Source organism: Nocardia sp. NPDC005746 (assembly GCF_040630785.1).
Lineage (GTDB): Bacteria > Actinomycetota > Actinomycetes > Mycobacteriales > Mycobacteriaceae > Nocardia.
Window position 1 is genome coordinate 1 of the sequence record NZ_JBEXYE010000016.1, and the last position, 115,343, is coordinate 115,343.

At 69.4% G+C, this 115,343-nt stretch carries 80 protein-coding genes, 1 tRNA gene and 1 pseudogene (1 of these 82 running past the window's edge); 59 read left to right on the forward strand and 23 right to left on the reverse strand.

Annotation, left to right across the window (positions count from 1 at the left end; translation table 11 throughout):
• Positions 1-486: 486 nt before the first annotated feature.
• A complete protein-coding gene (locus ABZ412_RS26390; RefSeq protein ID WP_357284993.1) occupies positions 487-897 on the forward strand; it encodes a nuclear transport factor 2 family protein in 411 nt (136 codons plus the stop codon).
• 48 nt (positions 898-945) lie between these two features.
• Here the strand turns inward: ABZ412_RS26390 and ABZ412_RS26395 are convergent, their stop codons facing one another.
• The 6 genes from ABZ412_RS26395 to ABZ412_RS26420 all read right to left on the reverse strand — a co-directional run bounded on the left by ABZ412_RS26395 (position 946) and on the right by ABZ412_RS26420 (position 7,180).
• On the reverse strand, positions 946-2,109 hold the full coding sequence (locus tag ABZ412_RS26395) for an IS110 family transposase (protein WP_357284996.1): 1,164 nt from the start codon (positions 2,107-2,109) through the stop codon (positions 946-948).
• Positions 2,110-2,499: 390 nt separating this feature from the next.
• Complete coding sequence (locus ABZ412_RS26400) at positions 2,500-2,793, reverse strand: hypothetical protein (protein ID WP_357284999.1); 294 nt, start codon at positions 2,791-2,793, stop codon at positions 2,500-2,502.
• A gap of 161 nt (positions 2,794-2,954) precedes the next feature.
• Entirely contained in the window at positions 2,955-3,746 is a 792-nt protein-coding gene (locus tag ABZ412_RS26405) for a PP2C family serine/threonine-protein phosphatase (protein ID WP_357285002.1), read from the reverse strand.
• Complete coding sequence (locus ABZ412_RS26410; RefSeq protein WP_357285005.1) at positions 3,743-4,576, reverse strand: sigma-70 family RNA polymerase sigma factor; 834 nt, start codon at positions 4,574-4,576, stop codon at positions 3,743-3,745. The genes ABZ412_RS26405 and ABZ412_RS26410 overlap by 4 nt, the downstream gene beginning before the upstream one ends.
• 991 nt (positions 4,577-5,567) lie before the next feature.
• Positions 5,568-5,640 (reverse strand) — tRNA-Arg (locus ABZ412_RS26415).
• 70 nt (positions 5,641-5,710) lie between these two features.
• On the reverse strand, positions 5,711-7,180 hold the full coding sequence (locus ABZ412_RS26420; RefSeq protein ID WP_357285008.1) for an NAD(P)/FAD-dependent oxidoreductase: 1,470 nt from the start codon (positions 7,178-7,180) through the stop codon (positions 5,711-5,713).
• A 517-nt stretch (positions 7,181-7,697) separates the two neighbouring features.
• On the opposite strand from ABZ412_RS26420, the gene ABZ412_RS26425 reads away from it, so the two are divergent.
• Positions 7,698-9,335 (forward strand): long-chain fatty acid--CoA ligase, encoded by a 1,638-nt coding sequence (locus ABZ412_RS26425; protein WP_357285011.1) that lies wholly within the window; start codon positions 7,698-7,700, stop codon positions 9,333-9,335.
• 280 nt (positions 9,336-9,615) lie between these two features.
• On the opposite strand, the gene ABZ412_RS26430 is transcribed toward ABZ412_RS26425, so the two are convergent.
• Positions 9,616-10,497, reverse strand: coding sequence for a class I SAM-dependent methyltransferase (locus tag ABZ412_RS26430; RefSeq protein ID WP_357285015.1), 882 nt, complete (start codon positions 10,495-10,497; stop codon positions 9,616-9,618).
• A 125-nt stretch (positions 10,498-10,622) separates the two neighbouring features.
• Between ABZ412_RS26430 and ABZ412_RS26435 the strand changes: the two genes are divergently transcribed.
• Positions 10,623-12,242, forward strand: a complete 1,620-nt coding sequence (locus ABZ412_RS26435; protein WP_357285018.1) for an acyl-CoA synthetase — start codon at positions 10,623-10,625, stop codon at positions 12,240-12,242.
• 87 nt (positions 12,243-12,329) lie between these two features.
• Positions 12,330-14,075 carry a protein kinase gene (locus ABZ412_RS26440; RefSeq protein ID WP_357285020.1) on the forward strand — a complete coding sequence of 582 codons (1,746 nt, stop codon included), beginning with the start codon at positions 12,330-12,332 and terminating at the stop codon, positions 14,073-14,075.
• Between the two features lie 51 nt (positions 14,076-14,126).
• Here ABZ412_RS26440 and ABZ412_RS26445 read toward each other — a convergent pair whose 3' ends face one another.
• Together ABZ412_RS26445 and ABZ412_RS26450 are read right to left on the reverse strand one after the other, a co-directional pair.
• Positions 14,127-14,519: an SCO5389 family protein gene (locus tag ABZ412_RS26445; protein ID WP_357285023.1), complete on the reverse strand. Its 393-nt coding sequence runs from the start codon at positions 14,517-14,519 to the stop codon at positions 14,127-14,129.
• A 57-nt stretch (positions 14,520-14,576) separates the two neighbouring features.
• On the reverse strand, positions 14,577-15,620 hold the full coding sequence (locus ABZ412_RS26450; protein WP_357285025.1) for a nitronate monooxygenase: 1,044 nt from the start codon (positions 15,618-15,620) through the stop codon (positions 14,577-14,579).
• Positions 15,621-15,818: 198 nt separating this feature from the next.
• Between ABZ412_RS26450 and ABZ412_RS26455 the strand changes: the two genes are divergently transcribed.
• From ABZ412_RS26455 to ABZ412_RS26485, 7 genes are all read left to right on the forward strand, one after another.
• On the forward strand, positions 15,819-16,658 hold the full coding sequence (locus tag ABZ412_RS26455; protein ID WP_357285028.1) for a M23 family metallopeptidase: 840 nt from the start codon (positions 15,819-15,821) through the stop codon (positions 16,656-16,658).
• Positions 16,659-16,720: 62 nt separating this feature from the next.
• On the forward strand, positions 16,721-17,701 hold the full coding sequence (locus tag ABZ412_RS26460; protein WP_357285031.1) for a helix-turn-helix transcriptional regulator: 981 nt from the start codon (positions 16,721-16,723) through the stop codon (positions 17,699-17,701).
• Between the two features lie 210 nt (positions 17,702-17,911).
• On the forward strand, positions 17,912-25,381 hold the full coding sequence (locus ABZ412_RS26465; protein WP_357285034.1) for an amino acid adenylation domain-containing protein: 7,470 nt from the start codon (positions 17,912-17,914) through the stop codon (positions 25,379-25,381).
• Between the two features lie 308 nt (positions 25,382-25,689).
• Entirely contained in the window at positions 25,690-33,069 is a 7,380-nt protein-coding gene (locus tag ABZ412_RS26470) for an amino acid adenylation domain-containing protein (RefSeq protein WP_357285037.1), read from the forward strand.
• Positions 33,070-33,322: 253 nt separating this feature from the next.
• On the forward strand, positions 33,323-47,341 hold the full coding sequence (locus ABZ412_RS26475) for an amino acid adenylation domain-containing protein (RefSeq protein WP_357285039.1): 14,019 nt from the start codon (positions 33,323-33,325) through the stop codon (positions 47,339-47,341).
• 319 nt (positions 47,342-47,660) lie between these two features.
• Complete coding sequence (locus tag ABZ412_RS26480) at positions 47,661-48,653, forward strand: alpha/beta hydrolase family protein (RefSeq protein ID WP_357285234.1); 993 nt, start codon at positions 47,661-47,663, stop codon at positions 48,651-48,653.
• A 138-nt stretch (positions 48,654-48,791) separates the two neighbouring features.
• Positions 48,792-50,033, forward strand: a complete 1,242-nt coding sequence (locus ABZ412_RS26485; RefSeq protein WP_357285237.1) for an Nramp family divalent metal transporter — start codon at positions 48,792-48,794, stop codon at positions 50,031-50,033.
• Positions 50,034-50,042: 9 nt separating this feature from the next.
• On the opposite strand, the gene ABZ412_RS26490 is transcribed toward ABZ412_RS26485, so the two are convergent.
• A complete protein-coding gene (locus tag ABZ412_RS26490) occupies positions 50,043-50,831 on the reverse strand; it encodes an enoyl-CoA hydratase-related protein (RefSeq protein ID WP_357285041.1) in 789 nt (262 codons plus the stop codon).
• 127 nt (positions 50,832-50,958) lie between these two features.
• Here ABZ412_RS26490 and ABZ412_RS26495 point away from each other — a divergent pair, with 127 nt between their 5' ends.
• Positions 50,959-52,200, forward strand: a complete 1,242-nt coding sequence (locus ABZ412_RS26495) for a TetR family transcriptional regulator (RefSeq protein ID WP_357285044.1) — start codon at positions 50,959-50,961, stop codon at positions 52,198-52,200.
• A 61-nt stretch (positions 52,201-52,261) separates the two neighbouring features.
• Here the strand turns inward: ABZ412_RS26495 and ABZ412_RS26500 are convergent, their stop codons facing one another.
• A complete protein-coding gene (locus ABZ412_RS26500; RefSeq protein ID WP_357285048.1) occupies positions 52,262-53,743 on the reverse strand; it encodes an aldehyde dehydrogenase family protein in 1,482 nt (493 codons plus the stop codon).
• A 332-nt stretch (positions 53,744-54,075) separates the two neighbouring features.
• Between ABZ412_RS26500 and ABZ412_RS26505 the strand changes: the two genes are divergently transcribed.
• The 4 genes from ABZ412_RS26505 to ABZ412_RS26520 all read left to right on the forward strand — a co-directional run bounded on the left by ABZ412_RS26505 (position 54,076) and on the right by ABZ412_RS26520 (position 57,900).
• On the forward strand, positions 54,076-55,083 hold the full coding sequence (locus ABZ412_RS26505; protein WP_357285051.1) for an ATP-binding cassette domain-containing protein: 1,008 nt from the start codon (positions 54,076-54,078) through the stop codon (positions 55,081-55,083).
• A complete protein-coding gene (locus ABZ412_RS26510; RefSeq protein WP_357089192.1) occupies positions 55,080-55,889 on the forward strand; it encodes an ABC transporter permease in 810 nt (269 codons plus the stop codon). Before ABZ412_RS26505 ends, ABZ412_RS26510 begins: the two co-directional genes overlap by 4 nt.
• The gene (locus tag ABZ412_RS26515) at positions 55,886-56,776 is read left to right on the forward strand and encodes an ABC transporter permease (protein WP_357285054.1); all 891 of its coding nucleotides are present in this window, start codon (positions 55,886-55,888) and stop codon (positions 56,774-56,776) included. The genes ABZ412_RS26510 and ABZ412_RS26515 overlap by 4 nt, the downstream gene beginning before the upstream one ends.
• 95 nt (positions 56,777-56,871) lie before the next feature.
• Positions 56,872-57,900, forward strand: a complete 1,029-nt coding sequence (locus ABZ412_RS26520; RefSeq protein ID WP_357285057.1) for an SDR family oxidoreductase — start codon at positions 56,872-56,874, stop codon at positions 57,898-57,900.
• A gap of 33 nt (positions 57,901-57,933) precedes the next feature.
• Here the strand turns inward: ABZ412_RS26520 and ABZ412_RS26525 are convergent, their stop codons facing one another.
• Positions 57,934-59,166, reverse strand: coding sequence for a lycopene cyclase family protein (locus ABZ412_RS26525; RefSeq protein ID WP_357285059.1), 1,233 nt, complete (start codon positions 59,164-59,166; stop codon positions 57,934-57,936).
• Between the two features lie 61 nt (positions 59,167-59,227).
• On the reverse strand, positions 59,228-59,704 hold the full coding sequence (locus tag ABZ412_RS26530; protein ID WP_357285062.1) for a hotdog fold domain-containing protein: 477 nt from the start codon (positions 59,702-59,704) through the stop codon (positions 59,228-59,230).
• Positions 59,705-59,897: 193 nt separating this feature from the next.
• Between ABZ412_RS26530 and ABZ412_RS26535 the strand changes: the two genes are divergently transcribed.
• From ABZ412_RS26535 to ABZ412_RS26605, 15 genes and pseudogenes are all read left to right on the forward strand, one after another.
• On the forward strand, positions 59,898-60,323 hold the full coding sequence (locus ABZ412_RS26535; protein WP_357285064.1) for a hypothetical protein: 426 nt from the start codon (positions 59,898-59,900) through the stop codon (positions 60,321-60,323).
• Between the two features lie 495 nt (positions 60,324-60,818).
• Positions 60,819-61,124, forward strand: coding sequence for a 30S ribosomal protein S10 (rpsJ, locus tag ABZ412_RS26540; RefSeq protein WP_040804197.1), 306 nt, complete (start codon positions 60,819-60,821; stop codon positions 61,122-61,124).
• 14 nt (positions 61,125-61,138) lie between these two features.
• Complete coding sequence (gene rplC / locus ABZ412_RS26545) at positions 61,139-61,804, forward strand: 50S ribosomal protein L3 (protein WP_357285067.1); 666 nt, start codon at positions 61,139-61,141, stop codon at positions 61,802-61,804.
• Positions 61,801-62,472: a 50S ribosomal protein L4 gene (gene rplD, locus ABZ412_RS26550; RefSeq protein ID WP_357089175.1), complete on the forward strand. Its 672-nt coding sequence runs from the start codon at positions 61,801-61,803 to the stop codon at positions 62,470-62,472. Before rplC ends, rplD begins: the two co-directional genes overlap by 4 nt.
• On the forward strand, positions 62,469-62,774 hold the full coding sequence (gene rplW, locus ABZ412_RS26555) for a 50S ribosomal protein L23 (RefSeq protein ID WP_067712168.1): 306 nt from the start codon (positions 62,469-62,471) through the stop codon (positions 62,772-62,774). The genes rplD and rplW overlap by 4 nt, the downstream gene beginning before the upstream one ends.
• Positions 62,775-62,806: 32 nt before the next feature.
• On the forward strand, positions 62,807-63,637 hold the full coding sequence (gene rplB / locus ABZ412_RS26560; protein ID WP_067712165.1) for a 50S ribosomal protein L2: 831 nt from the start codon (positions 62,807-62,809) through the stop codon (positions 63,635-63,637).
• Positions 63,638-63,651: 14 nt separating this feature from the next.
• Positions 63,652-63,933 carry a 30S ribosomal protein S19 gene (gene rpsS, locus ABZ412_RS26565; RefSeq protein WP_019931198.1) on the forward strand — a complete coding sequence of 94 codons (282 nt, stop codon included), beginning with the start codon at positions 63,652-63,654 and terminating at the stop codon, positions 63,931-63,933.
• The gene (rplV, locus tag ABZ412_RS26570) at positions 63,930-64,331 is read left to right on the forward strand and encodes a 50S ribosomal protein L22 (protein WP_213558069.1); all 402 of its coding nucleotides are present in this window, start codon (positions 63,930-63,932) and stop codon (positions 64,329-64,331) included. The genes rpsS and rplV overlap by 4 nt, the downstream gene beginning before the upstream one ends.
• Positions 64,332-65,138 carry a 30S ribosomal protein S3 gene (gene rpsC, locus ABZ412_RS26575; protein ID WP_033091021.1) on the forward strand — a complete coding sequence of 269 codons (807 nt, stop codon included), beginning with the start codon at positions 64,332-64,334 and terminating at the stop codon, positions 65,136-65,138.
• 3 nt (positions 65,139-65,141) lie between these two features.
• Positions 65,142-65,558, forward strand: a complete 417-nt coding sequence (rplP, locus tag ABZ412_RS26580) for a 50S ribosomal protein L16 (RefSeq protein WP_213558068.1) — start codon at positions 65,142-65,144, stop codon at positions 65,556-65,558.
• Entirely contained in the window at positions 65,558-65,797 is a 240-nt protein-coding gene (rpmC, locus tag ABZ412_RS26585; protein WP_040804215.1) for a 50S ribosomal protein L29, read from the forward strand. Before rplP ends, rpmC begins: the two co-directional genes overlap by 1 nt.
• The gene (rpsQ, locus tag ABZ412_RS26590) at positions 65,794-66,090 is read left to right on the forward strand and encodes a 30S ribosomal protein S17 (RefSeq protein ID WP_357285070.1); all 297 of its coding nucleotides are present in this window, start codon (positions 65,794-65,796) and stop codon (positions 66,088-66,090) included. The genes rpmC and rpsQ overlap by 4 nt, the downstream gene beginning before the upstream one ends.
• 240 nt (positions 66,091-66,330) lie before the next feature.
• Positions 66,331-66,924 carry a hypothetical protein gene (locus tag ABZ412_RS26595; protein ID WP_357285073.1) on the forward strand — a complete coding sequence of 198 codons (594 nt, stop codon included), beginning with the start codon at positions 66,331-66,333 and terminating at the stop codon, positions 66,922-66,924.
• Between the two features lie 187 nt (positions 66,925-67,111).
• Complete coding sequence (locus ABZ412_RS26600) at positions 67,112-67,495, forward strand: FAD/NAD(P)-binding protein (protein ID WP_357285240.1); 384 nt, start codon at positions 67,112-67,114, stop codon at positions 67,493-67,495.
• 143 nt (positions 67,496-67,638) lie between these two features.
• A pseudogene (locus ABZ412_RS26605) lies at positions 67,639-67,893 on the forward strand (3-carboxy-cis,cis-muconate cycloisomerase); the annotation flags it as partial.
• A gap of 8 nt (positions 67,894-67,901) precedes the next feature.
• Here ABZ412_RS26605 and ABZ412_RS26610 read toward each other — a convergent pair.
• Complete coding sequence (locus ABZ412_RS26610) at positions 67,902-68,324, reverse strand: DUF5997 family protein (RefSeq protein ID WP_357285076.1); 423 nt, start codon at positions 68,322-68,324, stop codon at positions 67,902-67,904.
• 60 nt (positions 68,325-68,384) lie between these two features.
• On the opposite strand from ABZ412_RS26610, the gene ABZ412_RS26615 reads away from it, so the two are divergent.
• The 3 genes from ABZ412_RS26615 to ABZ412_RS26625 all read left to right on the forward strand — a co-directional run bounded on the left by ABZ412_RS26615 (position 68,385) and on the right by ABZ412_RS26625 (position 72,260).
• Positions 68,385-69,347 (forward strand): LysR family transcriptional regulator, encoded by a 963-nt coding sequence (locus ABZ412_RS26615; protein WP_357285079.1) that lies wholly within the window; start codon positions 68,385-68,387, stop codon positions 69,345-69,347.
• Positions 69,348-69,549: 202 nt separating this feature from the next.
• A complete protein-coding gene (locus ABZ412_RS26620; RefSeq protein WP_357285081.1) occupies positions 69,550-70,062 on the forward strand; it encodes an EXLDI protein in 513 nt (170 codons plus the stop codon).
• 38 nt (positions 70,063-70,100) lie between these two features.
• Positions 70,101-72,260 carry an MMPL family transporter gene (locus tag ABZ412_RS26625; protein WP_357285084.1) on the forward strand — a complete coding sequence of 720 codons (2,160 nt, stop codon included), beginning with the start codon at positions 70,101-70,103 and terminating at the stop codon, positions 72,258-72,260.
• Between the two features lie 352 nt (positions 72,261-72,612).
• Here ABZ412_RS26625 and ABZ412_RS26630 read toward each other — a convergent pair whose 3' ends face one another.
• Together ABZ412_RS26630 and ABZ412_RS26635 are read right to left on the reverse strand one after the other, a co-directional pair.
• Entirely contained in the window at positions 72,613-73,377 is a 765-nt protein-coding gene (locus tag ABZ412_RS26630) for a CPBP family intramembrane glutamic endopeptidase (protein WP_357285086.1), read from the reverse strand.
• A 46-nt stretch (positions 73,378-73,423) separates the two neighbouring features.
• Positions 73,424-74,356 (reverse strand): pseudouridine synthase, encoded by a 933-nt coding sequence (locus tag ABZ412_RS26635; RefSeq protein ID WP_357285089.1) that lies wholly within the window; start codon positions 74,354-74,356, stop codon positions 73,424-73,426.
• Between the two features lie 123 nt (positions 74,357-74,479).
• Between ABZ412_RS26635 and ABZ412_RS26640 the strand changes: the two genes are divergently transcribed.
• The 4 genes from ABZ412_RS26640 to ABZ412_RS26655 all read left to right on the forward strand — a co-directional run bounded on the left by ABZ412_RS26640 (position 74,480) and on the right by ABZ412_RS26655 (position 80,557).
• Positions 74,480-75,298: a DUF4190 domain-containing protein gene (locus tag ABZ412_RS26640; RefSeq protein WP_357285092.1), complete on the forward strand. Its 819-nt coding sequence runs from the start codon at positions 74,480-74,482 to the stop codon at positions 75,296-75,298.
• A 94-nt stretch (positions 75,299-75,392) separates the two neighbouring features.
• Positions 75,393-77,276 (forward strand): ABC transporter ATP-binding protein, encoded by a 1,884-nt coding sequence (locus ABZ412_RS26645; RefSeq protein ID WP_357285095.1) that lies wholly within the window; start codon positions 75,393-75,395, stop codon positions 77,274-77,276.
• Positions 77,273-79,009, forward strand: coding sequence for an ABC transporter ATP-binding protein (locus tag ABZ412_RS26650; protein ID WP_357285098.1), 1,737 nt, complete (start codon positions 77,273-77,275; stop codon positions 79,007-79,009). The genes ABZ412_RS26645 and ABZ412_RS26650 overlap by 4 nt, the downstream gene beginning before the upstream one ends.
• Before the next feature lie 252 nt (positions 79,010-79,261).
• Positions 79,262-80,557 carry a SidA/IucD/PvdA family monooxygenase gene (locus ABZ412_RS26655; protein WP_357285100.1) on the forward strand — a complete coding sequence of 432 codons (1,296 nt, stop codon included), beginning with the start codon at positions 79,262-79,264 and terminating at the stop codon, positions 80,555-80,557.
• Here ABZ412_RS26655 and ABZ412_RS26660 read toward each other — a convergent pair.
• Positions 80,512-81,168, reverse strand: coding sequence for a GNAT family N-acetyltransferase (locus tag ABZ412_RS26660; protein WP_357285103.1), 657 nt, complete (start codon positions 81,166-81,168; stop codon positions 80,512-80,514). The genes ABZ412_RS26655 and ABZ412_RS26660 overlap by 46 nt on opposite strands.
• A gap of 156 nt (positions 81,169-81,324) precedes the next feature.
• Between ABZ412_RS26660 and ABZ412_RS26665 the strand changes: the two genes are divergently transcribed.
• The 5 genes from ABZ412_RS26665 to ABZ412_RS26685 are packed head-to-tail and all read left to right on the forward strand — an operon-like array spanning position 81,325 to position 96,300.
• The gene (locus ABZ412_RS26665; RefSeq protein ID WP_357285106.1) at positions 81,325-82,080 is read left to right on the forward strand and encodes an alpha/beta fold hydrolase; all 756 of its coding nucleotides are present in this window, start codon (positions 81,325-81,327) and stop codon (positions 82,078-82,080) included.
• Positions 82,081-82,085: 5 nt separating this feature from the next.
• Positions 82,086-83,393, forward strand: a complete 1,308-nt coding sequence (locus ABZ412_RS26670) for a polyketide synthase (RefSeq protein WP_357285243.1) — start codon at positions 82,086-82,088, stop codon at positions 83,391-83,393.
• On the forward strand, positions 83,386-86,670 hold the full coding sequence (locus tag ABZ412_RS26675; RefSeq protein WP_357285109.1) for an SDR family NAD(P)-dependent oxidoreductase: 3,285 nt from the start codon (positions 83,386-83,388) through the stop codon (positions 86,668-86,670). Before ABZ412_RS26670 ends, ABZ412_RS26675 begins: the two co-directional genes overlap by 8 nt.
• 19 nt (positions 86,671-86,689) lie before the next feature.
• Positions 86,690-91,759, forward strand: coding sequence for an amino acid adenylation domain-containing protein (locus ABZ412_RS26680; protein ID WP_357285112.1), 5,070 nt, complete (start codon positions 86,690-86,692; stop codon positions 91,757-91,759).
• A complete protein-coding gene (locus ABZ412_RS26685) occupies positions 91,756-96,300 on the forward strand; it encodes an amino acid adenylation domain-containing protein (protein ID WP_357285115.1) in 4,545 nt (1,514 codons plus the stop codon). Before ABZ412_RS26680 ends, ABZ412_RS26685 begins: the two co-directional genes overlap by 4 nt.
• A 67-nt stretch (positions 96,301-96,367) precedes the next feature.
• On the opposite strand, the gene ABZ412_RS26690 is transcribed toward ABZ412_RS26685, so the two are convergent.
• Positions 96,368-97,465 (reverse strand): AMP-binding protein, encoded by a 1,098-nt coding sequence (locus ABZ412_RS26690; protein ID WP_357285119.1) that lies wholly within the window; start codon positions 97,463-97,465, stop codon positions 96,368-96,370.
• A gap of 210 nt (positions 97,466-97,675) precedes the next feature.
• Here ABZ412_RS26690 and ABZ412_RS26695 point away from each other — a divergent pair, with 210 nt between their 5' ends.
• Genes ABZ412_RS26695 through ABZ412_RS26705 form a run of 3 tightly spaced genes read left to right on the forward strand, consistent with a single transcriptional unit; the run spans position 97,676 to position 100,367 of the window.
• On the forward strand, positions 97,676-98,650 hold the full coding sequence (locus ABZ412_RS26695; RefSeq protein ID WP_357285121.1) for an ABC transporter substrate-binding protein: 975 nt from the start codon (positions 97,676-97,678) through the stop codon (positions 98,648-98,650).
• Positions 98,647-99,996, forward strand: a complete 1,350-nt coding sequence (locus tag ABZ412_RS26700) for a SagB family peptide dehydrogenase (RefSeq protein ID WP_357285123.1) — start codon at positions 98,647-98,649, stop codon at positions 99,994-99,996. The genes ABZ412_RS26695 and ABZ412_RS26700 overlap by 4 nt, the downstream gene beginning before the upstream one ends.
• Positions 99,997-100,031: 35 nt before the next feature.
• Entirely contained in the window at positions 100,032-100,367 is a 336-nt protein-coding gene (locus ABZ412_RS26705) for an MmcQ/YjbR family DNA-binding protein (protein WP_357285126.1), read from the forward strand.
• A gap of 20 nt (positions 100,368-100,387) precedes the next feature.
• On the opposite strand, the gene ABZ412_RS26710 is transcribed toward ABZ412_RS26705, so the two are convergent.
• Both ABZ412_RS26710 and ABZ412_RS26715 read right to left on the reverse strand, forming a co-directional pair.
• On the reverse strand, positions 100,388-102,424 hold the full coding sequence (locus ABZ412_RS26710; protein WP_357285129.1) for a M13 family metallopeptidase: 2,037 nt from the start codon (positions 102,422-102,424) through the stop codon (positions 100,388-100,390).
• 77 nt (positions 102,425-102,501) lie between these two features.
• On the reverse strand, positions 102,502-104,550 hold the full coding sequence (locus ABZ412_RS26715) for a M13 family metallopeptidase (RefSeq protein WP_357285131.1): 2,049 nt from the start codon (positions 104,548-104,550) through the stop codon (positions 102,502-102,504).
• A gap of 302 nt (positions 104,551-104,852) precedes the next feature.
• Here ABZ412_RS26715 and rplN point away from each other — a divergent pair, with 302 nt between their 5' ends.
• The 6 genes from rplN (at position 104,853) to ABZ412_RS26745 (ending at position 107,072) form a co-directional block, all read left to right on the forward strand.
• A complete protein-coding gene (gene rplN, locus ABZ412_RS26720) occupies positions 104,853-105,221 on the forward strand; it encodes a 50S ribosomal protein L14 (RefSeq protein WP_033090674.1) in 369 nt (122 codons plus the stop codon).
• A gap of 2 nt (positions 105,222-105,223) precedes the next feature.
• Positions 105,224-105,538: a 50S ribosomal protein L24 gene (gene rplX, locus ABZ412_RS26725; protein WP_357089127.1), complete on the forward strand. Its 315-nt coding sequence runs from the start codon at positions 105,224-105,226 to the stop codon at positions 105,536-105,538.
• Between the two features lies 1 nt (position 105,539).
• Positions 105,540-106,106, forward strand: coding sequence for a 50S ribosomal protein L5 (gene rplE, locus ABZ412_RS26730; RefSeq protein ID WP_120741133.1), 567 nt, complete (start codon positions 105,540-105,542; stop codon positions 106,104-106,106).
• 3 nt (positions 106,107-106,109) lie between these two features.
• Positions 106,110-106,295: a type Z 30S ribosomal protein S14 gene (locus ABZ412_RS26735; protein WP_029923637.1), complete on the forward strand. Its 186-nt coding sequence runs from the start codon at positions 106,110-106,112 to the stop codon at positions 106,293-106,295.
• Between the two features lie 151 nt (positions 106,296-106,446).
• Positions 106,447-106,656 (forward strand): type II toxin-antitoxin system VapB family antitoxin, encoded by a 210-nt coding sequence (locus ABZ412_RS26740; protein WP_357285135.1) that lies wholly within the window; start codon positions 106,447-106,449, stop codon positions 106,654-106,656.
• Positions 106,653-107,072, forward strand: coding sequence for a PIN domain nuclease (locus ABZ412_RS26745; RefSeq protein ID WP_357285138.1), 420 nt, complete (start codon positions 106,653-106,655; stop codon positions 107,070-107,072). Before ABZ412_RS26740 ends, ABZ412_RS26745 begins: the two co-directional genes overlap by 4 nt.
• A gap of 533 nt (positions 107,073-107,605) precedes the next feature.
• On the opposite strand, the gene ABZ412_RS26750 is transcribed toward ABZ412_RS26745, so the two are convergent.
• Positions 107,606-108,214, reverse strand: a complete 609-nt coding sequence (locus tag ABZ412_RS26750; protein WP_357285141.1) for a hypothetical protein — start codon at positions 108,212-108,214, stop codon at positions 107,606-107,608.
• 420 nt (positions 108,215-108,634) lie between these two features.
• Between ABZ412_RS26750 and ABZ412_RS26755 the strand changes: the two genes are divergently transcribed.
• On the forward strand, positions 108,635-110,239 hold the full coding sequence (locus ABZ412_RS26755; RefSeq protein WP_357285144.1) for an alpha/beta fold hydrolase: 1,605 nt from the start codon (positions 108,635-108,637) through the stop codon (positions 110,237-110,239).
• Between the two features lie 157 nt (positions 110,240-110,396).
• On the opposite strand, the gene ABZ412_RS26760 is transcribed toward ABZ412_RS26755, so the two are convergent.
• Both ABZ412_RS26760 and ABZ412_RS26765 read right to left on the reverse strand, forming a co-directional pair.
• Positions 110,397-110,870: an SRPBCC family protein gene (locus ABZ412_RS26760; protein WP_357285147.1), complete on the reverse strand. Its 474-nt coding sequence runs from the start codon at positions 110,868-110,870 to the stop codon at positions 110,397-110,399.
• A 92-nt stretch (positions 110,871-110,962) separates the two neighbouring features.
• Positions 110,963-111,493: a hypothetical protein gene (locus ABZ412_RS26765; RefSeq protein WP_357285149.1), complete on the reverse strand. Its 531-nt coding sequence runs from the start codon at positions 111,491-111,493 to the stop codon at positions 110,963-110,965.
• A gap of 402 nt (positions 111,494-111,895) precedes the next feature.
• Between ABZ412_RS26765 and ABZ412_RS26770 the strand changes: the two genes are divergently transcribed.
• The 6 genes from ABZ412_RS26770 to rplR all read left to right on the forward strand — a co-directional run.
• Positions 111,896-112,648: a helix-turn-helix transcriptional regulator gene (locus ABZ412_RS26770; RefSeq protein ID WP_357285152.1), complete on the forward strand. Its 753-nt coding sequence runs from the start codon at positions 111,896-111,898 to the stop codon at positions 112,646-112,648.
• A gap of 73 nt (positions 112,649-112,721) precedes the next feature.
• The gene (locus ABZ412_RS26775) at positions 112,722-113,183 is read left to right on the forward strand and encodes a PPOX class F420-dependent oxidoreductase (RefSeq protein WP_357285155.1); all 462 of its coding nucleotides are present in this window, start codon (positions 112,722-112,724) and stop codon (positions 113,181-113,183) included.
• A gap of 109 nt (positions 113,184-113,292) precedes the next feature.
• Positions 113,293-114,060, forward strand: coding sequence for a hypothetical protein (locus ABZ412_RS26780; protein WP_357285157.1), 768 nt, complete (start codon positions 113,293-113,295; stop codon positions 114,058-114,060).
• Positions 114,061-114,291: 231 nt separating this feature from the next.
• Positions 114,292-114,690: a 30S ribosomal protein S8 gene (rpsH, locus tag ABZ412_RS26785; protein ID WP_213558035.1), complete on the forward strand. Its 399-nt coding sequence runs from the start codon at positions 114,292-114,294 to the stop codon at positions 114,688-114,690.
• Positions 114,691-114,704: 14 nt separating this feature from the next.
• Positions 114,705-115,244: a 50S ribosomal protein L6 gene (rplF, locus tag ABZ412_RS26790; protein ID WP_033087353.1), complete on the forward strand. Its 540-nt coding sequence runs from the start codon at positions 114,705-114,707 to the stop codon at positions 115,242-115,244.
• A gap of 3 nt (positions 115,245-115,247) precedes the next feature.
• Positions 115,248-115,343, forward strand: partial view of a 50S ribosomal protein L18 gene (rplR, locus tag ABZ412_RS26795; RefSeq protein WP_357089108.1) — the beginning only. The gene runs 312 nt beyond the window's last position; 96 of the gene's 408 nt are visible here — the first part of the coding sequence; the start codon lies at positions 115,248-115,250; its stop codon lies off the right edge, out of view.

The following is a 115,343-nucleotide window of genomic DNA, read 5'->3' on the forward strand; positions in this document are numbered from 1 at the left end:
GAGAACCGTGGTCACCGCGGCACCGCCGATGTTTCAAAGTGCTCGCCCATACGAGGATCCTTCCACTCGAGCCTGTGAACGCACTGATCTGCCGCTCACGGGTCGGTCCGGAGCGGCCGGCACGGTCCAGCTGAAGATCAAACGCCCCGAGATCATCTCGGGGCGTTCGTGCTTCCGGAACGTCCGCTACTGCCGGGGACCGTGCTGGAACTGGATCAAGGCTGGGTGCCTCTGGGCGATGGGCATCGCGACCTAGCGATCCCCAGAGGCGTACGACATACACAGAAGCGTCCGCTCACACCGCATACCGCGCTGACCGAACCGTCCAGCACGGGGCATCGGAAGATCAACTGACCGTGCCGATCCGAGGCCGGCGAAACGTCCGCTTCTGCCGATGATCGTGAATGTGGACACTGGCACCGGTCTCGAATTGCGAAGTCAGAATCCCGCCAGCGTGGAGAACCGGTCGCTGTGAGGATCGGGAGAATGTCAGTTGATGTGATGACAACTCTGCGGGCCTTCTATGCGGCCGAGGCTGCCTACCTCACCGAGGGTGCCAAGTTCGAGCAGATGGCCGCGCACTTGGCCTCGGACGTCGTTATGTACCAGGCATCCAGCCTGCCCTACGGTGGCGAATGGCGTGGGCACGAGGGCTTCCGGAAGTTCATTGCGGCCATGGGCGAGAACTGGGACGGTCTGTGGTTCGACGAGCAGCAGTTCCTCAGCGATCAGAATCGGGTCGTGGTCTACAGCCGCGGCCGACTGCGCGCACGACGCACCGGCCTTACATTGAAAACGTCACTACTGCAATGGATCAGCTTTCGAGATGGCTTGATCACCGAGTTCCGCCCGTACTACCACGACACCTCTGCGGTGCTGGCCACACTGACCGAGTGATCGAATCCTGGGTTATGCACGATATCCGCTCATGGCTCCCCCTCTATGTCAAGACGTCGGTGAGGAGGTGGGGTTAGCCTTGAGGGCGGGTCCGGGATGTGGCTTGTCCGAAGGATCGGTGTGCGGGTTGAAGCCGGTCGCGCTGGAGTCAGGAGTCGTTCCCGATTGCCCGCCCGGGCCTGCCCATTCGCGGTGGCGGTGGTCGGCGAGCATCCGGGCGTAGATGACGTTGGAGAGTCGTCGTTTGAGGGCGCGGATTGCTTCCATCGAGGTCTTTCCGCCGGTTTTGCGGCGGTCGTAGTAGGCGCGGCCGGCGGTGGTGCGGGTTCGTAGTTGAACGATGGCCATGATGTGCAGGACCCGGTTGATCTTGCGGTTGCCGGCGCGGGAGAGCCGGTGGCGTTGCTGGTTGCCGGAGGAGGCGTCCAGGGGTGCGGTGCCGTTCCAAGACGCGAACCGGTCCCGGTCGCGGAATCGCCGAATGTCACCGACATCAGCCAAAAGCCTTGCCGCGGAGGACGGCCCGATCCCGTGCAGATCCATCAGGGTGCATCCGCGTTCGATGACCAGTTGCCGCAGTTCTTTGTCGGCGGCCCTGGTTTTGCGGTCGGTGGTTTCCAGATCCTCGATCAGCTCGACGACCAGACGTAACCGGATCCGGACGGCCGCGTCCGAGGGTGTGATCGCAGCGATCAACTCACGGGCTTGGCGGGCGGAGAGAAACACTTTGGCGCCGCCGGGGATCAATTCCAGCAGCAGCCGATGCAGCCGGCAGAGGGTTTCGGTGCGGGCGCGACCGAGTTCGTCGCGGCGGTCGGCGAGCATGCCCAGGGCGATCAGTTCCGGATCGGCGTGGACGCGACGCAGATTCTGGGAATGCAACGCGGCCAGCGCGACGGAGTGGGCGTCGACCGGGTCGGTTTTGCGGCCGTTGCCGGTGGAGAAGACCCGCACCTGCGCCGACAGTTTCGCGGGCACGTCGATCACGGATTCGCCGTCGTGAACGAGACGGTGAGCCAGGTGGCGGCCGATGTCGTTGCAGCCTTCGATCGCCCATACCCGGTCGGTGAATCGTTTTGCAGCAGTGAGCATTTCCGAGTATCCGGTGTTGTCGGTGCTGTATCGGCCGGTGAGTAGAATCCGTCCGGTCGGGTCGATGGCTTCGATGGTGGCCGAGCGTTTGTGTGGGTCCATCCCGATGATGACGGTCATCGCCGTGCCTCCCGTGTGCGTGAACCGTGGTGTCCGTGCGGGAGGGCACCGCTAGTACGAGCATGGGGCAGACCCCTCTTCAGCCACTCCCTGCACGGTGACCGGTGGAAGGCAAGCCATGAGAGAGCCACACCGATTCAGATGGTGGGCAGCCGCATAAAGGGAGCTTCCCACCGGGCACCTGGACCTGATCCTGGCCGGGATCCGATCCTGACACCAGTTTCTTACTAGCCGCTTACAAGGCCATTCGGACCGGCCGGGTCAGGCCGGCCGAACGCACTGATCTGCCGCTGATCGCGCTGACCGAACCGGCCAGCGCGAGGCGCCGACGGCCGGAACCTGGTGCGGCGCGGAGCGCACGCTCATGCTGAATTCAGTGCAGTGAGCGGTTCATGGTGCCAGAGGTGGCCAGGTTGTGAACTTGGCATCTTGAACGCGGTAGGTGATCTGTCGATTTCGCTGCTTCGGAGTCCATCCGTTGCGGAGAGCCTTGCGAATGATCTCCGCGACCACACCGGGCGTGATGACTGTGCCGTGGTCTACCCAGGTGACCATGCGTTGTCCCTGGCCTTCGGCGATCTCGACGACGATGGCGAGACCAGGTTCGTCGTCAGGTGCGACGACCCATCTGAAGCGCTCGCCGTCAACGTCGAGAATTCGAGTTCCCGTGCGCGCCAGACCCATCACCCCACTCAACACGATGAAGCCCCAGAACTCGAATATCCGCTCATGCCGCTGATCGCTCGATCTGGCCGCCTGCCTATTCCTCTCAACCTCCTCGTATTGGCCCGCCCTCAGTAAGGGGGGTGAGTCAAAGCTGGGGGAGACGGGGCGGCCGCAAGGGGTTACGGCAAGGCGACGGCGATGGTCATGTCGTCGTGGCGCTTGGAACGTGGCTGGATCTGGCCATCTGGATCGTGGTTGGCTTCCCAATGTCGACCACGTTCGAGGAGTTGCCGGAGTCCGGCGGCGTCCATCTTCGCGATGTCCGGCCAAGAGGTCTCCATTGGTGCGAGGGGGCTTGCGGCTCCGTCGGTAGCGAGCACGACCCACGGGACTGATTCAACTGGGTAGCGGGCGGTTACGGCGTGATATGCGGAGTCGGGGTCGGTCTCGGCGATCCAGTAGCCATCGGCGTGGTTTCGGCGCTCTCGTTGTTTGCGTTGAAGCACTCGGAGTAGGCCGCGGTGGGTTTCGTCGTAGCCGCTGCCAGAGGCAAGCCTGTTTCGGTACTGCGTGGACTCTGGCAGATGGAGGTCGTCGAGGCGGGTGTCGGTGACGATGTCAAAGCCGTTGTCCGCTCGGCCGACGATCACCGGAGAATCGCCGAGAGTGAGGATCTCGGTGATGTTGTCACAGACCCGAAGCAGTGCGACCGTGCTCGATGGGGCGATGCCGGAATGCAGCTGGAGGTGATCCGCAGTCGCGGCAATGGCTTCGGCGAGAATGCCTCGCAGATCCCCGGGGCGGTCGATACGACTCCGGAGCTCAGCGCCAAGGGTATCCACGTACTCGTGAGCGGCTGGCATGGCTGGGTCATGTGCGGTCGCTCCGTCGAGCACAATCACGCCGTGATCGGTGACGAGTACCCGATCCTCGTCCGCCAGCGCGGGAAGCTGAGCCGTAGCGACCTTCATGAGCGCTCCGAGTATGGGCCGACGACCAAACGGCTGTCGGTCACGGCGAAGTAAGCGTCGAAGTCGCATTCGACTACTCCGCTGATGAATGTCGAGGACGAGCTGAATACCTCGCTCAGATTCCGATCCAACCAATGCGCCACGCCGAGCGATCCGATGCTGGTGATTCCCGCGATGTGAACGAGTACGCGGCCCGCGTCTTGTCGCCGGGAGAAGTAGCCGAGGTCAGTTCGAACCGAGCTATCGCGGCGGTATGGAGAGCGGTGCCGGTTGCTGCTCCGGGCATCGGTGATCCACCAGGCTTCCTCGGTGCGCTCGAAGTCGAGCACCGGATCGGCATCGAGCAGATGTTGCCCTATAGGCGCGGACTTCGGCCCGCAGATGATCACCGAGTCACCTGCGGGCGGCTCGGACATGTCTGGATCGATCGCAAATCGGCTGTTGGCCAGTGAAAGCCGTGTCAGCGTGCCCTCGATGGCCTCGCGGGTGGCCTCGTCGTTCGCGTCGAAGAAGGGGCGCTCACGCCCCTCCCCGAACCCAAATCGTCGGGGGATGCCCACGGCCACGGGGCCAACTCCGAAGAAGGCGCGCTCGGGCCCGGGGGCGGTAGATCGAATCTGGCTGATGCGCCCTTTGGTGATGCCGAGTCGATCGGCAATCTCGGTGTAGCTCAGGCCATTTCGATGGGCTTCCTCGACGGCGGCCTTTCGGAGGCGTGCAAGTTCGGTAGCGCGCTGTTGGTAGATGATCATGAGCTCGGCGGCTCGCTGACCACGCCGAATGGGGTCCGGGTCGTTTCGGACGTGTTCGAACTCCTCGGCGGTAGCCACGCGTACGAGTTTAGAGGCCCTTTACGGGGGACATCCGGTCGGCGTATGCTCCTGTTTACCCCCTCTAAACCAGGCTATAACCGTCCGATCTTCGAGTTTAGAGGGGGTAAACATCCGAACTCATGGCTAGGGGGTTGTCGTGTGGGTCCGAAAATCATCGATGCTCATCCAATCCGTCCGGCTCGGGTAGCTATGGCGACCGGGTCCGTGGCGGAGGCGGCGGTGCTGGGCGTGCTCACGCCCGGCGGGATGTTGACCGCAGCCCAGATCAGCGAACAGGCTCAGATCACCGGGTGGTCTGCGCGCCGGGCGATCGGGCAACTGGAGTCACGCGGCCTGGTGATGGCCGCTCCGTACGCATCCCGCTGGTCGATCACCCCCAGGGGACGCGCGGCTTGGACCACGAAGTTCAGGAGGTACGCCCGATGAGCCGCCGAAAGGCGCGGCCCGCAGGGCAATCCGCACCGCCCGGTATCGAGCCCGAAGGTCGCTACCTCCAGCGCTCGGATGGGTCGTGGTTTGTGGTTGGGGCGGACGGGTGGCCTGTGCCGATGGATGAGTACCTGACGCAGCTGCGCGAACTGGGAGACCGACGTCTCGGCCCTCGAATCGCTGGGCGTGGCCGTCATCGCCGTGGAGCATCCGAGTCTCCGTGAAATTTCTTGGCGTGCAACGAATTTTGAAAGTGAGGAACTGGAGAAATGATCGCCAACCTGGTCAGCCACGAGACCGCGCTCTTCTGGGGATGGATAGTGGCGTTCCTGGTCCCCGGCGCCGCGCTGCTTCGGGCCGCGCTCTGGCCGCAGCGAATACCCCCGGAAAACAGCGTGGGCGCGATCAGGGCCCGGATCGAACGGGAGCGATGGGCCGCCTCCGCCGACACGAGACGAGCGCGACCTGCGCGGCCCACCCGAAGGCCCGCGTCACATCGCAGTGCCGCCTGATCACTGTGCTCAGCCGGGGACGTCGGCCGCTTGCGGCGTTGATGGTGTGCCCTCGGCAGGATTCGAACCTGCGACACCCGCTTTAGGAGAGCGGTGCTCTATCCCCTGAGCTACGAGGGCTGACCGCCCGGCCGTGGCCGGGTCGTCGGCAGTCTACCTGGTTGGGGGCTCGGGGGTCGCATCCGCTGGGTCAGCGGCGGGAGGCTTCGGATTCGAGGTAGTCGGCGGGGGTGAATCTGGTTGTTTTCCAGCGGAACAGGAGGGTGGCGCCGGGCCAGTTGTTGGTGATGCGGCCCGAGGCGTTGCGGTACCAGCTGGAACAGAAGTTCCAGGGGGTGTCCTTCAGGCGGCGCTGCAGCCAGTCGTCCCAGGACTGTTCCGCCTCGGGGGTGGCGGCCAGGTAGCGGCCGGGGCGGCGGGACAGGTAGGAGATGGCCTGGCGGATGTAGCGGGACTGGGACTCCAGCATGTAGATGATGGAGCCGGAACCGACGTTGGTGTTGGGGCCGTACATGAGGAACAGGTTCGGGAAACCGGGGACCGACATGCCCAGGAAGGCGCGGGCGCCCTCGGGGGACCACTCGTCGGCCAGTTTGCGGCCCTGCAGGCCGTAGATGTGCATGGGGGCCAGGAACTCGGTGCCCTTGAAACCGGTGCCGTAGACGATCACGTCGACCGGGTGCTCGACACCGTCGGCGGTGCGAATTCCGTTGGGGGTCACCGCTTCGATGGCGGTGGTCTCCACCGTCACATTGGGCTGCGACAGGGCGGGGAAGTACTCGTTGGAGAACAGGCCGCGCTTGCAGCCCGCCGCGTAGTCGGGGGTCAGCTTGGCGCGCAGCGCCTCATCGGGAACCTGCTTGGCGCGGTGCCGGTCGGCGATGGCGATCACCGGGGTCTTGATCGCCGGAATATCGTTGAGCGCCAACGCCATCACCTCGAAGAACGTCCAGATGGCGAACCGCTCGGCCAGCCGCGCGCCCGGCACGTACTCGAACAGGGCGTGATGCAGCGGCGTGTACTCGACGTCGAACTTGGGCAGCACCCACGCGGCCGAACGCTGGAACAAAGTGAGGTGGTCGACCTTCGGCTGGATCGCCGGAATGTATTGAATGGCACTGGCTCCCGTGCCGATGCAGGCCACCCGCTTACCGGTCAGATCCACCGAGTGATCCCATTCGGCCGAATGGAACGCCGCGCCCGTGAAGGAGTCGATGCCGGGCAGATTCGGCATCGCGGGTCGCGACAGCTGTCCGACCGCCGGAATCAGCACATCCGCCAGGTGGGTGACGCCGTCGGCGGTGCGGACCCGCCACATCGCGCTCGACTCGTCGAACTCGGCGTCCACCACCTCGGCCCCGAACTCGATCTTGGCCGGCAGACCGTGCTTCTCCGCGACCGCGCGCATGTACGCGTGGATATCGGCCTGCTGCGAGAACCGCCGCGGCCAATCCGATTTCGGCTCGAACGACCACGAGTACAGCGGCGACGGCACATCGCAGGCCGCGCCCGGATAGGTGTTCTCCCGCCAGACCCCGCCGAGGTCGGCGGCCTTCTCCAGAATGGTGAAGTTGGTCAGGCCGTGGCGCTGCAATTCCAGCGCCATACCCAGTCCGGCGAATCCGGCACCGATGATCAGAATGGACGGCTCCCGCTGCATACCAGCAACGGTAGAGCGCATTACCGCTGGTCATGCAGACATCGCCGGTCAGCGAATCGGTATTTTCGGCCACGGCGGGTTGTGGCCCAGGGTTCGGATGCCGATAGTTGCCCGAATGCCGTTCTCACCGCGCACTGTCCGGGTCAGTGAGCGCGGTCTGACCTGCGACGCTGTCCCCGACTGGACAGCCCGGTGTCACACTCCCTATATTCACGGAAGTCTTTGCTCCAATTTGCTTGTCCTGGTTAGTGATTGGCTATTCTGCGCCGCCGCAGGGGGCGTCGTCAGCGCGCCGAGTCGCTGATCAGGACCGCGGGGCCGGCTGGTCGTCGTGTTGGGCGGCGGCGGGTCGGCGACGGGCTGCGGACGACGAGGGTGGGGTTCGTCGTCCGCAGCCCGAGACCTCGTCCCCCGCCCCGGGACGACTTCCTCGCAGCTCATGTCCGAATTCGGCTAGGCTCGCCGCAAGTGACTCAGTTCACGTCACTCGTAGGCACATGCAAGGAGCGGTTGGGAAATGTTGAGCACCATGCAGGACGAGCAGCTGTCGCTGGCGACACTGCTGCGCTACGCGTCCACCTTCCAGGGCGACAGTCATGTCTCCACCTGGACCGGCGACGGATTGCGCACCCAGACCTATCGTGAGGTCGGCCAGGACGCGGCCCGGCTCGCCAATGCCCTGCGTGACCTGGGCATCGGCGTCGGAGACCGGGTCGGCACCTTCATGTGGAACAACAACGAGCACATGGTCGCCTACATCGCGGTCCCCGCGATGGGCGCCGTCCTGCACGCCCTGAACATCCGACTGTTCCCCGAACAGCTGGTGTTCGTGGCCAACCACGCCGAAGACCAGGTCGTGATCGTCGACGGCTCGCTGCTGCCGATGTTCGCCCAATATCTGCCCAACCTGAAGACCGTCCGCCACGTGATCGTCGCCAATGGCGACGCGGCCGCGCTCCAGGCTCCCGAGGGCGTCACCGTGCACTCCTACCGCGAGCTGCTCGACGCCCAGTCCGACAGCTACGACTTCCCGGTCATCGACGAGCGTTCCGCGGCCGGCATGTGCTACACCTCCGGCACCACCGGCGACCCCAAGGGCGTCGTCTACTCGCATCGGTCCAACTGGCTGCACGCCATGCAGGTGATCTCGCCCAACGGCATGGGCTTCGACGCCTCCGACACCGTGCTCGCCATCGTGCCGCTGTTCCACGCCAACGCCTGGGGCATCCCGTACGCCGCCATGATGTCCGGCGCCAATGTGCTCATGCCCGACCGCTTCCTGCAGCCCGCCCCGCTGCTGGAGATGATGGCCGAGGTCAAGCCCACCTTCGCCGCCGCCGTGCCCACCATCTGGGGTGGCGTGCTGGCCGGGCTGCAGGCGCAGCCACAGGACATCTCGCACCTGCGCACCTGCGTGGTCGGCGGCGCGGCCGTGCCGCCGTCGATGATGCAGGCCTTCCAGGAGCGGCACGGCGTCAAGCTGCTGCACGCCTGGGGCATGACCGAGACCTCCCCGCTGGGTTCGGTCGCGCACCCGCCCGCCGGCGCCGAGGGCGACGAGGCCTGGAGTTACCGCTACACCCAGGGCCGCTTCCCGGCCGGCGTGCAGGCCCGCCTGGTCGCCGACGACGGCTCGGTGCTGCCCAACGACGGAGAAGCGCTGGGCGAGTTGGAGGTTCGCGGCCCGTGGATCACCGGCTCCTACTACTCGCCGTCCGGCGGCGAGGTGGACCCGGACAAGTTCCACGACGGCTGGCTGCGCACCGGCGATGTCGGCAAGATCAGCCCCAACGGCTACCTCACCCTGGTCGACCGCTCCAAGGACGTCATCAAGTCCGGCGGTGAGTGGATCTCCTCGGTGGACCTGGAGAACGCGGTCATGGGCCACCCGGCCGTGGCCGAGGCCGCCGTCATCGGCATCCCGGATGAGAAGTGGGACGAGCGTCCGCTGGTCGCCATCGTGCTGACCGACGGCTCCGCGGCCGAACCCGAAGAGCTGCGTGACTTCATCGCGCCGAAGTTCGCCAAATGGCAGCTGCCCGAGCACTGGGCCTTCATTGTGGAGGTGCCCAAGACCAGTGTCGGCAAGTTCGACAAGAAGCGGCTGCGCGCCCAGCACGCCGAGGGCTCGCTGACCGTCGTCACGCTGTCCTGACCGCTCTCGGTGCCTTGCTCCCGCGTCGCGCTGGAGCAAGGCACCCGTGCAGCGGTAAAGAGGCGGCCGACATACGGCACGAGCCGCATCCCGTCGGGATGCGGCTCGAAAAAGGTGCCTGACCGGCTCGAATTCCCCCATAAACAGATCAGTCCCCGGTAGTCTCCATCGAATTCGGAGTATCAGTCGTCGCTGATTACTCTCCATCCGACTGGCTTGCCGGGGGCCTGGCCGGATTCCTCGAACATGCCACCCATGTCTTTCGACGTCTCGTCAGACACTATGGCTCGCCCTGGTGTTCCGGTGTGAATTCAATTGTCTCGCCGTAGGGATCGCCGGTCAATAGCTTGTGGCTATTTGTCTTGACCGCGCTCAATCCGTAGAGCACCGGGACGATCGGATCCGCGGGCGGGAGGCGCCACCAACCGGTCTCGGTCGGCACCATCTGCGGCCAGCGCGGCCACGGCAGCGTGTCGGTCTCGGTCAGTCCGGTGATGCGCAGCCCCGCGTCGAGCAGCGCGGTGACCACCTCACCGAGACCGTGCCGCCATTCGTAGGCGGTGGTGTCGGAGGTGAGGTCCGGGCCGTCGGTATAGGTGTGCGCGCTGTCGCGGCGTTGCGCCCCGCGCCCGGCCAGATAGTCGTCGTGCAGGACGAGCTGACTCGGGTCGATCTCCGGCGGCGGCGTGGGTCCCAGCGCGTGCAGCAGCGGATGGAATTCCACCAGATAGAACAGCCCGCCGGGCCGCAACAGGTCGGCGACCACCCGCGCCCAGCGGGTCAGGTCCGGCAGGTAGCAGAGCGCGCCTTTGCCGGTGTAGACGATGTCGAAACTCTTCGCGCCCAGGGCCTCTCGCGCGTCGTATACGTCAGCGCACACGTATTCGACGGCGTCTCCGGCCAATTCGCGGGCGTGCCGCACCGACTCGGGCGAGAAGTCCAGGCCCACCGCGCGAGCGCCCCGGCGCGCGAATTCGATTGTCTCCGTGCCCAGATGGCATTGCAGATGGGCGATATCCAGGCCGTCCACATCCCCCAGGACATCCCATTCGAAGGGCGCGAACCAATAGCTCGCATCGTGATCACGGTAGAAACGGCTGGCGGCGTGGATGCCGGCGCGGGCATCCCAGTTCCGCCGATTCGCCGACAACGGATCTGTCACGGTCGCCATGATAGGCAGTTCCGGTCGCGGTCCCGGGTCCGTACGGTTAGTTTGAGGGCAGATGCCCGCAATCCGCAGGGGTGGACGAGGAGGTCCGGGGTGGAATCGAAACAGGGCGGTCAGGCATGACATTCGGGCTGATCAAGTCGGTGGGGGAGCGGGCCTACCTGGAGGCCGAATCCGCGCGCCTGGCCATGGAAGCCGGGTTGGCGCGACTGGAATCCCCGGCCGTATTGCTGGCCGCCGCCACCGCCATGCTGCGCTACGGCACCCTGGCCGCCGGGCTGCGGCTGTCCGCGGCGCGCTACGGCAGCCGCACCGCCGTCATCGACGAACTGGGCGAACTCACCTTCGCCGAACTCGAGGACCGCTCCAACCGGCTCGCCAACGCCTGGCGCGAACGCGGGCTGAAACCCCGTGAGGGCGTGGCCGTGCTGGCCCGCAATCACCGCGGCCTACTCGACGCCATCTTCGCCGCCGCCAAGTGCGGGGCCCGGATCATCCTGCTCAACACCGATTTCGCGGCCCCGCAGATCCGCGACGTCGCCACCCGCGAGGGCACCGACCTGCTCGTCTACGACGACGAGTACGCCGAACTGCTCGGCGAGGTGCACCCCAAGCGCGGCAGCTACCGGGCCTGGACCGAGGAGCCGCGCGAGGACAGCCTCGAACACCTCATCGCCACCGGCTCACCCGACGCGCCGCCCGCGCCCGGGGCCGAACCCAAGATCATCCTGCTCACCAGCGGCACCACCGGCACCCCCAAGGGCGCGCCCCGCGCGGAACCGAAATCGCTGCTGTCCCTGGGCGGTCTGCTGTCCAAGGTCCCGTTCCGGGTGAACGAGGTGACCGAATGCTGCGCCCCCATGTTCCACACCCTCGGCTTCGCCATGGCCATGCTGAGCCTCGGCTTCGGCTCCACGCTGGTGATCCGTCGCCGCTTCGACCCGCAGACCGCCATCGACTCCATGGCCCGGCACCGGGCCACCACGCTGATCGTGGTGCCGGTCATGTTGTCGCGCATGATGGATCTGGGCGGGCAGGCACTGACCGGGCGCGACCTGTCCGCGCTGCGCATCGTGTTCGTGGCCGGATCCCAGCTCGGCGCGCAACTGTGCCGGGAGGTGACGGCGGCGTTCGGGCCCGTCGTCTACAACCTGTACGGGTCCACCGAGGTCGCCTACGCCACCATCGCTACGCCCGCCGATCTCGCGGATGAGCCAGGGTGCGTGGGCAAACCGGTGCTGGGGGCGCGGGTGGAGATCCTCGATGAGCGGGGCCGCGCGGTGCCGACCGGTGCGACCGGGCGGATCTTCGTCGGCAACACCATCCAGTTCGAGGGGTACACGGGTGGCGGCCACAAGGAAGTCATCCGTGGGCTGATGTCCTCCGGCGATGTCGGCCACTTCGACAGCGCCGGACGGCTCTTCATCGATGGCCGCGACGACGACATGATCGTCTCCGGTGGCGAGAACGTCTTCCCGGCCGAGGTCGAGGAACTGCTCTACACCCATCCGGCGGTGCGGGAGGCTGCCGTCATCGGGGTCGCCGACGCGCAATTCGGCGCGCGGCTCAAGGCTTTCGTCGTCGTCCACGACGGCCAGTCGTGCACCGAGCCCGAGGTCAAGGAGTTCGTGAAGGACAACCTGGCCCGGTACAAGGTGCCGCGCGAGGTGGTGTTCCTCGCCGAACTGCCCCGCAACCCCACCGGCAAGGTGCTCAAGCGCAAACTCCAGGAGGTCTGAGCCGCAGGCGCATCCGGCACCTGCCCTTCCGGCGGACCGCGCCGTATGCTGAGCATCGCAGTACGCGGTCGAGCCAGGGGAGGACAGGTGCCGGGGGCAGGTAATCTCGGCCACTATCGGCTCGTCGAGCTGCTCGGTCGCGGCGGCATGGGGCAGGTGTGGCTGGCCGAGGACACCCGGCTGGAACGGGAAGTGGCCCTCAAACTGCTCCCCGCGGAACTCGCCGCCGACGAGGACTACCGGCGGCGCTTCGAACGCGAGGCCCGGCTGGCCGCCCGACTCCGCGGGCCGCACGTGGTGCCCATCCACGCCTTCGGCGAACTCGACGGACGGCTCTACATCGATATGGAGCTGATCGACGGCTCCGATCTGGGCAAGACCCTGCGCGCGGAGGGCGCGATGACGCCCGGGCGGGCTGTCGAACTCGTCTCACAGGTCGCCGAGGCCCTCGACATCGCGCACAAGGCCGGGCTGGTGCACCGGGATGTGAAGCCCTCCAACGTGCTCACGCTGCCCAATGGCTTCGCCTACCTCATCGACTTCGGCATCGCCCGCGGCGTCGGCCAGGCCACCATCACCGGCACCGGTGTGGCCGTGGGGACCTGGGCCTACATGGCGCCCGAACGCTACTCCGGCACCGAGGACCTGCGCTCCGACGTCTACTCCCTGGCCTGCCTGCTGTACGAAACCCTCACCGCCGCGAAACCTTTCGCCCATGCCGACCCGGTCCAGCAGATGGCCGCCCACCTCACCACCGACCCGCCCCGCGCCGCCGACCGCAACCCCCGGGTCACCGCCGCCCTCGACGCCGTCATCGCGCGCGGCATGGCCAAGGATCCCGACCACCGCTTCTCCTCCGCGGGCGCGCTGGCCGCCGCCGCCCGCACCGCCCTGGAATCGACCCCGGTCCCGCGTCAGGCCCCGCACCGCCGGGCCGAACCCACCGCGAAATGGGATGGCGCGGAACGCTTCCCGAACCACACTCCCACGCCCGCATCCCAGTACGCGCCCTACACCCCGCCTCCGGGATCGGTGAACCTCGGGTCGAGCCCAGTCCAGGGTTCGGGCTCGGCCTCAGACCCCGGCTCCGGCCCAGCCTCAGGCTCTGGCTCGGTATCAGGCCCTGGCCCCGGTTCGGCACCGGGCCTCGGGCCGGGCGGCCCGGCGTCCTATGGCCGCTCGGCAGCAGGTCCGGCACCGGCGCCGCAAACCAGAAACCCTTCGGGCGCAACACCTCCGCCGAGCCGGTTCAGTGCGGGTGCGACTCCACCGCCCAGCCGAATCGCCGCGGGTGGGGCACTTCCGCCGACCGGCCTGGGCGCGAATGGAGGCGTGTCGCCTGGAATGGGCTCGGGCACAACGCCACCTCCCGGTGTCATGGGTTCGGGCGGTACGCCGCTTCCCGGCGTGATGGGTGGGAGTGCGACGCCGCCGCCGGGAGTGATGGCTGGGGGCGCTGCGCCGCTGCCGGGCGGGATCGCGGCGGGCGTGGCGAGGCTGCCGGGCGGCATGGGTTCGGCTGGGCGGGTCGAGCAGCTGATGACCGGGGCCATGGGCTTCGCGTCGCCCTATGCCGCCGGTCATGGCGGGGCGGTGGCGAAGCCGGTGCGGCGGGAGGGGATTCGGCCGTGGCAGCCGGTGTGGTGGGCGGTGCTGGGGGTGGTAGTGCTGTTCTTCGGGATCATGAGCGTCGGCGTGCTGGCGGTGACGTTCTCCGAAGGGTTCGACGGCTGGCTGGAGACGTTGATCGCGTACCTGATCTTCGTCGCGCCGTTCGCGGGATCGATCTGGGTGACGGTGCTGGAGGTGCGCCGGTTCCGGGCGCGGCGGTAGCGCGGAATCGGCGCGACCGGGTCGCGGTCGCGCCGAATCCGGATGGGGCGCTCAGCAGTTGCGCAGTTCCGGGCTCTGGTTGAGCAGCTGGGCCCGGGTGGAGATGAAGGTGGAGTAGGTGTCGCCGCCGACCGAGGCGAGCGGGAAGGCCGCGACCCGGTGGCAGTTCTGGAAGGCGAGCTTGATGCCGAAATGACGCTCCAGGCCGCCGCGAATGGCATCGGAGGCCATGGCCCGCAACAGCTGACCGCGGGCCGTCTCGTCCGGCGGCGCGATGGTGTTGTCGGCGTATTCCGCCGTGCCGGAACTCAGATCGTCGGCTACCCGGCTGACGACCTCGTAGGCGTAGGGCAGCGAGTTACGGACGCATTCGACGAACTCTGCGTCGCTGACTTCACCGCGTTCGGCGCGCTCGAGTAGTGCGGTGGGTACGTCGAGTGACATAACGCTCTCCTCATGGGATGGCGGAAGGTGTCAGCCGATTGTAGATGGAATCCGTTGTCAATAAGTCTGGATTCGTGACGAAAGTGCCCGCTCCAGAGCCTTTTTCGCGTCCGCGGTCAGGGTTCGGACCAGCTCGCCCGCCGGTAGCTCCGGCGTCAGCGCATGCGCCTGACCTGCCCAGAGATTCACCGCGTCGGCATTGCCCTCGGCCCGTGCCGCCGCCCGCAAAGGCCCGGTGGCGTAATGGATCTCGGGATAGGCGACCGGAGCGTCCTGATGCTCCACCAGGAATCGATTCCGCAGTCCGCGCGCCCGTCGTCCGGTGAAGGCGCGGGTCAGCATGGTCGGGGTGTCGGCGACGATCGCCGCGCGCACCACCGGCGCGGTTCCCGCCTCGGGGCAGCGCAGGAACGCGGTGCCCAGCTGCGCGGCGGCCGCTCCGGCCGACAGCGCGGCGGCCACGCCCGCGCCGGTCGCGATCCCGCCCGCCGCCACGATCGGGGCGTCCACGGCATCACGCAGCAATTGCAGCAGGGTCAGCAGGCCCAGGGGGTCGGTGAGATCGTCGGCCGGATCATCGACGAACACGCCGCGGTGCCCGCCCGCTTCCGCGCCCTGCGCGATCAGCACGTCCGCGCCCGCGGCCACGGCCTGGCGCGCTTCGGCGACGGTCGTGACCGTCACCCACACCTCGGTCCCGGCCGCGTGCAGCCGCGCGATCTCCGCGGCGGACGGGCAGCCGAACGTGGTCGACACCACCGGGACCGGGTCGGCGGTGAGCAGGTCGAGTTTGGCGTCCCAGTCGTCGCTGTCGTAGCGGGGCTCGCCGACGGGGAACTCGGCGGCCAGGCCGCCGACATATGTCTCGAACCGATCGGCCGGGCTCGGTTCGGAGGGATAGAAGAGATTCACCCCGAACGCGCCGGCGGTGAGCGCTCGCGTCGCGGCGATCCGCGCGGCGAGTTCACTCACCGGCAGATATCCGGCGGCGACGAAGCCCAGCCCGCCCGCGTCGGTCACGGCGGCGGCCAGCTCCGGGGTGGACGGCCCCCCGGCCATGGGTGCCAGGACGATCGGCGTACGCAACTCGTCGAGAACCATCTCACCATTGTGCCTTTTCGGTTACGGTTTGTGATCAAGGGTTCGAGTGCTCGAGCTGGCGTTATCGCACAGAAGGTTGCGAAATGGTCACAAGCGAGTACTGTTTCCATCACAGCGATGCCGAATCGTTACCGGACCCTCCGAACGCTAGGACTTGCAGTGCCGCATCACCGAACGACCGCGAACTCCGTATCAGTCATGGATTTGCTTGGTGATTCCGGTGCTGTCCGCACTGGCGTCACCTCGCGCAGGCGGCACCGGGCCGAGCCCGCCGCCACCGACAAGATCAAGACCGCCGCCAGTTTCGCGGTCGCGGCCGGTGCGCTCATCGGCACCGGATCGCAGCTGGTCCCCGCTCTCGCGCACGCCGCCCCGCTGCTTCCCACGCACGACGAGAAGGCCGCCACGGTCGCCGAGGACGTCGCCCCCGTCGCGGCGACCACCGACCTGAAGCAGGCCAAGGACGTGGCGGCCCCCATCGCCGAGCCCGCCCCCGAGGCCCCGGTCGCGGCCCCCGCGCCGAACCCGGCCCCCTTCGGCCTGCAGAACCTGCCGCCGGAGATCTCCGCCCCGCTGGCGCAGGCCGAACAGACTCTGAAGTCCCTCCAGCAGCAGCTCAACCCGGGCCCGGGCGTGGTGAAGCCGGTCAATGGCCAGCTCTCCTCCGGCTTCGGCATGCGCTGGGGCGCAATGCATTACGGCATCGACTTCGCCGACCCGATCGGTACCCCCATCCACTCGGTGATGGGCGGCACGGTCATCGATGCCGGCCCGGCCTCGGGCTTCGGCCTCTGGGTGCGCGTCAAGCAGGACGACGGCACCACCGCGGTCTACGGACACGTCAACGACATGTACGTGAACGTGGGTCAGCGCGTGAACACCGGCGATGTCATCGCCTCCGTGGGCAACCGCGGCAACTCCACCGGTCCCCATCTGCACCTCGAGATCTGGGACGCCGCCGACAACAAGATGGATCCGCTGCCATGGCTAGCCAGCAAGGGCGTTCTCATGCAGCAGCAGTGGGGACCGGACCAGTAGATCGTTCACCGGCCCCCGCGATGACCGGGCGATTTCCGGACCGGCGTCTGCCGGTGGGTGCGGTGACGACACTGGACGAACTCTTCGACCCTGCCTCCGTGCACGGCCGTTCCTACGCGGTGCTGGTTCAGCACCCGCGTTCGACCGCGCTCGAGGTGGCCGAGCGGCTGACCGTGCCGCCCCGCGTGGCCGAGTCCGCGCTGGAGGCGCTGTGCCAGCTCGAGGCCGTGGTCCGGCTCACCGACGGCAACGGCGTGGTGCGCTTCGACGCGCACGCCCCGGAAGCCTTGTCGGAGGCCGAGACTCGCCGCCGTAATCAGGACATGCTGCGAATGCAGTCGGCCGCCGCGCGCCTGGGGGAGACCTTCCGCTCGGTGCGTCGCACCACCGACGCCGACGGTGCGGTGGTGGCCGTCTACGAGCGCCGCCAGCTGCTGGCCGACTTCGAGGACCTGCAGCACACCGCGCACGCCACCGTGAAGGTGGTGGAACGCGGCCCGTTCCTCTCCGATGTGGAGACCGAGGAGCGGATGTTCGAGCTCAAGACCTCGCGCATCGCGGCCGGCATCGACTACCGGACCCTGTACCAGGAGACCATCTACCAGGATCCGGAGCGGCTGCGCCACGTGCTGGCCACCAACGCCGTTGGCGCGCAGGCGCGCACGCTCGCCGACCCGCCGATGAAGCTGATCGTCGCCGACGATCGGCGCGCCGTGCTGGTGCTGCACACCGACGAGCGCCGCGGCGACCCCATGGGCGTCCGCGTCGGCCCGTCGCCCACCTTGGACCTGCTGGTCAAGACCTTCGACGCGCTGTGGCTGACCGCCACGCCGATCTCGGTGAACCCGTCCGAGGCGCTCGACGATCGGGACAAGGCCATTCTCACCCTGATGAGCATGGGCGCGACCGACGACACCATCGCGCGCCGGCTGGGCCTGTCGCGTCGAACGGTGGTGCGCCGCACCGCGAGTCTGCTCGAGCGGCTGGGCGCCAGCACCCGTTTCCAGGCCGGAGTGCAGGCGACACGCCGCGGCTGGCTCTAGGGGTCTGTGGCGCAAGTCACCTCATAGCAACACTTCTCGCTGGTCAGCGATATTCATCATGCATGGCAGCTCGGGGCAGTTCGCGAGCATCGATATGATTGTTTCCGTCCGCTGACCTTTTGACGTCCCGGGAACAGACGTCAGTTTTCGTGGGTCCGCCGAGTGTCTTCGGCTGCGGAAAAGACCAACCCGAGAGGTGAATGCACGCGTATGGATACTGCCCGCCGTACAGCTCGCGGTACTCGTCGGCGTCGGTCCGGCAGCCCACTCTTCGGGCAGTTGCTCACCGCGGCGGTCGAATCCGCCGGCGACGCCATCGCCATCCGCTTCAACCCGACCGGGGATCCGGCCGCTCAGCGCGAGATCAGTTACCGCGAGCTGGACGCGCGCTCCTCGCAGCTGGCCCGGGAACTGATCGCCCGCGGGGTCGGCCCGGGCGACATGGTCGCCATCGGCATCACCCGCTCGATCGAATCCGTGCTGGCGGTCTGGGCCATCGCCAAGACCGGCGCGGCCTATGTGCCGGTCGACCCCGCGTATCCGGCCGACCGCATCGAACACCTGCTCACCGACTCCGGCGCGGTGCTGGGCCTGACCACCCGGGAGTACCGCGCGGGCCTGGGCGACGCCGCCACCTGGATCGAACTCGACGATCCGGCGCAGACGCAGCGCATCGCCGCGCACCCGGACCACCCGATCTCCTACGCCGACCGGGTGGGCACGCTCACCGAGCAGCACCCCGCGTACGTCATCTACACCTCCGGTTCCACCGGCAAGCCCAAGGGCGTGGTGGTCACCCACACCGGCCTGGCCGGACTGGTGGCCGCCGAGCGTGAGCACTACGCGGTCTCCGCGGATTCGCGGGTGCTGCACGTCTGTTCTCCCAGCTTCGACGTCTCGGTGCTGGAACTGCTGCTGACCTTCACCGCGGGTGCGACCCTCGTCATCGCGCCCGCCGGTGTCTTCGGCGGTGTGGAACTGGCCGACCTGCTGGACCGCGAGAGCGTCACCCACGTGTTCATCACGCCCGGCGCGCTGGAATCGGTGGATCCGGCCGGGCTCAGCGAGCTGACCACCGTCGTGGTGGCCGGTGACAAATTCGGCCCGGAACTGGTGTCGCGCTGGGCGACTGATCAGCGCTCCTTCTTCAACGGTTACGGCCCCACCGAGGCGACCATTCTCGCCACCTCCAGCGCCCCGCTGCTGCCGGGCGAGCCCATCACCATCGGCGCCGCCATCGCGGGTGTCGGTGCGTACGTGCTGGATTCGCGGCTGCGGCCGGTGCCGGACGGCGTAGTCGGCGAGCTGTACCTGTCGGGACCCGCACTGGCGCAGGGATATAAGGGCCGTCCCGGCCTGACCGCCGAGCGTTTCGTGGTGAGCCCGTTCGGCGAGGCCGCCGGATCCCCGGGTTCGCGGCTGTACCGCACCGGTGACCTGGTGCGCCGCAATCCGGCCGAATCCGAGCAGCCGGGCGTCATCGAATATCTGGGCCGCTCCGACTTCCAGGTCAAGATCCGCGGTCTGCGTATCGAATTGGGCGAGATCGACAATGCCCTGAGCGCACACCCGGACGTGGATTTCGCCGCGACCCTGGGCCGGGCGCTGCCGTCGGGCGCGACCGCGCTGGTCTCGTACGTGCTGCCCCGCCCGGGCGTGACCGTGGACACCGCGGCGCTGGCCGCGCACGTCGGCGAGTCGCTGCCCGCGTACATGGTGCCCACGGCCATCGTGGTGCTGGCCGAGATTCCGCTGACCCCGGTCGGCAAGCTGGACCGGAATGCGCTGCCGGAGCCGGTGTTCGCGGCCCGCGAGTTCCGCGCCCCGGCGACCCGCGCCGAGGAAGTCATCGCGGAAGTGTTCGCCGCCTTGCTGATTCCCGACAATCCGGACGCCCGGGTCGGTGCGGACGACGACTTCTTCGAACTCGGCGGCAACTCGCTGCTCGCCGCCCAGGCCGCCGCCCGCATCGGCACCGCCCTCGGCGTGCGGGTGCCGGTGCACGTGCTGTTCGACGGCTCCACCGTGGCCGAACTCGCGCGCCGCCTCGAGGGTGAGAAGGCCCCGGCCGCCACCGGGCCCGCGCTCGGCTCGCTGCCCCGCCCGAACCGGGTGCCGCTGTCCTTCGCACAGCAGCGCATGTGGTTCCTCAACCGCTTCGACCCGAACAGCGCGGTCGACAACATGCCCCTCGCGGTGCGGCTCACCGGCGCCCTCGACGTGGACGCCATGCGCGCCGCCGCCGCGGACCTGGTCGCCCGCCACGAGGTGCTGCGCACCATCTACCCCGAGGTCGACGGCGAGGGCTTCCAGCAGGTGCTGCCCGCCACCGACCCGCGGGCCCTGCCCGAACTGCCGGTCACCGAGATCGACGCCGCGGAGATCGCCGACCGGGTCGCCGAGGTGGTCGGCGCGGGCTTCGACGTCACCGCCGCGCCGCCGCTGCGCCTGCGCCTGCTGCGCCTCGCGCCCGACGAGCACGTGCTGGTCGCCGCGATCTATCACATCGCCGCCGACGGCGTCTCGATCGGCGTGCTGGCCCGGGACCTGGTCACCGCGTACGCGCAGCGCATGAACGGGGCCGCTCCGCAGTGGGCCCCGCTCCCGGTGCAGTACGCCGATTACGCGGTGTGGCAGCGGGAATCGCTGGGCAGCGAGGACGACCCGGACTCGCTGCTGGCCCGCCAGATCGCCTACTGGCGCGAGAACCTCGCCGACCTGCCCGACGAACTGGTGCTGCCCTGGGATCGGCCGCGGCCCGCGGTCGCCTCCTACCGCGGCGGCAACCACAACTTCCGGCTCGACGACGAGATCTACGCCGCCGCACGCCGATTCGCCGAAACCCACAACACCACGCTGTTCATGGTGGTGCACACCGCGCTCGCGGTGCTGCTGGCCCGGCTCTCCGGCACCCGCGACATCGCCATCGGCACCCCGGTGGCCGGGCGCGGCGAGGCCGAACTCGACGACCTGATCGGCATGTTCGTCAACACGCTGGTGCTGCGCAGCGACATCGACCCCGCCGCCTCCTTCACCGACCTGGTGGCGGCGGTGCGCGAGAACGACGTGCGCGCCTTCGGCCACGCCGACGTGCCGTTCGAGCGCCTGGTGGAACTGCTGGACCCGGCCCGCTCGCAGGCCCGCAACCCGCTGTTCCAGGTCATGCTGACCTTCCAGAACATGGCCCCCACCCGGCTGGAACTGCCCGGCCTCACGGTGGCGGGCGCGGACCTGGAGATCCCGTTCGCCAAGTTCGACCTGCAGCTCACCCTGCAGGAATCGCACGACGAGCGGGGCGACGCCACCGGCATGGCCGCCGAGTTCTCCTATGCCATGGACCTTTTCGACGCCGCCACGGTCGCCGAACTGGCCGACCGCTTCCAGCGGGTGCTGGCCGCGCTGACCGCCGACCCGGCCGCCCCGGTCGGCGATCTGGCGCTGTTCTCCGCCGGGGAACGGCAGCGGGTGCTGACCGACTGGAACGCCACCGGCTTCGACGTGGCGGCCACACTGCCCGAAGGCGCTGCGGCGACCCTGATTTCGCGGTTCGAAGCCCAGGTTGCGGCGACCCCGGACGCCGTCGCACTGGTCTTCGCGGACGAGACGCTGACCTACCGTGAGTTCGCGGAGCGCTCCAACCGCCTGGCGCGACTGCTGATCGCCGAAGGTGTCGGGCCGGAATCGCTGGTGGCCCTGGCCCTGCGGCGGTCGACCGAACTGGTCGTGGCCATGTACGCGGTGCTGCAGGCCGGTGCGGCCTACGTGCCGCTGGACCCGGACCAGCCCGCCGACCGCATCGGCCACATCCTCGACACCGCGCGGCCGCGTCTGCTGCTCATCGCCGAGGCGGACGAATTCGAGGCCGGGGCAAGGGATGTTGCTACCCTGTCGGTCCAACGGGCCGAGGCGTCGGCGCGGGCCCTCAGCGGCGCGCCGATCACCCAGGCCGAGCGCGTACGACCGCTGCGCCCCGAGCACACCGCCTACGTCATCTTCACGTCCGGCTCGACCGGCCGCCCCAAGGGCGTCGCCGTCGAGCACCGCGCCATCGTCAACCGCCTGGTGTGGATGCAGCACGAATACGCGCTGACCGCCGAAGACGCTGTGTTGCAGAAGACCCCGGCCACGTTCGACGTGTCGGTGTGGGAGTTCTTCTGGCCCTTGCAGACCGGTGCGCGCCTGGTAATCGCCAAGCCCGACGGCCACCGCGACCCGGTCTACCTGGCGCAGATCATCGCCGAACAGCGCATCACCACCGCGCATTTCGTGCCGTCCATGCTGTCGATGTTCGTCTCCGCCCTGGGCGAGACCGGCGCACTGGTTCGCGGCGCAAGCGCGGGGTGGCGGAGCGCTCGTTCTGGACCGAGTGGAGCGGGGGAGGAGCGAAGCGGAGGGAAGAACGAGACCTTCAGCGCCGCGAACCCGCCCGGTAGCGAAGTGGAGGGACAGATTGGACACAGCCTGCGTCAGGTGTTCGCCTCCGGTGAAGCGCTGCCCGCGCCGACCGCGCGGCAGTTGCGCGAGCTGACCGGCGCGCGTCTGCACAACCTGTACGGCCCGACCGAAGCGGCCGTCGACGTCACCTATCACGAGGCGGTCGACGCCGACACGGTGTCGATGCCGATCGGGCGGCCGGTCTTCAACACCCGTGTCTACGTGCTGGATTCCCGTCTCAACCCGGTCCCGGCCGGGGTCGCGGGCGAACTGTATCTGGCAGGTGTGCAGCTGGCGCGCGGCTATGTCGAGCGCCCGGACCTGACCGCGGACCGCTTCGTCGCCGACCCGTTCGGTACGGGCGAACGCCTTTACCGCACCGGCGATCTCGTGAAATGGACCGCCGAGGGCGAGCTGGAGTACCTGGGCCGCACCGACTTCCAGGTGAAGCTGCGCGGTCTGCGCATCGAACTGGGCGAGATCGAGGCCGCGCTGCTGGCGCAGCCGGGCGTCGCGCAGTCGGTGGTCGTGGTGCGCGCCGACGCGCACACCGGCGACCAGCTGGTCGGCTACGCCGTCGCCGCCGACACCACCCCCGAGGAGCTGAAAGCCGGTCTGGCCCGGTCACTTCCGGCGTACATGGTGCCCAACGCCGTCGTGGTGCTCGAGGAGTTCCCGCTCAACGCCTCCGGCAAGCTGGACCGCAAGGCGCTTCCGGCCCCGGTGTTCGAGGCCAAAAGCTTCCGGGCCCCGTCGACCCCGATCGAGGAGATCGTGGCCGGGGTGTTCGGCGAGCTGCTCGGCACCGACCGGGTCGGCGCCGACGACGACTTCTTCGAACTGGGCGGCAACTCACTCATCGCCACCCGGGCGGTGGCGCGGATCAACGCCGCTCTCGACACCACGGTGGCTGTGCGCGAGATCTTCGAGACCGCAACGGTTTCCGGGCTCGCCGCGCGCATCGTGCCCGGCGCGGGCGCTGGGGCGCGGCCGGCACTGGTGGCGGGGGAGCGGCCCGCCCGCGTCCCGCTGTCGCTGGCGCAGCAGCGCATGTGGGTGCTCAACCAGCTCGACCCGGATTCCCCGGTCTACAACATCCCGATGGTCATCCGGCTCACCGGCGCACTCGATGTGCCCGCCCTGCGCCACGCCGTCGAGGACGTGCTCACCCGCCACGAGGTGCTGCGCACCCGCTACCCGGAGACGACGCCGGGCGGGCCCGCCTTCCAGGAGATCCTCTCGGTCGCCGACGTGCTGCCGCACGGTCTGGAGGTGGAGCGGTCCACCGATATCGGCGGCCGGATCGGCGCGCTGGTCGGCACCGGATTCGATGTGGCGCAGCGGGTTCCGGTGCGGATCCGGCTGATCACCGGCGACGACCCGGACGACTACCTGCTGGTCCTGGTGGCCCACCACATCGCCGCCGACGGCGCCTCCATGGCGCCGCTGGCCCGCGACCTGATGACCGCGTACCTGGCGCACGCCGCGGGCGAGGCCCCGGCCTGGCAGCCGCTCGCGGTGCAGTACGCGGACTACGCGGTGTGGCAGCGGGCCGCGCTCGGCCTCGAGGACGACGCCGATTCGGCGGCCGCCGCGCAGATCGCGTTCTGGCGCGATCAGCTGGCCGGACTGCCCGATCGCCCGATGCTGCCGCTGGACCGGCCGCGCCCGGCGGTGGCGTCCATGCGTGGCGCGCTGCTCGACTTCACGCTGTCGCCGCAGGTGCACACGGGCCTGAATCGCCTGGCGCGCCAGCACAACGCGTCGCTGTTCATGGTGGTGCACGCGGCGGTGGCGGCCTGGCTGTCGCGGCTGTCGGGCAGCACCGACGTCGTGCTCGGCACCGCCGTCGCGGGCCGCGGCGAACGCGCGCTCGACGATCTGGTCGGCATGTTCGTCAACACGCTGACGCTGCGGACCCACGTGGATCCGGCCGCCTCGTTCGACGAGCTGGTCGAGCGGGCCCGCGAGACCGACCTGTCGGCGTTCGCGCACGCGGACATCCCGTTCGAACGGGTCTCCGAGCTCACCGCCCGCACCACCGCGAATCCGCTGCTCCAGGTGGTGCTTTCGCTGCAGAACACCGAGACCCCGGTGCTCGAACTGCCGGGCCTGACCGTGGCCGCCGTCGACACCGACCTGGCCACCGCCAAATTCGATCTGCAGATCAGCGTCGAACCGCGCCCCGGCGTGGACGGCGCCACCGGTGAACTGGCCGTCATCCTCAACTACGACACCGAGCTGTTCGAGGAATTCTCGATGGCGTCGTTCGGCCGGGCGCTGGAACGGATGCTCACCGCCGTCGCCGCCGACCCGCAGCTGCCGGTCGGCGACATCGAACTGCTCGACGCCGCGGAATCGGTTGCGGTGCAGGCGATGTCGCAGTCCGCGCCGGAACCGGCCGGGCTCGCCGTGCGCGGTGCGGCGCTGTCCCAGCTGCTCACCACCGCCGCCGAGGACGACCCGGACGGCCCCGCGCTGGTGTGGGGCGAGGAGGCGCTCACCTACTCCGAACTCGACGCCCGCTCCTCGCGGCTGGCCCGGGTGCTCATCGCCCGCGGCAGCGGACCCGGCACCGGAGTGGTGCTGCGCCTGGACCGCGGCGTGGACCAGGTGGTCGCCATCTGGGCGGTGCTCAAGGCAGGCACCATGATGGTGCCGTTCGCCGCCGCCGAGACGCCCGGCCAGGACGTGAAGGTCGGCATCACCGCCGGCCGCGCGCCCGAGGGCGTGCGCGGCATCGACTGGGTGGTGCTCGACGATCCGGAGACCGCGGCCGAGGTCGCGGCCGAATCGGCGCGACCGGTCACCTACGCCAACCGGATTCGCGCGCTGCGCGGTGACGACCGGGCCCGCACGTCGGCGGACGGGACGCTCACCTACGACGGTCTGGCGGCCGCCGTGGACCGCGCCCGCGGTCTGGACCTCACCTTCGAATCGCGCACCTTCCATCACGGCGCCGCGGATTCCGCGCTGGCCATGATCGAAGCGGTCGCGGCCGGAGCGGTCGGGGCGTCGGTGGTGCTGGTGCCCGCCGAGCCCGGTACGGAACCGTCGGACGCACTCGCCGACGAGTGGGTCACCCACGTCTTCGCCGAGGCCGATCGCCTCGGCGAGCTGGATCCGGCTCCGCTCGAGGATCTTCGGGCCGTCGTACTCGACGCCCCCACCGCGGCCGCCGAGCCGTGGGCACAGACCGCCACCGTGGCGGTACTGCCCGACCATGGGACGGTGCCGCCGGAGTAGCGGAGACGCCGCTGCCGCGTTTGCGTCGCGGTAGCCCTCGTGCAGAGCGGTCCCCCGGGACCGCGTCGGCGCCGGCGGAATTCACCTCCCGCCGCCCCCGTTGGTAGCCATCGCGAATGGCTATGGCGCAGATCACATCATGCAACGCCGTGTCGCTGCCATCGATAGTCCTTCCAGTTCGAGCGGTCGGACCTGCCGCGCGCGGCTATGCTGTGCCGGTTCGTCCGGCTGCGCAGGCTCTGTCGGCTCGGACTGGTCGAAGATCTTCGACGCGTGTGGATTGCTGTATCTGTGAGGTGAACAACTGTATGGAAACTGCCCGCAGATCAGCCCGTGGTAGTCGGCGACGCCGTTCCGGCAGCCCGTTCTTCGGCCAATTGCTCACCGCCGCGGTCGAATCCTCCGCCACCGCTGTCGCCGTCAGTTTCAACCCCACCGGAGATCCCGCAGACCTGGTCGAGCTCACCTACCGCGAACTCGACGAGCGGTCCTCGCAGGTCGCTCGCGAACTGATCGCGCTGGGTGTGGGTCCCGGCGACGTGGTGGCCATGGCCATCGCACGCTCGGTGGAATCGGTGCTCGCGGTGTGGGCCATCGTGAAGACCGGCGCGGCCTACCTGCCGGTGGACCCGACCTATCCGGCCGACCGGATCGAGCACATGCTCACCGACTCCGGCGCGAAATTCGGTGTCACCGTGGCCGCCCACCGCCGCGGTCTCGGAACCGCCGCCTACTGGGTCGAACTCGACGATCCGGCCCGCGCCGAACGCGTCGCCGCCCGGCCCTCGCACCCCATCTCCTACGCCGACCGCACCCGCCCGCTGACCGAACAGCACCTGGCCTACGTCATCTACACCTCCGGATCCACCGGCAAGCCCAAAGGCGTGGCCATCGACCACGCGGGCCTGGCCGTGCTGGCCGGCCGCCGGGAGCACCGTGGCATCACCGAGGATTCGCGGCTCACCCAGCTCATCACCCCCAGCTTCGACTTCTCCATCGTCGAACTGCTGTGGGCGTTCAGCGCGGGCGCGACCCTGGTGGTGGTGCCGCCGCACGTGTTCGGCGGCCCGGAACTGACCGAACTGCTACGCCGCGAACGCATCACCCACCTCTGCATCACCCCGGCCGTGCTGGAATCGCTGGACCCGGCGGTGCCGCAGGACCTGCAGGCCGTCATGTGCGGTGGCGAGCGGGTGCCGTCCGCGCTGGTGGACCGCTGGGTCACCCCCGATCGCGAGTTCTTCATCGAGTACGGCCCGAGCGAGGTCACCGCCATCGCCACCGCCACCGACGCGCTGCAGCCCGGCGGCGGCACCCACATCGGGTCGCTGCTCCCCGGCATCGGCGCGTACGTGCTGGACACGGGCCTGCGGCCGGTGCCGCCCGGCGTGATCGGCGAGCTGTATCTGGCGGGTCAGGCGCTCGCCATGGGCTACCTGAACCGGCCCGGGCTGACCTCGGAACGCTTCGTCGCGAGCCCCTACGGCGAACCCGGGCAACGGCTCTACCGCACCGGCGACCTGGTCCGCCGCCGCGAGGACGGGACCTTCGAACACCACGGCCGCACCGACTTCCAGGTCAAGATCCGCGGCCTGCGCATCGAACTCGGGGAGATCGACAGCGCGGTGACCGCGCACCCGGACGTCGACTTCGCCGTCACCCTCGGCGCCACCCTGCCGACCGGCGCCGCCGCCCTCGTCACCTATGTGCTCCCCACCCCCGGCGCGACCGTGGACGTCGCGGCCCTGACGGCCTTCGCGGGAGAATCGCTGCCCGCCTACATGGTTCCCGCGGCCATCGTCGCCCTCGACGAGATTCCGCTGACCCCGGTCGGCAAGGTCGACCGCGCCCGCCTGCCCGCACCGGTCTTCGCCGCCCGCGTCTTCCGGGCCCCGGCCACACCCGCGGAACAGGCCATCGCCGAGATCTTCTCGGGCCTGCTCACCCCGCCCGGCGCGGACCCGGTGCGGGTCGGCGCCGACGACGACTTCTTCGAACTCGGCGGCAATTCGCTGCTGGCCGCGCAGGCCGTGGCCCGCATCGGGAACGCGCTCGACGCGCGGGTGCCGGTCCGGGTGCTCTTCGACGCCTCCACGGTGTCCGCGCTGGCCCGGCTGGTCGAGGACCAACTCACCACCGGGAACGCCGCGCCCGCACTGGTCGCCGGGCCGCGCCCTGACCGGGTGCCGCTGTCCTACGCGCAGCAGCGCATGTGGTTCCTCAACCGGTTCGATCCCGCCAGTGCGGTCGACAATGTCCCGCTCGCGGTCCGGCTGTCCGGCGCGCTCGACCTGGACGCCATGCGCGCCGCCGCGCGGGACCTGGTGGAACGGCACGAAGTGCTGCGCACCGTCTACCCGGAGGTCGACGGCGAGGGCTACCAGCAGGTGCTGGCCCTCACCGATTCCCGTGCGATCCCGGCACTTCCGATCGACGACATCGACCTCGCCGACCTGACCGCGCGGGTCATGGAACTCGGCGGCACCGGCTTCGACGTCACCGCCGAACCGCCCCTGCGACTGCGCGTACTGCGGCTGGGACCGGACGAGCACGTCCTGGTCTGCGTGGTCCATCACATCGCCGCCGACGGGTTCTCCATGGGACCGCTGGTGCGGGACCTGGTGACCGCCTACGTCTCCCGCAGCTCCGGTGACGCGCCGCGGTGGCAGCCGCTGCCGGTCCAGTACGCCGACTACACGCTCTGGCAGCGGGCCGTGCTCGGCAGCGAGGACGACGAGAACTCGGCCATCGCACGGCAGCTCGCGTTCTGGCGCGACACCCTCGCCGAACTGCCCGACGAACTGGTGCTGCCCGCGGACCGCCCGCGCCCGCCGGTCGCGTCCTATCGCGGCGGCACCTTCCGCTTCGAGCTGGCCGACGACGTGTACGCGGGCGTGCGGCGACTGGCCCGCGCCCACAACGGCACCACCTTCATGGTCGTGCACGCGGCGCTCGCGGTGCTGCTGGCCCGGCTGTCCGGCACCCGCGACATCGCCGTGGGCACCCCGGTCGCGGGCCGTGGCGACGCCGAACTCGACGACCTCATCGGCATGTTCGTCAACACCCTGGTGCTGCGCACCGACGTCGACCCGGCGCTCGGCTTCACCGAACTGCTGGGCCGGGTCCGCGAATCCGACCTGCGCGCCTTCGGCAACGCCGACGTGCCCTTCGAACGACTGGTGGATCTGCTCGAACCGGCCCGCTCGCAGGCCCGCAACCCGCTGTTCCAGGTCATGCTGTCGTTCCAGAACCTGGCGCCCGCCGACCTGCGCCTGCCCGGCCTGACCGTCTCCGGCGCGGACCTCGAGGTGCCGTTCGCCAAATTCGACCTGCAACTGACCGTGCAGGAACGAGTCGACGAACACGGTGACGGCACCGGCATGGCGGCCGAATTCTCCTACGCGCTGGACCTGTTCGACGAGGCTGCCGTCGCCTCCTTCGCGCGCCGGTTCGCCCGCGTGCTCGAGCTGGTGGGCGGCGACCCCACCGCTCCGGTCGGCGACCTGGCCCTGCTGTCGGAGGAGGAACAGCGCCGGGTCCTCACCGACTGGAACGCCACCGACTGCGATGTGGTCGCGGCCGTCGGCCTGCCGCGCGGCAGTGCGCCGACCCTGGTCTCGATGTTCGAGGCGCAGGTGGCGAGTACCCCCGATGCCGTGGCGCTCGTGTTCGAGCACGAACGCCTCACCTACCGCGAGCTCGCCCAGCGCGCCCGCCGTCTCGCCCGCGAACTGGTGGACGAGTACGGCGTCGGACCGGAAACCCTGGTCGCCCTGGCCATCCGGCGCTCCACCGAACTGGTGGTGGCCATGTACGCCATCGCCGAGGCGGGCGCGGCCTACGTGCCGCTGGATCCCGAACAGCCGCACGATCGCATCGCCCACATTCTCGACACCGCCCGTCCGCGCCTGGTGCTCACCACCCGCGCCGACGAATTCGACGGCGGGGACGGCATGTCCACCGTGCTGGTCGAGGACGCCGAGGAACGGGCGCGGCACCGCTCGGCCGAACCGATCGGCGAGTTCGACCGGGTGCGGCCCCTGCGGCCCGCACATCCCGCCTACGTCATCTTCACCTCGGGGTCGACCGGTCGCCCCAAGGGCGTCGCGGTGAGCCACGCGGCGATCGTCAACCGCCTGGTCTGGATGCAGGCGCAGTACCGGCTGACCTACGCCGACGTGGTGCTGCAGAAGACCCCGGCCACCTTCGACGTGTCGGTGTGGGAGTTCTTCTGGCCGTTGCAGACCGGCGCGCGCCTGGTTGTCGCCCGGCCGGACGGGCACCGGGACCCCATGTACCTGGCCGAGGTGATCGCCGAACAAGGCGTCACCACGGCGCATTTCGTGCCGTCCATGCTGACGGTGTTCCTATCGTCGCTGGGCGAGAATGACCAGGTGGTTCGCGGCGCAAGCGCGGGGTGGCGGAGCGCTCGTTCTGGACCGAGTGGAGCGGGGGAGCGGAGGGCAATCAGACTCCGTCAGGTGTTCGCCTCCGGCGAGGCGCTGCCCGCGCCCACCGCGCAGCGGCTACGGGAACTCACCGGTGCGCGACTACACAACCTGTACGGTCCGACCGAGGCGGCGGTCGACGTCACCTATCACGAGGTGACCGACGCCGACACGGTGTCGGTGCCGATCGGGCGGCCGGTGTTCAATACCCGCCTCTACGTGCTGGATTCGCGGTTGCGGCCGGTCGCGCCCGGCGTCGCGGGCGAGCTGTACCTGGCCGGAGACCAGCTGGCCATCGGGTATGTCGCCCGCCCGGACCTGACCGCCGACCGCTTCGTCGCCGACCCCTTCGGCCACGGTGAGCGCATGTACCGCACCGGCGACCTGGTGAAGTGGACCGCCGACGGGGAGATCGAATACCTGGGCCGCACCGACTTCCAGGTGAAACTGCGCGGCCTGCGCATCGAACTGGGGGAGATCGAAGCCGCGCTGCTGGCTCAGCCGGGTGTCGCGCAGTCGGTCGTGGTGGTGCGGTCCGATGCCGTCACCGGCGACCAGCTGATCGGCTACGTGGTTCGCGAACCCGGCGTCGACGTCGATCCGACCGAGGTGAAAACGGCTGTCGCGCAGCAGCTTCCGGCCTACATGGTGCCGTCCGCGGTCGCCGTGATGGAAGCCTTCCCGCTCAACGCCTCCGGCAAGCTGGACCGCCGGGCGCTGCCCGCCCCGCTGATCCAGCCCCGCCGATTCCGCGCGCCCTCGACCCCGATCGAGGAGATCGTGGCGGGCGTCTTCGCCGACCTGCTCGGCGTCGACGGAGTCGGCGCGGACGACGACTTCTTCGAACTCGGCGGCAACTCGCTCATCGCCACCCGCGCGGTCTCCCGCGTCAACGAGGCCCTCGAGGGCACCGTCACCGTGCGCGAACTCTTCGAGACCCCAACGGTTTCCGGCCTGGCGGCCCGCATCGTTCCGGGCGCGGCGGCGGGCACCCGGCCCGCGCTGGTGGCGGGGGAACGGCCCGCCCGCATCCCGCTGTCACTGGCCCAGCAGCGCATGTGGGTGCTCAACCAGCTCGACCCGGAGTCGGCGGCCTACAACATCCCCATGGTCATCCGGCTCACCGGCGCACTCGATGTCGAGGCGCTGACCCTGGCGGCGGAGGACGTGCTGACCCGGCACGAGATCCTGCGCACCCGCTACCCGGAATCCGAGCCCGGCGGCGCGCCGTACCAGGAGGTGCTCTCGCTCACCGAGGCGCTACCCGGCGGCCTCGAACTGCAACGCACCGGCGATATCGGCGCGTGCGTGCAACAGCTGGTCGGCACCGGATTCGATGTGGCGCAGCAGGTTCCGGTGCGGCTGCGGCTGCTCGCCGGTGACGCGCCCGACGACTACCTGCTGATCCTGGTCGCCCACCACATCGCGGCCGACGGCGCGTCCTTCGCCCCGCTGGCCCGCGACCTGATGACCGCCTACCTGTCCCGCGCCGAGGGCGAAACCCCCGGCTGGGCCCCGCTGCCGGTGCAGTACGCCGATTTCGCGCTCTGGCAGCGCGCCATGATCGGCGTCGACACCGACGAGAACTCCGTCGCGGCAGCGCAATTGGCGTACTGGCGCGAACAGCTCGCGGACCTGCCGGTGCGGCCGCCGCTGGCGCTGGACCGGCCCCGCCCGGCCGCGCCGTCCATGCGGGGCGCGCTGGTCGACTACGTGGTGCCCGCCGAGATCCACGCCGAACTGAATCGCATCGCGCGCCGCCACAACGCGTCGCTGTTCATGGTCGTGCACGCGGCCCTCGCCGTGCTGCTGGCCCGGCAGTCGGGCGGCTCGGACATCGTGATCGGCACCGCGGTCGCGGGCCGCGGCGAACGGGTGCTCGACGGCTTGGTCGGCATGTTCGTCAACACCCTCACCCTGCGCACCGCCGTGGACCCCGCCGCCTCCTTCGACGACCTGGTCGCCGCGGCTCGCGAAACCGATCTGTCGGCCTTCGCGCACGCGGACCTGCCCTACGAGCGGGTGGCGGAGGCGGTCGCGCCCGGCGCGGGTCCGCTGCTGCAAGTGGTGCTGGCCCTGCAGAACAACGAGGTCGCCGAACTCGAACTGCCGGGGCTGATCGTCTCCGGCGTGGACGCCGACCTGACCGCCGCCAAGTTCGATCTGCAGATCGGCGTCGAGGCGCACCCGCCCGCCGCCGACGGCACCCCCGGCGATCTGGCCGTCGTCTTCTCCTACGCCACCGACCTTTTCGACGAGTCGACCATCGAGGCGCTGGGTGCGCGACTGCTGCGGGTGCTGGCCGCCGTAGCCGCCGACTCGCACATGCCCGTCGGCGATATCGATCTGCTGGACTCGGCCGAACGCTCCCGCGTCCAGGCCGCGCCCGCCCCCGTACCGGTGGTCACCACCACCGCCCACGGCGCCGCGCTGCCGCAGTCGCTGTCGGTCACGGTCGAGGACGACCCGGACGGCCCGGCCCTGGTCCACGGCGACGAATCCGTCACCTACCAGGACCTCGACGCCCGCTCCTCCCGGCTGGCCCGCGTCCTCATCGGGCGCGGCTGCGGGCCGGGCACGGGCGTGGGCCTGCGCCTGGACCGCGGTGTCGACCTGGCCGTGGCCACCTGGGCGGTGCTCAAGGCCGGTGCCGCCGCGGTGCCGCTGGCCTCCCTCGACCGGCTGCCCCCGGCCGGACTGGATATGAAGGTCGGTCTCACCACCGGCACGCCCATGGCGGTCTCCGGCATCGACTGGCTGGCCCTCGACGATCCGGGTGTGGCCGCCGAGATCGCTTCCGAATCCGCGCGGCCGGTCACCTACGCGCACCGCACCCGCGCCCTGCGCGGCGACGACACCGCCTTCGCCGCCCCCGGGCGGGCTTCCCTGGGCTATGACGCGGTGGCGGCCCTGGTGGACCGGATTCGCGGCGAATCGGAGCTGACCTTCGAATCCCGCACCTTCCGGACGGGCGCTGTGGACCACCCCTTCGCGCTGCTGGAGGTGATCGCCGCCGGCGGTGTCGGGGCCTCGATGGTGCTGGCCGAGCCGGGCGCCGACCTGACCGGGACGCTCGCCGACGAATGGGTCACCCACCTGTTCGCCGAACGCGACGGCGTCGGCCGTGTGGACCCCGTCGAGCTGGAGGATCTGCGGGCCCTGGTGGTGGACGCGCTTCCGGTCCCTTCGCAGTGGTCCGGTCACACCGTGATCGCCCTTCCGGGGGCGGGTGGGGTGTGATGACCACGGGTTGACCTCCCGGAGTGGCTCTCCCGCCCGCCGGGCTGAATACTCTGGGGAAGCCCCGCGTGAACCCGCCGTCTCCGAGGGCGGCGAACCACCCTGCCACCGGCAGGGCGGAGTAACGCGGCCTACGTGGATCCGATGAAGTTTGTCGGTGCACGCGGCGGTAGAGCAACACGGACAGGATGAGGACAAGCTGCATGATTCGGGTGGTCGGGGACCGGAAGAACGAGCTCGTGGCGGTGCAGGCATGACCCGCACGGCTCGCGTACGCCCGACCCGGACCCGCCGCGGACCGCACGTCCCGACCCTGCCGCAACTCATGGCCACCGCCGTGGAGGCCAACCCGGGCGGCACCGCCGTCGTCCTGGCCGACGCCGACGCCGCCCTGGCGCGCCTCGGCTACGGCGAACTCGACGAACGCTCCAACCGGCTGGCCCGGCTGCTCATCGCGCGCGGCATCGGCCCGGAGGATCTGGTCGCGGTCGGCATCCGCCGCTCGGTGGAGTCCGTGGTCGCGGTCTGGGCGGTCGCCAAGACCGGCGCCGGCTTCGTGCCCGTCGACCCCAGCTACCCGGCCGACCGCGTGCTGCACATGGTCACCGACTCCGGCGCGGTCCTCGGCCTGACCGTCGCCGACACCCGCACCACGCTGCCCGCCGCCGTGCCGTGGCTCGACATCGATACCGACGAGTTCCTGGCCGCCGCGAACACCTACTCGGCCGAACCGGTCACCAATGCCGACCGGGTGCGCCCGCTGCGCGCCGAGCACGCCGCCTACGCCATCTACACCTCGGGTTCCACCGGGCTGCCCAAGGGCGTCGTGGTCACCCACACCGGCCTGGCCGCGCTCACCGCGGAGATGCGGGAACGCTTCGGCATCGGCGCGGAGTCGCGGGTGCTGCACGTGGCCACCCCGTCGTTCGACGCCTCCATCATGGAACTGCTGATGGCCGTGGGCGCCGCGGCGACCCTGGTGGTCACCGTGCCCGACGTGTACGGCGGCCCGGAGCTGGGCGCGCTGATCGCCCGCGAAGGCGTCACGCACGGCCTGATCACGCCGTCGGTGCTGGCCTCGCTGGATCCCGAGCAGCTGACGGGCATGGAGTCCATCGTCGGCGGTGGCGAGGCGGTGTCGCCGGAGCTGGTGCGCCGGTGGTCGACCAGCCCGTCGGGCACCCGCCGGTTCTTCAACGCCTACGGGCCCACCGAGGCCACCATCGCCACCAATATCTCCGATCCGCTGGCGGCCGACCGCACGGTCACCATCGGTGCGGCGGTCCGCGGCGCCACCGCGCACGTGCTGGACGAGCGGCTGCGGCCGGTCCCGGCCGGAGCGCCCGGTGAGCTGTACATCGCGGGCGCGCTGCTGGCCCGCGGCTATCACGCCCGGCCCGAACTGACCTCTTCCCGCTTCGTGGCGAATCCGTTCGAGGCAAACGGTTCCCGGCTCTACCGGACCGGCGACCTGGTGCGCGCCAATGCCACCGGTGAACTGGAGTACCTGGGCCGCAACGACTTCCAGGTCAAGATCCGTGGCCTGCGCATCGAACTCGGCGAGATCGACGCCGTGCTGGCGGGCGACGAGTCGGTCGACTTCGCGGTGACCATCGGCCACGAGGTGAACGGCCGCGCCACCGCGCTGGTCTCGTACGTGCATGCCGCACCGGGCTATTCGATCGACACCCTGCAACTGTCCGAGCTGGCGGAACGGGCGCTGCCCGCGCACATGGTGCCCGCCGCCATCATGGAGCTCGACGAGATCCCGCTGACCCCCGCGGGCAAACTGGACCGCCGCGCGCTGCCCGAACCGCAGCTCGAGATCGGCGAGTACCGCGCGCCGGAGACCCCCGCGCAGCTGGCGGTGGCCGAGGTCATCGCCGAGGTGCTGCACCTGGACCGGGTCGGCCTCGACGACGACTTCTTCAGCCTCGGCGTGGATTCCATCACCGCCATCCAGATCGTGTCCCGGGCGCGCGCCCGCGGCCTGGGCTTCAAGCCGCGCGAGATGTTCGCCGCCCGCACCGTGGCCGCGCTGGCCGAGGTGGCGGTGCCGGTCGAGAACGCCACCGCCACCGAGGAACTCGCGACCGGCCCGCTGGTCGAGCTGGACCCCGCCGACGAGGCGCGGCTGCGCGAGCAGTACCCGAACCTGTCCGAGGTGTGGCCGCTGACGCCGCTGCAGTCCGGCATGCTGTTCCACGCCCGCCTGGCCGAATCCTCGGTCGACGCCTACATGGTGCAGTTCGCCCTCGACGTGGCCGGTGAGATCGACGTGGCGCGCGTGCACGCCGCCGCCCGCGCCATGCTGGAACGGCACGTCAACCTGCGGGCCGTCTTCGCCGAGGACAGCGCGGGGAATCCGCTGCAGGTCATCCTCGACGACGTCGAACTGCCCTGGCAGTACCTGGATCTCAGCGACCACGAACCCGCCGAGGCGCTGGCCGAGACCGACCGGCTGATGGCCTTCGACGTGGCCCGCCACTTCGACATGGGCGCGGGCCCGCTGCTGCGCATCACGCTGTTCCGGACCGCCGCGGACCGCTACCGGGTGTGCGTCACCAGCCATCACATCCTCATCGACGGCTGGTCCATGCCGCTGCTGGTGCAGGACATGCTGCTGCTCTACGCGGCCGACGGCGACGCCTCCCGGATCCCCGCGGTGCGCCCCTACCGCGACTACCTGGCCTGGCTGGCCGCCCGCGACCACGGCGCGGCGCGCGAGGCCTGGCGCGAGACCCTCGCCGGATTCGATGACCCGACCCCGCTGGCGGCGGTCGACCCCTCCCGCGAGATCACCTCCGGCATCGGCGAAATCACCTTCACGCTGTCCGAGACCGACACCGCGACCCTGACCAAGGTGGCCCACGACGCGGGCGTCACGCTCAACACCGTCGTGCAGGCCGCGTGGGGTCTGCTCATCGGCCGCAGCACCGACCGCGACGACGTGGTCTTCGGCGCCACCGTCTCCGGCCGTCCGCCGCAGCTGGCGGGCATCGAGACCATGATCGGCCTGTTCCTCAACGCCATTCCGGTGCGGGTGCGGCTGAACGCGGGCGACACCCTCGCGCAGGTGCTGCGGTCGCTGCAGGACGAGCAGGCCGCCCTGCTCGACCACCACTACGTCGGGCTGGGCGAGATCCAGGAGATCGCGGGCGTCGACGGGCTTTTCGACTCCATCGTGGTGTTCGCCTCGTTCCCGGTGGACGAGGAGTCGCTCGACGACGCCGCCGCGCCCATCGACGGCGCGGGCATCCTCGGCGCGTCCGCGACCAACGGCACCCACTACCCGCTCACCGTCATGGTGCAGCCGCGGGGCAAGGGCCTCGGCTTCGGCGTGAAGTACCTGCGCGACCTCTTCGACGAGGACGCCGCGCAGGCCATCGCCGACCGGCTCGCGGCGCTGCTCGGCCGCATCGCCGCCGATCCGCGGGCCCGCGTGGCCGAGATCGACGCGCTGCTCGACGGCGAACGCCGCGCGCTGGCCGAGGTCAACGCCACCGAAGTGCCCGAGCTGCAGGACGATTCGACGCTGCTCACCCTGTTCGACGCCCAGGTGGCCCGGACCCCCGACGCCCCCGCCGTCGTCTTCGACCGCATCAGCCTCACCTACGCCGAGCTCGACGCCCGCTCCCGTCGCCTGGCCCAGGAACTCACCCTGCGCGGCGTCGGCGCGGAATCCCGGGTGGCCGTGGCCATGCGGCGCAGCATCGACCTGGTCGTGGCCGTCTACGCGGTGCTGCGGTCCGGTGGCGCGTACGTGCCGGTCGACCCCGATCATCCGGCCGAGCGCAACGAGTACGTGCTGGCCGGATCCGCGCCGGTGTGCGTGCTCACCCGCGCCGCCGACGACTTCGAAACCGCTTCCGGCGTCCCGCTGTTCTTCGTGGACGCGCTCGCCGGCGCGGACCAGTTCGTCGAGGTGGCCCCCGCTCCGGTACGCCCGGACAATGCCGCCTACGTCATCTACACCTCCGGCTCCACCGGCCGCCCCAAGGGCGTGGTGATCACGCACCGGCAGATGGCCAACCAGTTCCGCTGGTCGCAGCGCACCTACCCGCACCGTCCCGGCGACGTGGTGCTGCACAAGACGCCGATCACCTTCGACATCTCCACCTGGGAGCTGTTCTGGCCCTTGCAGACCGGCGCGACCGTGGTGGTCGCCGAGCCGGACGGGCACCGCGACCCGGCCTACATCGCGCGCGTGATCGACGAATACGCGATCACCTCGGTGCATTTCGTGCCGTCCATGCTCGACGCGTACCTCGACGGCGCGGCCCGGCGGCACCCCTCGCTGCGCTGGGTGTTCGCCGCCGGTGAGGCGCTGTCCGCCGAGAGCGCCGCGAAATTCGCGGCGGCGCTGCCGGACACGAAGCTGGTGAACTGGTACGGCCCCGCCGAGGCCACCGTGGTCACCGCCCACCCGGCCGAGCACACGCACGGCGTCGCGGTGCCGATCGGTGGCCCCGTCGCCAACACCCGAGTCCTGGTGCTGGACCGGCAGCTGCGCCCCGTGCCGTTCGGCGCGGCCGGCGAACTGTATGTCGCCGGTGTGCAATTGGCGCGTGGCTACCTCGGCGCGCCCGCGCTGACCGCCGAACGCTTCGTCGCCCACGAGGGCGGGCAGCGGCTCTACCGCACCGGCGACGTGGTCCGCTGGGTGCCGTCCGGCGGTGCTGAGCTCGCCGGCTCGGCCGGCACCGGCCACGCCCTGGAATACCTGGGCCGCAGCGACTTCCAGATCAAGCTGCGCGGCCAGCGCATCGAACTCGGCGAGATCGAGACCGTGCTGCTCGGCCACCCCGCCGTGCACCGCGCCGCCGTCTCCCTGGTGCGCGGCGAGACCGGCGACCGCCTGGTCGCCTACGTGGTGCTCGAGGACGACGCGCAGGTCACCGATACCGACCTGCTCGCCCACACCCGCGAATCCGTGCCTTCCTACATGGTGCCCTCGGCCGTGGTGCGCCTGGAGGCCATGCCGCTCAACGCCTCCGGCAAGCTCGACCGCAAGGCGCTGCCGGTGCCGCAGTTCCAGGCCCGCGAATACCGCGAGCCCGCCACGGCCGCCGAGCAGACGGTGGCCGAGATCTTCGCGACCGTGTTGCGCGCCGACCGCGTCGGCGCCGACGACGACTTCTTCCAACTCGGCGGCAACTCGCTCAACGCCACCCAGGTGGTGGCCCGCCTGGGCGCGGCCATCGGCGCCCGGGTCCCGGTCCGCGCCCTGTTCGAGCACCCGACCGTCGCCGAACTCGCGAATTCCCTGGACGCGCTGGCCGATTCGGCCCTCGCCGGCACTGCCCCGTTGCGGCCCATGCCGCGCCCGGAGCTGATCCCGCTGTCCTACGCGCAGCAGCGCATGTGGTTCCTCAACCGGCTCGACCCGGAGGCCGCCACCTACAACCTGCCCACCGCGCTGCGCGTCACCGGCCCGCTGGACGTGCCCGCGCTGCGCGACGCCGTGGCCGACCTGGTGGCCCGGCACGAGGTGCTGCGCACCTACTACCCCGAACACGACGGCGTCGGCCACCAGCTGATCCTGGCCGTCGACGCGCCCGACGCCATGCCGTCGCTGCCGGTCGTGCCGGTCACCGAAGCCGAAGTGGCCCAGGTGGTCTCGGAGGCCGCGTTCGCGCCGTTCGACGTGACCGTCGCGCCCCCGGTGCGGCTGCGCCTGCTGCGTCTGAGCGACGACGACCACGTGCTGGTGTGCGTGGTCCACCACATCGCCGGTGACGGCTTCTCCGGCGGCCCGCTCACCCGCGACCTGATGACCGCCTACTTCGGCCGTATGCAGGGCCGGGAGCCGGAGTGGTCGCCGCTGCCGGTGCAGTACGCGGACTTCGCGCTGTGGCAGCGCGAGAGCCTCGGCGACGAGCACGATCCCGCCTCGCCGCTGGCCCGCCAGTTCGACTTCTGGCGTGACACCCTCGCCGGACTGCCCGACCAGCTGGAACTGCCCACCGACCGGCCCCGCCCGGTGGTGGCCTCCGGTCGCGGCGCGGTGCACGTCTTCGATATCGATCCGCATGTGCACGCCGCCCTGAACCGGGTCGCGCAGCAGCACAACACGACCCTGTTCATGGTGCTGCACGCCGCCTTCGCGGTGCTGCTGGCACGCGTGTCGGGCACCCGCGACATCGCCATCGGCGCGCCCATCGCGGGCCGCGGCGAGGCCGCCCTGGACGAGCTCATCGGCATGTTCGTCAACACCCTGGTGCTGCGCACCGAGATCGACCCGAACGCCGGTTTCGCGGAACTGCTGACCGCGGTCCGCCGCACCGACCTGGCCGCCTTCGAGCACGCCGACGCGCCGTTCGAACGCATCGTGGAACTGCTGGATCCGCCGCGCTCGCAGGCCCGGCACCCGCTGTTCCAGGTGTCGATGACGCTGCAGAACATGACCCCGGCGGTGTTCGAGCTGCCCGGCGTCACCGTCTCCGACGTCGACCTGACCGTGCCGGTCGCCAAGTTCGACCTGGATCTCACCCTGGTCGAGCGCACCTCCACCGACGGTGTGGCGCAGGGTATCTCGGCCGCGTTCACCTACGCGACCGACCTGTTCGACGCCGACACCATGGATCGCCTGGCCGAGCGCCTGCGCCGCACCCTGGTCGCCGCCGCCACCCACCCCGAACGCGCCGTCGGCGACTTCGACCTGCTGGCCGTGGACGAACGCCAGCGGGTGATGACGGACTGGAACGCCACCGCCGTCGATCTCACGGCCGGGCAGCACGCCTGGACCTCCACGCTGCTCTCGCAGTTCGAGAACCAGACCCTGCGCACCCCCGACGCGATCGCGATCGACAGCGGCGGCGAACGTGTCACCTACGGCGAGTTCGCGGCCCGCGTGCACCGCCTCGCGCGACGCCTGATCGCCGAGGGCGTCGGCCCGGAAACGCTGGTGGCCCTGCACATCCGGCGGTCGCTGGACTTCGTCACCGCCGCCTACGCGGTACTGGCGGCCGGCGGCGCGTACGTGCCGCTGGACCCGGACCAGCCCGCCGAACGGGTCGCCCACGTACTCGACACCGCCGACCCGGTGTGCGTGCTCACCACCTCGCGCGACAGCTTCGACGCCGGCGAGCGCCGCGTGCTCGAGGTCGACACCGCGATCCTGGCCGGCTACGCCGAATACCCGGTCACCGACGGGGAACGCCGGGCGCCGCTGCGGCCCGAGCACACCGCGTACGTCATCTTCACTTCCGGCTCCACCGGCCGCCCCAAGGGCGTCGCGGTGCCGCACGCCGCCGCGGTGAACCAGATCCGCTGGATCACCGGCGAATACGGGATCGGCCGCGACGACGTGGTGCTGTTCAAGACCCCGGCCACCTTCGACGTCTCGGTGTGGGAACTGTTCGCTCCCTTGGCCACCGGCGGCCGCATGATCGTCGCCACCCCCGACGGCCACCGCGACCCGCAGTACCTGGCCGACGTCATCGCCGCGCACAACGTCACCATCACCTCGTTCGTGCCGTCCATGCTGCGGATGTTCGCCGCCACCGCCGACCCGGAGCGGATCGGTTCGCTGCGTGCGCTGCTGGTGGCCGGTGAGGCCTTCACCTCCGACGCCGTGGACGCCTTCCGCGCGATCAGCCCGGCCGCCCTGCACAACCTGTACGGGCCCACCGAATTCACCGTGCACGCCACCGCCGCGCCCGTCCCCGCCGATGTGGCCGGGGCCGTGCCGATCGGCGGCCCGGTCTGGAACGCCCGCGCCTACGTGCTCGACGCGCGCCTGCATCCGGTCGCCCCCGGCCTGGTGGGCGAGCTGTACCTGGCGGGCGCGCAGCTGGCGCGCGGCTACGTCGGCCGCCCCGACCTGAGCGCGGAACGCTTCGTGGCCAGCCCCTTCGGCCGCGGCGAGCGCATGTACCGCACCGGCGACCTGGTGAAGTGGAACGCCGACGGCGACCTGGTCTACCTGGGCCGCAGCGACTTCCAGGTGAAGCTGCGCGGCCTGCGCATCGAACTCGGCGAGATCGAGGCCGCCCTCACCGCGCACGAATCCGTGGACCAGGCCGTGGTGGTGCTGCACTCCTCCGAGCACACCGGCGACATGCTGGCCGCCTACGTGGTGCCCGCCGCCGGCGGCGCCATCGATCAGGACGCGCTGCGCACCCACCTGGCCGCCCGGCTGCCGTCCTACATGGTGCCCGCCGCCACGGTGGTGCTCGACGCCATGCCGGTCAACGCCAACGGCAAACTGGACCGGAAGGCCCTGCCCACACCGGAATTCGAGGCGCGCGAGTTCCGCGCCCCCGTCTCCACGGTCGAGCTGGCCGTCGCCGCGGTCTTCGCCGAGACCCTCGGACTGGACCGGCCCGTCGGCCTCGACGACGACTTCTTCGCCCTCGGCGGCAACTCGCTGGTCGCCACCCAGGTGGTGGCCCGCATCAACACCGCGCTCGAATCCGGGCTCGGTGTGCGCGACCTGTTCGAGGCCACCACCGTCGACGAACTGGCCCGGCGCGTACTGACCGGCAGCGGCGGCCGCCGCCGTCCGCCGCTGGTCGCGGGCCCGCGCCCGGAGCTGGTGCCGCTCTCGCTGGCCCAGCAGCGGATGTGGTTCCTGAACCAGTTCGACACCGCCGCAACCGCTTACAACCTGCCGATGGCGCTGCGCCTGGACGGCGAACTGAACGTCGAGGCGCTGCGCCAGGCCGTCGCGGACCTGGTGGCCCGTCACGAGACCCTGCGCACCGTGTACCCGCAGAGCGGGGGAGCGGCCCACCAGGTCGTGCTGCCCGCCGAACAGGCGGTGCCGGAACTCACCGCCGAGCCCGCCGCGGCCGCCGACCTACCCGAGCTGATCGGCACACTGCTGGCCACCGGCTTCGACGTCACCCGCGAGATCCCGCTGCGCGTCCGCCTTTTCGAGGTGGAACCCGCCGTGCACGTGATCGTGCTGGTCGCCCACCACATCAGCGCCGACGGCTGGTCCATGGGCCCGCTGGCCCGCGACCTGATGACCGCCTACATCGCGCGCTCGGCCGGGGCCGCGCCCGCGTGGACCCCGCTCGCCGTCCAGTACGCCGACTACAGCCTCTGGCAGCGCACCGTCCTCGGCTCGGAAACCGATGAGCAGAGCCTGATCTCGGAGCAGGCCGCCCACTGGCGCACCGCGCTGGCCGGGCTGCCCGACGAGCTCAACCTGCCCGCCGACCACCCGCGCCCGCCGGTATCCAGCTTCCGCGGCGGCCTGGTGCCCTTCCACATCGACGCCGAACTCCAGCAGGGTCTGGCGCGCATCGCCCGCGAGCAGAACGCCACCCTGTTCATGGTCGTGCACTCCGCGCTGGCCCTGTTCCTGGCGCGCCTGTCCGGCACCGACGACATCGCCATCGGCACGCCCGTCGCGGGCCGCGGCGAGGCCGCCCTCGACGATGTCATCGGCATGTTCGTCAACACCCTGGTGCTGCGCTCGCACGTGGACGGCGGACTCCGCTTCCACGAACTGCTCGCCGCCACCAAGGAAGCCGACCTGCAGGCCTTCGCGCACGCGGACCTGCCGTTCGAGCGGCTGGTCGAGGTGCTCAACCCCGAGCGCTCGACCGCCCGCAACCCGCTGTTCCAGGTCATGCTGGCCTTCCAGAACACCCCCGACAGCGACTTCGAGCTGCCCGGACTGCGGATCAGCGCCCTGGACTCCGGGATCCAGACCTCCCAGTTCGACCTGTCGCTGACCGTCCGCGAAGGCGACGCGGACAGCGGCCTGCACGCCGTGTTCACCTACGCGCGCGACCTTTTCGAACAGCGCACCGTGGAAGTCTTCGCGGAGCGCTTCGTCCGGCTGCTCGAGGCCATCGTGGACCGGCCCGTCACCGCCATCGGCGACCTGCCGCTGCTCGACGCCGACGAGTACGAACTGCTCACCCACGTGCACGGCGACGAGGTGATGGCCACCGCGCTGCTGCCCGAGCTGCTCACCCGCGGCGTCGCCCTCGGCCGCGACCGTGTCGCCATCCGCTACCGCGGGCACTCCATCAGCTACGGCGAACTCGACGACTACTCCTCGCAGCTGGCCCGGGTGCTCATCCGGCACGGCGTCGGCCCGGAAAAGCTGGTCGCCGTGGCCTTCCCGCGCTCGTTCGAGATGGTCGCCGCGGTGCTCGCCATTGCCAAGGCCGGTGGCGCGCACGTGCCCGTCGACCCCGCCTATCCGGCGGACCGGGTGCGGCACATGGTCTCCGACTCCGGCGCCGTCATCGGCATCACCAGCAAGGCCTTCCAGCCCACGCTGCCCGGTGAGGTCGAATGGCTGTGCCTCGACGACGCCGCCACCGACCGCCGGTGCGCGGCCGAGTCCCCGGAACCGGTGACCGACGCCGATCGCGTCGCCCCGATCCGCATGGCCAACCCCGCCTACGTCATCTACACCTCCGGCTCCACCGGAATGCCCAAGGGCGTCACCGTCACCCACGCCGGCCTCGGCGGCCTCAGCGACTACGCGACCGGCCTCTACGACCTCGACCCCGAGCACCGGATGCTGCACATCTGCTCGCCCAGTTTCGATCCCTCGGTGCTGGAATGGATCTGCGCGTTCGCCACCGGTGCGGCCCTCGTGATCGTGCCCCGCGAGATCCTCGGCGGACCCGAACTCGCCGAACTCATGCGCCGCGAGAACGTCACTCACGCGATCATCACCCCCGCGGTGCTCGGCACCGTCGACCCGGCCGGGCAGTCGCAGATGGAAGTGGTGTCGGTCGGCGGCGACGTCACCCCGCCGGAACTGGTGGCCAAGTGGAAGACCGGAAATCGCGTCTACCACAACGCGTACGGGCCCACCGAGACCACCATCATCTCCACCTACGCGCAGCTGGAACCGGGCCGCCACATCACCATCGGCTCCCCGGTGCACGGCATGTCGGCGCTGGTGCTGGACTCCCGCCTGAACCCGGTGCCGCCGGGCGTCGCGGGCGAGCTGTACCTGTCCGGCGGCGCGCTCGCGCGCGGCTACCGCAACAGGGCCGCGCTCTCGGCGGAACGGTTCGTCGCGAACCCGTGGGGTGAACCCGGCTCGCGCATGTACCGCACCGGCGACGTGGTCCGCTGGTTCGCCGAACCCGAACTCCGGGACGGCAATCTGGCCGGGACCCAGGTCGGCTGGGAGCTCGACTATGTCGGGCGCTCCGACTTCCAGGTCAAGGTGCGCGGCTTCCGCATCGAACTCGGCGAGATCGACGCCGTGCTGGCCACCCACCCGGCGGTCGAGTACGCCGTCACCGTGGGCCGCAAGAACCACGCGGGCGTCACCGTCCTGGTGTCGTACGTGCTGGCCACGCCCGGCCACTCGCCCGACCCGGACCTGCTCACCGAGCACGCCGCGCGGACCCTGCCGCCGCACATGGTGCCCGCCGCCATCCTGATCCTGGACGAACTGCCGCTCACCCCGGTCGGCAAGCTGGACCGCAAGGCCCTGCCGGAACCCGAACTGCGCCAAGGCGAATACCGCGCCCCGAGCAACCCGCTCGAGGAGACGGTGGCCGGGGCCTTCGCCGAGGCCATCGGCCTCGACCGGGTCGGCGTCGACGACGACTTCTTCGCCATCGGCGGCAACTCGCTGCTGGCCACCGGCATCGTCGCCAAACTGCGCGAGCTCACCGGCGCCGAGGTGCTGGTGTCCTGGTTCTTCACCGAGCCCACGGTGGCCGGGCTCAGCGCCCGCATCGCCGCGGCGCTCGAGGGCGAGCACGACTTCGACGCCGCGGTCGACTCGGCCCTCGGCGTGCTGCTGCCCATCCGGGCCACCGGCACCCGCGCGCCGCTGTTCTGCGCGCCGCCCATGGTCGGCATGGCCTGGCCTTACGCCGGACTGTCCCGGTTCCTGCCCGAGGACCAGCCGATCTACGGTCTGCAGTCCCCGGCCCTCACCGCGGACGACTATCGGCCCGAATCGCTGACCGAGGTCGCGCGGACCTACATCGAGGCCATGCGTGAGGTCCAGCCCGAGGGCCCGTACCGGCTGCTCGGCTACTCCCTCGGCGGTGTGCTCGCGCACGCCATCGCCACCGAACTGCGGGCCGCCGGCGACCGCGTCGACCTGCTGGCCGTGCTCGACGCCTACCCGGGCGCCGAATTCGACAGCTTCCGTGAGGATCTGCGCGCGCAGTTCGCGGAATTCGGCGTCGGCGAGGACGCGCTGCCCGCGGGCGACCTGCAGGACCTCAGCGACGAGGCGCTGCACGCCCTGCACGCCGCCATCCCCGCCGAACTGGCCGTGCTCACCGTGGACCGGCTGCGGCGCATGTACCGCGGCGCGGTCCGCACCGTGGAACTCGGTGCGCGCTACCGGCATTCGGTGCTCGACACCCGGATGGACCTGTTCTCCGCCGAATTCGGCCGCGAGGACGGCGAACCGCACAGCGTCGAGGACTGGCGGCCCTACGTCACCGGCCGCATCGCCGAACACGTTGTCCCGGTGCGGCATCAGCTCATGTGCACCCCGGAGGCGTTCGCGGTCATCGGCCCGCGCCTGGCCGAGCTCATCGAACGCGCCGACCGCGGCGACACGGCGGAAACCGCCGAACCGGCGGACAACTCGGCGACGGTGGACAAGGCTGAACCGGTGCAGAGCGCCGAACCGGCGAACAACGCCGACTCGATGAACAACGCCGACGACTGGGCCATCACCCAGGTGCTGCCGATCATCCGGCCCGAGGACCTCGCGCCGCCGGTCAAACTGCACGATCCCGCCGAACCCGCGCGCTCGGTGGGCTCCGGACCCGATGTCGCCGTCGAACCCGACGTCGCGTTCCGGCCGGAGCCGGAGACCGCCGCGCCGCGGTACGACATGCCGGCGGTCTCGGAATCCGGGCCCACCGCGTCCCGCGACGCCGGGGCGGCGGATCAGCCCGGGACCGAACCGGATTCGGCCGTCGACACCCCCGCCATTCCGGTCGCGCCGAGCACCGGCCGCCCCGCGGTCCCGGTGCCCGCCGCGTCCGGCCCCGCGCTGAGCGCGGTCGGCGAGGTGTCGCCGCTGCCCGCCGGAGCCATAGGCCTGCTCGAGGTGGAGCCGTCCGGCATCTGGGTCCGGGCCATCACCCTCGACATCGCCGCCGGCATCTCCGGCACCCGCGTGCGCCGTTCGGTCGCCGGTCTCCTGGACCGGCACCCCGGCCTGTGGGCGCGCCTGCGCCGTGACGGCGACACCGTGGCGTTGGACATTCCCGCCGTGCAGCCGCGTGGCGCGGCGGTGGTGTGGCAGATCGACCCGAACGTCGAGGCCGTCGGTGACCCCATCGAGGCCGTGATCCACGCCGCCGCAGCCGAACTCGACCCGGAGCGCGGCTACAACATGCGCTTCGTCCTGCTCGAGAACGGGGCCGCGGACGGCGGCGCCGGGGACCATCCCGCCGCCGTGCTGGTGGTGGTCGCCAACGGCCTGGTGGTGGACGACGCCTCGTGGCGCACCGTCATCGAGGACCTCACGGCTTCCTGGTCCGGCGGCCACGCCACCCCGCACAGCGCCGACGCGCACCCGCGCGGCGTCGCCCGGGCCCTGGCCGACCGTGCCGTGGACGACGCCACCGTCGACGAATTGGACTGGTGGCGTCAGGCGCTCGCGGGCGTGACCGAGGGCATCTCCCCGGACCTGGTGCTCGGCGAGGCCGACTCCGGCAGCCGCGGGCGGGTCTCGGTGGCCATCACCGGGGAGGGCGCGGCCGCCGTCGACGCCGTCGCCCGCCGCTACCACGCCAGCATCGACGAGGTGCTGCTCGCCGCGCTGGCCGCGACCCTGCTCGACCCGGACTCCGAAACGCTGCGCGACACACTGGGTTCGGTGGTGCGCCTGATCGCCGACGGCCGCGTCCCCGGCGACCGGGACGGGCTGCGCACGGTCGGCGCGTTCAGCACCAGCTACCCGTTCCCGCTCCGGCTCGAGGGTCTGGACCTGGCCGAGGTGCGCTCCGGCGGGCCCGGCGCGGGCTCGGTCATCGAGCAGATCCGGGATTTCGCGCGCGAAGTGCCCTCGCACGGTGTCGGATTCGGGCTGCTGCGGTACCTGAACCCGGACACGGTCGCCGAGATCGCGGTGCTTCCGTTGGGCCGCATCGGCTTCCGCTACCGGGATCTGCGTCCCGCCGAGGTCTACCCGGAGCCGGTGGCGGCCGACCTGTACCTGGACGTCACCGTCGACACCAGTCAGGACGGGCTCGTCGCCCGCTTCGACTTCGTCGGCGCGGTATTGACCCTGGACCAGGTCAAGCAGCTGGTCGAGGGCTGGGTGCAGGCGCTGGCCGGTCTCGCCGACCACGGCCGCTGAGCGGTGACGGCACAGCGGCCGCGCTGTCGACAGCACAGCCGCTGAGCTGGACACGAACGGCAATCGATGGGCGACGCGCGGCAGCCCGATGGGCCGCGCCGCGCGACCCGCCCGTAACATTGCGGCTGTTGCGGCGATGGGATAAGCCGTATGGTCTGTCGGGGGTCGAGACAACCGGAATACCGGACCGCGTGGTCTCCGACCAGCAAACGACACGAGATGAAGGTGCGAAACATTGATTCGTCGACATGTCCGGAACGGCCGGCGCGGGGCGCGAGCCGCGGCCTTCCTCGCCGCCACCGCGGTTCTCACCGGTCTCATGACCGGTGTCGGCGGCGGTTCCGCCTCCGCTGACCCGATCATCGACGGCAAGAAGCTGCTGGCCGACCCGGTCTCGGCAGACGGTTCGAAGATCACCAAGGCCGAGATGAAGGACGACCGGAACATCCGGCTCTACGTCTACTCCGCGGCCATGAGCGCCACCTACCCGGTCGACGTGCAGCGTCCCGCCGACACCTCGGTCCCGCGCCCGACCCTGTACCTGCTCAACGGCGCCGGCGGCGGTCAGGACGACGCCTCCTGGGTGAAGAAGACCAATATCGTCAACGGCTTCCTCGGCGACAAGAACGTCAACGTGGTCCAGCCCATCGGCGGCAAATGGTCCTACTACCAGGACTGGAACAACGACGACCCGACCCTGGGTCGCAACAAGTGGACCACCTTCTTCAGCGAGGAACTGCCCCCGCTGATCGACGCCGCGCTCGGCACCAACGGCGTCAACGCCATCGCCGGCATCTCCACCTCGGGCACCACCGTGCTCACCCTGGCCGAGGCCAAGCCGGACCTGTACAAGTCCGTCGCCGCCTACTCCGGCTGCGCCCAGATGGCCGACCCGCAGGGGCAGGAGTTCATGCGCCTGACCGTCGAGACCTGGGGCGGCGGCAAGCTGGAGAACATGTACGGCCCGGCGAACTCGCCCGACTGGGCGGCGCACGACCCGGTCATCAACGCGGACAAGCTGCGCGGCATCAACCTCTACATCTCCTCCGGTAGCGGTCTGCCCGGCCAGTACGACACCCTCAACGGCGCCTACGCGCTGCCCGGCTCCTACGGCCTGGCCAACCAGATGATCATCGGTGGCGTCATCGAGGCGGGCACCAACTTCTGCAGCCACAACCTCGCGAACAAGCTGAACTCGCTGGGCATCCCGGCCACCTACAACTTCCGGCCGACCGGTACCCACTCGTGGGGCTACTGGAACGACGAGTTCATCGCGTCGTGGCCGCTGCTCGCCCAGGGTCTCGGCATCTAGAGACCCACGCGCACAACGTGATACGGCCCGGCACCGGAAGGTGCCGGGCCGTTCGCCGTTATGGCTGTGGTCACAGGGTGCACGGAAGGGCTAAACAAAAAGTTCGGGAACCCGTAAACTCATCTTGTGAGTACCAGCGTGGCCGATAAGAGCAGCACCCCGTTCCAGCGAGCGCGGTCGGCCAGTGTGCTGCTGGGCCCCGCCTTCGTCGCCGCGATCGCCTATGTCGATCCCGGCAATGTCGCCTCCAATATCAGCGCCGGCGCCGAATACGGCTATCTGCTCGTCTGGGTCGTGGTGATGGCCAACATCATGGCCGGGCTGGTGCAGTTCCTGTCCGCGAAACTCGGCCTGGTGACCGGCCGCTCCCTCCCGGAAGTGGTGCGCGCCAAGGCCGGTCGCTGGGTGCGGCTCAGCTATTGGGCCCAGGCCGAGACCGTCGCGGTGGCAACCGATCTCGCCGAGGTCGTCGGCGGCGCCATCGCGCTCAACCTGCTGTTCGGACTGCCGCTCATGGTCGGCGGCATCATCACCGGCTTCGTATCGATGATCCTGCTGCTCATCCAGAACCATCGCGGGCAGCGGCCCTTCGAACGCGTCATCACCGGACTGCTCGGCATCATCGCCATCGGATTCCTTGCCTCCGTGGTCATCTCACCGCCCTCCGCGTCCGGCACCGTCGGCGGCCTGGTGCCCCGCTTCGCCGACTCCGGCAGCGTGCTGCTGGCCGCCGCCATGATCGGCGCGACCGTCATGCCGCACGTGGTCTACCTGCACTCCGGCATGGCCCGTGACCGGCACGGGCACCCCGAGGTCGGCGCGGCTCGAAATCGCCTGCTGCGCATCACCCGCTACGACGTCGCCCTGGCCATGCTGCTCGCGGGCACCGTGAACCTGGCCATGCTGCTCATGGCCGCCAAGACCCTGCGCGGCCGCGAGGGCGTCGACACCATCGAGGGCGCGCACGCCGCGGTGCAGGACGTGCTCGGTCCCGTCGCGGGACTGCTGCTCGCGGTCGGACTGCTCGCCTCCGGGCTGGCGTCCACCTCCGTCGGGGCCTACGCGGGCGCGATGATCATGCAGGGCCTGCTGCACCGGCACGTCCCGCTGGTGGTGCGCCGCGTGATCACGCTGATCCCCGCCCTGGTGGTGCTCGCGGTCGGCATCGATCCCACGCGGGCGCTGATCATCTCGCAGGTGGTGCTGTCGTTCGGGATCCCGTTCGCGCTCATCCCGCTGGTCCGGTTCACCAGCGACCCGGAACTCATGGGGGAGAACGTCAATCACCGTGTCACCACCGGGTTGGCCTGGCTGGTGGCCGCCATCATCACCACGCTCAACGTGGTGCTGATCTACCTGACGGCCACCGGAAAGGGCTGACGCCGGGCGCTACTCGGCGAAGACGGCCGTGCGCTTCTGCAGCATGGCCGCCGCGCCCTCGGCGAAATCGCCGGAGCCCAGCAGTTCGCACTGGCCCGTCTTCTCGGCGGCCAGCGCGGCCTCGAGCGAGGTCAGCGCCGCCGCGTTGAGGGCGCGCTTGGTGAGCTCCAGCGCCCGGCGCGGGCCGTGCGCCAGCTTGGCGATCACCGCCTCCACCTTGGCGTCCAGCTCCTCGTCGGAGTACACGCCCGCGATCAGACTGTGCTCCAGGGCCTTTCGGGCCGGGAGCCGCTCGCCCAGCAGCGCCATCTCGGCGGCCAGCGGCCGCCCGGCCGCCGCTGCCACCAGCGCCGCCGCCCCGCCGTCGGGCATCAGGCCGATATTGATGAAGGCCAGCAGCAGGTAGGAGTCCTCGGCGGCGTAGGCGAGATCGGCGGCCAGCGCGAACGCCACGCCCACCCCGGCGGCCGCGCCCTTGACCCGGGCGACGACCGGGATCGGCGCGTCCACGATGGCGCGGATCATCCGGTTGGCCACGTCCATGGTCATCTCGGGCGTGATGCCGCGGGCCTTCTCCTCCGGGGCGGAGGACAGGTCGGCGCCGGTGCAGAAGTCGCCGCCCTCACCGGTCAGCGCGATGACCCGGACCGCCGGATCCGCCGAGGCCGCCAGCACGGCGTCGCCCAGGCCCGCCATGGTGTCGTAACTGAGCGCGTTCTTGCGTCTGGGATTGGTGATGGTGATGCGCAGGATGCGCCCGTCCTTGATCGCGGTGTACCCCGGCGTGCTCGTGGTCATCGGGCGCTCCCCAGATATATCTGCGGCCTGGCCGCAGGCTGTGTGTTCGGCTTTGCGAATTGTGGTTAACTTAGGAGCGTTCGTCCGGCACTGTCAACAGCCGGTGTCATCGAGAAGGAGAAACTGTATGGTCGCCGATCGCAGCGAGGCCGCCCTCGCTACCGGGCGACCGGCCGGTACTCCCGACGGGGAATCCGGCCCCCGCCGTCGCCCCAAGAACCGCAAGGCGCAAATCGTACGAGTAGCGGCGCGAGCCTTCGCCGAACGCGGCTACCACCCGGTCGGCGTCGACGAGATCGCGGCCGAGGTCGGCATTTCCGGCCCCGCCCTCTACCGCCACTTCCGCAACAAGTACGCCCTGCTGGTCGCCGCCGCCGAAATGGGCGCGCAGCAATTGCTCGACGCCGCCAAGGCCGCCGACAATCCCGACCTGGAACCGGAACCACGACTCACCGCGCTGATCCGCGGAATCGCCGAGTACACCATCGACGTGCGCCGCGAGGGCGGCCTGTACCGGTGGGAACGCCGCTACCTGGAACGCGAGGACCGCGCCCGCATCCGGGTCATCTACACCGAACTGCACGACACCGTCGCCGCCGCCATCGCCGCGCTCTACCCCGACGCCGATCCGGCCGACACCCAGCTGCGGGCCGCCGCCCTGCTCAGTGCCATCGGATCCATCACCGCGCACCGCACCGCGCTGTCCACCACCCGGCTGGTCAACCTGCTCACCGAGATCTGCTGGGACATCCTGCGCGCCGACCTGCCGCCCGCGCCCGCCCCGGCCACCGGCGAGCCGCTGGTGCGCGGCCTGCCCGTCATCTCCAAGCGCGAGCAGCTGCTCACCGAGGCCATCCGCATCTTCGGACGGCAGGGCTACCACGAGGCCAGCATCGAGGAGATCGGCGCGGCCGCGGGCATCAACGCCTCCAGCGTCTACCGCTACTTCGCCAGCAAGGCCGACCTGCTCGCCGCCGCCTTCCACCGCACCGGCGAACGCGTCGCCATCGCCAACAACGAGGCCCTCGCCGAGGCCACCAGCCGCTCGGACGCCGCCGTGCGGATCGCGGACCGCTTCGCCCGCATGACCTTCGCCATGCCGGAGATCCTGCCGGTCTACTTCTCCGAATTCTCCAATCTGCCCGCCTCCGAACAGCATCGGCTGCGGTCCGTGCAGCGGCAGAACGTCCTGGAATGGGCGAACCTGCTCGACGGCGACCAGGTCGAGGCGCGCTTCCGGGTGCACGCCGCCATCGCCCAGGTCATCGACGTGGGTCGGCGCATCCGATTCGACGGACGGCCGGAGAACCTGGCCCGGGTGAGCGCGCTCATGCGCGCGGTGCTGCTGGGCGCACCCGCCGCCGAATAGATCCGGCGAACAGGTCGGGCCCACCGCCGAATCGGCGTCGGCGGCAGGCCCTCCCGAATCCTCAGACCCGGTGCCGCATCCGGAACAGCGCCCGCGCCACCCGCAACCGGCGCGGATGCTTCTCGAACGTGCCCGAGGTGATCTGGTCCGGCGGGTGCTTCTCGGTGATCGTCTGCGGCCGCGTGAACTCCCGCAGCGTGCGCGGATCCCGGATCCGTCCGGGACCGTTCACGCCGTACACCGGGGCCGTGTTCACCGTGATCAGCTCACTGCGCAGCCGGGCGGCGAACTCCGGGACCGAGCGGACGTCGCGGGTGAACACCGAGACCGTGCGCGGCTTCCGATCCGCGTTCACGCGATCGGCGGCCTCGTCCATCGTGGCCACCCGATTCACCACCAGCACCGGCCCCACGGGCTCGCCGGTCACCGCGGCGCTGTTCTCCGGCACCTCGGTCAGCACGATCGGCTCGATGTAGGGCTCGCGGATCGATTCCAGGCTCCCGACCACCAGCCGCGCGCCCCGGGTCACCGCGTCGCGCACCTGGCGGCGCACCACGTCGATCTGGGCGTCCACGATCATCGGCCCGTAGGAGGCGCGCCGGTCCGCGCCGGGCCGCAACCGCCGGGCCTGATCGGCGACCAGCTCCAGGAACGGCTCGTACACCGAGTCGGCCACGTACACGCACTGCACCCCGGCGGGCTGCTGGCCCGAATTGGCCATGGCGCCGTACACCGCGGCGGCCGCGGCGCTGTCGAGCTTGGCGTCGACCTGGACCACCATCGACCCACGCCCGCCCGGCTCGATGACCAGGGGAGTGGACGCCTCGGCGGCCAGCGCGGCCACCTCGCGCGCCCCTGCGCCCGACCCGGCGTAGGCGAGCTTGTCCACCGGTGCGCGGCACAGGGCGGCGGCGGTGCCGCTGTCGCCGGTGACCACTTGCAGCACCGGCTGATTCGGGGCCAGGTGATTCCAGGTGTCGGCCAGCCACGCGCCCACGCCGGGCGTGAGTTCACTGGGCTTGAACACCACCGCGTTGCCCGACGCCATCGCGCTGGCGATCGAATTCATCGGGGTGAGAACGGGATTGTGCCAAGGCCCCAGCACGCCGACCACACCCAGCGGCAGGTAGCCGATGGTGCCGGTCGGTTCGCGGCGCAGTGTGGCGCCCAGCCGGGTGGTGCGGCCCAGTGTCCGTTCGGCATGTCGCGCAACCCAATCCAGGTGCTCGACGGCCAGGGTGACCTCGATGGCCGCGTCGATGCGCGGCTTGCCGGTCTCGCGGCTGATCAGTTCCACCAGGTCGCGGGTGCCGCGGGCGAGGCTGCGTTTCCAATCCAGCAGCCAGCGTTTGCGGGCATCGAATCCCAGTGCCGCCCACCATTGTTCGGCGCTGCGGGCGGAGCGCACGGTGCGGGTCAGTTCGCCCGCCCCCATGCCTGCGTATTCGCCCACGACTTCCCCGGTTCTGGGGTCGTAGGACGTGAGTACCTTGGATCTGCGCGCGCCGGCGCGTCCTGCTGCCGGCTGCGCCGACTCGGCCATGGTCAACCTCTCGTGGCCTGTGAATGTCTCTCCCCGCCAAGGCCAGACTATGGTTCGAGGCGCAGATGCGACAAGGTAGCGAAATCGCCGCATACCGCCCGGTCTGCGCCTGGATCAGCAGCTATTCGGCCGGCCCTCGATTTGTGACCAAGGGCACAGTTTGAAATTCGCTGCTTCGGCAAAGAAACGGCCTCCCGCGCGGCACGCCGGTAACATCACGGCCGGCGGTGTGGATCATCCCGGCGGGCGGTAACTACCGCCCCCGCGCGATGTGGGGACCCGCCGCCCCGGGGCGACATCGTTCAGCCCGACCAGCCGATAGTGGAGAGTTGATGCCCAGCTTGGACAGACCGGAACCCGTAGCAGCCGACGATCCGGCCGTTTTCGTCGAAGACATTCGCAAGTCCTTCGGCGATGTGCACGCGCTGCAAGGGGTCAGCTTCACCGCCGCCCGCGGCCAAGTCCTCGGTATCCTCGGCCCCAACGGGGCGGGCAAGACCACCACGGTCAAGATCCTGTCCACCCTGCTGCGCCCGGACTCCGGCGTCGCCCGCATCGCCGGGCATGACGTCCGCACCGATCCGGCCGCCGTGCGCCGGTCCATCATGATGACCGGCCAGTACGCCGCCCTCGACGAAAACCTCTCGGGACGCGAGAACCTCGAACTCTTCGGCCGCCTCATGGGCCTGCCCCGCAAGGCCGCCCGGCAGCGCGCCGACAACCTGCTCGAGGAATTCGACCTCACCGGCGCCGGCCGCCGCGCGGTCCGGCACTACTCCGGCGGTATGCGCCGCCGCGTCGACATCGCCTGCGGCCTCGTGGTCCGGCCCGAGGTGGTGTTCCTCGACGAACCCACCACCGGTCTGGATCCCCGCTCGCGCCAGGGCGTCTGGGACCTCGTCACCGCGCTCAAGACCCAGGGCATCACCGTCCTGCTGACCACGCAGTACCTCGAAGAGGCCGACGTGCTCAGCGACAACATCATCGTCATCGATAAGGGCACGGTCATCGCCGAAGGCACCGCCGACGCCCTCAAGGAGAAGACCGGCGGCAGCTACTGCGAGGTCGTGCCGCTCGACCCGACCCAGCTGACCAAGGTCGCCGACGCCCTCGGCGACCTGGTGCCCGCCGCGGTCCGCGCCGAACTCTCCGGCGACCGGCTGTCCATCCCCGCCCCCGAGGGCGCGGCCACCCTCTCCGAGGCGCTGCGCCGGCTCGACAGCGCGGCCGTCAAGCTCGCCGACATCGGCCTGCGCCGCCCCTCGCTCGACGACGTCTTCCTCACCCTCACCGGACACTCCGGCACCAAGGAGACCGTCGGCGCGGAAGGCGCCGCGTGACCGCGCCCGCGGCGAACGCCGCCGATCTCTTCGCCGGGGTACCCCCGGCCCGGCCCAACAGCTTCGCGCAGTGGCGGGCCCTGACCGGGCGCGTGGTCTGGGTGATGTTCACCAAGGGCGAGATGCTCATCGCGGTCATCGTGCCGCTGGTCTTCACCCTCGGCTTCTACCTGCCGCTGCGCTACGTGATGAAGTTCCAGGGCATCGACTACGCCCAGTTCGTCATGCCGATCATCGTGCTGCAGACCATGTCCTTCACCATGATGTCCAACGCGCAGCTGGCCGCGTTCGAAGCCATGACCGGACTCAACACCCGCATGCAGACCATGCCCATCGGCAAGATGGTGCCGCTGGTGTCGCGATTGTCCGCGGGCTTCGTGCGCTCGGTGGTCTCACTGATCGCGGCGCTGGTCTGGGGACATCTGATCGGATTCCACTTCGTCGCCGGCTGGGGTCAGGCCGCGCTGTTCTGCGGGTTCTCCCTCGCCGTCGGCACCATCCTGGCCATCGGCGCCGACGGGCTCGGGTCGCTGACCAAGAGCCCCGAATCGCTGAGCCAGGCCCTGACCCTGCCGACCCTCATCTTCGGCATGCTGTCCTGCGGCTTCGTGCCGGAGAACGGATTCCCCGTCTGGGTGCGGCCGTTCGTGCGCAACCAGCCCATCTCGCAGTTCTCCTTCGCACTGCGCGACATGGCTCAGCACGGGGTGACCTGGAATGTGTTGTGGGTGCCGCTGGTGTGGCTGGGCGGCCTGCTGGTCGTCTTCCTGCCGCTGGCGGTCTGGGCGAGCGTGAGGCGGTCATGAGCACGGCGACCACGGCCGAGACGGCCGTCGACAAATCCGGGGACCCGGTGACCCAACTCGATTCGTGGGCGGGGCATGAGCCGCTGCCCGTGGTGAAACCCCGCTCGGAGCGCGCGCTCTCGGTGTGGGCGCAGCAGAGCGTGATCCAGTGCAAGCGCATGCTCATCGGCTGGATGCGCGACCCCGCCACCACCATTCAGACCTTGGTCTACCCGGCCGCCACGCTGATCATGTTCCGGATCGTGCTCGGTGACTCGATCACCATGGCCACCGGCATGCCCAGCATCTACGGCACCGTGCCGATGGTCATGCTGGTCGCGGCCATGTCCGGATCGGTGGTGAGCGCGCTCGGCTTCAAGGTGGAGAAGGCGACCGGTCTGCTCGGGCGGTTCTACACCATGCCCATCCACCGCGCCGCCGGGCTCACCGGGCGACTGATGGCCGAGGCCATTCGTGTGGTGATCACCTCCCTGTTCGTGCTCGCGGTGGGCGTCGCGCTGGGCTTCCGGTTCTGGTACGGGCCCGCGGCTTCGATTGCCATGCTGGCGATTCCGGTGCTGTTCGCACTCGGATTCGCGGTGCTGGTGACGGCGCTGGCCACCCTCACCGAAGGCGTCATGCTGGTGTCGCTGGTGGGCATCATCAACACCCTGCTGATGTTCTTCAACTCCGGGTTCGTGCCGGTCTTCGCCTACCCGGTGTGGTTGCAGAAGACGGTCGAGAACCAGCCGATGAGTACGGCCATCGACGCCATGCGCGGCCTGTCCTACGACGGGCCCATCGCGACCCCGCTGTGGAAGACCGCCGCCTGGGCGATCGGCATGATCGTCGTGTTCGCCTACCCCGCCATCCGCGGGTACCGGCGCGCGGCCGAGACCGGAGCCTAGACACGCCGGGAACCGGCGGGCGGACACGCCCGACCGGTTTCCCCGGGTGTGACCCTCAGGGTTCCAGTGGCGTGCGTCACGTTAAGGTGGCCCCCATGTCATACCTGGTGACCGGGGCAACTGGGTTCATCGGTCGGTTTCTCGTACCCGAACTGCTGAAGCGCGGCGCGGACGTTCACGTCCTGGTGCGGCCGGGCGAGGACTCGGTGCTGCGCTACAACCGCTGCCTACGCGACTGGGGCGACCGCGACCGGGTCCACCCGGTCCGCGGCGACCTCGCCGCGCCCGGCCTCGGTGTCGACGCGAGCTGGATTGCCGCGCACCGCGGTTCGATCGACCACGTCTTCCACCTGGCCGCCGGGTTCGACGCCACCGGCGCGGGCGGCGGCACCCTCCGGGTGGCCGAACTCGCGGGCGCGCTGGAAGCGGGACGACTGCACCATGTTTCGACCATGCGCGTGGCCGGGGCCTGGGAGGGCGTGTTCACCGAGGACATGACCGACGTCGGCCAGCTACTGCCCACCCCTCACCAGCGCGCCATGTTGCGCGCCGAACAGGAGGTGCGCGACCAGACCGCGGTGCCCTGGCGGATCTACCGCCCCGCCATCGTGATCGGCCACTCCCGCACCGGCGAGATCGACCGCATCGACGGCCCCTACTACTTCTTCCGGCTGCTGCGCATGGCCGCGCAACTGCCGCGCATCCTGCCCGTGGTGGCGCCCCGGCTCGGCGAAACCAATATGGTGCCGGTCGATTTCGTGGTCCGCGCGCTCGACCACATCGCGCACCGAAACGGCGACGGGCCGGACACCTACCACCTGGTGGACCCGCGCGAGCAGAGCGTCGCCGAGGCCTTCAACCTCTTCGCCGACGAGGCCGGCGCCCCGCACCTGATCGAGGTGATGCCCAAGCAGACCCTCGACGTCACGCTGCGGGTGCCCGGCATGGGGTGGGCGCTGCGTCAGATCGGCATCCCGATGGAGGTCATCGAGGACTGCGAGTTCGCCTGCCGCTTCGACTCCCACAATGCCGCGGCCGCTCTCGCCGGGACCGATATCAAGGTCCCGCCGCTGGCCGCCTACGCCGGGGTGGTGTGGAAGTACTGGATCGAGAACTGGGTCTGAGGCGCGCGAGCCCGCGTCGTGGCTGCCGCGGCCTCAGGGCGTGTCGTCCCCGGGCAGCAGGCTGTCCGGGGGCAGCAGCAGATCGTCCAGTGTGCGGGCCCGCCCGTAATCCCAACCGACCCAGCGGTTTCGATTGGTCCAGCCGACCAGGTCGTACCGCCACGTGAACGGCCAGGTGGTCGCGACCGTCATGAACAACGCCGTCCCCAGCGCCGAGTAGTCGTCGTGCGCCGACAGCAGGGCGCGCTGCTGCCGCGGCGGCCGGGTGAAGAACGCCTCGAACATGGCGATGGACTGCGCGGTGGTGAGCCGCCCCAGCCCGTACACGCCGCGCATGCGCATCCAATAGACCAGCCGCGCCTGCCACGGCCACAGCGCCTCGATCGGATCGGTGCCGCGCTGCACCGCGTCCAGCGCGGTGTCGACCAGCGCCAGCGAATCCGCCACGCAGTACCCGGTGATCGGATGCATCATGCCGCCGCGCGAACCGAACGGAATCACCGCGCCACGACCGGCTTTCGGCGGCAGTTCGTCGAGCGGATAGTGGGCGGCCTCGGTCGGCTCGTCGCCGCGCAGCCGAATCCCGTGCGCCGCCAGCCGATTCAGGGTGCGCCGCCGCAATTCGTGCTGCGGCATGCCGCCGCGCAGGCCCAGGCTGGTCTCCTCGAAGATGACCGTGCCGTCGCCGAGTGGCACCGAGTACAGGAACGACGGCGGCTCGTCCGGGCCCGCGCCGTTCTCGTCGCGCCAATCCAGCAGCAGCCCTTCACCGGCGGTGACCATGGGCGCGGCGATGTCCTCGTCCACGAAGATGCCGTGCGCGCTGGCCGTGCGGCGCGCGCCCGGCGTGGCCTGGCCGCGGGTGTCGAAGACGGTGGCCGCGCGCACCTCGGTGCCGTCGGCAAGCTCCACCCGGTGCGCCTCCACGGTGCGGGCGCGACCGGTGATCACGGTGGCGTCGTCGAGCGGGAGCGCGTCGAACAGGCCCTGCTTGGACAGCACGCAGTAGGGCCGCGGAATGCGGTGCTCGGTGGTGGTCCACACCGCGGGCGCCTCGATCCGGCTGGCGATGGCGCTGTGCCCCAGCCAGTGCGGCAGTTCGTCCACCCAGCAGGAGAAGGTCGGGGCCCACAGCCGCGTCGGCCGCGGATCCACCGCGACCACCCGCAGGCCCGCCACCATGGCGCGGTGCGCCAATGCCCGCCCCGTGGGACCGAGCCCCACCACACACACGTCGGCGGCCCTGCCGACATCCCGGCCACTCATACCCGCATTCAAACAGCCGGGACCCGTGCACGCCAGGTCGGTCCCGACTTCGCGCACCCTATTACTTGGGCGTCACCCAGGTGGTGATGTCGGCGTGCACGACCTCGAGCCCGGACCGGTCGTAGATCGACACCGGCACCACGAGTTCGCGCCCCTCGGTGATCTGCGCGAAGTCGGGCACCTCGTCCAGTTGCGCGACCGCCCGCAGGCCCGAGTTGGCCTTGGCCAGGTACTGCACGTTCATGGCCTTGGGAATCCAGCGGTGGGTGTCGGGCACGGTGGCCTCCGACAGCATCCCCATCGCCACCTCGGCCAGGTTGCACGCCGCGATGGCGTGGAAGGTCCCCAGGTGATTGTGGATGCCGAACCACTTGGGCGCGGTCACCTCGCACAGCCCCGGTTCCAGCCGCACCACGCTCGGCAGCACGGTGCCGAAGTACGGCACCCGGGCCACCATCCCGAGCGAGAACAGCGTGTGCCCGATCCGGTTGTCCGGAAGCTTCTTCCACCCGCGATACGTAGCGGTCTCTTTACCCATGACCCGTATCTTACTCAAAAGTAAGTTCCATGGAAGTGCCGTGTCGTATAGGTCATCGGATCGGTCGGCAGGTTGCCTGGCCGCGCGAAACCAGCCGGTTGCTAGTTATCTGGGAAGGCTGCGCCACGAGCGCGGCTGGGAGCCGGTACCACCCCGGACCGGCTATCGGGGAAATATAGGAGTTCTCGACATCATGCGTATTCGCACCGCGGTGGCCACTGTCGGCATCGCACTCGCGGGGGCGGCCGCCGCCACCGCGTCCGCCGGCTCGGCCGCCGCCTTCACGCCGTACAGCAACCCGGGTGAGGGCATCATCCTCGGCGTGGACCTGACCCACGACGAGACCGTGGCCCTGTCCAACACCTGGATCCCGGCGGCCATCACCCAGATCAACGGCGGTCACAATATGATCGCCCCCGACCCGTACTACTCCGACCTGGTGGTCGACGGCCGCCCGCACGGCAACATGACCCAGGTCATCGGCGAGGCCGCCGATGTACCGGGCGGGCAGGTCGGCCTGTACCTGGTCGACCCCGCCCGGTTCCGCGGCGGCAACTTCCTGTTGCTCCAGGATCTCGGCGGCTGGGACTATTACCTGCGCCACATGCACGACAACTGAGGGTGAAATGGCCGGTGCGCGAACCGAATTCCGCACCGGCCGGCACGCGGGCCGGGCCGGGGGGCTCGACCGGGTGTGACCAGGGCCATTGGCCCGGGGGTGGGGGAGGGGGCGATTTGAAGTGGGGCGGGGGCTCGAGGCATACTGTTCGGGTTGCCCACACCGGGTTGCGTCTCTTCCGTTGGATCGGCGCTGGTGGTGGGTGAGCAAGACCCAATTTTGCACCCCGCTGATTTGCGGCGTGGGTGCGTCCGGAACAATGTTCCGAGGCTTGTAAGGATTTTGGTCCGGGGCCGAGGAATGAGCGGCGGAGCGACACGCCCGACCGCGTGGACCGGATGAACCATGACAGATGAACAGCGGCGATGGATCGGGCCCGAGGGCCTAGGTCGTGTGGTGGCTGATGCGTCTTCGTGTGTTCGGCAGTGCAAATGAGGGTGGTTCGGGAGTGAAAGCTCCTGGGCCACAACGCAAGCGGAGAAAAGGACACTCAGCGTGGCGGGACAGAAGATCCGCATCAGGCTCAAGGCCTACGACCATGAGGCGATCGACGCGTCCGCGCGCAAGATCGTCGAGACGGTGACCCGTACCGGTGCCCGTGTGGTCGGCCCGGTGCCGTTGCCCACCGAGAAGAACATCTACTGCGTCATCCGGTCGCCGCACAAGTACAAGGACTCGCGCGAGCACTTCGAGATGCGTACGCACAAGCGGCTTATCGACATCCTCGACCCGACGCCGAAGACGGTTGACGCCCTGATGCGTATCGACCTGCCGGCCAGCGTCGACGTCAACATTCAGTGACGGGGACTTCGAATATGACTGACAACAAGAGCCGTCCGGCCGCGGGCATCCTGGGCACCAAGCTCGGCATGACCCAGGTCTTCGACGAGAAGAACCGCGTCGTTCCCGTGACCGTCGTCAAGGCGGGCCCGAACGTCGTTACCCAGATCCGTACCCAGGAGCGCGACGGCTACGCCGCCATCCAGGTCGCGTACGGCGCCATCGACCCCCGCAAGGTGAACAAGCCGGTCTCCGGTCAGTTCTCCAAGGCCGGTGTCACCCCTCGCCGCCACATCGCCGAGCTGCGCGTCGCCGACGTCGCCGCCTTCGAGGTCGGCCAGGAGATCAACGCGGACGCCTTCGAAGAGGGCAGCTACGTCGACGTGACCGGCACCTCCAAGGGCAAGGGCTTCGCGGGCACCATGAAGCGCCACGGCTTCCGTGGTCAGGGTGCCTCGCACGGTGCGCAGGCCGTGCACCGTCGTCCGGGTTCCATCGGTGGTTGCTCCACCCCGGGCCGTGTCTTCAAGGGCATGCGCATGTCGGGCCGTATGGGTAACGACCGCGTCACCACGCAGAACCTCTCGGTCCACAAGGTGGACGCCGAGAACGGCCTGCTGCTGATCAAGGGCGCGATCCCGGGCCGCACCGGCGGCATCGTGATCGTCAAGAGTGCAGTGAAGGGTGGTGCCCGGGCATGAGCACCGAGACCAAGACCAACCTGACGCTCACGGTCAAGGCCGCTGGCGGCAAGACCGAGGGCACCGTCGAGCTCCCCGCGGAGATCTTCGACGTGACCGCGAACATCGCGTTGATGCACCAGGTCGTCGTGGCCCAGCAGGCCGCGGCTCGCCAGGGCACGCACGCCACCAAGACCCGCGGCATGGTCCGCGGTGGTGGCAAGAAGCCGTACCGCCAGAAGGGCACCGGCCGTGCGCGCCAGGGTTCGACCCGTGCGCCGCAGTTCGCCGGCGGTGGCACCGTCCACGGCCCGCAGCCGCGTGACTACACCCAGCGTCTGCCCAAGAAGATGAAGGTCGCCGCGCTGCGTGGCGCTCTGTCGGACCGGGCTCGCAACGAGCGCATCCACGTGATCACCGAGCTGGTGGCGGGTCAGACCCCGTCGACCAAGGCGGCCAAGTCCTTCCTCGCCGAGCTGTCGGAGCGGAAGAACATCCTGGTCGTCGTCGGCCGTGAGGATGTCACCACGTGGAAGAGCGTGGCGAACCTGCAGGGCGTGCACCCGATCGCCCCCGACCAGCTGAACACCTACGACGTTCTCAAGAGCGACGAAATCGTGTTCTCGGTCGAGGCGCTCAACGCCTTCGTGCACGGCCCCGCCGAAGCTGCACAGGAGGAGAGCAAGTGACCACCATCGCCGACCCGCGCGACATTCTGCTGGCGCCGGTGATCTCCGAGAAGTCCTACGGACTGATCGAAGAGGGCACCTACACCTTCATCGTGCACCCGGATTCGAACAAGACGCAGATCAAGATTGCTGTCGAGAAGGTTTTCGGCGTCAAGGTGACCAGCGTCAACACCGCCAACCGTCAGGGCAAGCGCAAGCGGACCCGCTTCGGTTACGGCACGCGTAAGAGCACCAAGCGCGCGCTCGTCACCATCTCGGCCGACAGCAAGCCCATCGAGATCTTCGGAGGCCCGGTCGCGTAAGCGGCGGGGACTTCAGAAAGGCAGAAGAACTCATGGCAATTCGTAAGTACAAGCCGACAACCCCGGGCCGCCGCGGTGCCTCGGTCTCGGACTTCGCCGAGATCACCCGCTCGACCCCCGAGAAGTCGCTGCTGCGTCCGCTCACCAAGACCGGTGGCCGTAACGCGCAGGGTCGCATCACCACCCGTCACAAGGGTGGCGGTCACAAGCGCGCCTACCGTCTGATCGACTTCCGTCGCCTGGACAAGGACGGCATCCCGGCCAAGGTCGCTCACATCGAGTACGACCCGAACCGCACCGCCAACATCGCGCTGCTGCACTTCGCCGACGGCGAGAAGCGCTACATCATCGCGCCCAAGGGCATCGCCCAGGGCACGAAGATCGAGTCGGGCCCCGGCGCCGACATCAAGCCCGGCAACAACCTGCCGCTGCGCTCGATCCCGACCGGTACCACGGTTCACGCCGTGGAGCTGCGTCCGGGTGGTGGCGCCAAGCTGGCTCGTGCCGCGGGCATGTCCATCCAGCTGCTGGGTAAGGAAGGCGCCTACGCCGTCCTGCGTATGCCCTCCGGTGAGATCCGTCGCGTCGATGTGCGCTGCCGCGCCACCATCGGCGAGGTCGGCAACGCCGAGCAGTCGAACATCAACTGGGGTAAGGCCGGCCGTATGCGGTGGAAGGGCGTTCGCCCGACCGTCCGTGGTGTGGTCATGAACCCGGTCGACCACCCGCACGGTGGTGGTGAGGGTAAGACCTCCGGTGGTCGCCACCCGGTCTCCCCGTGGGGCAAGCCCGAGGGCCGTACCCGTAAGCCCAACCGTCCCAGCGACAAGCTCATCGTCCGCCGCCGCGGCAAGAAGCGTTAAGGAGGAGGTTAGACATGCCACGCAGCCTGAAGAAGGGCCCGTTCGTCGACGAACACCTCCTCAAGAAGGTGGACGTCCAGAACGAGAAGGGCACGAAGCAGGTCATCAAGACCTGGTCGCGTCGTTCCACCATCATCCCCGATTTCATCGGCCACACGTTCTCGGTCCACGACGGCCGCAAGCACGTGCCGGTGTTCGTGTCGGAGAACATGGTTGGACACAAGCTCGGTGAATTCGCGCCGACCCGCACGTTCAAGAGCCACGTCAAGGAAGATCGGAAGAGCAAGCGGCGATGAGCACTGAAACTCAGAACCCGACCGCGCGCGCGACCGCCAAGCACGTTCGCGTGACGCCGATGAAGGCGCGTCGCGTCGTGGACCTGGTCCGTGGCCGTAGCGTGCAGGACGCGCTGAACATCCTGAAGTTCGCGCCGCAGGCCGCGAGCGAGCCGGTTGCGAAGGTTGTCGCCTCGGCGGCGGCCAACGCCGAGAACAACCTCGGCCTCAACCCGGCCACCCTCGTCATCTCGACCGCGTTCGTCGACGAGGGCGCGACCATGAAGCGTTTCCAGCCGCGTGCCCAGGGCCGCGCGTTCCGGATCCGCAAGCGCACCAGCCACATCACCATCGAGGTCGAGAGCGTGCCCACCGCCGGCGCTGCCACTCGTAGCCGCCGGAAGGGAGGGGCAAAGTAAATGGGACAGAAGATCAATCCCCATGGCTTCCGCCTCGGTATCACCACCGACTGGAAGTCGCGTTGGTACGCGGACAAGCAGTACGCGGACTACGTGAAGGAAGACGTCGCGATCCGCAAGCTCCTCGCCACCGGCATGGAGCGGGCCGGCATCTCGAAGGTCGAGATCGAGCGCACCCGTGACCGCGTGCGTGTGGACATCCACACCGCGCGCCCGGGCATCGTGATCGGCCGTCGTGGCGCCGAGGCCGACCGCATTCGCGCCGAGCTGGAGAAGCTCACCAAGAAGCAGGTTCAGCTGAACATCCTCGAGGTCAAGAACCCCGAGTCGGACGCTCAGCTGGTTGCTCAGGGTGTGGCCGAGCAGCTGTCCAACCGTGTGGCGTTCCGTCGCGCGATGCGCAAGGCCATCCAGTCGGCCATGCGTTCGCCGAACGTCAAGGGCATCCGTGTGCAGTGCTCCGGCCGTCTCGGCGGCGCGGAAATGTCGCGCTCGGAGTTCTACCGTGAGGGTCGCGTGCCGCTGCACACGCTGCGCGCCGACATCGACTACGGCCTGTACGAAGCGAAGACCACCTTCGGCCGCATCGGCGTGAAGGTCTGGATCTACAAGGGCGACATCGTCGGCGGCAAGCGCGAGGTCACCGCTGTGGCCCCGTCCGGCCGCGACCGTGACGACCGCCCGCGTCGCGAGCGTCCGAGCCGCCCCCGTCGCAGCGGTGCCCAGGGCACCACCGCGACCAGCACTGAGGCCGGCCGCGCCGCCACCGCTGTGGCGGAGGCTCCGGCAGAGAATCAGGAGGGCTGACCTATGTTGATGCCCCGCAAGGTCAAGCACCGTAAGCAGCACCACCCCGGCCGTTCCGGCATGGCGAAGGGCGGCACCGCGGTGACGTTCGGTGAGTACGGCATCCAGGCTCTCGAGCCGGCCTACGTCACCAACCGTCAGATCGAGTCGGCTCGTATCGCGATGACCCGCCACATCAAGCGTGGCGGCAAGGTCTGGATCAACATCTACCCGGACCGCCCGCTCACCAAGAAGCCGGCCGAAACCCGCATGGGTTCCGGTAAGGGTTCGCCGGAGTGGTGGATCGCGAACGTCAAGCCCGGACGCGTCATGTTCGAGCTGTCGTACCCGACCGAGGAGATCGCTCGTGAGGCCCTGCGCCGCGCGATGCACAAGCTCCCGATGAAGTGCCGGATCGTGACCAGGGAGGAGCAGTTCTGATGGCTACCGCCAACCCGACTGCAGAGCTCCGCGAGCTCGACAATGAGGCGCTCGTCGCCAAGCTGCGCGAGTCCAAGGAAGAGCTGTTCAACCTGCGCTTCCAGATGGCGACCGGTCAGTTGCAGAACAACCGCCGCCTGCGCGTGGTCCGCCACGAGATCGCGCGCATCTACACGGTCATGCGTGAGCGCGAGCTCGGCCTGGCCTCCGGTCCTGAAGGCAAGGGAGACGCCGCATGAGCGACGCCAAGGGCCCGGCCAAGACGCCGGCCACCCAGGAGGAGCGGGGCCAGCGCAAGACGCGCATCGGCTACGTCGTCTCCGACAAGATGAACAAGACCATCGTGGTCGAGCTGGAAGATCGCGTGAAGCACTCGCTTTACGGCAAGATCATCCGCACCACCTCGAAGGTGAAGGCCCACGACGAGAACGAGATCGCCGGTGTCGGCGACCGCGTGCAGCTGATGGAGACCCGTCCGCTGTCCGCCACCAAGCGGTGGCGTCTGGTCGAGGTGCTGGAGAAGGCCAAGTAGCCTGCTCCATGACTTGAACCAAGTCATTGATCACCGGTCCGCTTCCCCGTGGGGAAGCGGACCGGTGTGTTTTCGGGGGGAGAGTGCGGGAACCGCTTGCCATTCGGGAAGCGGTTCCTTTCTTTTTGTCCGGGTACTGGCCGGTAATGCCAAACCTGGACGAGTGTGACCAAACTGAAACCCCATATGTCCAAATGGAATTGGCGTGTCGCCCGGCAGAAGCGTTAGCGTGTACGAGCTATGAGGGATGCTGCGACAACAACTTCCGGGGCTTGGCGGATCGACGACCGGACCGCGGTGACTTTCCGCGACGCGGCCGTGGCCTGGTCCCTGGCCGCCCACGAGGTACTGGCCGAATGTGCTTCCGGCTACGGACATTTCGTCACAGTGAACGAACTGGCCGAGCGTGTTCAGGAGATGTCGGGCATTCGCACCGACGCGCCGACCCGCACCTGGATGGACGCCATCCTGCGCAAGGTCGCGCGGCGCTGCCACAATGCCGGCGAACCGCCGCTGACCGCCCTGTGCGTCAAGCAGAATCACAAGGTCAGCGACAGCTACAAGTACGTGCTGGAGCTGGCGCATCTGCCGATTCCCGCCGATCTCGAGGTGCATGCCGCCTACGCCCGGTGGCAGTGCTACGCCGCCTACGGCGCGGACATTCCGACCGACGGTGGTATTCCGCCGCTGATTCCGCGCAATGGCGGCGCGCCGCGCCGGGTCGCCGCGGCGGCCGCGGCGCCGGTGGCAAAGCCGGAGCCGGAGGCGCGCAAGGCCGTGTGTGTCAACTGTTTCACCGAGCTCCCGGCCAATGGCGTCTGCTACTACTGCTGAATTCCGGCGCTGTTGACAATTCCGGCTGAGCAGACGTTCCGCACCGATCATTCTCGAGGGCCTGTTCCACCCACTGCTAGCCTCGGCGGCGTATCCGGATTCGAATACGGCTAATCGAGCGCGATCGGTGAGTCTGCATGCTCGACAATGTTTTACGGATCGCCATCATTGAGTCGGTCCTTGAGGTCTGAATGTTTTCGAACGTGTTTGCGCCAATGCTCGCCAATTAGGTATCGACGCCGGTGTCGAGCTGGTGGTCATCGACTCGAATCGGGTCGGCACCGGCTCGGCCTGGCGGACCGACCAGTCGTCACACCTGCTCGTGAACACCGTCGCCGAGCAGGTCACGATATCCACCGACGGCACCATCGAGATGGCGGGTCCGGTCGACCGTGGCATCCATTCCGAGTGGTCGAACTTCCTGGCCAAGATCGGCAATTTCGCGGGCCTGCCCACCGCCGCCTTCGGTGTGGTCGTGCGGATTTCCCCCGACACCTATCCGCCACGCGCCTTCTATGGCCATTATCTGCGCTGGGCCTTCGAACGCACCCGTGATCGATACGCCGAATAGGTGCGGGTCCGCGAAATCGCGGCAACCGTGGTGGATATGCGCGAGGGCCCCCGGCGGCTTCCCGGAACTGGAACTCAGCACCGGGGAGCGACTGCGCGGGTTGCACGCGGTCGTGCTCACCCAGCGCCATCTTGTCGAGGCCGCTCCGGCCGCGCCCGATCGCCGATCTGGCCGTCACCTCGGGCACCCTGGGCAAGCTGGCCGTCGACGTGATCTCCCGGTCCCGGGACGAGACCGCGGAACCGACCGAGCCCGCCGCACCCGGCCGCGGGGAGTCCTCGGCCATACCGCGGAAGCGGAACCCGGTGCTGAGCACCATGATTCGCGCGCTCCAGGTCCGGGCCCTGGCCTCGACCTCGTTCGGCGCGCTGCTGGCCGAGGACGAGCGTTCGGCCGGGGTGAATCCCTACTTGGGACCGAAGAGGTTCTTGGGCGGACGGTTGCTGGCGGCGCGGCGCGCGGCGTCCTTCTCCTTGACCCGTTCGGCTTCCTTGCGGACGGCCACCAGGTTCTCGCGTTCGCGGACCAGCCATTCCGGCGGATCGGCGAGGAGGGCGGTGATCTCCTCGGCGGTGAGTGCGTCGGACACCCCCGCGCGGCCCAGGCCGGAGTTGGAGATGCCGAGTTTCCGGGCCACCACGTCGCGCGGGAACGGGCCGTTGGCGTACAGGTCGGTCAGCCACTGCGGCGGGTTGGCGCGCAGTTCCTCGAGCTGGGCGCGGGTGATGGGTGAGCTCTGGAACTCCTCCGGGGTAGCCGGGAGGTAGATGCCGAGTTTGTTCGCCGCGGTCAGCGGCTTCATGGTCTGGGTGTTCTTGTCCGGGCTCACCGGTCCAGCGTATCGGGCGGGTGGGGAGAACCCGCTGGCCGGTGCAATAACCTGGACCCCATGACAGGTCAGGGCCGGTTGGAGTCCATCGACGTCACGCGTCTGCGCTGGTTCGTCGCGGTTGCCGAGGAATTGCACTTCGCCCGGGCGGCGCGTGGCCTGGGCATTTCCCGGCAGCGTTTGAGCGGCACGGTCATCGAGCTGGAGGAAGAGCTCGAGATCAAGCTGTTCGTGCCGGGCGCGCAGCCGACCCAGTTGAGCGAGGACGGTCGCGCCGTGCTGGAGCAGGCCCGGGCGCTGATCGCGGCCGCCCCACCGGAACCGGTCGCCGCGCCGGAGGCGGTGGATCGCCTGCGCGTCGGTTTCGTCCCGGGCGTGACCGTCACCAAGTGGGAGCGCATCTGGGGCGAGCGTTTCCCCGAGGTCGCCCTCGACTTGATCCCGGTTCCGATGAAGGAGCAGGAGACGGCATTGCGCACGGACGCGGTCGACATGTGCTTCGTGCGCCTGCCCATCGACCGCGACGGCATGAGCGCGATCCCGCTCTACCGCGAGGTCCCGGTGGTCGTGGTCCCCAAGGACCACCCGATCGCCCTGTTCGATCAGGTTGCCACCGCGGATCTGGCCGACGAGCGCATGCAGGACGCCGCCGACCTGGACGACGCGGCCATGACCATGGAACTGGTGGCCGCGGTGAGCGGCGCCGCCATCGTCCCGCATTCGATCGCCCGCCTGCACCACCGCAAGGATCTGGTCTATCGCACGGTCACCGATGTGGCCGAGACCGAGATCGCGCTGGCCTGGCCGGCCGCCGCCACCACCGAGCTGGTGGAGGAGTTCGTCGGTGTGGTCCGCGGCCGCTCCCAGCGCAGTTCCCGGTCGCCGTCGGGGCAGCAGCCGGACAAGCAGGCCAAGCAGCAGTCCGCGCCGAAGCGCAAGCCCGCCCCCGCGAAAAAGCCCGCGGCCGCGGCCAAGTCGAAGCAGGGGGCCGCGCGGAAGCCGGGTAAGCGGCGCGGTCGCTGACCGTTTCAGGGGTCGACCTGGAGAAATCTCAGGGTCGACTCAGGGTTGCTCTATACGTATACGTCTACTTATAGTGACGTAAGACGGCGTTCCGCCGTCGGGAACCGCTGAGATCGATTGCGGCGCACCGGATGTGAGATCCGGGGTGTCGTGTCGTACACGCATGCCCATATAAGCATCTACGAATGATTCGGAGCGTCTCATGGCCCTCGAAATGGACAAGCCCGCCACCGACCTGGTCCCGGATCCGCAGCCCGAGGGCATGCGTGAGATCACCCTCCGCGTCGGCCCCGGCGGCGGCCGCACCCAGCGCTTCGTCGGCCGCCCGCTGGCCGACGGTCGCAAGGTCACCGGGGAGGGGAGCGAATCGGTCCAGGTCTTCCTGAGTCGCAAGGGCAAGCTGGTCGTCCACCGGCACTTCCTCGACTGGACCGACTTCGCGCGTGCCACCAGGACGGTCGCGGAGGAGCGGAAGGACGAGTACCTGACCGTCCGGAAAGGTTCCGATCGGTCGGATCTCTCGCTGATGGCCGAATGGCTCAAAGGATTTGGGGGGTGGCGGGAATTCCTTCAGTTGGGTAAGGATGGATACGGCGACTTCACCGTCGACATCGTGGACTCGCCGGGGGAATTGCGTGATCTTGTTCCAGCGAAGGTCTACCGGACCGTCGCTGATGCGCTGGAGAACCCGGCATCCCAGGTCCTCGACATCTGATTAGCGCGCGGCCGAAACCCCGAAAGGACTTCTCCCGCATGTTCTCCGGACTAGGACGCCTGGTCGTCCGCTTCCCGTGGCTGGTGATCGGCGCATGGCTGATCGCGATCGTGGCGGTCGTCGCCACGGCCCCCAAGCTCACGGCCACCACCGAGCAATCAGACTTCCTGCCTTCGCACTACGAATCCGTCCAGGCGATGGAGTTGCAGCAGAAGGCCTTTCCGAACAGCAACACCCCCGCCGCGCTGATCGTCTTCGAGCGCTCCGACGGGGCCCCGCTGACCGATCAGGACGCGGCCGTCATCTCGTCGGCCGCGACCAAGCTGTCGGACAAGCACATCAAGGACGTCACCGCCGTCCAGGCGCTGCCTCCGTCGCAGACCAAGGCGATCGGCGTGGTCGCTGTCGCCATGGAGAAGGCGACCGACGCGGCGGCCAAGAACCAGACCGACGCCGTCAAGGCGCTGCGTGACGCCTTGAAGGAGCAGGTCTCCGGCACCGATCTGAAGGCCGGCGTCACCGGCACCGCGGCCCAGATGCTGGATCAGCAGGATTCCAGTGAGAAGGGCCTGGCCATCATCGGCATCGCGACCGTGGTGCTGATCCTGGTGCTGCTGCTGGTCATCTTCCGCAGTCCGATCATCGCGTTGCTGCCGATCATCGTGATCGGAATGGTGTCCGCGCTGGCGAACGGCGTGATCGCCTCGGCCAGTGCGGCATTCGACCTGAAGATCGACAACTCGGTGCAGTCGCTGCTGGTCGTGGTGTTGTTCGGGGTCGGCACCGACTACATCCTGTTCCTGATGTTCCGCTTCCGGGAGCGCCTGCGCGCCGGTGAGGACCCGAAGACGGCCATGGTCAGTTCGGTCGAGCGGGTCGGCGAGGCCATCACCTCGGCCGCGGCGGCGGTGATCATCGCCTTCGGCGCGCTGACCCTGTCCACCCTGGGCATGTTCCGGTCGATGGGCATCGCGCTGGCCATCGCGGTGGCGGTGGCGCTGCTGGCGGGTCTGACCCTGGTCCCGGCCATCGTCTCGCTGTTGGGCACCAAGGTGTTCTGGCCGTCGAAGGCCTGGCAGACCGAACCCGAGGGCGCGCGGTTCCGGGCGGTCGGCAATGCGCTGGGCAAGCGTCCGGCGGTGTTCGCCGCGGTCTCCGGCGGCGTGCTGCTGGTGCTGGGTGTCTTCGCGCTGGGCTTCAACCCGACCTTCGATCTGAGCTCCGGTTCGACCTCGAACGCGGCCGAATCCACCGTGTACGGCAAGGAATTGCTCAAGGGCATGCCCGCGGGCAGCACCCAGCCGTCGCAGGTCTACCTGCGCGCCGAGCAGGGGACGCTGAACCAGGGTGAGCTCGACGCCTTCCGGACGGCGCTCACCGGCGTGAGCGGTGTGGGCCAGGTGTCGCCGGCGACGCTGTCGAAGGACAGCGCGGTGGCCGAGTTCCAGGTGACCCTCGCCGACAAGCCGGAATCCGATGCCGCGCTGGAGACCGTGAAGGGTCCGCTGCGCGATACCGCGCACGCCTCGGCCCCGGCCGGCACCACCGCGGTGGTGGGCGGTATGACCTCGGTGTTCGTCGACTTCCAGCACGCCATGAACCGTGACTACATGGTGGTGTTCCCGGTCGCGGGCATCCTGATCATGATCGTGCTGGCGCTGCTGCTGCGCAGTGTGGTCGCGCCCTGGTACCTGATGGCCTCGGTGTTCCTGGGCTTCGCGGCGACGCTGGGTTCCGCGGTGCTGGTGTTCCAGCGCATCCAGGGCGAGCAGGGTCTGATCTTCCAATTGCCGTTGATCATGTACCTGTTCGTGGTGGCGCTGGGCACCGACTACAACATCCTCATGGTGGCCCGTCTGCGGGAGGAGGCCCGCGAGGGCAACGATCCGCACGCCGCCGCGGCGCTGGCGGTGCGGCACACGGGTCCGACGGTGGCGGCGGCCGGTGTCATCCTGGCGGGCACCTTCGCCTCCATGATGCTGGCGGGCAATTCGGTGCTCTCCCAGATGGGTTTCGCGATCTCGCTGGGTATCACCATCGCGGCGTTCGTCATGGCGATGTTCTTCACGCCCGCGGTGACGGCTCTGGTCGGCCGCTTCGCCTGGTGGCCCGGACATGGCGGGGATGCCGAACAACCGCCGGTATGGGATACCGAATGGTCGGAAACCGATGTGGTAAGCGGACAATCGCGACGCTAAGTTCCGAATAGGTATCCGAATCGCGGCCCGCTTCTCCTGTGGAGAAGCGGGCCGCTTCGCTGCTGCGCGACGTGCCGCTGATCGACAACCTCCGCGAGTCCGGCCCGGCTGTTCGGGCTGCTGGGTCGCGATCCGGGGTGGAATCACCCGGCCTGATCTGGTCTGACAGAAACGCGTTTCACTTTTTTCGCGAAACTGCCTCGCGGTGAACTGGACAACCGATACAGTTCGGGCCGACGCACAGACTCGGTTCGGCGTGGCCCAACCCGCCGAACCGACCCCGGGCCGGCTGACCATAATCCTCTGTTCCCAGGTCAGCCGGCCTCCTCTTCTTTCGTCGGAGGGGCCGCCGCTAGCGCACGGTCACGTGCCACACCACCGCGGCGGCCAGCGCGCCCGCGCCGTTCACCGCCCAGTGCAACGCGATCGGCGCGAGCAGGCTCCCGCTGCGCCGCCGCAGCCAGGTGAAGACCATGCCCGCCCCGGCCGTCGCCAGCACCGCGAGCCCGATCCCGAGGATCTGCCCGGCCGGGCCGCTGCCCAGGAATCCGGTGAGGCCCTTGTTGCCGCTGGTCAATCCCAGCGATGAGGCAATGTGCCAGAGCCCGAACAACATCGACCCGGCGGCGAACACGCCACGCGCGCCGACCACGCGGTCCAAGGTGCCGTGCAGCACGCCGCGGAAGGCCAGCTCCTCGGGAATCGCGGTCTGCAAGGGGATGACGATCATGGACGCGATGAGCGCGCCCGAGACCGCGGCATAGCGGTCGTTCAGGAAGAACGGCCGGGTGATGGGCAGGGCCGCGCCGATGGCCACGGCCGCCAGCACCACGCCCACCGCCGCCACTGCCCAGAGCGAGCCGCGCCGCCACTGCGAGGGGGAGAGTCCCAGCTCCGCCCAGCCCAGTCCGCGACGCCGGACCATGGCCACCAGCACCACCGCGGCAATCGGCACCGAGAGGATGCTGGCCCACTGGTTGGTGAAGTGTGCGATGAGGTTGGTGCAGGTCAAAACGACGACAACGACGGCAACGTCCACGTAGGCGTGCAGCTTGTGGCCGGGCGAGGTGGGCGCTTCCGGCGATGCCGCCGCCGCGCCGTTATCGTTTCGAGACATCCTGGCCAGTGTACGAGCGAATTCTTGGAATCCGCTTCGATTGTGGTTAATCGCTCGCCCAGCCCGCGGGGTCGTCCCAGGCTCGCAGGGTGCGCGTGGTTTCGAAACGCCGGGTCTCGCGGGTGACAGGGTCGGGGAACTCCAGCGCCGACGCCAGCAACTGCAGCGGCCGCGTGTAATCGTCGACCGGCTTGTCGGTGAGCTCGGGATAGAAGTCGTCGCCCAGGATCGGGATCCCGAGGCTGTTCATATGGATGCGGATCTGGTGGGTGCGCCCGGTCCGCGGCCGCACCCGGTAGCGGCCCAGCCCGTCCCGGTGGTCGAGGAGTTCGATCAGTGTCTCGGCATTGGGCTCGCCCTCGGTCTCGTAGGCCTTGAGCACCTGCCGTTCCTTGACGATGCGGCTGACGACCGTGCGCGGCAGGTCCAGGCTGGGATCGAAGCGCGCGATGGCCTCGTACTCCTTGTGGACCAGGCGCTTGTGGAACATGGTCTGATACGCCCCGCGCCGAGCCGGATTGATGATGAAGAGAACAAGGCCGGCGGTCACCCGGTCCAGCCGGTGCGCGGGCACCAGATCCGGCAGGTCCAGTTCGCGGCGCAGCTTCACCAGGGCGGTCTGCAGGATGTGCTGGCCGCGGGGGATGGTCGAGAGGAAGTGCGGTTTGTCCACGATCAGGATGTCCTCGTCGCGGTGGACGATGCCGATCGGGAAGGGGACCTCGGTCTCCTCGGGCAGATCGCGGTGGAACCACACCGCGCCGCCGGGTATGTAGGGGGTGTCGAGGGCGATGGGTCCCGCCAGGTCCACGATGCCGCCCTCGCGCAGCAGTTCGTCGATGCGTTCGGGCCGGACCCGGGGCAGCCGTTCCACGAGGTGGTCGCGGATGGTCGCCCAGTCGCCCTCCTCGGGTAGCCGCAACCGGGCCGGATCCAATCCGTGCCGCTTCGGTAGCGGTGGTTGCTGCCTGCGTCTCACCTGGGAAACCCTAGCTCCCGGGTATGTCCGGATTGCGGGGTACGGTGGGCCGACGCCCGGAATGTCCGGGTCAGCGCCGTGATCGGGGGTCTCGTGTATCCGAACGACCAACAGCCTCAGGGTGTGCCGGGCCAGCCCGGTCAGCCGCAGCCGGGCCAGTACGGCTATCCGCAGCCCGGGCAGCCGGAATACGGCCAGCCCGCGTATGGACAGCCGGACTACGGGCAGCAGCAGCCCTTCTACGGTCAGCCCGACTACGGGCAGCCCGGGTATCAGCCGATGCCGCCCGGCTATCCGGTTGCGCCGCCGCCCGCGCAGGGGACCAATGGTTTCGCCATCGCCGCGCTGATCTTCGGTCTGCTCGGGACCTGTCTGCTCGCCATCCCGTTCGGCGTGATCGCGCTGAATCAGACCAAGCAGCGCAATCAGGCCGGTCGGGGTCTGGCCATCGCCGGGCTGATCGCCTCGGGTCTGTGGGTCGTATTCGCCGTGGTCATCGTGGCCATCGCCGCGGTGACCGATTCGAACACCACGGCGGCGCAGGACAATACGACCCGCACCTCGGCCCTGTCGGATTCGCCGACTTCCATCTCCATCGACGAGGTGAAGACCGGTGACTGCGTGCAGACGGTGAAGGAGAACAACCACATCCGCGAGGTGACCGTGCTGTCCTGCGATTCTCCGCACGACGGTGAGGTGATCACCCAGGTGCACCTGCCGGGTTCGTGGCCGGGTTCGGGTGACGCGTCCTTCGACAAGGCCAGCGAGGCCTGCCAGGTGCAGCTGGACAAGCTGCTGGCCTCGAGCCCGGTGGTCGAGCAGCTGGAGTCGTTCATCCTGTATCCGGCGAACGAGACGCAGTGGAACAAGTCGAACGGCCGCGCGACCTGCATGGTGCACAACGCGGACGGTTCGAAGTTGACCACGAAGGTGCCGCGCTGACCCTCGGTGTGGTCGTAAAGCCAAAGTTAGCCTAACCTATCTTCTCGCTGGTGTTCGTGGGATCGCCGGACGGATGAAGGTGGAAGGCGGACTGATGACGGTCGAGTCACCGCCCGCGGTCGAGGCGGGCCCGGAGCCGAGCGGGCCCGACGCGAAGGCCGAGGCGAAAGCGCGGCGGCAGGCGGAAGCCGCCGCCCGCAAGGAGATCCTCGCGCCGGTGCGCGGGCCGCTCATGGTCGCCGGGCTGATCGTGGCCGTGGCCGCCGTCTGCTCGGTGGTCCCGTTCCTGCTGATCGTCTCGGCCTGCCGGGAGCTGCTGCGGGAGGTCCCCGACACCGATCGGGTGTGGCGGCTGCTGCTGATCGCGGTGCTGGTCCTGGTGGCCCGCGCGATCCTGCAGGCGGTCGCGTTGACCTGGTCGCACGCCGTGGATGCGCGTTATCAGCTGACCCTGCGCCGACTGCTGGCCGATAAGCTGACCCGGGTGCCTCTGGGCTGGTTCGGCGCCCGCGCCTCCGCCGACGTGAAGAAGTATCTGCAGGACGACGTCGAGGCGCTGCACTATCTGGTGGCGCACGCGCGCTTGGACTTCATCGGTTCGGTGACCGCGCCGCTGGTGACCCTGGTGTACCTGGCCACGGTCGACTGGCGGTTGACCCTGGTCCTGCTGATCCCGCTGATCGTGTACGCGCTGTGCATGCGCGCCATGCTGGACGAGCCCGGCCGTGAGCGGCTGCTCGCTTATAACGCCGCCGAACAGCGCACCCGTGCCGCCACCGTGGAGTTCGTGGACGGCATCCAGGTGGTGCGGGCCTTCGGGCGAGCGGGCAAGGCGCACAGCGAGTTCCGCGCGGCCGTCGAGGAGCAGACCGACCGGCTGCGGCGGCTGAAGCTGCCCGTCATGACGGTGCAGTCGATCTCGGACACCGTGGTCTCCCCGGTGTTCGTCATGCTGCTGGTCGTGGTGGCCGGGCTGGCGGGTGTCGGCCTGGACTGGCTGGAGCCCCTCGACCTGCTGCCCTTCCTGCTGGTCGGGCTGGGCTTGGGCAGTTCGCTGCTGGGCCTGGGCTACGGCACGCAGGCGTTGCGCACGGCCGGTGACGCCGCGCTGCGTCTGCACGAACTCATGCAGACCCCGGAATTGGCCTCCGGCACCGGGGCATCCGCGGCGCCGGACGTGCCCGCGGGCCTGATCCGTTTCGAGGGCGTGAGCTTCGGCTACCGCGCCGATCATCAGGTGCTGCGCGGCGTCGACCTCGAGCTGGCGCCCGGCACCATGACCGCCCTGGTGGGCCCGAGCGGCTCCGGCAAGTCCACGCTGGCCAAGCTGCTGCCGCGCTTCTACGACGTGGACAGCGGCCGGATCACCATCGGCGGCAGGGACATTCGCGACATCCCGAGTGTGGAGCTGTATCGCACGGTCGGCTTCGTCTTCCAGGATGTGCGCCTGATCCGCGGCACCATCGCCGACAATCTGCGGCTGGCCCGCCCCGAGGCCGACCTCGCCGAGCTGGAACGCGCGGCGCGTGCCGCCCGCATCCACGATCGCATCACGGAGCTGCCGCGCGGCTACGACTCCGAGATCGGCGCGGATGTCGTGCTGTCCGGCGGTGAGGCGCAGCGGCTTTCGATCGCCCGCACGCTGCTGGCCGACACCCCGATCCTGGTGCTGGACGAGGCCACCGCCTTCGCCGACCCCGAATCCGAGGCCGCCGTCCAGGACGCGCTGGCCGAGCTGGTGGCCGGCCGCACGGTCCTGGTGATCGCGCACCGCCTGCACACCCTCACCGGTGTGGACCGAATCCTGGTGCTGGAGAACGGAACCCTGGCCGAACAGGGCGACCACGCGAGCCTGCACGCCGCAGGCGGCCTGTACCAGCGGCTCTGGGAAATCAACGCGGCGGCCCTGGCCGATGTCGCGGCCACCGACCGTCCCGCCCAGCCGGTTCGCGCCGATGCCGAGGAGGCCCTCCGATGATCCGCAAGGTGCTCGGCCTGGTGCCGGGCGAATTCGCCGCGCTGACACCGCGATTGCTGCTGGCCATCGTGGCTCAGGCGTTGTCGCAGGCGGCCGCGTACGTGCTGCTGGTGCCCGTGCTGAAGGCCCTGTTCGCCCAGGATCTGGGCCGGGCCTGGTGGTGGACGCTGTGGCTGGCGCTGGCCGTGGCCGGGGTCGTGGTGTTCGGCTACTTGCAGTCGGTGCTGGGCCTGCGGGTCGGCGTGGGCATGCAGCACGGATTGCAGACCCGGCTCGGCGATCATCTGAACGCATTGCCGCTGGGCTGGTTCGACGACCGGCACGCGGGCGAGCTGTCGCGGGTGATGGTCGAGAACGTTCGCGAGGTGCAGGGCCTGATCGCCTATCTGCTGGCGAAGATGCTGACCGGCGTGCTGGTTCCGCTGGGTGTCGCGCTGGGCATGCTGTTCGTGGACTGGCGGATCTCGCTGGCCATGCTGGTGACCGCGCCGGTGCTGTTCCTGGTGAACCTGTGGGCCAACCGTTCCTATGTGACGGCCGACGAGCGCATGCACGAGGCCGCGACCGAGGCGAACGCCCGGGTGCTGGAATTCGCTCAGGCGCAGCCGATGCTGCGTTCGCTCGGCGCGGTCGGCGCGGGCAATCGGGCGCTGGACGCGGCCCTGGCGCGCCAGCGCACCGCCGCCAACGGTCTGCTCGTCGCGGCGGTTCCCGGTCTGATCGGTTTCGCGCTGGTGGTGCAGGCCGTCTTCCTGGTGCTGGTATACCTGGTGGTGGGCCGGGCCACCGACGGCGCGATCTCGGCCGCCGCCGCGATCGCCCTGATCGCGGTGAGTGCGCGTTTCATCGAGCCGCTGACCCAGGCCGCCCAGCTGGGTGGCGCGTTGCGCACGGCCGCGGCCGCCGCCGATCGGGTGAGCGCGCTGCTGGCGGAACCGGGACTGGCGCAGCCGGATTCCCCGGTCGAGCACGCTGCCGCGCGGGTCGAGTTCGACGGCGTCACCTTCGGTTACGGCCCGGGCAAGACGGTCCTGGAGGACATTTCGTTCACCGCCGCTCCCGGCACGACGACGGCGATCGTCGGTCCCAGCGGCGCGGGCAAGTCCACGCTGCTGCGCCTGGCGGCCCGGTTCCACGACGCGGATTCGGGCCGGGTCTCGGTCGGCGGCCACGATGTCCGCGACCAGCCCGCCGAGTCGTTGCTGAGCCGGCTGGCCCTGGTCTTCCAGAGCGTCTACCTCTTCGATCGCTCCGTGCTGGAGAACATTCGGGCGGGCCGCCCGGACGCGTCCGACGACGAGGTCCTCGCGGCCGCGCGCACCGCACGGGTGGACGAGATCGCCGAGCGCCTGCCCGACGGTTGGCTGACCGCGGTCGGTGAGGGCGGTTCGGCGCTGTCCGGCGGTGAGCGCCAGCGGGTTTCGATCGCGCGTGCCTTGGTGAAGGACGCCCCGATCGTGCTGCTGGACGAGGCGACCAGTGCGCTGGATCCACACAACGAGGCGGCCGTGGTGCGCGGTGTGCACGAACTCACCCGGGGCCGAACGGTACTCGTGGTGGCGCACCGGCTGGCGACCATCGCGCACGCCGATCAGATCCTGTTCATGGACGCCGGTCGCATCGTCGAACGTGGCACCCATGCGGAGCTGATCGCCCTCGACGGCCGTTACGCCGCCTTCTGGAACGAGCGCACCCGGGCGTCGGGCTGGCGTCTGGCTCGGGTCTCCGCCTAGCGAAACGGCCCCGGATCCCTTGGGGTCCGGGGCCGTTCGTGCGGACGAATCATCCGATCGTCAGAGGCTGCAGGGCAGCATCGCGACGCCGGCCACGGTGCACTCGGCCACGGGGCATGTGTTCTGTCCAATCTTTTCGTCTCGAGCGCTTCGCAAGCGAAGCCTAAGCAATATAAGGTAAGGCTATGCAAACCTAAGCGGTGGTGGTTTGTGCGAGGCAGGCGACAAGTGAGCAACTGGGACGGAGAAGCGGTGGAGACACTTCTGGTGGTCGGAGCGGGGCCGAAAGCCCTGGCGGTAGCGGCCAAGTCGCGGGTGCTGCGGGACCTGGGCCTGCCCGCGCCGCGGGTGACCGTCGTCGAAGCGCGGACGGTGGGCGGCAATTGGCTGCCGACCGGTGGCTGGACCGACGGACGGCACCGCCTGGGCACCAGCCCGGAGAAGGATGTCGGCTTCCCGTACCACTCCACCTGGGCCCGCGGCCGCAACCGCGAAATCGACGAGGCCATGCGGGCGTTCAGCTGGACCGCCTTCCTGGTCGAGCACGGCACCTACGCCGAGTGGATCGACCGCGGCCGTCCCAGCCCGCAGCATCACGTGTGGGCCAAGTATCTGGGGTGGGTGGCCAAGCGCTGCGACATGGACCTGGTCCAGGGCTCGGTGACCGGTATCGCCGCCGCGGCCGACGGCTGGCTGGTCTCGGTCACCGACGCCGACGGCGGGGTCGACGAGATCGATTGCGACGCCGTCATGATCACCGGTCCCGGCCGCAGCGACCGCGCCCTGGCCGAGCATCCGAAGGTGCTCAGCATCTCCGAGTTCTGGGAGCTGGCGGGCCGCCGCGAGCTGCCGCCGTCCTCGCGCGTCGCGGTGATCGGCGGTGGCGAGACCGCGGGTTCGGCGCTGGACGAGCTGATCAACCACGACATGCTGACGGTCTCGGTGATCTCGCCCAAGGCCACGCTGTACACCCGTGGGGAAAGCTATTTCGAGAACTCGCTCTACAGCGATCCGACCAAGTGGGCCGGGCTGGGCATGGCCGAGCGCCGGGATGTCATCCGCCGCACCGATCGCGGCGTGTTCTCGGTGCGCGTGCAGGAGAGCCTGCTGGGCGACAACCGGGTGCATCACCTGCAGGGTCGCGTCGTGAGCCTGGCCGAGCAGGACGATCGGGTCGCCCTGACCCTGCGCAACGATCTGCGCCCGGATCAGGTGCACACCTTCGATCTGGTGGTGGACGCCACGGGCGGGCAGCCGCTGTGGTTCCTGGATCTGTTCGATTCCGCCGCAACCGATCTGCTGGAGCTGGCCGTCGGCGGTCCGCTCGAGCACGGGCGGCTGGAGGCGGCCATCGGTTACGACCTGGCGGTGTCCGGGCTGGACGCCAAGCTGTATCTGCCGAATATGGCCGCCATGGCGCAGGGTCCGGGTTTCCCGAATCTCAGCTGCCTGGGCGAGCTGTCGGACCGGATCCTGCAGCCGGTGGTGAATCCCGGTCCGCGCTACCGGATCTCGGGCAGGTCCGCCGCGGTCCGCGGCAGCGTGTAGAGCGAGATCCGACGGTCCGGTCGAATGTCGAAGTCGCCGAGGTGCTGCCACCCGATCTTCTCCAACGCCTTCCGCATGGGGGCGTTGCGGTGATCGGGTTCGCACAGCAGCCGGCGGCATTCGGGTTCGGCCGCCAGGACCGCCCGGCCGAGCTGCCGCATCCAGTCCGACATGACGCCGCGGCCCAGCAGGGCGGTGTCGGCGGTGGCGATGTGGAAGCCCATGTCGTGGGCGTCGGCGTCGTAGAGGCGAGCGATCTCGTCCTTGGCGGGCCGGTACAACTCCACATAGGCGACCTCGCGATTGCCCAGGTCGGGCCGGTCGAGTGCGGTGAAGTCGTATTCGAGAACGCAGGGGCGGGAGAAGGTTCCGGCCAGCTGGGTCGCGCAGTCGAGGCGGCGGCGGTCGGCGTCCCAGGCCTGTTCCCAGGTCTCGAGCAGGTGCGGCCGGTGCATCCATTCGGTGATGGTCTCCGGATCGCCGGATTCGACGTCCACCAGGCGCAGCGTGAACGGCGCGGGGAACTCGGGCACCACGGGTGCGGGGGCGCTGCGGATGTGGTCCGGAAGGTCCGTGAGTTCGCGCGCGAGGACGTAGGTCGTCCGGTTCATCGCTGTGGCGCTCCGTTCGTCGGTTAGCTTGATCACCCTGATTGGTAAGGCTAGCCTATACTAACTAGGCGGTGTTACGGTTGCCCGGACATTGCAAGGGGGACAAGCGGAACCGGCGGCTGATGCGGTCGGGCGGGTCGTAGGAGAGATGCGGACATGGCACGGGAACTCGGCTGGATCAGGCAATTTCAGGCCCCGAGTGCGGAATCCGCGCCACCGCTGCTGATCTTCCCGCACGCGGGTGCGGGCGCTTCCGCCTACCGGGTCTTCGCCAAGAAGATGGCCGCCGAATTCGACGTCGTGGTCTTCCAGTACCCGGGCCGGCAGGACCGCGCCCGCGAGGCCGCGGCGGAGACGCTGCAGGACATGGCCGCCGGAGCCTTCGAGGCCTTCCGGGACTCCGCGCACGACTCGGGTGCGCCGCTGACCATTTTCGGCCACAGCATGGGCGCCATCGTCGCCTTCGAATTCGCCCGGCTGGCCGAGGCCGCGGGGTTGACCGTGCAGTTGCTGGCCGCCTCCTCGGCCGCCGCTCCCGCGCGCATCGCCGATCTGCCGAACCACCCCACCGACGACGAGGCGCTGCTCGACCACATGTCGGCGCTCGACGGCACCGGCGCGGAGGTGCTGGGCAGTCGTGACGTGCTGCGCATGGCGCTGCCGGTGATGAAGGCCGATTACCGCGCCTTCGACGCCTACTCCTGCCCGGCCGAGGTCGCCGTGGACGCCCCCATTCACGTGCTCGGCGGCGACGAGGACGAATTCGTCGCGCCGCGTGACCTGTTCGCGTGGGAGTGTCACTCGCGCGCGGGCATCCGGGTCACCATGTTCGCGGGCGGCCACTTCTATCTGGACCAGCACGTGGACGGCATCGCCGAACTGCTCGTCGCGGAGAAGAGCGTCGTCGCGTGACCCGAGTGGACTCCGGCGATCCGATCGTGATCGTCGGCATGGGTATCGAGGCGCCCGGTGGCGTGGACACCCTCGCGGAATTCTGGTCGGCGCTGGCCTCGGGCCGGGAACTGCTGGGACCGTTCCCGCGGGACCGGGACTGGCCGCTGGCGGAACTGCTGAGCCTGGGCGCCCAGGACGGTTGGGGCGCGGTCCCCGACGCGGGCGGCTTCCTCACCGGCGCGACCGCGTTCGATCCGCTGTTCTTCGGCATCACCCCGCGCGAGGCGGTCGCCATGGACCCGCAGCAGCGGGCCGGCATGCGGGTGGCCTGGCGGGCGCTCGAGCAGGCCGGGATCAATCCCGCCGCGGTGGAGGGCGATTCGGCGGGCTGCTGGATGGGCGTCTCCGTGATGGAGTACGGGCCCCGGGTGGCCTCGGTCAACGAGCACAGCGGCTACCGGGTGACCGGGACCGCGCTGGGCGCGGTGGCCGGGCGCATCTCGCACGGGCTGGGCCTGACCGGGCCCTCGATCAGCGTCGATACCGCGTGCGCGTCCGCGCTCACCGCCGTGCACCAGGCCGCCGCCGCCATCCGGGCGGGCGAGTGCGAGTGGGCGCTCGCGGGCGGAGTGTGCGTCATGGGTTCGCCGGGCGCGTTCTACGAGTTCTCCAAGAACAACGCCCTGGCCTCCGACGGCCACTGCCGCTCCTACGCCGCCGACGCCACCGGAACACTGTGGGGTGAGGGCGCGGGAGTCGTTGTGCTGGAACGGGAATCACGGGCGCGCGCGTTCGGGCACCGGGTGTATGGACGGCTGCTGGGCTCGCGCGTCAATCACAACGGCAAGGGCGCGCCGATCGCGGTGCCCAGCGCGGCCGCGCAGGAACGACTGATCCGCGACACTCTGGCGGTGTCCGGCATCACCGCCGAGCAGGTCGGGCTGATCGAGGGCCACGGCACGGGGACCCCGGTCGGCGACCCGCTCGAATTGGCCGCTCTCGCCGCTACTTACGGCGTCGAGCGCGCCGACACCCCGCGTCTGGGCTCGGTGAAGTCCAACGCCGGTCACGCGCAGGCGGCCTCGGGCCTGCTGGCCCTGATCAAGGTGCTGCTGGCCGGGATGCACGGGCAGATCCCGCCCACCCTGCACGCCGAGCGTCCGACCGGCGAAATCGATTGGGACGCCACCAGTCTGCGGCTCGCCACCGAACTCGAACCGTGGTCCGCCGCGGACGGCGTGCGCTACGCGGCCGTGTCCTCGTTCGGTGTCGCGGGTACCAACGCGCACGCCCTGGTCGCCCTGCCCGAGCTGGAGGAAAGCGATGTGTAGCCACCGGCTGCCCGATGGCAGCATCCCCGTCCTGCTCTCGTCCGACACCGCCGACGGCGTGCGCGCCGAGGCCGCGGGCATTCTGGAATTCTTGGAGTCGCGGCCCGCGGTCACCCCGGAACGGGTGGCGGACATGCTGTTCCGCACTCGCGCCGCGCGCCGGTACCGGGCCCTGGCCATGGTCACCGGACGTGAGGAACTGCTCGACGCGCTGCGCGCCGTCGCCGCAGGGACCGCGCATGCCGCGGTGGTGGCCGGCGACGGTCCCGCCACCGCGCGCCGGATCGGGTTCGTGTTCCCCGGCCAGGGCAGTCAGCGCCCAGGCATGGGCAAGCTGTACTACGAGCTGTCCCCGGCCTACCGGGCGGCGGTCGACGAGTGCTCGGGCCTGCACGCCGAACGCTTCGGCCACGACCAGCCGCTGCACTACCTGCTCGGCTCCGAGGGGCAGTACCAGGACACGGTGTGGGAAGTGCAGCCCGCCTTGATGTTCCACATGGCCGGTCTGGCCGCCATGTGGCGGGCCGCGGGCGTCGAGCCCGCCGCCACCGTCGGACACAGCCAGGGTGAGCTGGCCGCGGGCGCGGTCTCGCGGGTGATGTCGGTGCGTGACGCCGTGCTGGTGGTCACCCACCGCGCGCGCCTGGTCGAGCGGCTGTCCCCGCGCGGCTTCTCCATGGCCGTGCTGGCCATGGACCGCGAGGACTGCGAGGCGCTGCTGGCGCGGAACTCCGGCTGGGCCGAGCTGTCGGTGGTGAACGCCCCGCACATCATGGCCATCTCCGGTGACCGCGAGACCATCACCGACATGGTCGCCGCGGCCACCGCCCAGGGGCAGTTCGCCCGTGAGATCGGTGTCGCCTACCCGGCCCACACCTCGATCGTGGCCGAGCTGCGCGAGGAGTTCGAGGGCTTCCTCGGCGGCGAGATGAGCAGCGCGACCTTCCTCGACACTCGAATCCAGTGCTATGGAGCGACCTTGGGCGCGCCCATCACCGCCGACCTGATCCAGGAACAGTACTGGTACTGGAACCTGCGCAACCGCGTCCGCTTCGACCGCGCCGTGGTGGCGGCGGCCCGCGACGGCATCGACACCCTCATCGAGGTCGTCGAGCATCCGGTGCTGCAGCTGGCCCTCCAGGAGAACCTCACCCTGGTCCCGCCGGACCCGGCCCGCGGCCCCCGCGACTTCAAGGTCCTCGGCACCTCCCTGCGCACCGCGACCACGCTGCGCGAATTCACCCGCAACCTGGCGACCGTCGCGGTCCACGACCTCGGCTACGACTGGAATGCCCTGCGCACCGACGCCGTCCCGGCGCTCCCGCTGCGCGACTTCCCGCACACGGTCATGAACCCCAAGCGCCTGTGGGCGAACCCGGGCTACGCCCCTGACAAGGTGACCGCCCCGGCCCCGGCCGTGCCGAAACCCCAACGCCTGGTGGAGAAGTGGGTTACCTGGGAGCGGCGCTCCCTGACCGCGCCCCGCCGCCTGGCCTTCGTCGACCCCACCGGCCGTTGCGCCGACCAGCTGGCTGCGCTCCTGGCCGCCGCCGACCGCTACGGTGCGACCGCGTCCACGTTGGTCGTGGATACGCCCGGTGCGCGGTCCGATGCCACGGTGGCCACGCCTGCCGCCGACGGTGATGCGCCGACTCGTGCGGGTTCGAGCGCGACCGCGCCGAACCCTGTGCCCGGCAAGGGAACCAACAGCTCCGCTATCGCTGCGGTGCCGAACCGGGCCACGCCGCCCGCCAAGGCGCCGGACGGCGGGTCGGACTTCGACAGCGTCGTGATCCTGTGGCCCGCGCTGGCGGCCGGCGCGACCGTGGATGCCGTTGCCGAGCTGAGTGAATTCTTCGCCGGGCGGGCGTGGCTGCCCGCGGTCGCCGGTGTGCGGCCGGGCGGCGACTTCTGGCTGGTGACGGTCGGCGGCGAGACAGTGGTGCCGGGAGATGTGGTGCCGCAGCTGTTCCACGGTGCCGTGGCCTCCGGATTCCGGTGTGTCGGTGTGGAGAAGCCCGGCGTGCTGTTCCGGCACTTGGATCTGGCGGCCGACGCCGGGACCGCCGAGTCGAATCGGATGGTGGCGGCGCTGCACACGGCGGGTGAGCCGGAAGTGGCGCTGCGCGGCGGGAAGGTCTTCGTCAAGCGATTGGTCGCCGACGAGTCCGAGCCGGGTGCGGCCGCCGATCTCGATCATGTGCTGATCGTGGGCGGCACCGGCAAGCTCGGCCTGTTGTTCGCGGAGCATTTCGCCCGGCAGGGCGCGGGCCGGGTCACCCTGGTCAGCCGTTCCGGCGAATCCGGTGCGGCCGCCGCGGATTTGGCGCGGGTGCGGGCCGCCGGAGCCACCGAGATCGTGGTCGAGGCCTGTGATGTGAACGCCGCCGACGATGTGGCGCGCCTGGCGTCGGGGTTGGGGGAGCGGCCGGTGAGCCTGCTCGTTCACGCCGCCGTCAACTATGTGGACGCGGGCATCGAGGAGATCACCGCCGACATGGTGGCCACCGCCGCCGCGTCGAAGGTGCTGGGCCTCGAAGCCGTGCTGGACGCGGTGCCGTTGACCGCGACCGGCCGGGTGCTGCTGTGCTCGTCCATGGCCGCGACTCTCGGTGGGCGCGGGCAGATCCTGTACGCGGTCACCAACCGGATGCTGGATGTGCTCGCCCGTCGTGTGCGGGAGCGTGGCATCGACTGCTCGTCGCTGGAGTGGGGGCTGTGGAGTGTCGCGGGTCCGCTGGACGAGGCGGGCATGGCGCGGGTCGAGGGCGCCGGGGTCTTCCCGATGCATCCCGCCGACGCGATCGCCGCCGGATTCACCGGACAGCCGACGGACGCCATCGTCATCTCCGCGGACTGGCCGTTCCTGCGCGATGTCATGGGAGCGTTCGGTCAGGCGTCGGTGCTGTCGGACGTGCCGGAGCCGGAACCGGTTCCGGCGATCGCCGCCCCGGAACCGGAAGCGCCCGTCGCGGCCGAGGTCGTCGTGCCGGAGCCCGCCGCGCCCGCCGCGCCCGCCGCGCCCGCGCCGGTCGTCGCCGGCCGTCCGCTGGCGGATCAGGTGCTCACCGAGCTCGAACGCGTCATGGGCATCGACACCGGCGACAGCATCGACCGTTCGGTGCCGCTGGTCGCTCTGGGTCTGGATTCCTTGCAGGCCTTGGACTTCCGCAAGCGCGTGCAGGCGTCGCTGGACCGGGATCTGCCGGTCGCCGCGATTCTCGGCGGTGCGTCACTCGACGATGTCGTGCTGCTCATGGCAGCGAACACCAACTAACGGCTAGGGGCCAGATCTCATGTCAGACACCGATGCCACCGTGACCGTGGCCGGAACCTCCGTCGCCGACCGCCGCCGGGAACTGTTGCGGCGCAAGCTGGCCGAGCAGGGCCTGGCCGTCGACACCGCCGCCCCGGTGCGCCGCACCGCGGCGGGGGAGCGGCGGCCGCTGTCGGCCGGTCAGCGCCGCATGTGGTTCCTGCAGACCCGTGACCCCGAGGACACCACGCTGAACATCTGCGTGGCGTACCGGTTGACCGGCCCGCTGGACGAGGAGCGGCTGCGGCAGGCGGTGGCGTCGGTGTTCGCCCGGCACGACGTGCTGCGCACCACCTTCGGTGTGGACGAGAACGGCGAGCCCTTCCAGGTGTTCACCGACGAGATCGTCCTGCCCTGGCAGTCGCACGATCTGACCACGCTGGCCGAGTCCGCCCGCCAGGTGCGGGTGGAGGTGCTGGCCCGCCGCGAGTTCGGCCGCCCCTTCGATCTGGCCACCGAACTGCCGCTGCGGATCACGCTGGCGCGCACCGGAACCCAGGAGTGGGTGCTGCTGTTGTCGGCGCACCACGGCTGCTGGGACGACGACGCCTGGGGCGTGTTCTTCGCCGACCTGAACGCCGCCTACAACGGCGCCGCGCGGTCCACCCCGCCCGCGCAGTTCGTCGACCTCGAGGTCCTCGACGCTCCCGCGGACGACGAGGCGGACATCGCCTACTGGCGGAACACCCTGCGCCCCTTGCCCGAACCGCTCGAGCTACCCGGCGCGGCCGTGGCCGCACCCTCCAAGCGCGCCGACCGCTGCACCGTGGCGCTGCCCGCCGACCTGCTCGGCCGGGTGGACGCCTTCGCCCGTGAGCACGCGGCCAGCCCCTTCATGGTGCTGCTCGCCGGGTACGCCGCGCTGATCCAGCGCTACACCGCCGCCGAGGACTTCCTGGTGTCCATCCCGGTCACCAACCGCCGCTCGGCCGCCGCCGAACAGCTCATCGGCTATTTCGGCAACACCCTGCTGCTGCGCGAGACCTTCGCCCGCACCGAGACGTTCGCCGGTCTGGTCGAGTCCACCAAGCGCACCTGCCTGGACGCGTTCGCCCATCAGGCCGTCGGCATCGACCGCGTCGTCCGCGAGGTGAATCCGGAGCGGGTCGCCGGCCGCGACGGCATGGATCAGCTGGTGCGGCTGGGCTTCAGCGTCCGCAAGAGCGCCGACGGTTTCGCGTTGCGCGGGGTCTCCTCGGTGCAGCTGGACGAGCTGGGCGCGCCGACCGCGCAGGTGCCGCTGGCCCTGGCCGTCGTCACCGAGAGCGCGCACGGCGCGGTGCTCGAGGCCGAGTACCAGGTGGACGTGCTGTCCGAGCCGCTGGTGCGGCGCATGCTGGAACATTTCGTGCGCCTGCTGGATCGGGCGCTGAGCGCGCCCGCCGTCCGCCTCGCCGACCTCGACATGCTGGGCGGCGACGACCGCACCGCGATCTTGGAGCAGTCGCGCGGCGCGCAGGTGCCCTCGGACGAGACCACCATGGTCGACCTGTTCGAGGCCGCCGTCGCCGCCGGACCCGAGACCCTCGCCCTGGTCTCGGACGACACCGAACTCACCTACGCCGCCCTGAACCGCCGCGCGAACCGCCTGGCGCACTGGCTGATTCGCGAGGGCCTGGGCGGCGAGGACATCGTCGCCCTGCGCATGAGCAATTCGGTCGAGTTCATCGTGGCCGTCTACGCCGTGCTCAAGGCGGGCGCGGCCTACCTGCCCATCGACCCCGCCTACCCGGACGACCGCATCGACTATCTGGTCGCCGACGCCGCCCCCCGGCTGGTGCTGGGCCGGGTCGAGCTCGACGCCGCGGAGGAGGCCGCCGCCGGGCTGCCCGACACCGACCCCTCCGACGCCGATCGCGTCCGCCCGCTGCTCCCGGCCAACCTTGCCTACGTCATCTACACCTCGGGGTCGACGGGCAAGCCCAAGGGCGTCCCGGTCTCGCACGCCGCGATCGCCGAGCATGTGGTCAGCTTCACCGCCGAATGGGGCATGACGTCGGAAGACGTGCTGCTGCAGTCGTCCTCGGTGTCCTTCGACGCCTCGCTGCTCGACATCTTCGTCACCCTCGCGCTGGGCGCGCGCCTGATCGTGCCCAAGCCGGAGGCGTTCCGCGACATCCGCTACGTCGCCGACCTGATCACCCGCCGCGGCGTCACCGTGCTGCACATGGTGCCGTCCATGCTCAGCACCTTCCTGCTGCTGCCCGAGGTGAGTGAATGGCGGGCCCTGCGTCACGTCCCGGTCGGCGGTGAGGCGCTGCCGGGCGAGGTGGCCGACAAGTTCGCGACCGTCTTCGACGCCGAACTGCGCAACCACTACGGCCCGACCGAGGCCGTCGTGTGCGCCACCCATCAGCCGGTGTCGGGCCCGCAGGGTACCGGGATCGTGCCGATCGGCGTCCCCAATCGGAATGTGCACGCCTACCTGCTCGACGAGGCCCTGCAGCTGGTGCCCGCGGGCGTGGTCGGCGAGATCTACCTGGGCGGTGCGCAATTGGCGCGCGGCTACCTGGGCCGCCCGGCCCTCACCGCGAGCCGTTTCGTCGCCGACCCGTTCACCCCGGGCGCGCGCCTGTACCGCTCCGGAGACCTGGCCCGCCGCAACGAGTTCGGCGAGATCGACTTCGTGGGCCGCGCCGACGAGCAGGTGAAGGTGCGCGGCTTCCGGATCGAACTCGGCGAGGTGGAGTCCGCGCTGGCCGCGCACCCGACCGTCGGCCACTGCGTGGTCGTGGTGACCGAGGACCCGGCCGTCGGCGCCCAGCTGGCCGCCTACCTGGTGCCCGCCGCCGGCGCGACCGTGGACGTGGAGCAGGTCCGCGCCCAGGCCGCCGCCGCGCTGCCGGAGTACATGGTGCCCAGCGCTTTCGCCGTGATCGACGAGATCCCGCTGACCGTCAACGGCAAGCTGGACAAGCGCGCGCTGCCCGCCCCGGCCCCGGCCGTGGAGCGCGTGCACCGCGCGCCCGCCACCGCCACCGAGCGCCGCCTGTGCGGGATCTACTCGCACCTGTTCGGCGTCCCGGTCGTCGGCGCGGACGATTCGTTCTTCGAACTCGGCGGCCACTCGCTGCTGGCGGCCCGCCTGGTCGCGCAGATCCGCGCGGAGTTCGGTGTCGAACTGGATGTGCGCATCGTGTTCGACACCCCGACCCCGGCCGGTCTCGCGGCCGGTCTGGTCGCCCGGTTCCGTGACGAGTTCGGCATCGACCTGGACGCCATGGACGACGCGGACGAGACCGCCGAGCCGGTCGAAACCGTGGTCCCCGCACCGGTTTCCGGCCGTCCCGCCGTGGCAGAACGGGAGCGCCCGGAGCGGCTGCCGCTGTCGTACTCGCAGCTGGCCATGTGGTTCCAGTACCGCATGGAGGGCCCCAGCGCGGTCGGTAACCTGCCCTTCGCCGTGCGTTTCGACGGCGGCCTCGACATTCCCGCGCTGCGCGCCGCGCTCACCGACGTGGTGGCCCGGCACGAGGCGCTGCGCACCGGATTCGGTGAGCGGGACGGCATTCCGTACCAGGAGATCCGAGCGGCCGGGGAGGTCGCGCTCGACGTGACCGGCGTCGACCCCGAACTGCTGGCCGACGAACTCGCCGAGATCGGCCGCTACGCCTTCACCGTCGAATCCGAGCCGCTGCTGCGCGCCCGGCTGCTGGTGCTCGACCCGAGCACCCAGGTGCTGTCGCTGCTGGTGCACCACATCGTGGCCGACCACGCCTCGCTGGGCATTCTGCTCGACGACCTGATCGCCGCCTACCGTGCCCGCGTCGAGGGCGGCCGGGCTCCGGAGTGGACTCCGCTCGCCGTGCAGTACGCGGATTACGTGCTGTGGCAGCACGACGTCTTCGGGCCGGGAACGGATTCCGCGGCGCGCGACTACGGCCGGGCGCAGCTCGAACACTGGCGCGGCGCGCTGGCCGACGTCCCGGACCAGATCGACGTCGCGCCCGACCGGGCCCGCCCCGCGGTGCTCGGCAAGCGCGGCGAGGTCGCCACCTTCGCCGCTCCGGCGGCCCTGCGCACCGGGCTCGCGACCCTCGCCGAGTCGTGTGGCGCAACGGAATTCATGGTCTACCAGGCCGCCGTCGCGACCCTGCTGCACAAGCTGGGCGGTGGCTCCGACATCGCCCTCGGCACCCCGGTGGCCAGCCGTGTCGACCCGGCCGTCGCGCCGCTGGTCGGCCTGTTCGCCAATATGGCGGTGCTGCGCAACGACCTGTCCGGCACGCCGACCCTGCGCGACACCGTGCGCCGGGGCCGCGAGGTGGTGCTGGACGCCCACGCGCACCAGGAACTGCCGATCGAACGCCTCGTGGAGGCACTCAACCCGGCGCGTTCCCGCTCCCGCAATCCGCTGTTCCAGAGCATGCTGCACTTCCGCGGCGCGGACTGGGCCCCGGCGACGGTGACCGTGGCCGGCGCCACCACCGCCACCGTGCTGCCCGTCGACTTCGACGTGTCGTTCCTGGATCTCAATATCTCGGTGAACGTCACCGGCGACGGCGGACTGGCCGTGCGCGTGGTCGCCAACGCCGACCTGTACGAGCCGGAGACCGTGCGGCTCATCGGGTCCGCGCTGATCACCACCCTGGAGGCGTACGCGACCGCGCCCGACCGCACCGTGGTCGAGCTGGAGGTGCTGCCGGTCGCCGACCTGAACCGGCTGCTCGCGCCGCCCGCGCCGGCCGCGCGGACCCTCTCCGTGGCCACCGGCGACCACTCCGCCACCGAACGCGCCCTCATCGACCTGCTCGAGGAACTGCTCGAGATCGACGACGTCGAGGCCGACGACAACTTCTTCGCTCTCGGCGGCGACAGCGTCATCTCCATCCAGTGGTCGGCCCGCGCCACCGCGCTCGGCCTGGCGCTCACCCCGCAGCTGGTATTCGAGCACCTCACCATCGCCGAACTGGCCGCCGCGGTCGATGCCGCCGAACCCGTCGCCGCGCAAGCGGAGTCGATTCCACAGGAGGAATCCGCGCCCATGAGCGCCTCCGGCCTCGACGCCGACGCCCTCGCCGCCCTGACCGCCTCCTGGGGAGCCCGATGACCGCCGCCGCTGGAACCCCGAGCGCCGCCGCCCCGCCGCGGATCGAGGACGTCCTCGCGCTGAGCCCGCTGCAGGAGGGCCTGTTCTCGCTGTCGCGGCTCGCCGGCGACGGAATCGACCTGTACACCATGCAATTCGTGGTGGACATCGACGGCCCGCTCGACACCGGCCTGCTGCGCCGCAGCGCCCAGGCCATGCTGGACCGGCACCCCAACCTGCGTGCCGCGTTCTGGGACGAGAACGTGCCGCGGCCGGTGCAGATCGTGCCGGCCCACGCCGAGATGCCGTGGACCGAACAGGACGCGCGGCCCGAGGAATTCGACGACCTCGCCGCCGCCGAACGGCGCGTCCCGTTCGATCTGAGCCGTGGGCCCGCCCTGCGCGTGCTGCTGCTCACCGTGCCCGAGACCGGCGCGCGGCGCATGATCCTCACCGCCCACCACATCCTGATGGACGGCTGGGCGGTGGCGATCTACTTCACCGAGCTGCTGGCCGTCTACCAGGCGGGCGGATCCGTCGCGGCACTGCCGAAACCGCGTCCCTACCGCGACTACATCGCCTGGCTCGGCGCGCAGGACACCGCGGCCGTCACCCAGCGCTGGACCGACTACCTGGCCGAGCTGACCGGCCCGCTGCTGCTGGCGGGCGGCGCGCCGATCGCCGCCGACGCGGTGCCGGAGAAGACCCGCCTGCTGCTGTCGGCCGCCGACACCGCGGCCGTCCGGTCCTGGGCGGGCGCCCACGGCCTGACCCTCAACACCGCGGTGCAGTTCGCCTGGACGGTCCTGCTCGGCCGCCTCACCGACCGTCGTGACGTCGTCTACGGCACCACCATTTCCGGTCGCCCCGACCAGCTTCCGGGCGTGGAAGGCATGGTCGGGCTGTTCATCAACACCGTGCCGGTCACCCACCGCCTGGACCGCGAGCTGTCGGTGGTCGAGCAGTGCGCGCGCCTGCAGCGCGAATGCGCGTCCATGCGCGACATCGGCTACGTGAGCCTGTCGTCGGTGCAGCGCGCCGCTGGGCACGGCACGCTCTTCGACACCCTGTTCGTGTTCGAGAACGCGCCCATCGACGACGCCATCCGCACCGTCACCGCCCCCGACGGGGCCCGGTTCCGGCCGGTCGAGATGGAATCCCTCGCGCACTACCCGCTCACCGTGGTCGCCCACATGAGCGGCGACGAACTGCTGGTCCAGTTCGAGGCCATGCCCGCCGCCCTGCCGTACCTGCCCGCCGAGGGTCTCGGCGAGCGGCTGCTGGCCGTGCTGCGCCGGCTGCCCGGAATCGGGTCGGCCACACCGGATGCGCTCAGCGTGCTCACCGACGCCGAGCACGCCGCGTTCGCCGCCGCCGAGACGCCGAGCGTGGACCCGGCCGAGCCCGCCGATTCGGTGTGGGAGCTGTTCGAGCGGCAGGTCGCCATGACACCGGAAGCCGTTGCGCTCCAGGACAGTTCCGGACTCCGGCTGACCTACCGGGAGCTGCGGGAGCTGGCCGCCCGGCAGGCGGTCGAGTTCGCCGAGCGTGGTGTCGGCGCGGAAAGCGTTGTCGCGCTGGTCATGCCGCGCTCGCCGCGATCGATCATCGCCCTGCTGGCCGCGTTCGCCGCGGGCGGCGCGTACGTGCCGGTGGACACCACCTTGCCCGCCTCCCGCATCGAATCGATCCTGCGGCAGGCGAACCCGGCGCTGGTGGTCACCGACGCCGCCACCCGCCACGACCTCGATCCCGAGGGCGCGCTGCTGACCGGTTCCGTACTGGTGCTGGACGATTCCCCGGTCGTGCAGGGCCTTTCGGGCGAGCACGTCGCGACCCCGCGGGTCGTCCGGCACCCGGATCAGCTCGCGTACCTCATCTTCACCTCCGGCTCGACCGGCGAACCGAAGGGCGTCGCCGGAACCCAGGCCGCGCTCATGGCCTACTTCGCCGATCACCGCGACCGCGTCTACCGCCCGGCCACGGCGCGGCTGGGCCGTCCGCTGCGCATCGCGCACGCCTGGTCGCTGAGCTTCGACGCCTCCTGGCAGCCCATGGTCGGTCTGCTGGCCGGGCAGGCCATCCACCTGTTCGACGCCGTGGAGATGCGCGACGCGCACCGGTTGTGCGCGGGCATGATCGCCGCCGACATCGACATGATCGACACCACCCCGTCGATGTTCGCGCAGCTCAACGCCGCCGGACTGGTCGATCGCGAACTGCCGGTGCTGGCACTGGGCGGCGAGGCCATCGACGCCGCCCTGTGGGCGCGACTACGCGAGCTGGCCCTGAGCGCCGGCAGCGGACGCGGCGGGACCGCGGTGTACAACTGCTACGGCCCGACCGAGACCACGGTCGAGGCCGTGGTCGCTCCCATCGCCGAGTTCGAGACCCCGACCATCGGCACCCCCAATGCCGGAATGTCGGGCTACGTCCTGGATTCCATGCTGCGCCCGGTTCCCGGCGGCGTCGTCGGTGAGCTGTACCTGTCGGGTCCGCAGCTGGCCCGCGGTTACATCGGCCGCGCGGCAACGACTTCGGACCGTTTCGTGGCCGACCCGTTCCGGCCCGGCCGCCGCATGTACCGCACCGGCGACCTGGTCCGTCACCTGCCGCACGGCGGCCTCGGCTACCTGGGCCGCGCCGACGCGCAGGTCAAGGTGCGCGGCTACCGCATCGAGATCGGTGAGATCGAGACCGCGCTGCGCCGGCTGCCCGGCGTGGACACCGCGGCCGTCACCGTGGTCCGCCGGGCGGGCGGGGCGAGCCTGGTGGGCTTCGTGGTCGGCGAGGCCGATCGGGTCGTGGACCCGGTGCGCACCCGCGCCGCGCTCTCGGAGCGCCTGCCCGCCTACATGATTCCGGCCCGGGTGCTCGCGCTGCCGCGGCTGCCGGTCAACGCCAACGGCAAGCTCGACGGTCCCGCCCTGACCCGGCTGGCCGAGGCCGCCCTGGCCGACACCGGCTCCGACACCGCGCCGCGCACCGCCACCGAGAAGGAACTCGCCGAACTGCTGGCCGAGCTCTTCGACGGCCGCGCGCCCGGCGTGGACGACGACTTCTTCGCCCTCGGCGTGGACAGCATCGTCGCCATCTCCCTGGTCAACAAGGCCCGCCGCCGCGGTCTCACCCTGACCCCGCGCATGGTCCTGGCCACCCCCACCATCCGGGAACTGGCCGCCGCCCTCGACGCGGCCGAGACCGCCGCCGCCGAGAAGGTCGCGGATTACGGTGCGGTACCGCCGCTTCCGGTGGTGTCGTGGATGTACGAGTACGGCAACTACCGGCGTTTCACCCAGACCGCGCTGCTGCGCCTGCCCGCCGGCATCGACCGGCAGGCCATCGAGGCCGCACTCCAAGGTGTACTGGACGGCTACGACACGCTGCGCTCCAGCCTCACCGATACCGACGACGGCCCGCGCCTGATCACCGCGCCGCCCGGCGCGGTGCGGGCGGCCGACATCCTCACCCACATCGCCGATCCCGCCGACACCGCCGAGGCCGTGCACGGCGTGGCCCGGGTCCTGATGGACGAGATCAACCCGCGCACCGGCGATATGGTGCGCGCGGCCTGGTTCTCCGGCACCGATCAGGGTGACGTCCTGCTGCTCACCATCCACCACCTGGCCGTCGACGTGGTGTCGTGGCACCTGCTGATCGCCGCCCTCGGGGAAGGGGCCGCGCTGCCGGAGTCCACCTCGTACCGGGAGTTCTCCCGGCGGATGGCCGAGCGCGCCGAGTCGGCGGAAATCCTGTCCCAGAGCGCGTATTGGCGTGAGCAGCTGGACGCCCCCGACCCGGCCATCGGCCGCCGCATCCCGTATCCGGACACCGACACCTGGTCGTCGCTGCGGGTCGCCACGGCCGTCACCCCGGTCCCCGTGACCGAACGGGTGCTGGCCTCCCTCACCCGCGACGAGGGCGTGCGCGAATTCCTGCTCACCGCCCTCACCGTCACCCTGGCGAGCTGGCGGCGCGAGCGCGCCCAGGATCCCGCGCACGGCGCGCTCATCGCGCTCGAGGGTCACGGCCGCGCCGACGACCTGCTCGGCACCGACACCAGCAACACCCTCGGCTGGTTCACCACCGTGTTCCCGGTCCGCCTGGGCGCGGGCGCGACGGTGGACGTCGAACGCGCCGAACAGGATCCGGCGGCGGCGCGCGCCCTGCTGGACGCGGTGACCGCGCAGCTGGCCGCGATCCCGAACGGTGGCTCGGACTACGGTCTGCTCCGCTACACCACCGGCGTGCCGGAGCTGGCGACCGCGCGGCACCCGCAGGTCGAGTTCAATTACCTGGGCCGCGTGGACCTCAGCGGCCAGGCCGCCGACTCGTGGTCGCTGCTCACCGGCCCGCTCAACGAGTCGCTGCCGCTGGATCCGGAACCGGACCTGCCGCTGCGCTACGCCCTCGATGTCATCGCGGGCATCGGCTCGACCCCGGAAGGCCCGCAGCTGACCACGAATTGGCGCTGGAGCGAGACCCTGTTCACCGAGGCGGAAGCCACCCGTCTCACCGAACTCTGGCAGCGCAGCCTGGCTGCGCTGGCAGCCGCCACATAACGACAGACGAGACGATATCGGCCGCCGACCTCGAAAAGGTCGGCGGCCGTTCGTCTATGGGAACGAATCAGGCGGCGGCGGATTCGCCGCGGTGACCGTGACGCGGCGCGGAGAGCCGCCGCTCGATGGCCGATGACGCCGCGGGAGCGACGGACCCCTCCAGATCGAGCAGCAGCCAGCCGTCGGGCGTCCAGCCGCCGTGGATATCGGTCCGCGCCAGGCGGCCGCCCGGCACGAACGGGTCGTTGACGAATCCTTCGGCGGCGCCGTCCAATTCCAGCGCCAGCGCCGAGCCGCCCAGGTACACACGGCCGGACCGGCCCGGCGGCACCAGCCGCAGCGCGTCGTCCAGCACCAGCAGCCGGGCGCCCGGAATCGGCCGCACCCGCCCCGAACCGTCCAGAGGTCCGCGCGCCGCCACGCCCGCGTATTCCGGTGTGGTGTAGGCGAATCCGGTGCAGGAGCCCGGAGCCAGTTCGTGCAGCAGCGCCGACAGTGCCGCCGGGCAGTCGTTTCCGAACACATCCCAGCGGCGCACGCTGGGCAGCGCGGGGGATGGCAGGAAGGCCAGGTTGGCCAGGGTGTCGGCGTCGGCCACCACGTGGGTCGCCGCACTCAGCGCGATGAGTTCGGCCAGGGCGCCGGCGTCGGCGCGCTGCGGGGCCGTGGCCAGGACCAGCGTCGCCCCGTCGGCTAGCGCGGCCAGCAGTTCGACCGCGGCGTCGGTGGTGTCCCAGCGGGTGGCCAGCAGTCGCGAATCCGGCGAGCCGTAGGCCCGGTCGATCTGGCAGGAGCGCTGATCGGCGGCCACCGCGCGGCGGTCGTCGGCGGCCGCGGCCACCGCGACCGGTTTCAGTCCGGTGCCGGTGGGGCCCAGTTCGGCCAGTACCGTGCCGAATTCGGCGGCGCTGGCGATATCGCAGAGGATGCGGGCCAGATCGTCGAGGGTGGGTCCGGCGGTGCCGGTCACGCCGCCGTCGAGCCGTTCGTAGAGTTCGGCGTAGGTGAGGATGTGCCCACCGCAGCGGACGGCGGTGCGCAGTGACGGCACGCGGCGTCCGCCGTCGATGAGCATGGAAACCGAGGGGACGTCGTACAGTTCGACCCCATTGGCCCATTCGTCCGCGAGCCGATGACGCTCGACGGCGGACAGTGAATCCGGCACCGCACGCTCCATCGTTCCAAACCCCCAGTACTAACTTATGCAAACCTAACCTAATCCATGAAGGGCACGATCGGCCACCCCTTCGGGGATCGAATCGGCGACAACGGTCTGCAACTCGGGAGAAAATTAGGCTAGGCTCACCTACCGCTCGACCGTTTCGGCCGGGCACGCTCGGTCGATCCGGTCGGGCAGAGCAGACAGGAGAGCACGATGAAGTCGCGGTCGTTCACCGCAAAAGCCGCCCTGGCGGCAGTCGCAGGCCTGCTCGCGCTCGGGCTCACGGCCTGCGGATCCAGCTCCGACGACACGGCCTCGGGTGGCGGCGCCCCGGTCACCATCACCCACGCGCACGGCCAGACTACTGTCGAGGGCACCCCGACCCGCATCGTCGCCCTGGGCAACCAGTGGCTCGACACCACACAGGCGCTCGGCGTCACCCCGGTCGGCTACATCGACAACATCGCGGTGCTCAGCAAGGGCGCCCCGCCCTGGGAGCCGGCCACGTTGTCGCAGTCCAAGGCCCTCTCGACCACCGGCAATCTGGCCGAACAGGTCGCCGCGCTGAACCCGGACCTGATCCTGGCCGACCCGTTCATCGCCGACGCCAAGACCTACGGCGACCTGTCCAAGGTCGCGCCCACCCTGCCCGGCCTCACCAAGGAAGCCGTGACCCCGTGGGCCGACCAGGTGCACGCGCTGGGCCAGGTGCTGCACAAGACCGCCGACGCGGACAAGGTGGTCGCCGACCTCAACGGCCGCATCGACGGTATCGCGCAACGCAATCCGGGCCTGAAGGGCAAGACCTTCATCAGCTCCTGGCTGGCCGGGCCGTCGCAGCTGATGGTCCTCACCGACCCGAAGGACGGATCCAGCCGCCTGTTCACCCAGCTCGGCATGACCATCCCGCAGCGCCTGGTGGAGCAGGGCGGCAACGGCGGCCGCCTGGCCCTGTCGCCGGAGCGCCTCGACGAACTGAACTCCGACCTGCTGCTGGCCGGCTACTCGCCCGGCCTGGACGAGAAGTACCGCGCCCTGCCGGGCTACAACGACCTGCCGTCGGTGAAGAAGAACTCGATCGTCTTCCTCACCGTCCAGGAGATCAGCGCCATCAACCAGCCCACCCCGCTGGCCCTGCCGTACCTGCTCGACAAGCTCGAACCGGCTCTGGCCAACGCCGCCAAATGACCCGCGCCGACCACCGCTACGCGCTGCGCCCCGGCGTCACCTGCCTGACGATGCCGGGCGGCGCGGTCCTGCTGAACCCGCCCCGCAACGAGAAGCTGACGGGCCTGACCGCACCCCAGAGCCAGGCCCTGAAGACCCTCAATCGCGGCCCGGCGACCCTCACCCAGCTGGAGCCCGAATCCGATTCGGTGACACCGCTGCTCGACCGCCTGACCGGCGCGGGCTGGCTGGAGGTCACCGTCCGCGACGGCGATCGGGACCTCTATACCCTGCGGCCCTTCGCCACCCCGCCCGCCCGTCCGGCGGGCGCGGCGGCGGCCCCCCTTTCGAAATTCACGGTGATCCACCGTGATTCGGAGGGCCTGGTGCTCGAGCACCCCACCTCCTGGTGCGACCTGCGGGTGCACGACCCGCGCCTGCTCGCCGTGGCGGGCGGTGCGAGCCCGTCCGAACTCGGCCTGCCCGAGCATCTTTCGGCCCGCATCGCCGCCGACCTGGCCTGGGGCGGCTTCACCGCAGACCCGTCCACCGAGTCCGGCGACTTCACCACCCGCAGCTGGAGCGCCCCCGATCTGTGGTTCCACCGCCGCAGCACGCTGGGCTCCCGCACGGTCACCTGGGACAACTTCGGTCCGACGGCGTGGGCGAAGGACGAGTTCCCGCAGCTCCCCGCGCACCGTCCGGCCTACCCGGGCGAGTCGATCGCGCTCCCGGCCCCCGATCTGGCCGCGCTGCGCGCCTCGGACCTGTCACTGACCGCCGCCGTCGAGGACCGCCGCTCCTGCCGCGCCTTCGATGACAGCAACCCGATCACCCTGGCTCAGCTGGCGGAACTGCTCTACCGCACCGCTCGCACCCGCTCGATGGAACGGACGCCCGACGGCGGCGAACTCCCGTCCCGCCCTTACCCTTCGGGCGGCGGCGTTCACGAACTGGAGCTCTACCCGGTGGTCCGCACTGTCGAGGGCCTGCCCCCCGCCATGTACCACTACGACTCCTTCGAGCACGTCCTGCGCCCCGTGGCCCCCGCCGATTCCCCCGAGGTCGAGCGTCTGCTCCGCACCACGACGGCGACCCTGGCCAACGCGTCCGAACCGCAACTGCTGCTGTTGATCTCGGCGCGCGCGGGCCGGATCATGTGGTCCTACGAGTCGGTCGCCTACGCCAACATGCTCAAACACGTGGGCGTCCTCATGCAGACCCTCTATCTGGCGGCCACCGCCATGGGTCTGGGCGCGGTGGCCCAGGGCTTCTCCGACACCGCCGCGTTCACCGCCGCCACCGGCGTCTCCGAACTGGAGGAATGCAACGTGGGCAGCGTCATCCTGGGCACCCCCGCCGCCTGAGCCGGTTGTCGGACCCGCCTGGGAGGATCGATCACATGACGGTGACCGGGGATGATGTTCGGGCGGTGGCGCTTTCGCTGGCGCGCACCGCCGAGCAGTTCGAATGGCAGATGCCGACCTTCCGGGTCGCGGGGAAACTGTTCCTGACCCTGCCGGAGAACGAGACCTCGATGGCCGTCCGGTGCCCGATCGCCGACCGCGACGAACTGGTGCGGGCCGAGCCGGACAAGTTCTGGATCGCCCCGCACGAGGCGGGCAACGCCTGGGTCCGGGTTCGCCTGGCGGCCTTGGACGATCGCGACGAACTGGAGGCCATCGTCACCGACTCGTGGCGGCAGGCCGCGCCCCGGGAGTTGACGGACCCGGCCTGAGCGGCCGGGTCCCGCGCGGGTCAGAAGGTGACGCGCTGGTCCTCGGGCAGGAAGAGCTTGTCGCCGGAGGTGACGCCGAACGTGCCGTAGAACTCCGGCAGGTTGCGGACCACCTGGTTGCAGCGGAATTCGTCGGGGGAGTGGGTGTCGGAGAGACCCTCGGCGGTGAGCTCGGGGGTCTGCTTCGCACGCCAGCCCCGGGCCCAGGACAGGAACATGGTGCGGTAATCCGGGTTGTCGTTGCCCGCGCGCTTCTCGGCGAGCCGGTAGGCGGCCAGGGCGATCTGGAGTCCGCGCAGGTCGGCCAGGTTCTCGCCGAGCGTGAGTTTGCCGTTCACCTTGTTCTCGGGCGACACCCCTTCGGGCACCAGGCCGTCGTACTGGGCGACCACCTTGGCCGCGCGGGCTTCGAAGGCGGCCTTGTCCTCCGGGGTCCACCAGTCCCGCAGGTTGCCGTCGCCGTCGTATTTACGGCCCTGATCGTCGAACCCGTGACCGATCTCGTGGCCGATGGTCGCGCCGACCGCGCCGAAGTTCACCGCCGGCTGCGCGTCGTTGTCGAAGTACGGCGGCTGCAGATACGCGGCGGGGAAGACGATCTCGTTGTTGGGCGGCGAGTAATACGCGTTGACGGTCTGCGGGCTCATACCCCACTCGGACTTGTCGACCGGCGTGCCGAGCCGGTCCCAGTCCTTCTTGTTGTTGAAAGCGTTGATGGCGAGCAGGGATTGGACGAGCTTGCCGCGGGTGACGGTCAGCTTCGAGTAATCGTCCCACTTGTCCGGGTACCCGATCTTGACTCGCATCTTGTCCAGTTTGGCCAGGGCCGCGTCCCGGGTGGGCTGCGTCATCCAGGCCGAGGCGCGGAAGTTCTCCCGGTAGGCGTTCAGCAGATCGTCCACCATCCGCTTGACCTCGTCCTTGGCCGAGGCCGGGAAGTGCTTGTCCACATACAGCTTCCCCAGCGATTCCGGCAGCGAGGAGTTCACCAGGTTGACGCCGTATTTCCAGCGCTCCTGCCGCTCCTGCTGTCCGCGCATGACCCGCCCGGCGAACTGGAAGTAGGCGTCGTTGATCGCGATCGGCAGGTAGGGCGCGTAGGCGCGAACCACCGACAGCTTCAGATAGTCGCGCCAGATCGCGATATCGGTGTCGGCCCAGATCTGCCCGGCCGCGGTGATGTAGGACGGCTGCGCGACAATCACTTCCGCGAACAGGTCCTTGGGCCGGTCGGTGCATCCGGCCAGCCACGGCTCGAAGTCGAAGCCGCGGCCGAGTTCGGTCAGCTGCTGCCAGGTCATGCGGTTGTAGGAGGCGTCGGCGTCGCGGCGGCGCACCCGATCCCAGAAGACGGCCGCGATGCGGGTCTCCAGGTCGAGGATCCGCTGCGCCATTCCGCTCGGATCGGCGAACCCGGCGCCCTTCGCGATCGCTTCCAGGTAGACCCGATACCCCTTCAGCTTCTCGGCGTACTGCGGTTTGCTGTAGTAGTCCTCCTCCAGCCCGAGCCCGGACTGCGAGATCCCGGGGATGTAGGCGTTGGAGTTCTTGCGGTCGATGCTGACGCCGATCCCGATCAGCCCGCCGATCGGCAACGCGCCCATCACCTTCGCCAGATCGGGCTTGGTCGCGGCCTTGTCGACCTGGTCGAACAGCTCCTGCAGCGGCGACATCCCGAGTTTCTCGACGGTGTCCCAGTCGACGCGCGCGTCGTAGAGGTCGCGGATCTTCTGCGCGTCCGAACCCGGTTCCGGGTCCTTGATCCCGTCGATGATCTCCCGCAACTGGTTCAGCGTGCGCTCGTTGGCCTCGCTGACCGCACCGAAGGCGGGCTTGTCCGGCGGCAGCTGGTACTCGCGCAGCCACTTGCCGTTGACGTACCGGTACAGGTCGTCCTGTACCCGGACCGCCTCGTCGGCTCCCGAAAGATCCGGTCCCGTCAACGTTTTCGCCGTCGAATCCTTGCTGCAGGACGCCAAGGCGGCCGCGGCCGGAACCAGCCCGAGGGCGATCAGGAATGCGCGGCGATCCAAGCGCGCCGAACCCGACGAAGTCACAGGCACTACCTCTCGTGAAGCTGCGATACCGACGCGAGGCTACCGGGGAAGGCAGCCTCGCGCGGGATGTCGCGAGCTCAGAGGGTGACGCGCTGGTCCGGCGGCAGGTACGCCTTGTCGCCTTCCTTCACGTCGTAGGTGCTGTAGAACTCGCCGAGATTGCGCACCACCTGGTTGCACCGGAATTCCGCCGGCGAGTGCGGATCATTGGCGAGCTGCCGTTCGAGCGACTCGTCGGTCATCTTGGTCCGCCAGGTCCGGCCCCAGGATTCGAACATCGGCTTGTAGTCGGGCGTCGCGGTCCCTGCGCGCTCCCGCACCATGCGGTACGCGGCCAGCGAGATCTCCAGTCCGCGCAGGTCGGCCAGGTTCTCGCCGACGGTGAGCTCACCGTTCACATGCTGATCGGCGGGCAGTCCCTCCGGCACCAGCACGTTGTACTGCGCGATGAGCTGCGCGGTCTTGGCCTGGAAGGCGGCCTTGTCCGCCGGGGTCCACCAGTCCTTCAGATTGCCGTCCCCGTCGTACTTCGCGCCCTGATCGTCGAAACCGTGCCCGATCTCGTGGCCGATGACCGCGCCGCCCGCACCGTAGTTCACCGCGGGCTCGGCGTTCGGGTCGAAGAACGGCGGCTGCAGGAACGCCGCGGGGAAGACGATCTCATTGCCGCTGGGGTTGTAGTAGGCGTTCACGATCTGCGGCGGCATACCCCACTCCGATTTGTCCACAGGCGTCCCCAGCCGGTCGAACATGCGCTTGGCCTCGAAGGCCGCGGAGGCGCGCAGGGATTCGACCAGGCGGTCGCGGGTGACGGTGAGCTTGCCGTAGTCCTTCCATTTGTCCGGGTAGCCGATCTTGGCGTCGATCTTCTCCAGCTTGGCGATGGCCGCCTCCCGGGTGGGCTGCGTCATCCAGGTCGAGTTCTTGAAGTTGTCCCGGTAGGCCGCCCGCAGATCGTCGACCATCTCCAGCGCCCGCTTCTTGGCCTCGGGCGGGAAGTGCTTGTCCACGTAGAGTTTTCCGAGCGCCTCGCCGATCACCTCGTTGACCGTGGACACCGCGGTCTTCCACGGTTCGGGCCGCTGCTGCAGGCCCGCCATCTCCCGGCCGAAGAAGTCGAAGTTCGGGTCGGCGATGGCCTTGGGCAGATAGGTGGCGAAGCCGCGCACCAGCGCCAGCTTCAGATATTCACGCCAGGCGGGGATGTCGACCTCGGCCCACAGCTGTGCGGCACCCGTGACGAACGACGGCTCGTCCACATTGACCTTGCCGAACAGGTCCTTGGGCCGGTCGGTGGTACCCGCCAGCCAAGGGTCCCAATCGAATTGCGGCCCCAGCGCGGTCAGCTCCGCCCACGTCTTCAGGTTGTAGGTGGCGTCGGTGTCGCGCAGTTTCACATTGTTCCAATGGAATCCGGCGATCCGTTTCTCCAGGTCGACCACCCGGTCGGCCAGGGCGGTGGGGTCGGCGAACCCGGCGCCGGCCGCGATGCGCTGCATATAGGTCCGGTACTTGGCGAGCTTGTCGGCGTTCTCGGGCTTGCGGTAGTACTGCTCGTCCAGCCCGAGCCCGGCCTGCGAGACCCCGGGCAGGTAGGCGTTGGAGTCCTTCGGGTCGGGCCCCACCCCGATCCCGATCAATCCGACCCCGGGCAGCGAACCCATCACCCTGGCGAGGTCGGCCTTGGTCGCGGCCCGGTCGATCTGCTCGAACAGATCGTTGAGCGGCGTGATGCCGAGCTGTTCGATGATGTCCTTGTCGATGCGCCCGTCGTAGAGGTCGCGGATCTTCTGCGCGTCGGTTCCGCCCTCCGGGTCGTGGATGCCCTCGATGATCTCCTTGAGCTGCTGTTCCACCCGTTCCTGCACCTCGTCGAAGGTGCCGAAGGACACCTTGTCCGGCGGCAGCTGGTACTCGCGTAGCCATTTCCCGTTGACGAACCGGTACAGGTCGTCCTGCGGCCGGATCGCCGGATCCGATCCGGCCATGTCGGGCCCGATGAGCGTGGCCGGTTTCCCGGCATTGGCGTCGTTCTTGTTGCAGGAGGCCAGCACGGCCGCGGCGGGCACCAGTCCCAGCGCGATCAGGAAGCCACGGCGGTCGAGAACAGAACGCTCGGAAGTCAACGCGAATCTCCTCTACCGGATAATCGGGATAGCTCGTACGTTGCTCGGGCCGACGCTAGCGGACCCGGCTGAGGAACCCCTGAATCCGCGCCGAACCCCCTGATTTGGGTAGGACCTGGGCCTTCGTTAGACTGTTGCGGTTGCCTGCGGGAGCTATGCCCGCACTTCGGCCGCGAACCCACAGTGGTTGTTCTCCCAGTTTGGTGAAAAACCGCTGGCAGGCGCGCGTCGCAGGGCAACTGACCATGCCCGTCGGGTCGGCAATCCGGCGTGCATTTCGTCCAGGTCTAGGAGGAGCTGAAGTGATTCAGCAGGAGTCGCGACTGCGCGTCGCCGACAACACGGGTGCGAAGGAAATCCTCTGCATCCGCGTGCTCGGTGGTTCGTCGCGTCGCTATGCCGGCATCGGTGACATCATCGTCGCCACTGTCAAGGACGCCATCCCCGGCGGCAACGTCAAGAAGGGCGAGGTCGTCAAGGCCGTCGTCGTGCGCACCGTCAAGGAGCGTCGTCGCCCGGATGGCTCGTACATCAAGTTCGACGAGAACGCCGCGGTGCTCATCAAGGCGGACAACGATCCGCGTGGCACCCGCATCTTCGGCCCGGTCGGCCGTGAGCTGCGTGAGAAGCGCTTCATGAAGATCGTCTCGCTGGCCCCGGAGGTGCTGTAACCATGAAGGTGCACAAGGGCGACACGGTCATCGTGATCTCGGGCAAGGACAAGGGCGCCAAGGGCAAGGTCATCCAGGCCTTCCCGGCGACCGGCAAGGTCCTCGTCGAGGGCGTGAACCGCATCAAGAAGCACGTCGCGGATTCCGCGAACCAGCGTGGCGCCAGCTCGGGCGGCATCGTCACCCAGGAAGCGCCGATCCAGGCCTCCAACGTGATGGTCGTCGACTCCGACGGCAAGCCGACCCGCGTGGGCTACCGCACCGATGAGAACGGCAAGCGGGTCCGCATCTCCCGTCGCAACGGGAAGGACATCTGAGATGACTTCTACCGAGAACAAGGTTCAGCCCCGCCTGAAGACCCGCTACCGCGAGGAAATCAAGCCGGCCCTGAACAACGAGTTCAACTACGCCAACGTGATGCAGATCCCGGGCGTCGTGAAGGTCGTCGTGAACATGGGTGTCGGCGACGCCGCCCGTGACGCGAAGCTGATCAACGGCGCGGTCGCCGACCTCACCCTGATCACCGGCCAGAAGCCCGAGATCCGCAAGGCCACCAAGTCCATCGCGCAGTTCAAGCTGCGTGAGGGCATGCCGATCGGCGCGAAGGTCACCCTGCGCGGCGACCGGATGTGGGAGTTCCTGGACCGTCTGATCTCGATCGCGCTTCCGCGTATCCGCGACTTCCGCGGTCTCTCGCCGAAGCAGTTCGACGGCCACGGCAACTACACCTTCGGTCTCTCCGAGCAGTCGATGTTCCACGAGATCGACGTCGACAAGATCGACCGTCCGCGTGGTATGGACATCACCGTGGTGACCACCGCGACCAACAACGAAGAAGGCCGCGCGCTGCTCAAGCACCTCGGCTTCCCGTTCAAGGAGAACTGATCCATGGCTAAGAAGGCTCTGATCAACAAGGCCAACGCCAAGCCGAAGTTCGCGGTGCGCGCCTACACCCGCTGCCAGCGCTGCGGTCGTCCGCACGCTGTGTACCGCAAGTTCGGCCTGTGCCGCGTGTGCCTGCGCGAGATGGCCCACCGCGGCGAGCTCCCGGGCGTCCACAAGTCGTCCTGGTGAGCCGAAGCTCCTCGTGAGCTGACAACTCCACACCCGAAGGCCCCCACCGTGATTCGTCCCGGTGGGGGCCTTCGGCGTTCGGCGCCCACCTGCGGCCGATATCCGGTATATTTGGGTCGGCTATTACATATATCAATGGGAGGTGGTCTCGATGTCCAAACTGCTGATCGACGTCGATGACGAGGCGCTCGCGGAGGCGCAGCGCCTGCTGGGCACCGCCACCAAGAAGGACACTGTGAACGCGGCTCTGATCGAAGTCGCGAAGCGGATCAAGCGCGCCAAGGCACTGGCCGAGCTAGTCGAGATGGCCGAGCGAGGTGACTTCGACTATCTGCTCGACAAGCAGGGGTATCGCTCGTGATCGAATACCTGATCGATACGTCCGCAGTCGGGCGCCTGCTCCTGAATCCCTCGATCCGTAAGGCATGGGACGAGCCGCTCAACGCGGGGTTGATCGCCATCTGCGACGCGGTCGAGCTGGAATTGCTGTACGGCGCGACCTCTCTAGCTGATCGTCTGCGCAAGAAAGAACTGTTCGATGGATTGTTCGGTTGGGTTGTCACGCCCGCCGCCGCGTGGCAGCGGGCGCACCGCATTCAGCAATCCCTCACCGAGTCCGGTCGGCATCGCAGTGCCGGGGTGGTAGATCTCCTGGTATCGGTAACCGCCTCCGCCCACAACCTCACAATCCTCCACTACGACCATGATTTCGAGACCGTCGCCGGCGTGACCGGCCAACCAACGCAATGGATTTCAACGCCCGGATCGGTTTCCTGAGCCCCCTGTGATCGGGGGATCCAGTGGGAAGGGATAGCCGGATCTGGGAACGCTGACTCAGTACGGCAGGTGAGGGTGCAGGCCGAGGCATCGGAATCCGTAGCCAAGCTGCTCGTAATCGCCTCGTCGTCCGGCTTCCGGGGTCTGTAACTCCGGGGCGGTCACCTGGAGCCGCCGCAGTGGTCCGGGTTCGAGGTCGGTGTGGATCGCGAAATCCAGGCGATCCTCGCCAGCCAAAATACTGAACTGCGGTGGTGATTGGTACGGTGGTCAGGATCGCCTGTCTGGGTCAGCAAGAAGACTTGATACAGCCTATCGCCCCAGCCGAGTTGACGAGATGTATCGATCACCGCGGCGAGTCCCCGGGCTCCCACACGTCGTCCTGGTGACTCACCGGTCCTGGTGACCTAGTAGCACCGAACCCGAAGGCCCCCGCCGAGTTCCGATTCGGCGGGGGCCTTCGGCATTGTCGTCGACCCCTATTTCTCGCAGCTCTTCCCTGACCAGTTGACCCCTTACTCACCTGCCAGTGATCACGGCTGGGCGGTGACCCACGCTGTTACGGCGTCGAGGAACTCCGGGCCGCCTGTGATGTATCCGCCGATGGTTGCACCGATCAGCGCGCCCACGGGAATGGTGAGCCCCCACAACAGGAACACGCACGCCCCGAGGAGGCCGCCCACAATGGCACCGGTGACGACGCCGGGCAGGTTTTTGTCGATCTGTTCCTTCAGGCGGTCGTAGGAGCTGATGTTCTTCAGTTGCGCCGTATCTTCCGCCGTTGGGGTCGGTGTCAGCGTCAAGGTGCGGCCGTCCGCACCGATGTGCTGCACGAGCGGAATCGAACGCCCCTCGACGGTGAACCGTTGCGGCATTTCGGTCCTCGCCGCTCCGTTGCCGGACTCGAGCACCACCGCGCCGTTCCGCTCCATCTCGAACTTGCCATTCTGAACGGTGGTCGTGATGACCTTGTCAACCGGCGAAATGGTGATCTGGTAGACGATTTCATGATCCAGACCGGAAATCATGTCCGCCGCAGCCGGCTGCTCGGCGACGGCCGGCTCTGCATGGGCGGTTGCCGCAGTAATGCCCACGGCCGAGATGGCCATGAAAACGACAGCGGTGATCTTCTCGAACTTCACTCTTCGAATCCCTCCACTCAGCTGCCCCTGATGGGGCGGACCGCACCAGACCTTAGGCGTCGAATTCGCCGGTGTGTGGTACGCCACACGCAGTCGGACACCTTACTCGCCGGCGGTGTCCGGAAATGCTGAACCGCTCGGATTTGGTCGTTGCCGCGCCCGGCGCACCAAATATGACGATTTATCCGAAAAGGGTGATTATGGGCAGGGTTTCGGATGTGTTGGGGGTGGTACCGTTTTCGGCGCGACTTTTCGCCTGGCCGGCCATTGCGTGATCGGAAGCTACACTCGGTTCGCCAACCCACCGCGAAATACGTGGCCGAGGCCGCGGAATTCCGTGGGTTTCCCGGAATTGCCCGGATTTACGATTGACCCGGACTGATTTCTGCGCGGCTGGATGGTTGGCGGCGGTGGCTCCCGGTGCGATTCGATCTCGACTTGCTGAAAGGTCTTGTCCTCGTGGGTGTTGGAGATCCGTATTCGATAGCGTCCCCTGAGCGTCGCTCCCGAAGTTCGCTGAATGATGTGCGGGGTGTTGTCGCGGCGGTGATCGTCGCCGTACTCGCGGTCACGGTGGCCTCTGCTTCGGGTGTTGCCGGCGCTGAACCGGGAGATCCGTTGGCGCGCTTTCATCAGCAACATCTCGACTGGCGTACCTGCGAGGACGCGCCCCTGACGGCGGAGGGCGCGGCCTGCACGGATGTCACTGTGCCACTCGATTACGGCAGGCCGGACGGGCCGAGCATCACCATTGCGGTCTCGCGGATCCCGGCCCGCGACGTGGCACACCGTCGCGGTGTGCTGCTGACCAACTCGGGCGGACCGGGCACGCCTGGGCTCGATGCGTTCGATCTCGTCGGTGATGTTCTCGAACCGGATGTGCTGAGCCGCTATGACCTGATCGGATTCGACCCGCGGGGAGTCGCCCGGTCCGGGCGGCACCAGCGGTGCGGATGGCCGGTCGCCGGCTCGATCCGCTCGGCCGGTGTCGGGTTCCCCGGGTTCGTCTCCGAAACAGTCCTGCAGGCACAGCTGGCCGCCGATTGCCTGGTGGGCGATCGGGACTGGATGCGGCAGCTCAGCACTCGCAACACCGCCCGCGACATGGACGTGATCCGTGCCGCACTGAGTGAGGACCGCATCAGCTATTACGGCGTGTCATACGGGACCTATCTGGGTGCGGTCTACGCCCAACTGTTCCCCGATCGATCCGATCGCATGGTGCTCGACAGTGTCATCGATCCGCGGCGCTACTGGCTGGGGTTGCAGCAGGACTGGGGGCCGGCGGTGGAAGCGGCCTTCGACGACTGGGCCGACTGGGCCGCCGCTCGTGACCAGCAGTACCACCTCGGCGACTCCGCGACCGCGGTACGTCGTGGAGTCGAGGACCTGATCGACCGTGCGTCGCTGTCGCCGATCGTGGTCGAGGGCTTCGGTTTCGACGATCATCTCCTGCCGAACCTGCTGTGGACGATGTTGCGGGACGCGCGATTGAACGAGGCTCTGGCGTCATCGGTACGGGCCGTCACCGACGCGGCCGACGGACGCACGCCGCAGGTGCCCCCACAGCTGCACCAGCAGATCGAGGCCGAGAAGCAAGGTGAAGATTCGGTTATGGTGCAGATCTGGTGTGCGGACGCACCGATGCCCGCCGACCCCGCCTGGTATTGGAACGCGATCCAGGCGGCGCGTCCGAGCCAGCCGATCTTCGCCGCGCTGGCCAACAATATTCAACCCTGCGCATTCTGGTCACCGCCCCCGGAACCGCCCACCGTGGTCGACAACGCCGTGCCCGCACTGATCCTGCAGGCCGCCGGCGACAACCGGACGCCCTACCCCCATGCCGTAGCGCTCCACCAGCAAATGTCGGGGTCACGCTTGATCACCTTGATCGACACCAGGATCCACATGGTGCTGCGACCGGGTCTGAGCACCTGCATCCTCGACACCACCAACCGCTACTTCGGCGATGGAACCTTCCCGGCGGAAGACCGCACCTGCGCGCCCACCACACCACTCGAGTAGACACGTATATCCGGGCCATACAGCACGATTCGCGTCCGACTGCGGCGATGGGGGGCCCGGCGCCCGGCTCCCCCCGGGGAACTGAGCGGCTCCAAAGACGAAGTCCCCCAAGGAGATATGTCTCCGGTCGGGGACTTCGGCGTTGTGCCGCAGGCGGTCACAGGCCGGCGGCTACCTCCTGCAGCTGCGCCATCCCGATCGGCGCGAATTCCGCCATCCCCGAGGCCGCCATGCCGTCCCGATCCGCGACGGACTGGAACACCGACAGCGCCGTCACCCGCGTCTTGCCGTCTTCCTCCTCGAAGGTGACCGATTCCAGGCACACGTGTCCGGGCGTGCCGTCGAACTCGAAGGTGTTCACGATCCGGTCGGCGCCGACCTCGTGGTAGACGCCGCGGAATCCGTACTCGTTGCCCGCGGGATCGACATGCACGATGTGCCACGATCCGCCCGTCACCGGCTCGAACCGCTCGACTTTGCTGGTGAGCTCGCGCGGCCCCCACCAGCGCACCATCAGGTCCGCTTCGGTGTAGGCGCGGTAGACGGCGGCCTTGGGCGCGTCGATCAGGGCGACGGTGGTGGCCACATGGCTGTCGGGTTCGGCGGTGAAGGTGGTTTCCGGGTTGCTCATCGTCTTGTCCTGTCTCCCGAGTTTCTCGATCCCGGGCCGCGTGGGTGCGGCCTCGAAACATTGGACGACGCGAACCACTCGAATTAATCGCTTCAGCTGCCGCCGCTGGGGAGATGCCCGCCGAATCCGCCGCGCAATACCCGGCCGCCGGACGTGGGAACGCCGCGGTCGAGGACGCGGCCGGCGGTGGGCCGGATGAAGCTGCCCAGGGCCAGGCCCACGACCGCGCCGACGGCGGGGTAGATCAGCGCCGAGGAATGATGCAGCCAGAAGCGGGAATACGTGTCCTCGTCGGCGTCGCACAGGTCATCGTCGACCCGGACGTTGGTTTCCGGATCCAGGCAGATCGCCACATCGGTCGGTTCGATATCCGCGGAGGTGGTGGTCGGGGCCGGTGTGGTGGCGGCCGGGACCGTGGTGGTCGGGGGCGCTGCGGCGGTCGTCGGCCGCAGGGTCGTGAGGGCGGTCGGCGGCAGGGAGGTGCTCGGGGCCGCACGCTCGGAGGGGGCGGCGACGCACCCACTCGATACCAACGCGGCCGCCACCGTCGCCGGTAGCAGATACGACACCCGCAGTGAGCGCTTGCGCGGTGCAGCGGTTGGCGTCCCCATCTTTCCGGGCATGAGCCGGTCCTTCCCCCATAGGCAGACCGGGGAGCCTAGCAGTGCCGGGCGGGCGCGCATCGATTCCGGCCGAGACCGGCTCGGCGATGACCGATTGCCCGGCCGATTCGAATCGGACATCGGTGCGGCTACTTTCGATCCGCCCGAGACTCGACCGTAAGGCCCCCATCGAGATTCGTCCCGGTGGGGGCCTTCGGCGTTCAGGTCCCCGTTGACCCGCACGATTCGGGGACGACCTGACCCTCCCCTCCAATGACGGCCAGGGCGCCACCGAGGGTCAATCCTGTCAATCGGCCGATCCCAGGAGCAAGATCAGGAGCTATCCCAACCTGGTGGTAGCGTCGTGCGCTCTACCCCCAATGTGGGGGACCTCGATCTCGCACGGCCGCAAAGGGTTCACACATGCACTTCGACAATGGGGCCGACGTCGAAATGCCGACGCTGGCGGCATTCGTGAAGCGCATGCGGCTGCGCCGCGGCTGGACGCAGCGTGAGTTCGCACAGCACGCCCACCTCGGTATCGGCACCGTGCAGAAGCTCGAGCAGGGCGACAAGGTCAGCGTGGGGGATCGCGCGCTGTCGGCGCTGGCCGACGCCGTCTGCGACAACGAGCACGAGCGTGAGCATTTGCGGGCCTTGGGCGGTCGCCCCGGCTTCGCGCTGGGCGGGGCCGCGTCGTCCGCCGACATGTCGGCGCTGCTCGATCAGCTCACCTCGATTCCCGCTGCGTGGGTGGTGGATTGGGGCGTGGTCGCCGCGAACGACCGTTATCGCCACCTCATGCCCGGTATCGACGAGGCGCCCAGTATCGCCCACTGGCTGTTCGGGGACCCGCGTTCGAGGATGGTGTTGCCGGACTGGCAGACCGAGGCCGCGTACATGGTGGGTATCCTGCGTCATTACTACGTCGCCGCACCGAGTGTCGGAGCCACCGGCGACACCGGCGTCACCGCCCGCATCGTCCGTGAGCTGGCGGCCCGCCACCCGGATTTCCGCCGCGTCTGGGCCACTGGCGACGTCTACGTCCGCCGCCCCGAGAGCGACCGCCGGGTCTGGACCCCGGCGGACGCCACGATGACAGCCTGGCGCGAATCCCTGATCCCCGCCGCCTCGGGTTGGCTGGCCATGTGCTTCCCCACCACCCCCGCGACCTGATCTTCGAAGATTCCCGAACGGCGGCCGTCGGCGACCTACACTCGAGATCGCTCGAGTGGAAGGACGCACAGGCATGCCGGTCGAAGTTGTTGGGGACGTTCGCAAATGGCTCGAGGAGCCCCGTTTCTGGACGGTCGGCACCTTGAACGAGGACGGCTCTCCCCAGCTGACCCCCATGTGGGTCGGCCTCGAAACCGTCGACGGCACAGAGCACATCGTGATGAACACCTCCGTAGGCCGCATCAAGGAACAGAACCTCCGCCGCGACCCCCGCCTCTCCCTGTCCAGCTTCGACCCGGGCCAGCCCTACGACCGAGTCGAAATCCGCGGCCGCGCAGTAGGATTCATCGAGGGGCAAGAAGCGGTCCACATCATGGACCGCTTGGCGCAGAAGTACCTGAACGCCGAAACCTTCCCCTGGCTGATCGACGGCGAGACCCGGGTCGCGGTCCTCATCCAGCCCGACCGCATCCACCGCACCGTCGGCGTCGAGCCCTTCCGCCCGGGAATCCTCCCCGACGGCCGGGTCCTGTAACCCGCTGGCGCCCGCGCGGATTGGCCGTCGCGGGACCGGCGCGCTACCGTGACGACTCGTCGGAAATGACGGGTTTCAAATCGGGGGTGGGTTCCGTATGCGCTGGATCGTGGCCGCGGCGGCCGTCTTACTGGCGTTGTTCACCGGCGGGTGCGGGCTGATCGACAGCTCCGCGAATGGTGTCAGCCAGGGGGACTGTCTGAAGAAGAGCGGGGACGAGGGGTTCGACGAGGTGTCGTGTTCCTCGTCGGATGCCGGGTTCGTGGTGCTCGACCGGGCGGGGAGCGACAAGCCGCACAACCGGTGCGTGGATGTGCCGGGTACCGAGTACGTATATACGGACAAGGGCAGTGGGTCGATCTGCGTCGGGATCAAGGGCGCCGACCCGGCTCGCGCGGCGAATGCGGCTCAGAAGGGTGACTGTCTCACCGACACCAAGGGCAGTGCTGTGCAGAAGGTGGCGTGCACCGATGCGACCGCTGTCTACCGTGTCCTGGCTCGTCCCGACGGCTCGGAGTTCATGACGGATTCGGCGTGCAAGAACGTCGCGGGCACGCAGACCACCTACAGCTACCTGCTCGAGGCGAAGAAGGGCATCGGCGCGTTCGGGACGGGCATCGTATTCTGTTTGATCGCAAAGGATTCCGACGCGACCCGCACGATCGACAATGCGAAGGTCGGCGACTGCCTGAAGAAGACCGGCGCCAATGACGTCGAGATCACCGGCTGCACCGCGCCCGACGCGAGGTACAAGATCCTCAGCTCGGTGCTGGACAAATCCTTGTGTGATCGCGTCGCGGGCTCCATCGCCAGCTACTCCTATCAACAGGCCGGCGAGATCATGCCGAAGGTCTACTGCCTCGGGTCGCCCCGTTGATGTGACGCGGACCTCGATTTGGTCGCTGATCAGGGGTTGTCTACACTAGACCGGTTGCTCGGGCACAGCTGTGTCCGCACGCGTTCTCGCGTGCGGCGTTGCTCCGCAGCACAAGCGATTCATCCGGTCGGGCGTTCCCGGCTGGACCGCCCCGAATTGTCGTAGGCCCACGACCGCCGATCTCAGACGGTGCTGAATGGGAACCGCGGCAGGAAGGTACCGGTCAAACACATGACCATGACTGATCCCATCGCAGACTTCTTGACCCGTCTGCGCAACGCCAACTCGGCGTACCACGATCAGGTGAAGGCGCCGCACTCGAAGCTCAAGGTGAACATCGCCGAGATCCTCAAGCGCGAGGGCTACATCGCCGACTTCCGCGTCGAAGATGCGCCCGTCGGCAAGAACCTGATCGTCGACCTGAAGTACGGCCCGAGCCGTGAGCGCTCCCTGCAGGGTGTGCGCCGCGTGTCGAAGCCGGGCCTCCGGGTTTACGCGAAGTCCACCAACCTGCCCAAGGTGCTCGGCGGCCTCGGCGTGGCGATTATCTCCACGTCCTCCGGTCTGCTCACTGACCGTCAGGCCAAGCAGCAGGGCGTGGGCGGCGAAGTCCTCGCCTACGTCTGGTAAGGGAGGTAGGAACAATGTCGCGTATCGGTAAGAAGCCGATCCCGGTTCCCGCCGGCGTCGAGGTGACCATCGACGGCCAGAACGTGACGGTCAAGGGTTCCAAGGGCACCCTGTCCCACGTTGTCGCCGAGCCGATCACCGTCGCCCGGGCTGAGTCCGGTGAGCTCGAGGTCGTTCGTCCGAACGACGAGCGTCAGAACCGCTCGCTGCACGGCCTGACCCGCACCCTGATCAGCAACATGATCGAGGGCGTCACCAAGGGTTACGAGAAGAAGATGGAAATCTTCGGCGTCGGTTACCGTGTCGCCGCCAAGGGCTCGAACCTCGAGTTCGCCCTGGGCTACAGCCACCCGGTTCCGGTCGACGCCCCCGAGGGCATCACCTTCGCGGTGGAGTCCCCGACCAAGTTCTCGGTGTCCGGCATCGACAAGCAGAAGGTCGGCCAGATCGCCGCGGTGATCCACGGCCTGCGTAAGCCCGATCCGTACAAGGGCAAGGGCATCCGCTACGCCGGCGAGGTCGTTCGCCGCAAGGTCGGAAAGACGGGTAAGTAAGCCATGGCACAAACCGAAAAGCAGAAGGCCGCTCGTAAGCCGATCGGCAAGGACGCCTCGACCTCGCGCCGCCTGTCGAAGACGCGTCGTCACTTCCGT

What these genes read in the sequence shown, in the direction of transcription:
- ABZ412_RS26770 (WP_357285152.1), top strand. Translation starts at nt 111,896, where the DNA reads ATGCACTTCGACAATGGGGCCGACGTCGAAATGCCGACGCTGGCGGCA.
- ABZ412_RS26525 (WP_357285059.1), bottom strand. Translation starts at nt 59,166, where the DNA reads ATGAGTGGCCGGGATGTCGGCAGGGCCGCCGACGTGTGTGTGGTGGGG.
- ABZ412_RS26515 (WP_357285054.1), top strand. Translation starts at nt 55,886, where the DNA reads ATGAGCACGGCGACCACGGCCGAGACGGCCGTCGACAAATCCGGGGAC.
- ABZ412_RS26420 (WP_357285008.1), bottom strand. Translation starts at nt 7,180, where the DNA reads ATGCAGCGGGAGCCGTCCATTCTGATCATCGGTGCCGGATTCGCCGGA.
- ABZ412_RS26445 (WP_357285023.1), bottom strand. Translation starts at nt 14,519, where the DNA reads ATGTCACTCGACGTACCCACCGCACTACTCGAGCGCGCCGAACGCGGT.
- ABZ412_RS26705 (WP_357285126.1), top strand. Translation starts at nt 100,032, where the DNA reads ATGACGGTGACCGGGGATGATGTTCGGGCGGTGGCGCTTTCGCTGGCG.
- rplE (WP_120741133.1), top strand. Translation starts at nt 105,540, where the DNA reads ATGACTTCTACCGAGAACAAGGTTCAGCCCCGCCTGAAGACCCGCTAC.
- ABZ412_RS26530 (WP_357285062.1), bottom strand. Translation starts at nt 59,704, where the DNA reads ATGGGTAAAGAGACCGCTACGTATCGCGGGTGGAAGAAGCTTCCGGAC.
- ABZ412_RS26665 (WP_357285106.1), top strand. Translation starts at nt 81,325, where the DNA reads ATGGCACGGGAACTCGGCTGGATCAGGCAATTTCAGGCCCCGAGTGCG.
- ABZ412_RS26455 (WP_357285028.1), top strand. Translation starts at nt 15,819, where the DNA reads ATGGATTTGCTTGGTGATTCCGGTGCTGTCCGCACTGGCGTCACCTCG.
- rplF (WP_033087353.1), top strand. Translation starts at nt 114,705, where the DNA reads ATGTCGCGTATCGGTAAGAAGCCGATCCCGGTTCCCGCCGGCGTCGAG.
- ABZ412_RS26615 (WP_357285079.1), top strand. Translation starts at nt 68,385, where the DNA reads ATGACAGGTCAGGGCCGGTTGGAGTCCATCGACGTCACGCGTCTGCGC.
- rplP (WP_213558068.1), top strand. Translation starts at nt 65,142, where the DNA reads ATGTTGATGCCCCGCAAGGTCAAGCACCGTAAGCAGCACCACCCCGGC.
- ABZ412_RS26595 (WP_357285073.1), top strand. Translation starts at nt 66,331, where the DNA reads ATGAGGGATGCTGCGACAACAACTTCCGGGGCTTGGCGGATCGACGAC.
- rpmC (WP_040804215.1), top strand. Translation starts at nt 65,558, where the DNA reads ATGGCTACCGCCAACCCGACTGCAGAGCTCCGCGAGCTCGACAATGAG.
- ABZ412_RS26475 (WP_357285039.1), top strand. Translation starts at nt 33,323, where the DNA reads ATGACCCGCACGGCTCGCGTACGCCCGACCCGGACCCGCCGCGGACCG.
- ABZ412_RS26700 (WP_357285123.1), top strand. Translation starts at nt 98,647, where the DNA reads ATGACCCGCGCCGACCACCGCTACGCGCTGCGCCCCGGCGTCACCTGC.
- ABZ412_RS26535 (WP_357285064.1), top strand. Translation starts at nt 59,898, where the DNA reads ATGCGTATTCGCACCGCGGTGGCCACTGTCGGCATCGCACTCGCGGGG.
- ABZ412_RS26450 (WP_357285025.1), bottom strand. Translation starts at nt 15,620, where the DNA reads ATGGTTCTCGACGAGTTGCGTACGCCGATCGTCCTGGCACCCATGGCC.
- ABZ412_RS26740 (WP_357285135.1), top strand. Translation starts at nt 106,447, where the DNA reads ATGTCCAAACTGCTGATCGACGTCGATGACGAGGCGCTCGCGGAGGCG.
- ABZ412_RS26680 (WP_357285112.1), top strand. Translation starts at nt 86,690, where the DNA reads ATGTCAGACACCGATGCCACCGTGACCGTGGCCGGAACCTCCGTCGCC.
- ABZ412_RS26775 (WP_357285155.1), top strand. Translation starts at nt 112,722, where the DNA reads ATGCCGGTCGAAGTTGTTGGGGACGTTCGCAAATGGCTCGAGGAGCCC.
- ABZ412_RS26695 (WP_357285121.1), top strand. Translation starts at nt 97,676, where the DNA reads ATGAAGTCGCGGTCGTTCACCGCAAAAGCCGCCCTGGCGGCAGTCGCA.
- rplX (WP_357089127.1), top strand. Translation starts at nt 105,224, where the DNA reads ATGAAGGTGCACAAGGGCGACACGGTCATCGTGATCTCGGGCAAGGAC.
- ABZ412_RS26490 (WP_357285041.1), bottom strand. Translation starts at nt 50,831, where the DNA reads ATGACCACGAGCACGCCGGGGTACACCGCGATCAAGGACGGGCGCATC.
- ABZ412_RS26625 (WP_357285084.1), top strand. Translation starts at nt 70,101, where the DNA reads ATGTTCTCCGGACTAGGACGCCTGGTCGTCCGCTTCCCGTGGCTGGTG.
- ABZ412_RS26395 (WP_357284996.1), bottom strand. Translation starts at nt 2,109, where the DNA reads ATGACCGTCATCATCGGGATGGACCCACACAAACGCTCGGCCACCATC.
- ABZ412_RS26495 (WP_357285044.1), top strand. Translation starts at nt 50,959, where the DNA reads ATGGTCGCCGATCGCAGCGAGGCCGCCCTCGCTACCGGGCGACCGGCC.
- ABZ412_RS26650 (WP_357285098.1), top strand. Translation starts at nt 77,273, where the DNA reads ATGATCCGCAAGGTGCTCGGCCTGGTGCCGGGCGAATTCGCCGCGCTG.
- ABZ412_RS26630 (WP_357285086.1), bottom strand. Translation starts at nt 73,377, where the DNA reads ATGTCTCGAAACGATAACGGCGCGGCGGCGGCATCGCCGGAAGCGCCC.
- rplB (WP_067712165.1), top strand. Translation starts at nt 62,807, where the DNA reads ATGGCAATTCGTAAGTACAAGCCGACAACCCCGGGCCGCCGCGGTGCC.
- ABZ412_RS26685 (WP_357285115.1), top strand. Translation starts at nt 91,756, where the DNA reads ATGACCGCCGCCGCTGGAACCCCGAGCGCCGCCGCCCCGCCGCGGATC.
- ABZ412_RS26660 (WP_357285103.1), bottom strand. Translation starts at nt 81,168, where the DNA reads ATGAACCGGACGACCTACGTCCTCGCGCGCGAACTCACGGACCTTCCG.
- ABZ412_RS26675 (WP_357285109.1), top strand. Translation starts at nt 83,386, where the DNA reads ATGTGTAGCCACCGGCTGCCCGATGGCAGCATCCCCGTCCTGCTCTCG.
- ABZ412_RS26465 (WP_357285034.1), top strand. Translation starts at nt 17,912, where the DNA reads ATGGATACTGCCCGCCGTACAGCTCGCGGTACTCGTCGGCGTCGGTCC.
- ABZ412_RS26735 (WP_029923637.1), top strand. Translation starts at nt 106,110, where the DNA reads ATGGCTAAGAAGGCTCTGATCAACAAGGCCAACGCCAAGCCGAAGTTC.
- rpsS (WP_019931198.1), top strand. Translation starts at nt 63,652, where the DNA reads ATGCCACGCAGCCTGAAGAAGGGCCCGTTCGTCGACGAACACCTCCTC.
- ABZ412_RS26645 (WP_357285095.1), top strand. Translation starts at nt 75,393, where the DNA reads ATGACGGTCGAGTCACCGCCCGCGGTCGAGGCGGGCCCGGAGCCGAGC.
- rpsC (WP_033091021.1), top strand. Translation starts at nt 64,332, where the DNA reads ATGGGACAGAAGATCAATCCCCATGGCTTCCGCCTCGGTATCACCACC.
- ABZ412_RS26760 (WP_357285147.1), bottom strand. Translation starts at nt 110,870, where the DNA reads ATGAGCAACCCGGAAACCACCTTCACCGCCGAACCCGACAGCCATGTG.
- ABZ412_RS26520 (WP_357285057.1), top strand. Translation starts at nt 56,872, where the DNA reads ATGTCATACCTGGTGACCGGGGCAACTGGGTTCATCGGTCGGTTTCTC.
- rpsQ (WP_357285070.1), top strand. Translation starts at nt 65,794, where the DNA reads ATGAGCGACGCCAAGGGCCCGGCCAAGACGCCGGCCACCCAGGAGGAG.
- ABZ412_RS26500 (WP_357285048.1), bottom strand. Translation starts at nt 53,743, where the DNA reads ATGGCCGAGTCGGCGCAGCCGGCAGCAGGACGCGCCGGCGCGCGCAGA.
- rplD (WP_357089175.1), top strand. Translation starts at nt 61,801, where the DNA reads ATGAGCACCGAGACCAAGACCAACCTGACGCTCACGGTCAAGGCCGCT.
- rplC (WP_357285067.1), top strand. Translation starts at nt 61,139, where the DNA reads ATGACTGACAACAAGAGCCGTCCGGCCGCGGGCATCCTGGGCACCAAG.
- ABZ412_RS26435 (WP_357285018.1), top strand. Translation starts at nt 10,623, where the DNA reads ATGACATTCGGGCTGATCAAGTCGGTGGGGGAGCGGGCCTACCTGGAG.
- ABZ412_RS26470 (WP_357285037.1), top strand. Translation starts at nt 25,690, where the DNA reads ATGGAAACTGCCCGCAGATCAGCCCGTGGTAGTCGGCGACGCCGTTCC.
- ABZ412_RS26620 (WP_357285081.1), top strand. Translation starts at nt 69,550, where the DNA reads ATGGCCCTCGAAATGGACAAGCCCGCCACCGACCTGGTCCCGGATCCG.
- ABZ412_RS26405 (WP_357285002.1), bottom strand. Translation starts at nt 3,746, where the DNA reads ATGAAGGTCGCTACGGCTCAGCTTCCCGCGCTGGCGGACGAGGATCGG.
- rpsH (WP_213558035.1), top strand. Translation starts at nt 114,292, where the DNA reads ATGACCATGACTGATCCCATCGCAGACTTCTTGACCCGTCTGCGCAAC.
- ABZ412_RS26505 (WP_357285051.1), top strand. Translation starts at nt 54,076, where the DNA reads ATGCCCAGCTTGGACAGACCGGAACCCGTAGCAGCCGACGATCCGGCC.
- ABZ412_RS26390 (WP_357284993.1), top strand. Translation starts at nt 487, where the DNA reads ATGTCAGTTGATGTGATGACAACTCTGCGGGCCTTCTATGCGGCCGAG.
- rplV (WP_213558069.1), top strand. Translation starts at nt 63,930, where the DNA reads ATGAGCACTGAAACTCAGAACCCGACCGCGCGCGCGACCGCCAAGCAC.
- ABZ412_RS26480 (WP_357285234.1), top strand. Translation starts at nt 47,661, where the DNA reads ATGACCGGTGTCGGCGGCGGTTCCGCCTCCGCTGACCCGATCATCGAC.
- ABZ412_RS26765 (WP_357285149.1), bottom strand. Translation starts at nt 111,493, where the DNA reads ATGCCCGGAAAGATGGGGACGCCAACCGCTGCACCGCGCAAGCGCTCA.
- ABZ412_RS26400 (WP_357284999.1), bottom strand. Translation starts at nt 2,793, where the DNA reads ATGGGTCTGGCGCGCACGGGAACTCGAATTCTCGACGTTGACGGCGAG.
- ABZ412_RS26425 (WP_357285011.1), top strand. Translation starts at nt 7,698, where the DNA reads ATGTTGAGCACCATGCAGGACGAGCAGCTGTCGCTGGCGACACTGCTG.